We start from the raw sequence: 111483 nt of genomic DNA, 5'->3' as shown, positions 1-111483 counted from the left end.
TCTGGCCCACCTCGTACGGCCAGGTGGGCGGGTCGGCGTGGAGTCCCTCACGTATCCGCTGGTCAAGGAGATCGCCGGGCGGTTGGGGGTGACGCTCGTGCCGATCGCGACCGATGGGGAGGGGATGCGGACGGAGGCGGTTGCCGCGGCGCATCGGGCGGCGCCGTTGTCGGCGGTGTATGTGCAGCCGACGTTGCACAATCCGACGTCGGTGACGATGGGGGCGGGGCGGCGGGGCGAACTGGCAACCCTGGTACGGGAGTTGGGTCTGCCGGTGATCGAGGATCGGATCTGGTCCTTTCTGGGGGATGCCGGTGAGTTGCCGTTGGCCGCGTACGCGCCGGAGCGGGTGTACGTCGTGGACGGGCTGTCCAAGCGGGTGGCGCCGGGGCTGACGGTCGGGTTCCTGGTGGTGCCGGAGGGGCGGGCTGAGGGGGCGGCGGCCGCGTTGCGTTCCGGGGGGTGGACCGCGGGGAGGTTCGCCCTGGAGGCCGGGGTGCGGTGGATCGGGGACGGGACGGTCGGGCGGTTGGTCGTGGCGAAGCGGGACGATGCGGCGGCTCGGCAGCGGCTGGTCGCCGAGCATCTCGCCGGGTTCGTCGTACGGGGGGATGCGCGGGGCTACTACGCGTGGTGGGAGCTTCCGGAGCCTTGGCGGGCCGACACGTTCTGCGCGGCGGCGGCTGCGCGGGGGGTGGCGGTGACGTCGGGGGTGGAGTTCAGCGTGCCGGTGGTGGGGACCGGGCGGAGGCCGGGGCTGGGCAGTGGCCCGGCGGCCCCCATGAACGGGGGGACCCCCATCGCCCCAGCGGCACGGTTGCCCACAGAAACGCAAGGTGGGGCAACCCCCGCGGCCAGCTGCGTCAGGCTTGGGCTTGCGTCGGTTTCTCTGTCGGAGTTGGCGGGGGCGTTGCGGGTGCTTGGCGATGTCGCTCGGAGCGGCCCGTGAGCCAAGCCGTTGCCGCGACGGTCAGGCCGAGGGTCAGTAGGGCCCAGGTCACTGTGCGGAGGGTGGTGGTGAGGGTGTCGTAGACGGCGGTCGCCGCCGCGGGGGAGACGTCGGGGGGAAGGTCCGTGAGGGTGAGGTGGCGGCCCAGGGCTACGGACAGGCCGAGGAGGGCGCCGCCCAGGGCCGTGCCGAGGCCGGCCGCGCAGACGGCTCGGCGGCGGCGGGTGGCGATGAGGATGCCCCCGGCGGCCAGTACGAGCGCACCGACCGGGAGCCAGAACGCGGCGACTTCGAGCACGTGATACCCCTTCCGAAGTTGGCTGAGTTCCACGGCCGACAGCACTTCGACCTCGGTGTGCGCGACCGGGATGCGATGGGCGAACGGCACGTGGTCGCGGACGAGCTGACGCTTGACCCGCTCGCCGACCGGTGCGAGGTCGAGCGTCACCGGACGCGGCTCGCCGCCACCGCCACCGCCACCGGCTCCGGAGCCTCCGCCCCGCACCGCCCGCAGCACCGCGTCGTGCGCCGCCCGGTTCGCCGCGTGCCACGCCGTACGGAACGCCTTCGTCTGTGTGAAGGAGCGCGCCGCGTCGTGCGTGAAGTCCCGGAGGGGCTCCCGCAGCGGCGGCCCCACCCGCACCTCGCGCAGAATCCCGGCGGCGACCGCGTCCGCGAGCGCCTCCCGTACGTCCGGGTCGGCCGCCAGCGGCGCCACGACCCGCTCGTACCGGCCCCGGTCCGCGATCTCGTACGTCGCCCACGCGGCCAGCGCGCCCACCGGCGCCAGCAGGCAGGCGAGCAGGGTCAGCACGGCCGACAGAGTGCCGCGAGCGCGTGGGTACACCCCTTCAGGCAAGTCCCCCGGCCGCCCCCACGCGAGCGCTCACGCCCCGCATGCCTGCGAATGGCCCCACAGGACAAGCCGAACGGGGCGGCCCGCCGTCGACGCGACGCCCAGGGGCTTCCCCCACACCCCTGGGGCGTGTTGCGAAAGTCCCGCCTGCCGCCCGACGCCTGGCACGCTCCCCCACTCTCGGCTTCTCCCCCACTCTCGGCTTCTCCCCGACTCTCGGCTTCGCTCGAGCGGGAGGGGCCCCATGAGCGGGAGGGGCCCCCATGAGCGGGAGGGGCCCCCACCGCCGCACCGGGCGAAAGCCCACGTACATCCAGTCCATCTACAGGGCCTTCCGCCCGGCACGCCGAGAGCACGCTCCCCCACTCTCGGCTTCGCTCGAGCGGGGGGACCCCCATGACGCCGCTCGGCCCGCCCTCCGGGCGGACGACGGGACTTTCGCAACGAGCCCTACTAGGGCTCACCCCGCCCGGCGCCCCGCCGCGTCCTCGTGCGTGTAGTACCGGTAGAAGGCCACCGCGAAGACCGCCGCCGCGATACCGAGCGCCATGATCGTGGAGCGCACCACGGTGTGGCCCGCCTGCTGGTACAGGAACCCGAAGGCGCAGCCCGCGAAGGCGGCCCAGAGCAGGGCGTGCTGCTCGCGGCGCAGGCGGGGTGCGACAGCTTGTACGGCGAGGTAGAGCGCCGCGAAGACGATCGCCGTCGCGAAGCCGAAGAGGAGGTTCCAGCCGGTGATGGGGCCGCCGCTGCGGTTGTTGGCCGCCGCCCAGTAGCCGTAGACGAGGCCGAGGAGCATGGGCAGGACCCAGCGCGTGACGGTGTGGGTGCGCTCGGCGAAGATGTCCGGCGTGCTCGGGGTCCTCGACGCCGGTACGCCCGGTACGCCCGACGTCCTCGGTACGGGTGTGCCCGGCCGCCTGCCCGGTGTGGGTGCCGGTTGAGCCATGGGAGCACTCCTCTCTTCCCTCCGCCCCGATACCAGGGCACACCTGAGAGGCACCCCTGGCAAGTCGGGATGCGAGGCCCGTACCGCCGTGTTTCGCTGTGGCCCATGCGGATGCGGATGCGGACGCGGATGCGGACGCGGATGCGGTTGCCGATGCCGATGCCGCGTGTGCGCCGGGAGCCGGACCTCGTCGAGCTCGTCGAGCGGCAGCAGCTGCTGCGGGTCCGCGGGCGCAGCATCGCCTGGCTTCCGCCGCTGGTGGTGCTCTGCGCCGTACCGCTGCTCGACTGGGCGACCGGCGGCGACTTCCGGGTCATCTCGTGGCTGGTGCTCGTGCCGGGCATCGCCGCGGCCGTCTGCCAGGTGTGGACGACGGGGGTGTTCGCCGGGCTCGCGATGTTCCTGTACGTCCTCGGCGACGACTCCCGCACCGGACTGCCCGACTTCATCCTCGTCGCCCTGGGCGGGCTGCTGTCCGTGCTGGCCTGCACGGTACGGCTGCGGGGGCAGGAGCGGATGCTGCACATGCGGGCCGTCGTCGAGACCACCCGCCGTATCCTGCTGCGCCGGCTGCCCCCGGACGTCGGCGGCCTCGACCACGCCGAGGTGTACCTCGCCGCCGACAGCCAGGCCCGCGTCGGCGGCGACTTCTACGACATCCAGCCGAGCCCGCACGGCACGCGCGTCGTCATCGGCGATGTCCAGGGCAAGGGGATCACGGCGGTGGAGGCGGCGTCCGTACTGCTCGGCACATTCCGTGAGGCGGCGTACCACGAGCCCGGAGCGGAGGTCGTGGCCGAGCGGCTGGAGACCCGGATGGTGCGGCATCTGCGCTACTGCGCGCACATCGGCCGCGACGACGCCGAGCGCTTCGCGACCGCCGTCCTCCTCGACTTCCCCGAGCTGCGCAGCGAGCGCACCGACTGGGGGCCGGACCTCACCGGCCCCGACACGGTCACCGTGGGCGTCATCAACTTCGGCCACGAACCCCCGCTCCTGGTCTCCCCCGACGGCGTACGCCTGCTCCCCCTGCGCGACGGACTCCCGCTGGGGCTCAGCGAGTTGGACCCGCGGCCGCACCCCTCGTCCACCGTCCGGCTCGCTCCCGACGAGACCCTCCTCCTCGTCACCGACGGCGTGACCGAGGCCCGCGACGGCGGCGGCGCGTTCTTCCCGCTCCGCGAGTACGTCGCCGGAGCGCTCGCCGCCGACCCGCGCGCCACCGAACCCGACACCCTGGTCCGCCTCGTCCACGAGGGCGTTCTCGCCCACACCGGGGGCCACCTGGACGACGACACGACGATCTTCGCCGTACGCCGTGCGGGTCGGGCCCACTGAGCGGGGCCGAACAGGGGCTCCCACCCGCCCCTTTCCCCGTTTGCACGCGCAGCGGTTACGGTGCTGGATGGCGTACGTGATCGGTGTACGTGATCGATGGGGAGGGAACGATGCCCGGAACCGTGCTGCTGCTCGCGGCCTCGCCGGTGGGCAAAGGGTGCCTGGTGGACGCGGCCTCCGTGCTTCCCGTGCTCGCGGCCGTCGCGCCCGAGGTGCTGTCCGGCACGGGTACGGCGAACGTGGTCGAGCTGGCCGATCCGCTGGAGCCGCAGGCCGTCCTCACCCGGCTGCGCGCAGCGGCCACCGCGCCCGGGCCGCTCACCGTCTACCTCACCGGCCAGCTCCAACTCGACCGCAAGCAGCGGCTCGTCCACCTCGCGCTGGCGCGGACGACTCCCGCGACCGTCCGTTACACCGCGTTTCCGTGGCACTGGCTGGTGGAGGAGCTGCGGTTGCGTACGCCCGGGTCCACGACGCTGTTCCTCGATCTGCACGCGGACGGTGACGTGTGGCGGCAGATGGCGGGGCGGCCGCTCGGGGTGGGGCCGGGGGTGAGTGTCTACGGGCGGATCGCGCCGCCGCCGTCGTCGGCGGCGTCGGCCTTGCGGCGGGGGGTGGCCGTGCCGACGTATATGAAGGTGCTCGCGACGATACTGCGGAGTGGGCAGCGGCCTGCCCCTGGCGTGCTGCACGAGCAGGTGCTGGCGCGGACGGGGGGGTACGGGGATGTCGTGCTGGCCTGGGACGCCACGGCGCCCGGGGTGGGTGGTTCCCCAGGAGGATTCGCCCCCGCCGCCCCTACCCAATCCCGTCCCCTGGGGGCTGCTCCGCCCCCAGACCCCCAGATCGGCCTTCGGCCTCGTCCTCAAACGCCGGACGGGCTGAGTGTGCCCGCGACTACCGACCCCCACTTCGCCATCACCGCCGCCGTCGAAGCCGGGCGGCATTCCGAAGCCGACGCGTTGGCCGTGCTGCGGGAGCAGGAGGCCGTGCGGGAGTTCGGGGACGGGGCGGCCGAGGTGTGGCACTGGCGGGAGGTGCGGGCGGATCTGGCGATGCTCGCGGGGGACGCGGCGCGCAGTTGTGAGGTGTGGCTGGGGTTGGCCGTGGCGCGGTTGGCGGCGGGGCAGACGACGGGAGATCCGGCGGTGGAGGCGGCCGTCGACCGGGCGCATCATCAGTGGGCGCAGGTGACCGACGTGGGCCGGGCCCATGAACTGGGGCTGGTGCTGGCCGGGTTGCGGGAGCGGGTGCCGGGACGGCGGGACGGGGCGCTGGCCCATGTGCGGCAGCGGCTCGCGGAGTTGAGGTCGGCCCAGCACGTGCCCGGTTAGTCGAGCCGGGCCGATTGAGCCATCGTTCCGTTCGTCGTCGATCGATGAGCCGTCGATCTGGGCGAATGCCGGGCCGACCTCGGAGGGGGAGTTGTCCGAGGTCACGCCGTTGGCGCGCCTCGCACATCACTCACTTAATCGGGCGTGGCTCCGGAAACGATCGGATCTGGATCAGAGAATGATCAGAGATCTGTCAAGTGATGGTAATAACCGCCCCCCACAGCCAGCCTCACGTTACGCGGGAGTCAGGAGTGGTTCACGCCGGGGCCGGGAGCAGCACTCTGAACCACGCGCCCTGGTGGGACGGTTCGAGGGCGACGGTGCCGCCGTGGGCCGTCGCGATGGCCGCGACGATGCTGAGGCCGAGTCCGCTGCCGGCGGCCTTCGTCTCCTCCCCGCGCACGAAGGGCTCGAAGAGACGGGCGCTGAGTTCGCGGGGGATGCCTGGGCCGTTGTCCATGACCTCGATGACGCGGTAGCCGTCCTCCGTACCGAGGCCGAGCGTGGTCGTCGTACCGGGCGGGGTGTGGACGCGGGCGTTGTTCAGCAGGTTGGCGACGAGTTGGTGGAGCCGTAGCGGGTCGCCGGTGACGGTGTGGTCGCCGGGGGCGAGGAGCAGCCGTACGGGATGGTCGGGGTGGCAGTCGCGGGCGGCGGAGGCGGCGTCGCGGCACAGCTGGGCCAGGTCCACGCAGGTCAGTTGCAGGGGCTGGCCGAGGTCGAGGCGGGTCAGCAGGACGAGTTCGTCGATGAGGGTGCTCATCCGGCCGACCTCGGTGGCGATCCGGCCGAGTGCCTCCTGCCGCATGGGCTCGTACGCGGGGTCGCCGACGCGGGCGAGTTCGGCGTACCCGGAGATCGTGGTCAGCGGGTTGCGCAGCTCGTGTCCGGCGGAGGCCATGAACTCGCGCAGCCGCCGCTCGCTCTCCCGGCGCTCCCTGACCTCCCGGCGGCCGAGGCACCGGGCGCCGAACAGGACGCTGCCGAGCAGGGGCAGTGCGGCGACGCTCTCGACCTGGAGGAGCCGCTCGACGGCTCGTCGGTCGGCGGTGGTGGTCCGGGCGGTGACGACGTAGCGGCCACCGGTGTCTTTGGTTTGGCGGAGGTGGGCCACCTGGGCGCGGTAGCTGTCGCCGAACGCGGAGGGGCGGGCGCGGGTGGCGTACGCCTTCAGCCGTGCCGGGGTGAGGCTAGGGAAGGCGGGCAGGTCGGCGGAGCCCCGGTAGCGCTCGACGACCCGGCCCTCGGCGTCGAGGACGAGTACGAGGCAGTTCTTGTCCAGGGTCGACGCCGACGGGGGCGGGGTGGCGGGGTCGCGGGCGAGGCGGCTGAACCTCGCGATCTGTTCGTCGGTGCGGGCGGTGAGGTGGTGGGCGAGTGTGTGGGCGGACACGGCGGCCACCGCGCCGAGGGTGGCGAGGGTGGAGATCAGCCAGAAGCCGACGGTGCGCCCGCACGCTCGGTCGGGGCGGATGGGCTGTTCCACGGGTGGGCCGGGGAGGCGGGGGGCGTGGGCCTGCTCGTGTGGCGCGGCCGTCGCGAGAAATCCGGCGGCCCTGATGTTCCCGCCCAGCCCGGTGAACCCACTCATCCCGTGTCCAACCCTTTGCTTCCGCCCAGCAGTTTCTCGCCCTCGCCGCCCCTACCCGTCCCATCCCGGGGGCTGCCGCCCCTTCGACCCCGCCCCGCCTTCCAGCTCGGTCGGGATGGTTCGTCGGCGGGCGCGGGTGGGTGGGGGCTTGTCGCGCAGTTCCCCGTGCCCCTGAAAGCAGGGGCTGCGCCCCGCTTTACCGGGAGTGCGGGGAGCCGTCGTCGTTCAGTTCGTGCACAGCTGGTAACCCACTCCCCGCACGGTACGTATGAGGGACTGCCCGGGTTCGCCCAGTTTCCGGCGCAAGTAGTAGATGTACGTGTCCACGACGCCGGACCCCTCGTCACGGTGGTTCCACACCCGCTCCTGGATCTGGCCTCGCGAGAGCACCCGCCCGGGGTTCTCCATGAGGTACCGCAGCAGGGCGAACTCGGTGGTGGTGAGGTCGACGGGCCGTTCGCCGGCCCAGACCTGGTGGGCGTCGGCGTCGAGTTGGACGGCGCCGGCGCGGAGCCGGTTGCGGTCGGGGGCGGGGACGGTACCGCCGGCCCGGCGCAGCAGGGCGCGTACCCGGGCGGCCACCTCCTTCAACTCGAACGGCTTCGTGACGAAGTCGTCGCCGCCCATGTCCAGCCCCCGCACCCGGTCGTCGACCCCGCCGAGGCCGGTCAGGAACAGCACCGGTACGGCGTTCCCCCGGTCCCGCAACGTCCGGCACACCTCGAAGCCGCCGAGGTCGGGGAGGTTGACGTCGAGGAGGATGAGATCAGGATGGTGCCTGGTCACGGCCTGGAGCGCCTGACGACCGGTGGCCGCGGCGGTCACCTGGTAGCCGAGGAACTCCAACGCCATCGTGAGCATGGAACGGATCCCTTCCTCGTCGTCCACGACGAGAAGCCGCCCGGCCGAGGCGGCCGAGGCGGCTGACGGAGCTGCGGAAGGGACCGAGGGCACAGGGGTGGTCATGTCCTGTTCCTTTGCGACCGTGACCTCGATATTGAGGTCTCAAGTTTCGGCAGAGCCGTATCGTCACACGTACCCGCAGGTAAGGAGACCGCTTTCGAAATCATTCGGAATGAGTCATTCCTTACCGTTGCCTCGGATCGCCGGGGAATTCCACGCGGCGCCTGGCGGACAGCGCGGTGGCCCGCGACGTTCGACGGTTCGACGTCGCGGGCCACCGGTGTGAGGGTGCTGTTCCTCGGGGCTAGCTGGTGAAGATGAAGTACTTCCAGGCGCCGTGCGTCGTCGTGTTCACGTTGTCGCCCGACGTCGTGTCGATGTACGAGGAACGGATCCGGAAACGGATGCCGGTGCTCGGTTCGCCCTGGAGCTCGACCGCGCCCAGGCCGGAGGACTCCAGCGGGAAGTACTGCGTGCCCGTGGTGCGCCAGGCGCCGTCGTAGTACGCCTGGACCTGGACCCGGTAGTCGCGGCCCGGGTAGTAGGTCATCCGGGTCGTGAACAGCGGGTCCACGGACTTGCGGAAGTAGTAGTAGGTCCGGTTCCAGGCGGAGGCGGTCTTGTAGTGGCGGCTCGGGGTCGTCGAGACGCTCACCTTCGTGTAGACCTTGCTCGTCGCGGTCTTCGGCGCGTAACGCGCGTCGCCCGCGAACTTGGCCGTGAGCTTGGTGTCGCGGGTCAGGTCGAGGGTGACGGACAGATTGCCGTAGGAGTTCACCGTCCCGGACTTGACCAGCTTGTTCGGCTTGTCGGAGCCGTACGGGTCGGCCCAGATCTCGACCGTGCGGTTCTTGTACGTCGTACCGAGGTGGGCCGTGAAGGTCACGTCCGCGCCGTACGAGTAGACGTTGCCGTTCTTGTTGAGCGTCAGCGTGGTCGTGGCCCGCGAGACCTGGACCGTGTCGGACGCGGAGGCCGCCTGGTGGGTGGCGTCGCCCGCGTAGGAGACGGTGTACTTCACCGAACCGCCCGCCGGCGGGGTGTCCTTGAAGGAGTACGAGCCGTCCGCCGCGACCGTGACCGGGGCGAGCAGCTTGCCCGCCGGGGACTCCAGGTCGGTGCGGGTGACCGTGAGGGTGGTGCCGGAGGCGAAGGGCGCGTCCGAGGTGAGCTTGCCGGTGACGGTCAGGGCCTGGGCCCGGGTGGCCGTCGCGGGCGCGTTCACCGTGAGGGTCGTCGGGGACGGAGCCGGGGGCGGCGGCGGGGCCTCGGCACCCAGGTCGCGCAGCGCGTAGCCGCCGCCGTTGGTGGCGACGACCGCGAACAGGTGCGACTCGTCCGGCGTGAAGGCGAGGCCGCCCGGCGTGAGGACACCGGCGTCGCCGGCGCCTTCGGCCGTGTTGGTGAAGTCGTAGACGTGGGTGGCCGTGGTCGTGCCCGGCTCGTAGGTCCACACGTCCGGCGAGTACGTGCCGTCGATGCCCGCCGCGACCGTGCCGTCGGGGGCGATGTCGACGGCGTTCGGGTACGAGTCGCTCGGGTACTGGCCGGCCGGCGTCAGGTCGGCGGTCTTGTACACCTGGTGGAAGTACGGCGCGCCGCTGGCCACCACGAGCTGGGAGCCGTCGGGGGTGAGGGCGAGGTCGCGCAGGTTGCTCGGCACGTAGTCGCTGGTGTTGGGGCCGCTCGCGGTGCGCGTCGCCGTACCGGACGACACGTCGTAGACGGCGACGGAGGCCGGGCTCATGCCCTCGATGCCCGCCGCCAGGGTGTTGGGGGCGCCGGGAGTGGAGTCCAGTCTCGGGGCCGCGTACCAGCCGCGGTCCTGGCCCAGCGTGAGCACCGGCTCGGTGCCGGAGACGTCCAGGGAGCCGAGGTTGCCCTGGGCGGCGGCGCCGTAGCCGAACCACAGCTTGCCGCCGGCCCACGCCGGGTACTGCGGGTCGGTGCCCTCACCGATCGGGTACCGCTTGGCCTCGGTGACCGTCGCCGTGTCGATGGCCACGATCGAGTCGTCGCCCGGCACGGCCGCGTAGAGGGTGCCGGAATCGGGGGACAGCTCCAGGCCCTTGGCACCGGGCAGTGAGGCCACGGTGCCGACGACCTTGCCGGCGTAGTCGGTGGCGACGACCTGGCCGCCGGTCGGGTCGGAGACGAAGACGCGCTGGTGCACGCCGTCGACGACGATGTCGCCGGACGACTGCACCGGCAGGGGCGTACTGGTGTCGGCCACGGCGGGCGTGGCCACGCCGACCGCGAGCGCGGCCGAGCTGAAGAGGACGGCCAGCGCGGTGGCGGCCGGAAGGGTGCGTACGTGTCTGCGCACGGTGTTTCGAACCCCCGGAAGAAAACGAAGGAAGGGCGATTACGCGCGCCGCTCGCATACGGGCCGTGGGGGGTTCGGAGACATACCTGACCGAGCACATGCCTGATACATGGACCGTGTGGGGCGCGTGTGACGCGTGACCGAAGACTAGATCACGCCACTGACAGGAGTTTCACAGGGGCTGATGAGAGCTCGACGCCGGCGTGAACGGGTCACGTCATGGGACATCGCAGGTCGGGCACGGAACGGTTCGGGGAGCAGGTCACCAGGGCCAGGGAGAGGTACGTGGGGCGTTCGAGGTAGAAGCCGAGTGACAGGTCTGTTCCCGATGCCAGGCGTTCGGTTGCGGAGTCGACGAGGGTGGCCAGGTGGGTGGTGTCGCGGTCCCGGTCGGAGGCGAACCGCGATGCGAATACGGCGAGTTGTTCCCCGAGCCAGGTCGCCGCTTCCTTCGGTTCGGTCCATGTGTCACGGACGAGTGATCCGGGTTTGATCAGCCAGTAGGCCGTTTCCAGCGGTGGCAGGTCCACGAGACGGAACGCCGCCGCCACTTCCCGGTACCGCTGGATCAGCTCCGGTCTGCTTCCGGCCGGTGGTGGTTCGGGGTGTGGGGGCCGCCGTAGGGCTTCGTTGTCGAAGCGTTCTTTCGGGCCGGTCCACAGGTAGCCGTGGTGGTGCACCAGGTCGTTCCGATCGAGGGCATGGGAGGGGCGGCCGGTCCCGGCTCGGTGGGTCGGGAGCCAGGACCGGCCTATGGGGGGAGGGTCAGGCGGACAGGCCGAACCGGGCCGGGTCGATCCCGGCCGCGTCCAGCTCCTCCGTGGTGAAGCGGAGCGGCTCGGCGTCCGGCCGCTTGCTGTCCCCAAGGGCCCAGGCGTCCTCGCCGATCCGGGCGAGGGTCACGCAGGATTCCCCATCGGGGTGGGTGTTGCCGCCGCAGGCCTTCACGAACGACGCCCCGTCGATGTCGAGCCCGTACAGATCACTTCCGTCCAGCATCACTGCACCTTCCTGCTCACCTGATCGCGGCCATGGCTGAGTGCCTGACCGCCGCCGCCCGGGTTGGGCGGGAGTTCGTGGGAGAGGGGACGGGGACAGGCGCCTCAGCGATGAGCGGACTTGTGCGGCTTGACGCAGTGCCGGCACCGGCACGGAGGCCATTCGGCCGTGATCAGGGGCCGTAGGTCGTCCGTACTGAGTACGGCCCGCTCCGGTTTCCATGTCCGCCCGGAGTCATGGGACACCCGCATGGTCATGAGCGGGCGACCGGAGAAGAGCTCGCGCTCCTTTTTCTGGCTCATGCCCTGTGCGCTTCTGCATGGTGCCGACGCAGTTCCACATTCACGTCGGACACCGCGCTGTAGTCGCAGTCGGAGCGCGCGTTCTGCCTGGCGACCGCGAGGGACATGCAAGCGGAGCAGCCGGGCTTCGCGGAGGGCTCGGCCAGCGGCTCACTCGGGCTGTGGTACTTCGGTTTCTGTGTCGTCACGCATGGCCTCCCAGGTCCCAGGCCGGTCTCCTCAAGAGGTGAGTCCGTACGCAGCTGTGCCGTTGAAGGGCCACGTTCTTGCACGGGATCGCGCATGGCGGCTTCAGCGGCGTTGGCTTCGCCCGGGGCTGTCACCTCGCCGAGGTCTTGTTGTGCCTGCTGACGCTAGTAGCACGGCGAGTGCTCTTTCCAGCAATGTTCATGAATGTTCATAAACAATGGTTGTCACTGGTTGTAGGCGCAATGCCCTCTTGCTTCGATCGCCCCTTCCTCCGAAGATTGTGTACATCAGTGCACACCAAGCGTGCCGGAGGCAGCGATGACGCTACGGTTCATCGGTATCGACCCGAATACCGGAACGGGCGAGAGTCCCACGGTCTGGGTCGACGAAAGCAACAACGATCTGATCATTCAGGGATGGAAGCCGACACCCGAACTCGAAGCCGAGTGCGCTGCGTTCGAGGTACCGGGACACGCGGTCGGCATCCCCGATCACGAGGCTGTCGTCCGTATTCCTGCTCGTCTGGCGCCGATCCTGAGGAGGGCATGCGATGCCGCAGAACGTACCCAGCTTCGATGAACTGCTGAACAGCGCTCAGCGCTCCGCCGTCCACCTGGAGATGCGCGACGCCTACGGAGTCGCCAATGAAGCCGACGACTTCGCCCGCTGGAAGAGCACCGGCGAGCGGGACAACGACCCCGAATCTCCGTACTGGGCGCCATGGGTGACACTGATCCGGAACACGGTGGCGCGTGGCGTAGTGGTGCGCCGGGCCCGCATCGTGTCCGAGCCGGTCAGTGACTACATTCGGTTCGAACACGCGGGTACTGTCGTGAACATGGAGGCGGGCGAGCTGGTGCGGTGGCTGCCGCGTCGGCGCGCTTCCGCCATCGCGTTGCCCGGCAACGACTTCTGGCTGATCGACGACCGACTCATCCGGTGGAACCATTTCACCGGCGAAGGAGCCTCGGGCGGTGGGGAGGTCAGCGAGGATCCAGCTGCGGCGAAGCTGTGTGCGGACGCCTTCGCAGCGGTGTGGGCACGGGCGACGCCGCACGAGGACTACAAGATCAGTTAGTACGGAAGGCACACGGTCGGCTCATGTCCATCTCCCCGTCCTCCTCGGCCCAGGCCGCGCGTGAACGGGTCGCACAGCGTCTGCGCGAGCTACGTGCCGACGCGGGCATCACTGGGACCGAGCTGGCCGTGCGCTGCGGCTGGACGCATCCGAAGACATCCCGCATCGAGAATGCACGTACGGCCCCCACACCGGACGATATCCGCCTCTGGTGCCGGGCCTGCGGTGTCGAAGACCAAGCCGCAGACGTCATCGCTCAGTCGCGCAACGCGGAGTCGCTGTACGTCGAATGGCGGCGCAAGGTGCGCGCGGGCCTGAAGCGGCTCCAAGACAGCTACGTGGAGCTCTATCAGTCCACAGAGCTGTTTCGGATCTATTCACCCACGCTGGTGCCCGGCTTGCTTCAGACCGAGGGCTATGCGCGTGCCCTTCTGTCAGCCAACGCTCAAATGCTCGATGCCCCCGATGATGCCGAAGAGGCAGCCGCAGCCCGCCTCGAACGCTCGCAGGTCATTCATCAGCCGGGCCACCGGTTCGTCATGCTGATCGAAGAAAGCGTCCTCTCTTACCAGTTGGGCGACGACGACGCGATGGCCGCACAGCTCGGCTACCTGCTCACAGCCGGCGCCCTCCCTCAGGTGTCGTTGGGCATCATCCCCAGTTCGACCCGGGAACGGACGCTGTGGCCGCAGGAGTTGTTCCACGTCTACGACGACACTCTCGTGTCCGTTGAGCTGCTGTCAGCCCGGGTGAGAATCACCCAGCCCGACGAGATCGCCCTCTACCTGAAGGCATTCGAGCGACTGCGCAGCATGGCCGTGTACGGGGTGGAAGCACGCGCCCTGATCCTGAAAGCCATCGAGAATCTGCGCTGAGCGGCGATCTTCCGTGCGGCGGAAGGGCCGCCGATCGCGCTATCGGTCCGGCCGGTACCCCTCGTGCAGGGTGGCCAGCTCCCACACCGCGGCGAAAGCGGACGAGCACAGCTTCACCACGGCGGGGTCCGTGACCAGCTCTTCGCCGGTCATCGTTCCGTCCCCGGCGAAGTGGTTGAAGAGGACCGACGTATCGTCGAACAACCAGAAGTCATTTCCGGGCAGCGCCAGCCCGGAGGCCTGCCGACGGGGTAGCCAGCGCACGTCTTCGCCGGCCTTGACGTTGTGGCCGTGGGTCAGCTCGTACTCGTACCGCACGTAGTCGCTGATCGGTTCCGAGACGATGCGCGCACGATGCACGGCCACGCCACGGGCCACCGAAGCGGAGACCAGCTCAATCCACCAGGGCCAGCGCTCAGCGGGATCGAACGGGTTGCCCGAAGCCCATTCCCGGTAGTCGTCGTCGAGCCCGTAGGCGTCCCTCATCTCCAGGTGATACGCGCTGTGCCGGGCCGAACGGAACAGACTCTCAAACGTCGGCTCCGTCACCACCGTTCACCTCCGGGAAGAACCGCATCATGCGCCGCGGGAATTCGATCACCACTTCATGTTCCGGGATGTGCAGCCCTCAGCGCACGGAGGAGAGCGCCGAAGGCGGAGGGGCTGGCGTCGAGTACGGCTTGGGTGGGGTCGGCGCTTTCGGTTATGTGGATCGTCTCGGGGGCGGCGGATATGTGGACGCAGGATTCGCCCTGGCCACAGTAGGACGACTTCTGTGAGGTGGCGGCGACGTGGACGCAGGCTTCGCCTTCTTGGCAGTAGGACGACTTCTGCCATGGAGGGGTAGGCATACGGGCTCCTTCAGAGGTCATGGGCGATGGCATGGATCAGGTCGCGGGAGTTCGGGGGAGCGAGGGCGATGGATTCGACGAAGTCCAGGAGCAGTCGGTACTTCTCCAAGTGAGCCTCGGCGTCCAGCAGTACGGGACCGTGGAACTGGTCGAGTTGCACGGTGTCGAGCTGCGGCACGGGGCCGTACAGGTAGTTGATGGACTGGCCCGATCCGGGGAACGCCCCGACGTCGTAGGGGAGCACCCGGATGGTGATGTGGTCCCGTTCGCCTATGTCGAGCAGGTGCTGGAGCTGAGCCCGTGCCACCGATCGGCCGCCGACCTGCATGCGTAGCGCGGCTTCGTGGATGACGGTGCTGTACGGGTGGGGGTTCGCCCGGTAGATGACGTCCTGCCGTTGGACGCGGTGCGAGACGCGGCGCTCCACCTCGGGCGGGGTGGGGGACGGGATCACATGGCGGAAGATCTCCCGGGCGTGGTCCGGTGTCTGGAGCATGCCCGGGATGTGCGCGGTGAAGGCGGTGCGCAGGGCGGTCGCGTGGTGCTCCAGCTCGGCCAGAGTGAGGAACCCCGAGGGGAGCACGTCGCGGTAAGCGTCCCACCAGCAGCTGCGCGGCTTTTCGGCGGCCATCGCGACCAGCGCGTCGACGTAGGACTGGTCCGTGCAGGAGTACACACCCGCCATTGCGCGGATTCGATCAGGGCTCACTCCGAAACGGGCCGACTCGACATTGCTGAGTTGACCGGAACTGGTGCCGAGCAGTTTCGCGGCCTCGGTTGACGTCAAGCCCGCCCGTTCGCGCAGTTTTCGCAGCTCGGTGGCGAGCCGGAGGCGTCGGGCGCTTGGGGCGGGTCTTGGTGTCATGCCGTCCCTTCCGGAGCGCGGACTACGGGGATTGTCACCCACACGGGGGAGATAGTGCTGAGATTCTTCGAATTCCCGCAAAGCAGCTTTGTGGTAGGCCTATCGTCTTCTCCAGGCGCCCCGCCCAGAAGTGCCCCGCTCGACGGAGCGGCGACGGCCACTGGGCACCCGTACGCATCCCGACGACGACACCGCAACGCCACCACCCAACTCCCCTCAGTGACCGGAGACTTCCATGACCACCGTATCCCCGTCCTGGACCTGCACCCTGCGCCTTCCCCGAGATCCCCGTTCGCCCGGGGTCGCCCGCGCCGCCCTCCGTGCTGTCCTCGGCCCTCATGACCTCGCCGAGTTCGCCCCCACCGCCGAACTGCTGACCTCGGAGTTGCTCACCAACGCGGTCCGGGCGGAGGCGGCGTACGGCCGGGACGTCGGGGTTCGGTTCGAGCTGAGCGGGGTGGAGTTGCGGCTTGAGGTGGCCGACTCGGCTGATGGAAAGCCGGAGTTGAGGTGCGCCGGGGACGATGACGTGTGCGGGCGGGGGCTCGTCCTCGTCGACGCGTTGGCGGACGACTGGGGTGTGGCGCCGTGTGACGGGGTGGGCAAGGTCGTGTGGGCGTCGTTGTCGTTGTCGCTGTCGGACGGGGGCGTGCGGTGACGAGGGTGCAGTGGGCCGTTCGTTCCGTGGTGCTGCTGGTTCTCCGGCTGCTCGTGCCTGCCGGTGGTCGGCGGCGGAGACCGCCCGGGAGGGCGCGGGAGAAGAGCCCGCCCGGTACGAACGGCCGCAACGTGAACGACAACAGCGACCCGCCCACGCCATCGCTGACCCTCCGCTCCCCATACAGCACCGACCACGCGCCCTTCGACGGCAACGCGACCGCTCTGACCCGCCCGTATCTGTACGCCCTCGACATCTGGCTGCCGGAAGCGACTGCCGCCCTGCCGGTCGGCGTCGGGGTCGGGGTCCGATGACAGTCATGGACGACGGCGACCAGCGCGACCAGGTCGGCCAGGCCCTTCACGGCACCGACAGGTGTGACGTGGTCCGGGCCGCACTGCTGTACCGGGTGCCGATCTTCAGCGAGATGGGCTCGTGTGTGCTCGGCAGGGGGCATGAAGGGGACCATCAGGACTCGCGCGGCGGCAGCTGGAACGTGATCCCCCTGAACCCTTTCCGGAACGACTGACGGACATCCCGCTGTGCCAACAGCCCACCACCGCGTCCGTTCGGCATCGCGGGCCCGCCTCCCGGCTCGCACTGCGGTGCCTTCACGAGTGATCGTGGCGCAGCAGCGCTCGGGCGGCCTCGATCTCGTCGCGGGTGAGTTCGTCGTTGTCGGTCTCGAAGTCGGCGACGATCTCCCGGAGCTTGTCCACGGCGATGTCCTCGGGCAGGTTCATGGAGTACTTCTTGCTCCCGCTCATGGTGCGATCCTGCCAGCGGTAGGAACCCTTCGGGCCGTCGGCCCGAAGGGCGTCGCCCCCCGGCCCCCCGGCTAGCTGGCGAAGATGAAGTACTTCCACGCCCCGTGCGTCGTGGTGTTGACGTTGTCGCCGGACGTCGTGTCGACGTATGAGGAGCGGACGCGGAAGCGCATGTTCGTGACGGGGGTGCCGGTCAGGGTGATGTTGGACTTGCCGGCCGTGCCCAGGGGGAAGTACTGGGTGGCCGTGTCGCGCCAGGCGCCTTGGTAGTACGCCCGGATGTGGAGGCGCTGCTTGCGGTCCGGGTAGTAGGTCATCGTGGTGCTGATGACCGGGTCCTTGGACTTGTGGAGGTAGTGGTACCGCTGGCCCCACGCCGACTGGGTCTTGTAGTAGCCGCCGATCGTCCTGGAGATCCTGACCTTGGTGTAGACGGTGTTGGTGACCGTCCGCGGCTTGTAGCGCGCGTCGCCCGCGAACTTCACCGAGAGTTTGGTGTCGCGGGTCAGGTCGAGGGCGACGGACAGGTTGCCGTAGGAGTTCACCGTCCCCGACTTGACCAGCTTGTTCGGCTTGTCGGAGCCGTACGGGTCGGCCCAGATCTCGACGTCGCGGTTCTTGTACGTCGTACCGAGGTGAGCGGTGAACGTCACGTAAACGGTCTCGCGGCTCTGCTTGCCGGTCTTGGTGTCGGTGCGGTGGCGTACGACCCTGGCTACCTGGGCGGAGTGGGGGAAGTCGACGCCCAGGTCAGTGACGGTCAGGGCCTGCACCACGCGTGTCTCTTTCGGCCGTGGCCGGTGGTGCGGTCGTAGAACTTGGCCGTCGCCTCCTGCCAGGGCAGGGTTCGCAGCTGTTGGTAGAGGTTCTTCTGGTTCCGCTTCACCGTGAAGGCGTAGTGCGCCTTCTTCGCCTCGACGAGGAAAGTGGGCGTGGTCGCGCTGAGTGTGCAGGGCATCGCCAGTCACGGTGACTCCTTGCTCGGCACCGCGGATCTGCCAGCGTAGCCAGCCGATCGGCCAGCGGAGAAGAAGCCTCAGATCTAGCTCATATTTCTTCTTGAAGGTTTTACGTCAGTAGCTGCGTTCATAGGATGTGACCAATCACCGCTCGCTGGGAGCGGTGATTCAAAGGCTGGGGAACTCGTGCGTTTTGCGCCAAAGAGAGCCTTTGTGGTCTCTGTCGCAACCATGGCGCTGCTGGTTGGGTTGACCGCCCAGGCAGCAGCCGAAAATTCCGTCGGGCCAACTGGCCTGGCAGATTCAACCAGCACTCCAAGCGAGGACTCCACGCCGCAGCCGGGGCCGCCCACGGAACCGGAAGAAGACGTAACGGAAATTCCGTCTGGGGATGTCGACAGGGCGCCGGAACTTCCGCAGGGTACAGGGAAGCCGTCCGAACAGCCTGCTGGTGACTATTGCGGGCCGCCGGTGGGGGTTTATAAGCCCGTTGCAAAAAAGGGTAAGAAAATCAAGGGAATAGGGCCCGCGCAAGGTAATTTCAATTCAGGGACGCACCCCGCGAAGTCGAGGTTTATCGCCGAGGCGGGCGGCGAAGTCGGAATAGCTGTCTCCGGAGAGCTAAAGGTTTCCGCAAGTGCCATGGTTGGGGAAATCGAGAAGAAGTTCGGAGTCGAGCTCTCGTTCAAGATGAACGCGAAGATCGGTAACTGGATCGAAGTAAAGACTCCGCCAGGAAAGACAACTCACGCCCAGTATGGCGTGTGGCGCATGAAGAATACCGGAACCAGCTACATCATCTACAGCAACTGCAAGACTTCACCCAAGAAGACCATCACGAGTTACGCGCCGTGGCATGTAGGTTGGCATATATGGGAGAGTTGATCACTGTGGCCAAACCTGCCTGGCGTCGAGTTGGCCTGATAATGGGTGCGGTGGCTGCCTGCTGCGGTGTAATTTCTGGTTGCACTGAAGGGGGTCGAGACACAAAGTCGAATGCGTCACCTTCATTCTCGAAAGAAACGGTCATCGAAACGCCTGATCAAGAGGAAACTGCGCCTTCTGACTCGGTGTCCGTGGCGCCCAAACTTCCCGGTGGCCAGGTGCTTGCTTCCGCTGAGGGGCGCAGCGGGAACGCCGTCCTTGCTGTAAAGGACCCTTTGGAAAAGGGGGCGCTCGCCATTATGGTGAAGTGCGAAGGGGAAGGGCGACTGACCGTAACATTGAAACCGGCAGGCGTGCGTTTTCCACTCGAATGCGTCGATGGGGAAGTCAGCACTACGTACAACCAGGTAGAGCTCAAGCGAAGCAGGGAGTCCGCTTCTATCGAGGTGGCGGCTCGTTCGACGGTTAGTTGGGCTCTTACCGCTGGTCAGTGAGCCTTTTCCAGTAAGCGCTCGTCGCTCGCTGTGATCGCGAGGCGGGCGCTGCAACCGGCGTGGTCCCAAGTCCGGGCAAGCGTAAGGCCCCTGGTAGGAACGATCTTGCGAAGGAAAGATCCGGCCGAGGGGTCTCACGTGTCGAGCGGTGTCACATACACCGCCGTGCTCGATGTGAGGCGGTCCACCGCCGAGCACCTGGCCCGGCTGCTGCGCGATCACCGCATCGTGGCCGGGACCCGCAAGGGCAGGCGTGCGCTGGGCTGCTTCCGTCAGGCGGTGCTCGTCCTGCGCTGGTTCATCGACGGCACCCGTCTTTCCCAACTCGCTTGCGACAACGGCCTGTCGGTCTCCACCGCCTACCGCCACCTCCACGAGGGGCTGACTGTTCTGGCGGCCGGGGCACCTGACCTCGCGACCGCGCTGGAGCGCGCGAAGGCGGCCAGGCTGAGGCATCTGAACCTCGACGGCATCGTCATCCGCACCGACCGCGTCGCCGCCACGGGACCCAACGGCGCAGACCTCCGGTGGTCCGGAAAACACGGGCACCGTGGCGGGAACGTGCAGGTCATCACCACCCCGGACGGCTGGCCGATCTGGGTCTCACCGGTCCGCCCGGGCAGGGAGCACGACACCACTTGCGCCCGCCACCACAGCCTGATCGACGCCCTCAACCGGATCGCCGCCGAGCTGGACATGCCGACCCTGGTCGGCCTCGGCTACGAGAACGCCGGCGACGGCTTCCGTCCGGCCCGCGTCCACAGCTGCCCCGCCAGCCCCAGGTCACAGGGACGGTGATTCAGAACGGCCTGCCGGATCGCCTGCTGCTCGACCGCATCGAGAACCTGATGCTCGCCGACCCGGCGCCCACGCGGCCGAGCCACGAGCGCTTCGCGCCCGCCTGCCAGCCACTTCGCCCACCAGTTGTCCACTGCCTTGAGCGAGACCTGGAACACCACCGCGACATCCTCACGAGTCCGGCCCGCCACCAACGCAGCCGAAGAACCTCCTGCACCGACGGCAACAACTGGCGTACATCTCCCACCAGTTCACTCACGCAGGAATCAACGACCCAGAACACCTACCGTTTCGGATCAGTATCTGCGCTCGGACGTCAGTGCTCAGTACGACTGGCGAACGTCAGCGGAGCTGCCCTTCTCCCTCAGCGCACGGAGGAGGGCGCCGAAGGCGGAGGGGCTGGCGTCGAGCACGGCTTGGGTGGGGTCGGCGGTTTCGGTTATGTGGATCGTCTCAGGGACGGCGGATATGTGGACGCAGGCGTCGCCTTCCTGGCAATAGGAGGACTTCTCCCAGATATGCGTGTGCATGCGGACTCCCTTACAGGTCTTGGGTGATGGAGTGAATCAAGTCTCTGGACTTGTCAGGGCTGAGGGCAGTGGCCTCCACGACGTCGAGGAGGCGCCGGTACTTCTCCAGGAGGGCTTCGGCGTCGAGCATTACGGGGCCGTGGAATTGATCGAGTTGGGCCGTGTCCAGCTGGGGAACCGGGCCGTCCAGGTAGTTGATCGACTGGCCCGAGCCGGGGAACGCGCCCACGCCGAAGGGGAGTACACGGATAGTGATGTGCTTGTGCTCGCTCATGTCGAGCAAGTGGTGGAGCTGAGCGCGAGCCACGGTCCTGCCGCCGACGCGCATGCGCAGGGCTGCCTCGTGGACGACGGTCCGGTATGGGGTGGGGGTTGTCCCGTACAGCACGCCCTGCCGTTTCACGCGGAGCGAGACGCGATGCTCGACCGCGGCACCACGTCCCGGGGCAAGACGCACTGGATGGGCTGGAAGCTGGACGTCTCGCCGACGACCTGCGTGAACAAGTACGTCACGAGCAGGTTCAAGTACGTCGGCACGCGTAGCGACGGCGCCAAGCTCTACAAGTCGCCCGCGGGCAACATGTACGCCCGTGAGAGCAACCACTGGGACATCCTGTTCAACGCGGCCGCCGCCTGAGGCGTACGACAGCACACGGCCCGCCGGGTGTGAGGACGCGCAGGACGGCCCGGCGCCGTACCAGGGCCTCGCCCGCTTCGAACCGGACGACCACGCGCTGTTCTTCAGCGGGGCCTTCTCCGTCACCCCGGAGGCGTTCTCCGCCTTCGTCAGCTCGTTGGAGGGAGCCGACGAAAGGCGGAGAGTGACTCACGTCACCTGACCTCGTACTCCCCGCTCTCCCACTTGACGCCGTAGGGGCATTCGGCCTTGGCGTAGCCGTACCTCCAGGCGCTGCGACTGGTGGAGCCGTCGACGCAGACGACCTTTATCCGCACGTATTCGCCGGGGCATCGTGCGTGTGCGCGGCCGGCGCCGCCGGGGCCGGCGGTGTCGAACCACGAGCTGCAAGCGGCGGCGGCAGCGGGCGCCGCGGATGCGCTGCCCGGGGCGGCGGCTGTGGCCGTGGGGGCGATGAAGAGACTTCCTCCCAGGGCGACTGCCGCTGCGCCGAGAGCGACGAATCCAGGTCTGTTCATGATGTGTCCTCTCCGGGTTCTGGCTGCGCGAGGAGCTGCAGCCAGCGGTAGAGACTGCTGGTGGGGTCAGACCGGGACAACAGCGAACGGGTGTCCCGGACAGCGTTGTTGCTGTCCGGCCTGGTCGGCGCTCTGTCCGGATTTCCTGTCCGGGAGGGCGTTCCGCAACGCACGGGTGCCCGGTCGGGGATGTGGCCACATCCCCGACCGGGCACCCGGTGTTCAGCGGGTCAGTTGACGACCGACAGCGACTTCGGCCAGCCGTTCTTGTCCAGCACCTTGAACAGGCTCTTGATGTCGTTGGGGTGCAGCTTGATGCAACCGTTGGACTTGTAGTCGCCGACGCCGTCCCAGCGCCGCTGCTCGGTGGAGCCCTGGCCGCCGCTGCTGGTCATCTCGCTGTGGATGAACAGCTCGGTGCGCAGGGTCCCCGTGCCGTTGTTGCAGCGTTTGTCGGCGAGGCGGATCGCGTAGCCCTTGATCAGGCTGCCGTTGTAGTTCTTCCAGTGGCCGCCGATGCTGTAGGTGGCGGTGGGCAGCCAGCCCTTGGCCGTCGTGCACTCGTTCGTGGTGACGCCGGATCCCGCGCGGTAGCTGGCGATCACCTTGCCGCCCTTGAGGACGTAGAGCCGCGAGTTGGTGTTGGTGCCCTTGTCGAACTTCAGGGTCACCGGGCCGGAACCGCCGCCGCTGCCGCCGCCGCCCCTGACGAGGGCGGCCCAGGTGTTGGGCCCGGCGATGCCGTCGGCCTTGAGGCCCTTGGCCTTCTGGAAGGCGCGGACCTTCTCTGCGGTACGGGCACCGAAGGCGCCGTCGGCGTTGGTGGTGTAGCCGTTGTGGGTCAGCTGGAGCTGGAGTGCCTTGACGGCGTTGCCCTTGGAGCCGGTCCTGACCGTGACGATGAGCTTGGACCAGGTGTTGGGGCCGACGATGCCGTCCGCTGTGAGGCCCTTGGCCTTCTGGAAGGACTTGACCTTGGCGGCGGTGCCGGAGCCGAAGACGCCGTCGGCCTTGAGGCTGTACCCCCGGGCGTTCAGCAGCAGCTGCACGGTCGTCACGTCCGCGCCCCGGTGACCCGACTTCACCGTCGGCCAGGACGCGGCCGCGGCGGCGTTGGCGGCCGCGGCCGGCTGCGCCTCGGCGGTGTCGAGCGGAGCGGTCGCCGTGATGCCGACCGCGAGGGCGGCGGCGAGGGCAGCGGCGGCGGCGATGTGACGCCGGGGCTGGATTGAGGTGCTCATGTCGGTATCCCCCGATGTTCGCTGAGTGCCATCTGATGCGTGCTGATGCGTGGAAACGATCGACCACAGAGGTGCGATCGTCAGCAGGAGACGCGAGTGGCCGGGGTTCGGTTCCGCGAAATTCCTACGCTGGTAGGGCCGTTGGTGTTCCGGAGCAGCGCTGTTGTCCGGAGAGCGAGGAGCAGGTGCGCGCAACGCAGTCGTGACGCTCGATGGGCTGTTGCTGAAGCGCTGGATCAGTGACTCGCGCAGAAACGTGACAGCACACTCGTTCGAGTGAACGGCTCCGGATTCCTTGTGCGGGCTTCCGGTCTACCCTGAGAGCGTCGCGCTGAGCGAAGGAGGTCTGTCATGGCGACGGCGGAGCCGATCATCATGCCGGGGTACCAGGGCGAGGCCATTTACGGCCCCTATGACGATCCTGACGGCGACAGCGACGCGGACAGCGGCGCGCCCGACCACACGGGTGCGAGCGTCGAGCAGGTCTTCCAGCTCTTCAGTGCGACGGCTCCCAGGGGCTGGCGCGTGGAGCTGATCGAAGGGGAGATCTGCGTGACGCCTCCGGCCAACGGGGAGCACGAGGAGATCGTGTCGGAGCTGACGGAACAGGTCATCGACCGCCGACAGGACCGGTCCCTACGTAACTACACAGGCATCGGCCTGAACGTCCCCGGTGCCTCCATGACCGGTCACGTCGTCCCCGATCTCGTGATCGCACCGAAGGGAACCTTCGACGACAGTGACGAATGGCACGACCTCTCCGCCGTCCTCCTCGTCGCCGAGGTCACCTCGGACAGCACCGCCGATCGCGACCGGGAGAAGAAGATCCTCGGCTACGCCCGCGCCGGCATCCCGGTCTACCTCCTGATCGATCGTGAGGAGGGCGAGGTGACGGTTCACTCCGAGCCGTCCGGTGACGCCTTCGCCAAGGCCGCCAAGTACAAGCTCGGACTGACCGTGTCCCTGCCCGGCCCTCTCGGGTTCGAGCTGGACACCGCGGAGTTCTGAGCAGGCCTCAGGACATCCCCGCCCCGGACCCCGCCCCCGTACCCGTACCTCTACACGCCGACACGGCGCCCTCGTGCCGGTACCAGACGCTGTCCATCTCGCGGCCGTCCGGCAGGGTGTGGCGGGCCGGGCCGGGGGCCGGGACGAAGCCGGCGCGTTCCAGGGCGCGGCGGCACGCGAGGTTCTCCGTCGCCGTGCCCGCCCGTACCGTCGGCAGACCGGCGTGGCCGTGGGCGAGCTCCGCGCCCGCCAGGAACAGTTCGGCGCCGAGGCCCTGGCCTCGATGATCGGGGGCGAGATCTCCGCCGATCTCACCCCTGTCGTGGTCAAGTCCGAGGTACCCGGCGTAGCGCCCGGTGTCGCGGTGCACACAGACCATGAACTCGAACATCCCGGGGCCGGGTTCGAAGGGCTCGGCCAGCTCGGGGTTGGACCGGAGGAACCAACGGGGGGTGGCGCCGTTGGGGCCCATGCGCAGCAGGGCCTGTCTGGTGTCGGCGTCCGGTACGGCCTGGTCCATCTGGTTACCCTGCCAGCGCTGGGCATCGGGGTCCGCGCCCGCGGCGAAGGCCGCCAACGCGTCGAGCTTGGTCACCGGGGTGTAGAACAGCAGGTGCCGGGTGGCCAGGACGTGCCGGCCGGGCGTGCACGCGTCCGGCACCGGGAGGCCCGAGGCCGCCCGGCGACGTCGCAGGAGCGACCGAATCATGGAACCCCCGTTGTATTCGTCCTGGTGTGTCCGGCCGAATGTACCGGGTGTGTGCGGCCGTCGTCCGGGTAACGGAGAGCGCCGTACCCCCGGTCCTCGGCGGACGACGGGGGTACGGCGCTCCGGGGCTCAGCGGGGGATCGCGTTGGCCACGGTCATCAGTGCCGCCACCGCGAGGAGCGCGGCGGCGAGGGGGCGGGTGTGGCGGGTGAGCAGGTCTCGGATCACGGGGACCTCGCAGCGGCTACGGCGGCAGTGGGGGCGGCTGCCGGAAGTGGCTGATTGGCTCATTAAGCACGCTTTATACGCTGCTTAACGTAAGGCTTTGGCCTACCAACGGCAAGAGTGCGGTGGGGAGTTGGGGTGAAGAGGCCGCCGCAGGCGCGCTGACTGGCATGCTTACGCCATGGCAGGCATGGCCGAGCGTGACGACCCCGAGGTCATCGGGCGCAGGGTGCAGCAACTGCGGACGGAACGCGGCCTCACGCAAAGGCAGTTGGCGGAACCCGTGTACACCCCGGCGTACATCTCCACCGTGGAGGCCGGCCGGGTCCGCGCCTCCGAGCCGGCACTGCGGCACATCGCCGAGCGGCTCGGCGTCGGCTACGAGGAACTGGCCACGGGCCGCCCCGCCGGCTTCGCCACCGAACTGCGACTGCGGCTGACCGGCGCCCAGCGCACCTTCGCCACCGGCGCCACGGAGGCCGCCGCCGAGGGGTTCGAGTTCGTGCTCGCCGAGGCCGAGGAGCACGGCCTGATGAACGAGCAGGCCGACGCCCTGCTCGGCCTCGGCGAGTGCGCGCTGGAGACCGGGGACCTTCAGACCGCGCAGCTACGGTTCGAACAGGCCGAGCAGCGCCTCGGCGACGCCCCGCTCCCGGCCCGCGTCCCCGCGCTGCGCGGCCGCGCCGTCGCCCACTACCTCGCCGGTGAACTCCGCTACTCCTGCTATCTGTTCGAGTCCACCCTGGACGAGCTGAACCGCACCGGCATGCATGACCCCGACGCGCTGCTCGTCCTCTACGCCGGCGTCATCGGGCCGTACATGGACATGGGCGCCCACGCCCGCGCCGCCCAGGCCGCCGAGCTGGCGCTCGCCCTCGCCCCGCAGTCCGGCGACCCGGCCCTCGTGGCCCGGATGCACCGCGCCGTCGCCCGCACCATGATCGCCGAGGGGCGAACAGCCGAGGCCGACGCGTCGCTCGCCAAGGCCTCCGAGCTGTACCGGCAGCTCCAGACCCGCACCGAGCTCGCCAACTGCCACTGGATGCGCGGCTACCTCCACGCCCAGAACGGCGACTACGAGCGCGCCGAGGCCGAACTGCGCGAGGCCCGCTGCATGCTCTCCGCCAAGCGCGCCGCCCTCTACACCAGCCAGGTCGCCGTCGAACTCGCCGACGTACTGCACCGCCGCGGCAAGTCCGACGAGGCCTCCGAACTGCTCCGCGAGGTCATCAGCGACCTCACCTCCGAACGCGGCGCCCTCCACTCCGCCGCCGCGCACCGCCTCCTCGGCATCATCGCCGAGGACGCCCGCGCCATGGACGCCGCCGAGGAGCACTACGTACGGGCGCTGAGCCTGCTGGAGCGGGCGGGTGCCGCCGGTGACCTCGCCGACCTGTGTCGGTTGCTGGGCGACCTGTACCGCCGTACGGGCCGAGTCGAGGCCGCGTTGGACGCGTACCGCACCGGGCTGGGGCACCGCACCACCCCCGGTACCACCACCCTCGGGCCGGCGCCCGCACAGCCGCCACTCTGAGGATTCCGGGGTGGTCCACAGCCGCCGCCGACAGCTTGGGTGGGGTGTGGACACGCGTTTTCGTCTACGCCGTGCCCGGTGGGCTCGCGCTGGCTGCCACCGGGTCGGGGCCCTCGTGCCCGAGCGGGTCTTCAGCCGGTTGTTGCCGCGTAACCCCGCGCTCGACGTACCCGTCGCGGGCGCGGCCGGGGTCGTACTGCCGGGGTGTGAGCGCCTCTACCGACCTGGAACCGCCGACGGGCGCGCTCACCTGCCGAAGTCCATCTCCGCGATCACCTCGCCGGCGGCGTCGTAGACCGTGACCTTGTCCACGGGGCCATCGAAGTCGAGCGAGCGGGCCAGTTCCTCCGGGACCTTCACCTGGGCGGAGTAGACGCCCCAGCCGGTGTTGCCCTTCAGACGCAGGACCGTGCCGTCGATGATCTCGCCGTCGTAGGCCGTCACCTCGACCCGGGTCGCCGCGGACCGGACGCCGTAGAAGAGGCCATGGACGGTGTAGCCGCCGGTGGCGGAGCCCGAGCCCTGCATGGAGATGCCCGGCGCGCTGGTGTCGAGGTTGCCGTCGACGATGCTCCTGAACTCCTCCAGACCGGGGTCGCCCGGTTCCACGGGCGGGTCCTGCCAGTGCTTGCCCTCCGCCGTCAGCCACAGCTTCGTACCGCCCGCGACGGTCACCCGCTCGCCCGGCTCGACGACGTGCACCTTCCCGGCGGGCGGGGCGGAGGGCCGCGAGGGGGAAGGTGAGGACGAGGGCGAGGCCGAGTGCGTGGCCTGGCGACTCGTTGCCGGGGGCGACATCGGCTCGACCGAGTCCGAGGGGCCGTCCGGGCGGAGGGCCAGCATCACGAACGGGAGCAGCAGCAGTCCGCACCCGGTGCTCAGCACGGCGGCCCGGCGGCGCGACCGGCGCCTGCGGCCATCGCGTTCGATCGCCGCCAGCGGCACGGGCGGCGGTGTGACGTCGTACGCGACCTCGGCGAACGCCTCGCGCAGCCGCTGCCCGGTGTCGGCGGGGGCCTCGGAGGAGGGTCGGTGGTTCATGAGCGGGCTCCGGGGACGGGCGAGGAGCGGTCCTCGATCTGGGCGGTGGCGAACACCGGGTGGGCGCGCAGGGCCGACAGCCCGCGCCGGACATGGGTCTTGACCGTGCCGAGGGAGCAGCCGAGCAGCTCGGCGATCTCGTTCTCGGACAGGTCCTCCCAGAAGCGGAGCACCAGCACGGACCGCTGCCGCGCCGACAGGGCGGCCAACGCCTGGGTGACGGCGGCCCGTTGGGCGACCGTGTCCGCGTGCCCGGCCTGCCGCTCGTGCACCCGCTCGGGCAGGAACGGCGTCAGCAGATGGGCCACGCGTCTCTTCCGTACGCGGCTGATGTTGTTGTTGACGAGCGAGCGACGCACGTAGAAGTCGACGTCGTCACGCGGGATGCGCCGCCAGCGGGCGTACACCTTCGCCAGCGTGGTCTGCACGAGATCCTCGGCCTCGTGGAAGTCGCCGGTCAGCATGTGCGCGGTCCGCACCAGCCGGGGCCAGGCCGCGGTGGCGTACGCGGCGAAGTCGCCACCCTCGGGCGATCCGGGATTCTCCTGCGGCACGGACGGCGGTCCTCGGGGTCGGGCGTGCCGTGCGGGCGAGGGGGTGATCAAGTCCCTTGCCCACACGGTCACTTGGTGGCCTGGTGTCGTATCGGCGGCTGTGCTCAGAACCTCGGCAGCTGCGCGTACACGCGGCCTCTGGTGTTGTAGACGGTGACGCTGCCGAGGAAGTCCTCGTCGGCGTCGGCGGGGATCGCGGTCGTGGCGTACCAGACGCCCCAGCCCGGCTTCCCGGCCAGCTCGATCAGCTTGCCGCGCACCGGGCCCGCGTCGGTCTCGATGACGACGCGGGAGGCGGTGCCCCTGCCGCCGTAGTAGAGACCGGAGAGGTAGTAGCGCCCCTCGAAGCCGCCGGCCTGCATCGACACCCCCGGTTGGCTCAGGTCGATGTTGCCGTCGACCACGCTCCGGAACTGCGGGAAGTCGGGTATGTCCGGCTCCACCCAGTGCTTGCCCTCCGCGGTCAGCCACAACTCGAACCCGGGCGCGCCGACGACGCGCTCACCGGGCTCGACGATACGCGGAGTCGGAGCCTTCTTGACGGCGGTGGCGGTGGCGGTGGCCACCGCCACCGAGGTGCCGTGCGCCGTCTCCCCCCGTGAGACGGCGTACGACATCGTCGGCGCCCCCGCCAGCAACGTGGTCAGCGCTGCGACGGCGACGTATCTGTGCATCCGTGCCATGGTCATGAACGGACAACCCCCATAGGTGTGTAGGTCGGTCACCCCTGAAAACCCCGGTGACGCACGGGGTGGATGACACCGGCGCCGCACTTTTTTCCGGGCTCCGGGGGGCAGGGGACGGGGAGTCGGTCACCCGTACGCCCTCGTGCGCTGGTGGGCGGGTCCGGGCGGTGGTGCCGTGGAGGCATACGCCGTGTTCTCGGGAGGCTCCGCCATGCGTCGTTCGTACCGTGTTCTGGCCCAGGTCGTGGGCGCCGCGATGCTCGCCGGGGTGTCGGGATGCGTGATGCAGACGAAGGAACACCCGCGCGGCTTCCCCGAGGCCGCCTCCGTGGAGACCTCGGCACCCGCCTCGCCGACGACCGCCTCTCCCGGCCCCGGCGCCCTCACCGACGCCCGCGCCAGGAGCGCGCTGCTGCGCCAGGACGACCTCGGCGGCGCCTGGGCCGGCACCCAGGGCGCCGCCACCTGGCGCGACGGCCTCCTCAAGGGCAGGACCGACCCCCCCGAGTGCCAGGAACTCCTCGACGCCGTGTACGCCGAGGACCTGCTCGGGGAACCCAAGGGCGGCACGGCCGTCACCGGCTTCGACGACGACGAGTACGGCGCCCAACTCCGCTACCACGTGGGCGCGTACGACAGGGCCCAGGTGGACGCTCGACTCGACCACTTTCGCCAACTGGTCAACGGCTGCGGCGAGTTCACCATCACCGGCGCCCAGGGGCAGGAGTACGCCGCCCAGGTCACCCCCGTCGACCTCCCCGGCGGCATCGGCGACGCCCGGCAGGGCCTGCGGCTGATCGTCAGCGGCGACATCGACGGCGGCGACGGCGGCGACGGCGCCCTCACCCTCGACCTCGCGACCGTACGCGTGGGCGACACCGCCGTCCTTCTCACCCACGGCGGCCTCTACGGCATCGACGACACCGCCACCCGCGAGGCCGCCCGCGCCGGGGTCGAGCGCCTCCGTCAGGTGCTCGACGAGAAGGAGAGGAAGAAGAGAGCGAAGGGGATGGTCACTTCTCCTTCAGCAGGGGAGTGAGGATGTTCCGCAACTCCTTCTCGTCCAACGGGGCTTGCACGGCTCCGGCGATCCTGCCCTTCCGGTCGACGAACAGGGTGAAGGGGAGGAGCTGCGGGTTCACCAGACCGGCGGGCAGGTCGAAGAACTGTTTGCCGTCCGGGTCGTGCAGGCTCGGATAGGAAAGGCCGAACTCCCGCTGGAACGTGCGGGCGTTCTTCCGCGTAACGTCGGTGCTGATACCGAGCACCTGCACGCCTTGGCCCTTGAACTTCCGATACGTACGCTCCAGCTCGGGCGATTCAGCCCGGCAGGGGCCGCAATAGGTGGCCCAGGCGTTCACGACGACGATCTTGCCTCGGTAGTCGGAGAGACGGACCGGATCGCCGGCGACCGTGCTGCCGGAGAAGTCGGGGGCGTCGGTCCGCTCGGACACAGGGATGCTCTTGAACGCCTGGGCCTGGCCCGACTGATTCGTGCCCGTGTCGAGATCCAGAGTCTCGGTCCTCGCGCAGCCGGACAACACAAGGCCGACCGAGATCGCGCACACGACCGCCGACGAGATCGTTTTGGCCACCATCCTCATGATGACGTCCCGTTGCTCGGCGCCGGGCTGGACGGTGGCGGGACGTCCGAGCGGGACAGGCACTTCTTGCTCTGCTTGAGGGGCTTCACGACAGGGGAGAGACCGACCAGGACGGAGTCGGGTGCCGCCTTGCCGACCGTCACCTGGACTTCGACGGAAGGCTCCCGGCCGTAGGTGAACAGCACTTCCCGGCCGTTGTTGTCCGTGCTCGTGCGCCATGCCCAGTCCACGCCGTCGACCTGGGCGCATGCGTCGTCGGTGGCTTTGGACTCGGGGAAGCCGCAGCGGGCGACGACAGCTCCGTCGCCCCATACCGCCGCGCTCTTGGTGCTGGTGTCCGCCCGGTCCAGCCCGGCCAGATGGTCGGGGAAACGCCCGCTGATCCGGGTGCAGGCGGGATCGTCGGCCAGCGGGGCGGCGGCGAAGCTGAAGGACGGCTTGTTGAGCATGTCCACCGTCACCACGGCGGTGGCGGTGAGGGCGACGGCGCCGATGGTCAGACCGGTGATCTGGGTGCTGCGGGACATGAGGGGATCGTACGGGGTGGGCGTGAGGCGCTCGGGGTTTCCGTGATGTCCCAGTGACCCTAGAGGGGATGAACTGCTCGGCGACATTGTCCATTTGGGCAGGTCGCCGCCGTTCGGACACGTTCGGGCTCGCCCGTGGACGCTGCTGTCCGAACCCGCGATCGGCCGAAAGGCCATGGCCGAACAGACACTGTCGGACGGTGGTCGGCCGCATTTACGTTCTTCACCGCGTTGCGAAGTGATCTTTCACGGATACCCGGCCCCCGAGTCCGGCGCAACGGCTGAGACACTGCTGTCGTCGTCGGTCGATCATCGTGGCGACCGGCACCGGTTGACCACCGGTGACGATGGGGAGGCGAGGAGCGGGGATGCTGACACCGTGGAGTCGAGCGGCCGGCTATGCGGCACTGGTCACCCTGCCCTCGTGGCTCTGGGGAGCGATCATGGCGAGCGTGCTGCTGTCCTTCGGTGATCTGTCGAGCTTCACCTTCGATCCGGACACGATCCTCGGCGGCGGCCTGCTCTTTCCTCCCGTTGCGTTTGTCGCGCTGACGGTGGTGCGAAAGACGCTCCCGGCCTTGTCGCGCTGGCGCACCGCGACCATTGACACCTCCGTGTACGCGACCTTGGTACTGGTGACCACGGTGCTGAGCGGCTGGTGGGTCGGAGATGTCATGTCCGAAGCGGTGGACTGGGCCTTTGTGACGATGACTATCGCCCTGTTCGACCTGCAGTTCGTGGTGGCCCTGGGCCTGAGCGCATGGGGCTACGACCGTCTGGTGCCCACAGCGCCCTCCGGCAGGACCGGAGGCGGGCGGGCCCGCGCGATCTGACTCCTTTGAAGGGCGCCGAGCACAGGAAGGGGGCCCAACCTTGGCCGGACCCCCTTCACGCACGCCCTAGTGGTCGCTGTCCCAGACGAAGGTCGAGGTGGCGGCCACGAGTCCGGACGATGTCTCTCTACGGCCGAGAGCCGTCACCAGCGCGGCAACGTTGAGGCTCTTGGATACTCCACGCGCTTTCACATGCACCCCGTAAATTGCTTGAGTTGTCGATGGACTGGTCGTGCGCTGCCCTCGCGAGCAGTCGCGATTCTCGAACGTGAACGCCACATCCGTTGCCGCGCATCGTCCGGGGAGGTGTGCCAGAGGCGATTGTCCCGATGGGCCGATGCATGGCCGATGGTGGCCGCCGCGGCCGGCCCGCGTGCCGGAGGCCGGCCGCGGTCGACGGTCAGACGGCGGACGCCCCGACGAGGGACGCCCCGACGAGGGACTGCCTGGGCGCGGCGGAACCGCAGGCGCAGCGCGGATCCGTGCACAGCAGTTCGTGGGCGAGGACGGAGAGCACAGCGACCTGCAGCCGCGTCTGCTGATCCAACTTCTCCACTATGCGCGCGACATGCGCTTTCACCGTACGCTCGGCGATCCCGAGCTCTCGGGCGAGCTGCCGGTTGCCGAGCCCCGTGCCCAGCAGGAGCAGGACTTCCTTCTCACGGTCCGTCAGTGTCTTGAGCCTGCTGATGTCCCGGATCGGATCGGCTCCCGTACGCCGGTAGGCGCAAGCCGTGTCTCCTGCGTCAGACCTCTTGCTCATTGGTCGGCCCTTCCCGATGCCGCTTTTCCCGACAGAGCCCCGTGCCCCGGGTGCGGCGGCGATCTACCCCAACTTAGCGCCCGCTACTGACATAAGCACCCCCGAAATGACACGGCCACGTCACAGAGGAGGGATCCCCCAAGGTCACTGCCCGAAGAGACAATTTCGGCCAACTCCGCTGATCCGTAGATTTGTTGCCGCGCACCGACAGACCCCTCCGATCCAGGGAGAACACCGTGCCCAGCCGTCTCATCACGCGCCGTCTCGCCACGCGCCATCTCGCCACGCGTCGTCTCGCCACCGTCGTCGTGGCGGGCGCGGCCTCGCTCGCCGTGCTGGCCCCGGCCGCGTCCGCCGCCGACAGCGCCGCCGCCGCGAAGCTGCCGGCGAAGCTGACGGTCAAGAGCTACACGGGCTACCTCAAGGCCCAGAAGACGCCCGAGGCGAAGAAGGCCCTCAAGAGCTTCTCCGCGCTGCCGGCCGCCAAGAAGGCCAAGTTCCTCAAGTACCTCCAGGACCGCGAGGTCTACGAGGCCATGTCCACGCAGACCAAGGGCACGGTCAACCGCTCGGTCAAGGCGGTCCGCCACTACGACGCCAACGTCAAGTTCAACGTCCAGATCATCACCAAGAAGAACATCAAGGACCCCAAGGGCCCCGCCTCGCTGACCTTCAGCGTGACCGAGTCGATCTACAACATCCCGGTCACCACCGAGACGCTGAACCTGCGTTACAACGTGGTCAAGGGCAAGGTCGTCGCCGGCAGCGCCCGCGCCACCGCCGAGGTCAAGAACGTCAACGCCGCCATCGCCATCACGAACAACAACAAGGTCACCGTCAACAAGAAGGGCATCCCCAAGGCCTCCACCACCTGGAAGGCCACCCCGCGCGTCGCGTCCTTCGGCCCGGGCGTCAAGAAGCTCCAGGAAGGCTGGGCCCAGAGCAGCTACTGGGCGGTCAAGCTCGTCAACCGCTGATCTCGGTCGTCCATACATCCCGACGTCCCGCTCCTGGGTACGGCTCCTCTTCTTCCCCAGGAACCGTCCCCAGGTGAACGGCGCGGCACCCTCCGGCCCCTGGTCAGGGCCGGCCCCATCCGGGGGTGCCGCGCCGCTTCGCTGTCCCGGTCATGCCTCGGTGTCGACCGGTGGACGGCCCGTCCGCCGCAAAGTCACCGTCTCGGTTCAGGGCTCCCCCCGCACGTTGACGAGCTTCACGCGCAGCCCGTCGCCGTGTGCGGCGTTCTTCGGGGTGAGGACGTACGGGCCGGTGACCGGCCGGTTCGGCTGGAGGTAGCCGTCGGGGGCGTCCGTCTCCGCCAGGTAGTACGTGCCGGCCGGCAGTGAGCCGAGGGAACAGCGGCCGGTGGAGGAGGTGGCGCAGTCGTTGACGAACCTGTCCTGCTTTCTGCCGTACCGCTGGGGACCGGGTGCCCCGTTGGTGTCCTGCCACAGTTCGAAGACCGCGCCGGGCAGTGGCCTGTCGGTCTTCTTGTCGTGCTTGAGGAGTGTCAGGCGCAGCGACTTGAACAGACCGGCGTCGACGGTGTGGTCCACATGGCCGGGGTCACCGACATGGACCGTGGTCCTGCCGTACACGTCGACGTCGGAGTCGATCGCACGGTCGGAACCGGCGTCCTTCACCGTCCACTTGAGCGAGGAGAGGCTCGGCCGGCCGGGCAGCGACTTCGGGTCGAGGCTGCTGAAGTCGAACGTGGCCTCGTAGGTGGTGTTCGGCCTCAGACCGCCCACGGAGCTGAAGTAGTACTCGCCGTCGTGGTTCGTGTGCGTGACGAGGTCCGGGCCGTACGACGTCGGGTGGAGCGTCACCTTCACCCGCGGGATCGGCGGCTCGGACGGGTCCTGGACGCCGTTGCCGTTGGTGTCGAACCAGACGCGGTTGCCGATCTGTACGGGTGCCTGGTCGCAGACCATCTCGAGGTCGGCGAGGCCGTTGCCCTTGCCGAAGAGGTTGGCGGAGGGGTACGACGTCGACTGGAGTCGGATGTTGCCCCGGACGGTCCCGGACTCGGATTCCCAGCGGCGCACTCCCTGGTCGAAGGGCTTGCCGTTGAACGTGTCGTAGACCGTGCTCCACAGCCTCGCGCGGTGCGGCTGGAGGACCGTGCCGCCCTCGGTGACCTGGTCGTGCCGCGCGTAGCCGTCGTGGGTGAGGTCGTTGGAGAACTCGCCTCCGCCGGGACCTCGACGGTTGTCCGGCAGGGCGCCGTCCAGCGAACCGCAGCCGGCGTTGTCCTCCAGGACGTACTGGACGTGTTCGCCCGTGCGCCGCTCGCAGGCGCGCAGGATGTCACCGGCGGCCACGGCCGAGAGCAGCGAGTTCCCGGAGTTGTGCGCGTAGGTGCGGTTGCCCTGCATGTCACCGAAGCGGTCCCGGTACCCGAGGATCAGGTCGCCGTTGTCGGCGATCTCCAGGTCGGACAGGATCGGCTGCGGCGCCGAGGCGAACCGCAGCCGTGGGTCGGGTGTGGGGACGCGCTCGTTCCACGCCTCCCACATAGCGCTCAGAGTGCCGCCGACGGTCTCCGACCCGTATTCGCAGAGCGGTCCGTTGTCGGACTGGTAGGCGCAACCCCGCCGGTAGTCCAGCCGGTGCCGGAAGATCTCGTCGAACGTCCCCGAGTCGAACTCGTAGACGTGCGCGCTCAGTTGGCTGGGATCGCCGTGCGCCAGGTACTTCTCGTCGACGGTGTTCTCCGCGCCGCACACCCCGCCGACGAGCACCCGCTTGCCGCGCACCCCGATGCCGTACGGGTGCCACTCGCCCTCGCAGCGCGCGGGAACCGGCACGGTGTACGACGACAGGGTGCCGGCCCGAACCCCGTCGCCGGTGCCGAGGATCGGCACCCGGTACAGCTTCGAGTCGTTGAGGTTGACCGCGTAGAGGGTCCTGCCGTCGCCGGAGACGTCGACGTCGCCGAGGCCCTCCCGGCCGACCCTGCTGTAGATCCCGTCGTCGTGCCGCCAGCGGTCGGAGGCGTCGTGCTCCGTCAGCGTGCCCGGCAGCGTGACGAACTCGGTCACGCCGGAGGCGCTGTGGTGGCGGTAGACGGTGTTGGTCGGGCCCGCTGGACCGTACGCCGCGTGCCGCTTGACCAGCGTGCCCATGTACGTGTTGCCGGTGCGGTCGGTGCCGATGCCGAACACCGCCTGCTGCTCGCCGCTGTCGGTCAGCCGGGTGGGGGCGGGGCCGGGGTATCCGTTGCCGATGTCACCCGTGAACCGGGTCAGACCCTGCTCCGTGGTCACATCACCCTTGGCGAGGGAGCAGGTCACCAGGTCAGGGTTCTCCTGGCAGTACACCTCCGGCTCCCAGAACCCGGTCGTGTACGTGGTGTCCCGGTTGCCGGAGACGTCCACGAAACCCACGTGGCTACGGATGACGCGGGGGTCGTCGCCGAGTCCCGCGACCGCCGGCTGGAGATTGGCGGGGTCGGGGTTGGACACCTGGACGCGGTACTTGCCGCCCTTCAGCGAGGACGCCGCGGGGCGGAACAGGGCGATGCCGTCGGTGCCGGTCGTCTCGCGCACCGCGGTGCCGTGGTCGTCGGTCAGCGTGACCCGCACCCCGGCCCGACCCGTCTCCAGCGGGTGGTCGTACGCCCCGTCGGCGTCGACCTCGTTGACGACCCGTACGGTCACGGTGCCGTCGCCGGGTGCCCCGTCCCTGTCGGCCGGGTGCCCGGCGACCGGTACCGCCTCGCCCGTGAGCCCGAGCCCCATCGCCGTGCAGATGGCCAGAACGGCCAGTACGGCAAAGACGGCCGGGGTCAGGCTCACACCTCCCGGTGTTCCTCGTTTCACTGTGTCCCTCATTTCCTGAAGCCGACTCCGCATTCATATGAAGCGCAAAGTTCGACTAATCAGGCTGAATGGGGCACAAGGGGATGCGGTGTGCCGGAAAGTGTGGAGACTGCGGGGAGCCCGGCGAGCGGTGCGCGGCGGAATTCATCCGGTCGGGCCAGTGAGGGCCGACCGCTACGACAGCCGGAGCTGGACCACCTGATCCGCCAACGACTGTTCCGCCCAGATGACCTTGCCCTCCGGCAGGAAGCGGGTGCCCCAGCGCTGGGTGAACTGGGAGATGAGGAACAGGCCGCGGCCGCCCTCGTCGGTCGTGCGCGGGTGGCGCAAGTGGGGCGCGGTGGGGCCGCCGTCGAACACCTCGCAGATCAGGGTGCGTTCGAGGATCAGCCGGAGCCGGATGGGCCCGGTGGCGTGCCGGATGGCGTTGGTGACGAGTTCGCTGACGACGAGTTCGGTGGTGAACGCCAGCTCGTCGAGCCCCCACAGCCCGAGCTGCCGTGCGGTGGTCTTGCGGGCCTCGGCGACCCGCGCCGGGTCGGCCGGCAGCTCCCAGCAGGCGACCCGGTGGGCGGGCAGGCGCCGGGTGCGGGCCAGGAGGAGGGCCACGTCGTCGGTGGGGCGGGCCGGGGCGAGGGAGTCGAGGACGCGCTGGGCGTGATATTCGAGGGAGGGCTCGGGCCGGGCGAGCGCACGGCACAGCGCGTCGGGGGAGGCCTCGGCGAGCAGTCCGTCGGTGTGCAGGGCGATCATCGTGCCCTCGGGCAGTTCCAGGTGCAGTACCTCGAAGGGGTGCCCGTCGACGCCGAGGGCCGGTCCCTCGGGCAGTTCGGGGAAGGTGACCGTGCCGTCGGGGGCGACCAGGGCCGGGGCGAACCGGCCGGCGGCGGCCATGGCGCACGCGCCGGACACCGGGTCGTGGACGACGTACAGACAACGCGCCCCCACCGTCTGGACGCTGCCCGCGCCCGGCTCGGGGCCCTCCTGCCGCGCCGACTTGGCGACCATGTCGTCGAGGTGGGCGAGCACCTCGTCCGGCGGCAGATCGAGATCGGCGAGCGTCCGTACGGCCGTCCGCAGCCGCCCCATCGCGGCGGCGCCGTCGATGCCGTGGCCCGCGACCTCGCCCACGACGAGGGCGACCCGGGCGCCGGAGAGCGGGATGACGTCGTACCAGTCGCCGCCGAGTCCGGTCAGTTCGTCGGCGGGCCGGTAGCGGACGGCGACCTCGGCCGCGTCCTGCTCGGGCAGGCGGCGGGGCAGGAGGCTGCGCTGGAGGACGAGGGCGGCGTCGCGTTCCCGCGTGTACCGGCGGGCGTTGTCGACGCACACGGCGGCACGGCCGACCAGCTCCTCGGCCAGGCTCAGATCGTCCGCGTCGAACGGGTCCTCGCGGTCGCGCCGGAAGAACGTGCTGATGCCGAGCGTGATGCCCCGCGCCCGCACCGGCACGATCATCACGCTGTGCAGTCCGAGCGCCGCGATGGGCACGTCCCGCCCGTACGGCCCGCCGAGGCCACCGGGGATGGCCTTGGCCCACTCCGCCGACAGCGGGTCCAGCCTCGGCTCGCACCACGACCGGCCGCTGACCAGCACCCGTACCGGGGGCGACCCGGTCGCGTACGAGGCGATGCCGCCGATCTCCACGACGGCCTCGGGCACTCCGTCGTGGACGGACTGCTGCGCGCTGCGCCGCAGCGGAACGGACCCGTCGGACCCGTCGCCCAGGGGCCCCGGCTCGGCGCCGCGCAGCACCGAGTCCAGCAGGTCCACGGTCACGAAGTCGGCGAGCGCCGGCACCACCACGTCCGCCAGCTCCTGCGCCGTCCGCCGGACGTCGAGGGTCCGGCCGATCTGCTCCCCGGCCCGGTCCAGCACGGCGAGCCGGGTCCGGGCGCGGTGCCGCTCCGACACGTCCATCACCGTGTAGTACACGCCGATGGGCCGCCCCTGGTCGTCCTCCAGCCTCGTGAACGACATCGCGTGCGCGGTCTCGCGGTGCGGCGCCGACCGGACCCGCCCCACGTGCTCGTAGTCGAGCACGGGCTCACCGGTCTCCAGCACCTTCCGCATCTGCGCCTCGATGCGCTCCGCGTCGAGGCCCGGCTGCACCTCCGCGAGCCGCAGCCCCACCCGCTCGTGCGCCCGCCCGCCCCCGAACCGCTCCAACGCCGCGTTCGACCACACGAACCGCAGATCCGTGTCCACGATCGCGATCCCGATCGGCGCCCGCGCCGTCATCCGCTCCAGCACCGTACGACTCATGTCCCAGCCCGGCGCTTCGGTGGCGTCGGAGACGAGGGCCACCCAGTGGGCGGGGCTGAGGGGGTCGGGAGTGTGCGTCGTGAGCGTCGCCTCGCGGGTAGGCACCACCCGGACCATCACCCTGATCCGCCGGCCGTCGCGGTGGCGGGCGGCGAGGATGCCGGACCAGCCGCCGAGGGGGCGGTGGGACTCGGCCAGCCGGCCGATGCGGTCGCCGTCCTCGGGGGCCAGCAGCGTACGGACGCTACGGCCCAGGATCTCGGCCGCCGGATACCCGAAGAGCCGCTCGGCGTCCCGCGTCCAGCTCGTCACGATCCCGTCCGCGTCGATCAGCAGCGGCGCGGCGTCGGCCACGTCGAAGCGCTGACGGGTGACGGCCATGTCCCTGTTGGTCCCCACGGCGGCCCTCTCTGTCGCTGAGACGCCTCTGGCCCCATTATTCACCTTGTGTGATCGCAGATGGGTCAACTCGTGACGACCAGAGGTGAGGCGAGCGACGACCCGCCGTGGGGTGAGCCGGTGGGCCGGTGTGACCAGGGCCCCGAACCGTCAGCAGTCGCGGAACTCCGGCGACTGGTTGAGGATCTGGGACCGCAGCGAGGTGAAACGCGTGTACGTCTCGCCGCCGCGGGCCTCCGCCGGGAAGACCGCCACCCGGTGGCAGTTCTGGAAGGCGAGCGCCACCCCGAAGTGCCGCTCCAGGCTCCCCCGGATCGCGTCGCTGGACAGCGCCCGCAGCAACTGCCCCCGCTCCTTCTCCGACGGCGGCGGGGTCTGGTTGTCGGCGAACTCGGCGCTGCCCGCGCGCAGTTCACCGACGAGGGAGGCGACGAGTTCGTACGCGTACGGCAGCGACGTACGAACCGTCTCCACGAACTCCTCCTCCCGCACCTCGCCTGTTTCGGCCTGGGCGAGCAACTGCGGGGAGACGTCGAGCGACATGGGTGTTCCTGTTCTGTGCTGTTCTTGGCTGGCGTGGGGGTGGTTCAGAAGGAGGCGGCGGAGGCGAGCGCCTCCGGCCCGTGCCGGAACTCGGGGTCGACCTGGGCGGCGAGGTCGTGCCCGGTGGCGTCGTTGGCCCAGGCGGCGGCGTTGCGGAGATGGAACTCGACGGCGTGCCGCTGGAAGGTGGCCCAGTCCTTGGTACGCCCGTCGACGACGGCCTTGAGCTGCTCCAGTGTCCGCACGTTGTGCGACTCCAACTCGCCCTGTGCACGGCCCTGTTCCTGCGCGCGGACGTACGACGACTGCACGCAGTGCGCGACCAGGTCGTCCCCCACGTGCTCCTTGAGGAAGAGCAGGTCGTCCTCGCCGGTGACCTTGTTGCCGACGACGCCGATCGGAATCCCGAACTCGGCGGCGTGTTCCCGGTACTGCCGGTACACGGACACGCTCTTCCGCGTCGGCTCGACGACCAGGAAGGTCATGTCGAACCGGGTGAACAGTCCGGACGCGAAGGCGTCGGCCCCGGCGGTCATGTCGACGACGACGTACTCACCGGCCCCGTCGACGAGGTGGTTGAGGTACAGCTCCACGGCCCCGAGCTTGGAGTGGTAGCAGGCGACACCGAGGTCGCTCTCACTGAAGGCGCCGGTGACCATGAGGGGTACGTCGCCGACGCGCCGTACGTGGGTGCCGTGGACGTCGTCGTCCCCGAGCAGCCGCAGCAGCCGTGAGCCCCGCCCCGGCGGAGTCGTCTTGACCATGGCCTCACGGGACACGATCCGCGGATTGGTCCCCCGCAGACAGTCCTTGATCTCCCCGGTACGGGAGCTGAGCGGCGGAGCACCGAACTCGTCGTCCTCGTCGAGCCCGAGGGCGTGCGCGAGGTGCTGGTTGATGTCGCCGTCGACTGCGACGAGCGGCGCACCGGACCGGGCGAGATGCCGGGCGAAGAGCGCGGACAGCGTGGTCTTGCCGCTGCCGCCTTTGCCTACGAAAGCGACGCGCACGGACGAGCACCTCCCGGCAGACGGTCGACCAGACCGTCGTGCCGATTAATGAAAATGGATGTCATGAACGTAGAGGCTCGGGGGCGGACCGGAGGTTGTCAAATCCGGTCAGACCAAGTCCTACGGGAGATGGAGGAATTGGTAAGAGCGGAATGTGAAGCGAACGGACGTTTCCCGAGGTTGACAGCCCCTACCAGGTGGTAAACGATGTGCGCACGCTGTGGCTCGCGTGACCACTGAGTCCGGCGTTTTTCAGACCACTCACACCCCGGCGCGGCGGCCCGGCGCGGCTTTGTGCCGCCGTCTTCCGGCCGCGCCCCGGGTCTCGTACAGCCAAGTTCCAGAATGGGATCCGCATGTCCATAGCGAGACGTGTCACTGTGCGCCGCCTGCTGGGGACGGGCATCGCCGCTCTTGCGCTGAGCGCGTCGGTGTCCGGCCCGGCCTTCGCCACCGAGACCCCCGGCGGCGAAGGCTGGGGCGGCAAGAAGAGTTACGCCCCCGGCGAGGGCGCGGGCACGGCCACCGAGATCGACCGCTGCCAGTTCTCCCTGGACGGCGTGAACTTCGCCGACTGGGTCAAGCTCGACGACCAGAACCTCAAGCCCAGCCAGGACGGCAAGGTCCACATCAAGGTACGGGCCGCCTCCGACGCGACGACCTGCACGGTCTCCCTGGCGTCGTACCTGGCCCACGGGCCGACGTTCGCGACGTCGGGCGAGCAGGTCTTCGTGGACTTCGACTCGGTGACGGTGAAGCAGGGTGGCACGGACTCCCTGGACATCGCGGTTCCGGACGCGGGCTGCTACGCGCAGATCGACCTCTACCGGGGCAAGGTCAAGTTCGACGGCAAGCTGGACGCGAACGACGGCTTCGAGCACGGCGACGTCCCCAAGGGCCCCGATCGCCCGGTCATCAAGGACAAGCTGATCGCGGCCTGGAACGGCGGCACGAAGGACTGCACGACGCAGGAGGAGCCGCCGCCGTCGGAGGAGAAGCCCCCGGCCGAGGAAGAGCCCCCGACGGAGGAGCAGCCCCCCGCGGAGGAACAGCCTCCGGCCGAGGAGAACCCGCCGGCGGACGAGAACCCTCCGTCCGACGACTCCGAGTCCCCCGACCCCACCCCCTCCACCTCCACCCCGGCCGCCCCCACCCCCAACGGCGGCACCCCCGGCGACCTCGCCGAAACGGGCGGTGGCAACACGATCCCGATCGCGATCGGCGCGGCGGGCCTGCTGGCAGTAGGCGGCGCGATCTTCGTGGTGACGCGGCGCAGGGGCGCGGGGCGCACGGGCGCCTGACCCTGATGTACGCCTGGCGGGGCCCTGGAGGAGTGAAGCTCCAGGGCCCCGCCCTCTTGTCTCTGCTACCGGTCGGCGGGCGACCTTCTCCCCGGCCCAGACACAACCCGGCCTCCGGGAGGTTGGACGCCTCCGGCGCCGCCTCCACCCTCCTTCGGCGCGCGGAGGCTCGTACGTGTCCGCCACGCCCAACCGTTCCTTTGGACTGAGCAGAAGCGAGTCCACTCTGCCGCGCGCCCCGAACGGTCTTGGGCGTACTGGTCCCCGGCGTACTCGACCCCGGGACAATCACCACCGCGGACACACCGCTCTGAAAGGCCAACCACCCGCCAGCCGCGTCCCCAACCTCTCAGGGCAATACAGCTAGGGCGTGTTGCGAAAGTCCCGACTGCCGCCCGACGCCTGGCACGCACTCTCGCCTTCGCAACACGCCCTAGAGCTCCGCCGCCGTTCCGCGTGCCCTCTGGTACAAGCCCGTCACGACCAGCACACCACCGACGCACATCATCACCACTCCGACCTTCGTCAGGGTGACGACAGGGGTCTCGACCCCCTCGGTGAACAGCCGCAGCGCCAGGCCGATCGCGAAGGTGGCCGCGCCGTCCAGCAGGTTCTTCGTCGACTTGTTCATCCGCCACATCGTCCTGTTCGTCGCCGGAGGCATCTCGCTCATCGCCGGGCCTTCTCCTTCGAGGACGAGGCCCGGCCCTTGCCCGCCGCGATGGCCGGGTCCTTCTTGGGAAAGACCACATAGGCGAGGGCGACCAGCCCGTGGATGGCCGCGGCCCTGAGAGCCATCGTCTGGAAGTTGCGGAGCGATTCGATGTTGCCGTCCTGGCCGATGTACCGGGCGGCGGCCTCGAGCAGTACCCAGGCGACGGCCGCGGCGACGACCGTACGGAGCCAGAAGCGGATCTCATGAGCGGCCCGCTTCATCCCGTACTTCGGCGGCTTCGGCGGCCTCGGGGCCCCGGCCCACCGGTGCGCCGCGTGTCCGTCGAGCCAGCGGATCGTGTAGTGGCCGTACGCCACCGTGAACCCGATGTAGATCGCGGCGACCCCATGCTGCCAGCTCGGCTCGGCACCGTTCTTCAGGTCGATCGCGGTCACCACGAAGAGCACCAGCTCCAGCAGGGGCTCGCAGAGCAGCAGCACGGTGCTCGTGCGGCGCCACTTCAGCAGATAGCGGACGGCCAGACCAAGCGCCAGCAGCACCCAGAACCCAACCTCGCAGGCGATGATCAGCGTGACGATCACGACTCGCTCCTTTCGGTCACCCCCCAAGGCTCCCGTCACCCGGCGCCGGATTCGTCGTCGGCGGTGACGAACTCGCGGTACATCGAAGGATGCAGTCCAGGACCCTTCCCGAGCACAAGGCGACGGGCGCCGGACCCGTGTTGGATGGGGTCATGGCCGCACGACTCCCCCGCCCGCACCGTCACGACCTGTACAGCGCCCTCGCCGGACTGCTCGGTGGGCTGCTGCTGTGGGGCGTGGGGCTCGGCACCCGCCGGAGCCATGACCCGATCGTGCTGCTCGACGGCCGCTGGTGGATCCTGCTGGCGCTCGCCGTGATGGTCGCCTGCGAGGCCCTGCGCCGTACCCTGCCGCGTACGGCCCTGTTGGCGGGCATCCCGGCGGTGACCGTGGACACCCTCAGCCAGGGCTGCCTGGTGACTGTCGTGATGTTCACCGACCTGGTGTACGCGGCCGTGGTGTACGGACCGCCCAAAACTGCCCGCCGGGTGCCCTGGATCGCCGGGCTGCTGACCGTGGTCGGCGCGATCGTGCCGGTGACGATCGCGCGGAAGCCCGCGTTCCTGCTGGTCGGCGTGGTCATCGGCCTGGTCGCCTTCATGCCGGCGGCCACCGGCTGGATCGTGCGCAACCACCGCGACGCCGCCGAGGCGGCCCGGCTGCGCGCCGAACAGACCGCGCTGCTCGCGGAGATGGACCGCACCCAGGCGGTCGCGGCCGAACGGTCGCGGATGGCACGGGAGTTGCACGACATGGTCGCCAACCATCTCTCGGCGATCGCGATCCACTCCACGGCCGCGCTCTCCCTCGACGACCCGGACACCTCCAAGCAGGCACTCGGCGTCATCCGCCGGAACAGCGTCGACGGGCTCGCGGAGATGCGGCGGCTGATCGGCATCCTGCGGCATGCCGACGGCGACACCGAGCCGACCGCCGCACCCACGCTCGACGGGCTGGGCACGCTCGTCGAGGGCGCCCGCGCCAACGGCCTCGACGTCACGCTCGACGCCGACCATGCCGACGCCCTCCCCGCCCCCGTCGGACTCGCGGCGTACCGCATCGTCCAGGAGTCCCTGACCAACGCCCTCAAACACGCCGGCCCCGGCCGGGTGACCGTGTCCCTGCACCAGACGGACGGCGCCCTCGACATCGCCGTGACCAGCCCGTACGGCGACCGCGACGGCCCGAGCGCACCCGGTTCCGGCTCCGGCCTGGTCGGTATGCGGGAGCGGGTCGCGCTGCTGGGCGGCACCTTCGAGGCCGGTCCGAAGGCCTCGGCGGAGGGCAAGATCTGGACCGTACGCGCCGCGCTGCCCGTCACGGAAGGGGAACCCGCGTGATCCACGTGCCCGCCGCGACACCCCCCCGAAGTCACCGATCCCCGACACTCACCGAAACACTCACCGAAGCCGCCGAAGGAGAACCCGCATGATCCGCGTGCTCGTCGCCGAGGACCAGTCCGCCGTCCGCGCCGGGCTGGTCCTCATCCTGAGCAGCGCGCCCGACATCGAGGTGGTCGGCGAGGCGGCCGACGGGGAGCAGGCGGTGGCGCTGGCCCGCGAACTACGGCCGGACCTGGTGCTGATGGACGTGCAGATGCCACGCCTGGACGGGGTGTCGGCGACCCGCAAGGTCGTCTCCGAAGGGCTGGCCGATGTGCTCGTCCTGACCACGTTCGACCTCGACGAGTACGTCTTCGGGGCGCTGCGGGCCGGCGCCGCCGGGTTCCTGCTCAAGAACACGGAGGCGAAGGACCTCATCGCCGCCGTACGGACGGTCGGGCGCGGCGAGGGTCTGATCGCGCCGGCCGTCACCCGGCGGCTGATCGCCGAGTTCGCCGCCAAGCCCGAGCGCGAGCCCACGGCCGATCTGTCCGTGCTGGACGCACTCACCCGGCGCGAGCGTGAGGTGCTCTCCTGCATCGGTGAGGGACTGTCGAACGCGGAGATAGCCGGGCGGCTGGACATGGCCGAGGCCACCGTGAAGACCCATGTCAGCCGCCTGCTGGGCAAGCTGGATCTGCGCAGCCGCGTCCAAGCGGCCGTACTGGCCCAGGAGTTGGGGGTTTAGGGCGCACTCGCGGGCACGCCGTACGCCGCCGTACGCCTACCGGACAGCCAACTGGTCCAGACCCATTGACCTATGGTCCAGACCTTTCTATTCTCGCGGCACCGCGGCATGTCATGCCCGCGACCACTCACCCACACAAGGAGGCGCACATGCGCTTCAGGCACAGAGCGGCGGCCGGGTTCGCCACCCTGCTGCTCCCCTTCGCGAGCCTCGTCGGCCTCGCCTCCCCCGCCCACGCGGCCACCGAAGCCACGGCCACCTACACCAAGACCCAGGACTGGGGCACCGGCTTCGAAGGCAAGTGGACCGTCAAGAACACCGGTACGACCACGATCAGTTCCTGGACCGTGGAGTGGGACTTCCCCTCCGGCACCTCCGTCACCTCGGCCTGGGACGCGGACGTCACCTCCTCCGCCACTCACTGGACCGCCAAGAACAAAGCCTGGAACGGCACCCTCGCCCCCGGCGCCTCCGTCTCCTTCGGTTTCAACGGGAGCGGCTCAGGCTCCCCGGCCAACTGCAAGCTGAACGGCGGACGTTGTGACGGCGGCCCGACCGTCCCCGGTGACACCCTGCCCTCCGCCCCCGGTACCCCGGCCGCGTCCGACATCACCAACACCTCGGTCAAGCTGAGCTGGTCGGCCGCCACCGACGACAAGGGCGTCAAGAACTACGACGTCCTGCGCGGCGGCACCAAGGTCGCCACCGTCACGAACACCTCGTACACGGACACCGGCCTGACCGCCGGCACCGACTACTCGTACACCGTGCGGGCCCGCGACACCGCCGACCAGACCGGCCCGGTGAGCGGCGCCACCGCCGTACGCACGACGGGCGGCACCGGCCCGAACCCGAACCCCGCCTCGAAGGTCAACCTCGGCTACTTCACCGAGTGGGGCGTCTACGGCCGCAACTACCACGTCAAGAACCTGGTGACCTCGGGCTCCGCATCCAAGATCACCCACATCAACTACGCCTTCGGCAACGTCAAGAACGGCCAGTGCGTGCTCGACGACGCCTACGCGGCCACCGACAAGGCATACACCGCCGACCAGTCCGTCAGCGGCGTCGCCGACACCTGGGACCAGCCGCTGCGCGGCAACTTCAACCAGCTCCGCCAGCTGAAGGCGAAGTACCCGCACATCAAGGTGCTCTGGTCCTTCGGCGGCTGGACCTACTCGGGCGGCTTCGGCCAGGCCGCGCAGAACCCGGCCGCGTTCGCCAAGTCCTGCAAGGCCGTGGTCGAGGACCCGCGCTGGGCCGACGTCTTCGACGGCATCGACATCGACTGGGAGTACCCGAACGCCTGCGGGCTGACCTGCGACACGAGCGGACCCGCGGCCTTCAGGAACCTGATGTCCGCCCTGCGCACCGAGTTCGGCTCGAAATACCTGGTCACCGCCGCGATCACCGCCGACGGCTCCTCGGGCGGCAAGATCGACGCGGCCGACTACGGCGGGGCCGCGGCCTCGGTCGACTGGTACAACGTGATGACGTACGACTACTTCGGCGCCTGGGCCACCACCGGCCCGACCGCCCCGCACTCCCCGCTGACCTCGTACTCCGGCATCCCGACCGCCGGCTTCAACTCCGCCGACGCGATCGCCAAGCTGCGGTCGAAGGGCGTCCCGTCCGCGAAGCTGCTGCTCGGCATCGGCTTCTACGGCCGCGGCTGGACCGGCGTCACCCAGTCCGCCCCCGGCGGCACGGCGACCGGCGCGGCCACCGGCACGTACGAGGCGGGCATCGAGGACTACAAGGTCCTGAAGAACTCCTGCCCGGCCACCGGCACCATCGCAGGCACGGCGTACGCGCGCTGCGGCAGCAACTGGTGGTCGTACGACACCCCGTCGACCATCGCCGGCAAGATGACCTGGGCGAAGAACCAGGGCCTGGGCGGCGCGTTCTTCTGGGAGTTCAGCGGCGACACGGCGAATGGGGAACTGGTGACCGCCATCGGCAACGGTCTGAAGTAGGACTCGCTGTCGGAAAGATCATGCCGCGTTGACGCCCCCCAGACTTCGTCCGGGGGGACCCCCACCCAGCGAGTGAATGTGGCTACGCCACATTCACTCGCTGTCCGGGCGGGGCTGCCTCCAGCCACGCGAGGAAACCGGTCAGCGCGTCCTCGCTCATCGCCAGCTCAAGACGGGTCCCGCGGTGCAGACACGCGAGGATCACATGGTCGGAGAGCAGCGCCAGCTCCTCCTCGCCCTCCGGGGTACGGCGCCCGGCGACCTCGATCGCCGAGCGCTCCAGGACGCGGCGCGGGCGGGGGGAGTACGAGAAGACGCGGAACCATTCGACGCGGTCGCCGTTGTAGCGGGCGACGCCGTAACCCCAGCCCTTGCCGTTCTCGTCCTCGCCGGGTTTCTCGGGGGCGTTCCAGCGCAGGCTGCAGTCGAAGGTGCCGCCGGAGCGCTGGATGAGACGGCGGCGCAGTCCGAAGACGAAGAGCCCCACCACCACGAGCGCGATCACCGACCCGCACACAGTCAGAGCGAGGACCATCGACACCGACCTCCTCGTCTCCTAGGTAATGGAACGTAAAAAACACCCACATTTGCCTCAGCCGCGGCTGGGTCGGGATGAACTCATCCAGACCCAGCCGCGGCTGAGATACAGCATCACACGGTGTGCGGGCTCAGCGCGCCGACACCGTCCGCAGTCGGACATCCGCGCGGCGCTCGGCGGCGGCGTCGCCCTCCGCCTTCGCGCGCTCCAGCTCCCGCTCCGCACGCTGGACGTCGATCTCGTCGGCCAGCTCGGCGACCTCGGCCAGCAGGGACAGCTTGTTGTCCGCGAACGAGATGAAACCGCCGTGCACGGCGACGACGACCGTGCCGCCATCACTCGTACGGATGGTCACCGGGCCCGACTCCAGCACACCGAGCAGCGGCTGGTGACCGGGCATGACGCCGATGTCGCCGGACGTGGTGCGCGCGACGACCAGGGTGGCCCGGCCCGACCAGACCTCTCGGTCGGCCGCGACCAGCGCGACGTGCAGCTCAGCAGCCAAGGTGGCTCCTCGGGTCACCACCCGGCGCCTCCGCCGGGTGTTGGGTCAATTCTAGATGGAGTGCGAAGAGGGGCGGGACGCACCCCACGAGGTGCTGGTCTCGCCCCTCTCCGCCACGAGTGCCCGACGTCAGCTGACGCCCAGCTCCTTCGCGTTCTTCTTCAGGTCCTCGAGACCACCGCACATGAAGAACGCCTGCTCCGGGAAGTGGTCGTACTCACCGTCGATGATCGCGTTGAACGCTGCGATCGACTCGTCCAGCGGCACGTCCGACCCGTCGACGCCGGTGAACTGCTTGGCGACGTGGGTGTTCTGGGACAGGAAGCGCTCCACGCGACGGGCACGGTGGACGACGAGCTTGTCCTCCTCGCCGAGCTCGTCGATACCGAGGATCGCGATGATGTCCTGCAGGTCCTTGTACTTCTGCAGGATGCTCTTCACGCGCATCGCGGCCGAGTAGTGGTCCGCCGCGATGTACCGCGGGTCGAGGATGCGGGACGTCGAGTCCAGCGGGTCCACGGCCGGGTAGATGCCCTTCTCGGAGATCGGACGGGAGAGAACCGTCGTCGCGTCGAGGTGGGCGAAGGTGGTGGCCGGGGCCGGGTCGGTCAGGTCGTCCGCGGGGACGTAGATCGCCTGCATCGAGGTGATCGAGTGACCACGGGTCGAGGTGATGCGCTCCTGGAGGAGACCCATCTCGTCGGCCAGGTTCGGCTGGTAGCCCACCGCGGAGGGCATACGGCCGAGCAGGGTCGACACCTCGGAACCGGCCTGGGTGAAGCGGAAGATGTTGTCGATGAAGAACAGCACGTCCTGCTTCTGCACATCGCGGAAGTACTCCGCCATGGTCAGACCGGCGAGGGCCACACGCAGACGGGTGCCCGGGGGCTCGTCCATCTGCCCGAAGACCAGCGCGGTCTTGTCGATGACGCCCGAGTCGCTCATTTCCTCGATGAGGTCGTTGCCCTCACGGGTGCGCTCACCGACACCGGCGAACACCGACACACCGTCGTGGTTGTTGGCGACGCGGTAGATCATCTCCTGGATGAGCACCGTCTTGCCGACGCCGGCACCACCGAACAGACCGATCTTTCCACCCTTGACGTACGGGGTGAGAAGGTCGATGACCTTGACGCCGGTCTCGAACATCTCGGTCTTCGACTCGAGCTCGTCGAAGTTCGGGGCCTTGCGGTGGATGGACCAGCGCTCGCCCTCGTACGTCTCGTCGACGTTCAGCACCTCACCGAGGGTGTTGAACACCTTGCCCTTGGTGAAGTCGCCGACCGGGACGGTGATGCCCGTGCCGGTGTCGGTGACCGGGGCCTGGCGGACCAGACCGTCGGTGGGCTGCATGGAGATCGTGCGGACCAGGCCGTCACCCAGGTGCTGGGCGACCTCCAGGGTCAGCGTCTTCAGCTCGCCGGCGTTGGCCGGGTCGGCCACCTCGACGTGCAGGGCGTTGTAGATCTCGGGCATCGCGTCGACGGGGAACTCCACGTCGACGACCGGGCCGATGACCCGGGCGACGCGGCCCGTGGCAACGGCCGTCTCAGAAGTCGTCGTCATTACTTGTCACTCCCCGCGGTCGCGTCGGAAAGGGCTGCGGAGCCACCGACGATCTCGCTGATTTCCTGGGTGATTTCGGCCTGGCGGGCCGCGTTGGCAAGGCGGGAGAGCGTGTTGATCAGCTCGCCCGCGTTGTCGGTCGCCGACTTCATCGCGCGGCGGGTGGCGGCGTGCTTGGAGGCAGCCGACTGCAGCAGCGCGTTGTAGATACGGCTCTCGACGTAGCGCGGCAGCAGGGCGTCGAGGACGTCCTCCGCCGACGGCTCGAAGTCGTACAGCGGCAGGATCTCGCCCTTGGGCTTCTCCTCCGCGACCTCTTCGAGGCGGAGCGGGAGCAGCTGCGCGTCGAGCGCCTGCTGCGTCATCATCGAGACGAACTCGGTGTAGACGATGTGGAGCTCGTCCACGCCGCCGTCCGCCGTGTCCTTCTCGATGGCCTCGATCAGCGGGCCCGCGACCTTCTTGGCGTCCGCGTACGTGGGCTCGTCCGTGAAGCCGGTCCACTGGTCCGCGATCTTGCGCTCACGGAAGTTGTAGTGGGCGACACCACGACGGCCGACGATGTACGTGTCGACCTGCCGGCCCTCGGCCTCCAGCCGCGCCGTCAGCTGCTCCGCGGCCTTGATGGCGTTGGAGTTGAAGGCACCGGCCAGACCGCGGTCACTCGTCAGCAGCAGCACTGCGGAACGCGTGACCGTCTCGGCCTGCGTGGTCAGCGGGTGCTTGGTGTTCGAACCAGTGCCCACCGCCGTGACCGCGCGGGTGAGCTCGGTCGCGTACGGCGTGGAGGCCGCCACCTTGCGCTGCGCCTTGACGACGCGCGAGGCGGCGATCATCTCCATCGCCTTGGTGATCTTCTTGGTCGCGGTGACGGATCGGATGCGACGCTTGTAGACCCGGAGCTGAGCTCCCATGAGTCAGGTCCCTTCCTTACGTCACTTGGAGACGTTGACGGTCGCCGGAGCGTCCTCGCCGAGCAGCTTGCCGTCCGCGGTCTCGAACTGCTTCTTGAAGTCGGCGATCGCGTCGGCGACAGCGGTCAGCGTGTCGTCCGAGAGCTTGCCACCCTCCTTGATGGAGGTCATGAGGCCCTGCTCCTTGCGGTGCAGGTACTCCAGGAGCTCCTTCTCGAAGCGGCGGATGTCGGCGACCGGCACGTCGTCCATCTTGCCGGTGGTGCCGGCCCACACGGAGACGACCTGGTCCTCGGTGGACATCGGCTCGTACTGGGCCTGCTTCAGCAGCTCGACCATGCGCTGGCCGCGCTCCAGCTGGGCCTTGGACGCGGCGTCCAGGTCGGAACCGAAGGCGGCGAACGCCTCCAGCTCACGGAACTGGGCGAGGTCCACGCGCAGACGGCCGGAGACCTGCTTCATCGCCTTGTGCTGGGCGGAACCACCGACTCGGGAGACGGAGATACCGACGTTCAGCGCGGGACGCTGACCGGCGTTGAAGAGGTCCGACTCCAGGAAGCACTGGCCGTCGGTGATGGAGATGACGTTGGTCGGGATGAACGCCGAGACGTCGTTGGCCTTGGTCTCGACGATCGGCAGACCGGTCATCGAGCCCGCGCCCATGTCGTCGGAGAGCTTCGCGCAGCGCTCCAGCAGACGGGAGTGCAGGTAGAAGACGTCACCCGGGTAGGCCTCGCGGCCCGGCGGGCGGCGCAGCAGCAGGGACACGGCGCGGTAGGCGTCGGCCTGCTTCGAGAGGTCGTCGAAGATGATGAGGACGTGCTTGCCCTCGTACATCCACTGCTGGCCGATGGCCGAACCGGTGTACGGCGCCAGGTACTTGAAGCCGGCCGGGTCGGACGCCGGGGCGGCGACGATGGTCGTGTACTCGAGCGCGCCGTTCTCCTCCAGCGCGCGGCGGACCGACGCGATGGTCGAGCCCTTCTGGCCGATGGCGACGTAGACGCAGCGAACCTGCTTCTTCGGGTCGCCGGAGCGCCAGTTGTCGCGCTGGTTGATGATCGTGTCGACGGCCAGGGCGGTCTTGCCGGTCTGGCGGTCACCGATGATCAGCTGACGCTGACCACGGCCGATCGGCGTCATCGCGTCGACGGCCTTGTAGCCGGTCTCCATCGGCTCGTGCACCGACTTACGGGCCATGACGCCCGGGGCCTGCAGCTCGAGGGCGCGGCGGCCGGACGTCTCGATCTCGCCGAGGCCGTCGATCGGGTTGCCGAGAGGGTCGACGACGCGGCCGAGGTAGCCCTCGCCCACGGCGACCGACAGGACCTCGCCGGTACGGGTGACCGGCTGACCCTCCTCGATGCCGCTGAACTCACCGAGGACGATGGCGCCGATCTCGCGCTCTTCCAGGTTGAGCGCGAGGCCGAGGGTGCCGTCCTCGAACTTCAGCAGTTCGTTGGCCATGGCCGAGGGCAGACCCTCGACCTTCGCGATGCCGTCGCCGGCAAGGGTGACCGTACCGACCTCCTCGCGCGAGGCCGCGTCCGGCTTGTACGACTGGACGAAGTTCTCCAGCGCGTCCCGGATCTCCTCCGGCCGGATCGTGAGCTCCGCCATCTGGGTTCCCTGCTCTCCTTGTTGGGCCCGAAGTTTCACTTTGGGGGTCTGGGGGCGACCCCCAGGATTCTTCTGCACGGCCCAACCAGGGCCGTAAGTACGTACTGCTATGAAGTTGCCGCTAGCTCGCCAGTCGGCGGCTGGCGTCCTCGAGTCGGTCCGCGATCGAGCCGTTGATGATCTCGTCGCCCACCTGCACCCGGATCCCGCCCAGGACCTCGGGGTCCACGTCGAGGTTGAGGTGCATCGGCCGGCCGTAAAGCTTCGCCAGGGCGGCGCCGAGGCGCTGCTTCTGGGTGTCGCTCAGCGGGACGGCCGAGGTGACGACGGCGACCATGCGGTCCCGACGCTCGGCGGCGAGCTTGGACAGGGACTCGAGTCCCGCCTCCAGGCTACGTCCACGCGGCGCGGTCACAAGGCGCGTCACCAGACGCTCGGTGGTGGCCTTGGCACGGCCGCCGAGCAGGCTGCGCAGCAGCTCGCCCTTGGCGGAGGCGCCGGCGGCACGGTTGGTCAGCGCGGCCCGCAGCTCGGTGTTGGAGGAGACGATCCGGCCGAACCGGAACAGCTCGTCCTCGACGTCGTCGAGCGTGCCCGACTTCTGCGCGGCGGTGAGGTCGGCGAGGTCCGCCAGCTCCTCCAGCGCGTCCACCAGGTCGCGCGACTGCGACCAGCGGGAACGCACCATGCCGGACACCAGGTCGGCGGTGGTCCCGCTGACCTGGCCGCCGAGGATGCGCCCGGCCAGTTCGGCCTTGGCCTCGCCGGCCTGCGCCGGGTCGGTGAGGACCCGACGCAGCGACACCTCGCGGTCGAGCAGCGCGGTGACGGCGGCCAGCTCGTCGGCGAGCGAGGTCGCGTCCACGGACGTGGAGTCCGTCAGCGCGTCGAGACGCTCACGTGCGGCTGCCAGGGCCTCGCGGCTCGCTCCGTTCATCGCGTGGCCTCGGCCTTCTCCTCGAGGTCGTCGAGGAAGCGGTCGATCACGCGGCTCTGCCGGGCGTGGTCCTCGAGGGACTCGCCGACGAGCTTGCCGGCCAGGTCGGTGGCGAGCTTGCCCACGTCCTGACGCAGCGCGGAAGCGGCGGCCTTGCGGTCGGCGTCCAGCTGCGTGTGACCGGCGGCGATGATCTCCTCACGCTGCCGCTGGCCCTCGGCGCGCATCTCGGCGATGAGCGCGGCACCCTGCTCCTGCGCCTCCTGGCGCAGCCGCGCGGCCTCGTGCCGGGCCTCGGCGAGCTGGGCCTTGTACTGCTCCAGGACGCTCTGGGCTTCCTGCTGCAGGTCATCGGCCCGCTGGATGCCGCCCTCGATGGAGTCGCGGCGCTCTTCCAGAACCTTGTTGATGTTCGGAAGGAGCTTCTTGGCGAGGAAGCCGAGGACGATTACGAAGGCGAGCAGGCCGATGACGAGCTCTGGGATCGGCGGGATGAGAGGGTTTTCGGCCTCCCCAGCCGCGAGGTGAACCAGGTGGCTCATGTCAGTGCCTTTCGTCGAAAGGGGCGGTCCGACGAACCGGGTCAGGAGGTCGGGTAGACGAACGGCATGACCAGACCGATCAGGGCGAGCGCCTCACAGAAGGCGAAGCCGAGGATCTGGTTGGCGCGGATCAGACCGGCAGCCTCGGGCTGACGGGCGAGCGCCTGGGTGCCGTTACCGAAGATGATGCCGACGCCGACGCCAGGGCCGATGGCCGCCAGGCCGTAGCCGATGGAGCCAAGGTTGCCCATGATCTGAGTCTCGGCGAGGGTCTGGAGAGCGGACATGCCGGTTCTTCCTTCTCTTTCAAGGACCGGTGGGGGTTGGCCACCGGATGTCTGGTGGTGGGGCGGGGCTCTCAGTGGTGCTCGGCGAGAGCGCCCTGGATGAAGCTGCAGGTCAGCAGTACGAAGACGTACGCCTGAACAGCCTGGATGAAGAGCTCGAAGGCGGTCATCACGAGGACCATGCCGAACGAGACGGCGGAGTAGGCGATGCCGATGCCGTTGAGCATGTACCAGCTGGCGATCGTGAAGAGCAGCAGCAGCGTGTGGCCCGCGAACATGTTCGCGAAGAGACGTACGGCGTGGGTGAAGGGGCGGACGATGAGGTTCGAGAAGACCTCGATGGTCATCGACAGCGGCAGCACCGCACCCAGCGACTTGTCGTAACCGCTGAAGTTCTTCCAGGCGCCCACGAACCCGTGGCGCTTGAAGGTGAGGCTCACCCAGAGGACGTACACGATGCCCGCCAGGATCGCGGGGTACGAGATGATCGAGGTGACCGGGAACTGGGCGACGGGAATGATCGACCAGAGGTTCATCATCCAGATGAAGAAGAACAGCGAGACGATCAGCGGGACGTACTTCTCGCCCTCCCGCTTGCCGATGGTCTCGTAGACGACACCGCGCCGGATGAAGTCGTAACCCGCCTCGGCCACCATCTGGAGCTTGCCCGGGACGACCTTCGGCTTGGCGAAGGCGGCCCAGAAGAAGCCCACGATGATGATCGAGCCGAGCAGCGCCAGCAGCATGGTCTTGTTGAAATAGACGGCGTCGTCCTGATGGCCCAGGAGGGGCTCGAAGAGGAACGAGTGCAGGCCCGGAGCGACATCGGCGAAGCCACACCCGTCAAACAGGTGGCAGTCGGTCTCGAAGGCGAGCACCTGCGTCGGGTCAGCACTCACCGCGGGCTCCTTCAGCGTGGCGCATGGGTACGGCAACCTCGTTGTGTCGGCGCGGCGCACAGCCGCGGGTCGGCACTGGACTGGTGTTACGGATGTGAGGGCGGCTGTGGGGCATCGAGCCTCGCACTAGGGCAGGCGTCAGCTCGATTGCCCGCGCCCGCGATGCCGCAGTTGGCACCGGACGATAGCAGGATCTCCTGCGGACGCTTATCCCGGCCCTACCCCTCACGACGAGTGCCCCGATTTTTCGGGCTTGTTGCCCGTCGAGGAATCGGGTTCGACGTAGAGGATCTTGGCCTTCATGTGCGCGCGGGTCTGGGCGCCGATCCACACGAGGGTGGTGGCGACGAGCGTGAACGCGAAGGCCCTGGGGTGGAACAGCGTGGTGTTCTTGAACGCGGCCATGAAGATGAACAGCAGCAGAATTTGTGCTGCGTAGAGCATCAAGCCCATCATCTGGAACAGGTGAGGAAGCGATTTGGCGGTGCGCTGCAGAACGTAGAGCCCGATTCCCATGAAGAGGATCGTGATCACCGCCGCGACCACGGCGCCGACAGCCCCCTTGCCTCCGACGACCACACCGCTGACAACAGCGGCGATCGCGCCGGCGGCAGCCGTGGGTACGGCGGCCTGAAGGAGGATCCGGGCGTCATTGGACGGCATGGCGGCAACTCCGCTTACTAAGGGGGCAGGTGTCGTCATGGACGAGCGTAGTCCCCGGGGGCGAGCGGAAATCTCACGCCTGTGGACCGTCGCGCTGCGGCTCTTCGGCTCCATCCCGGGTTCTCGTGAACCGTATCACAAACTATTTGATGAGGTCTTTACCTGAACGGTGTGCTCGGTGTCACACATGAGAGTGAACCTGCCCATCCGTGCGGTTTCAGCGCCGACTTGTCTGGTATAAGACCCATTTGCCCTGCCAGCCTCTTGCATGCGATCGGCAAAGCGTTAGTCAGATTCTTACCTTGCCGTCAGCAACTTGACGTCAGCCTGGATCTCAGCGCCGTGCACCCGCCGGGCTGGGTTGCTCGTCCTTGGGCCGGGCGCCGAGTGCGGTGGCGCCGTTGAGGGACGGGGTCCAGTCGGGGGTGGGCTGGAGGGCGGTCTCCGGGGTGGCGGCCTTGCGGCGGCGGTAGCGGGGCGGGACGAACGCCTCTGCCCAGCGGGGGGCTCGGGGGGTGAAGCGGGGCAGCAGGAGCAGGAAGAGACCGACGCCGCTGAGCATGGCGATGGCGAGGACAATCCACATGGACGCCGAGTTCACGGTGTAGGCGAGGGCGCCGAAGGCGATGACCGCCGACCAGAAGTACATGATCAGCACGGCCCGGCTGTGCGAGTGCCCGACCTCCAGCAGCCGGTGGTGCAGATGCCCGCGGTCGGCGGCGAACGGGGACTGGCCGCGCCAGGTGCGTCGCACGATCGCGAGGATCAGGTCCGCCGCCGGGATCGCGATGATGGTGAGCGGCATCAGCAGCGGGATGTAGACCGGGACCATCGCGTAGACCGTGCTGCGCTCGGAGCCGTACAGGCCCATCACGTCCGGGTCGACCTGCCCCGTGACCGAGATCGCGCCGGCCGCCAGCACCAGGCCGATCAGCATCGAGCCGGAGTCGCCCATGAAGATCCGCGCGGGGTGCATGTTGTGCGGCAGGAAGCCCAGGCACATGCCCATCAGGACGGCCGCGAAAAGGGTGGCGGGGGCGGCGGCCTCGATGCCGTAGCTGTACCAGAGGCGGTAGGCGTACATGAAGAACGCGCCCGAGGCGATGCAGACCATGCCGGCCGCGAGACCGTCGAGGCCGTCGACGAAGTTGACCGCGTTGATGGTGATGACGACCAGGGCGACCGTCAGCAGCGTGCCCTGCCACTGAGTGAGCGCCACGATGCCGACACCCGGGATGGGCAGCCACAGGATCGTCAGACCCTGCATGACCATGACGCCCGCGGCGATCATCTGCCCGCCGAGCTTGATCAGCGCGTCGATCTCGAACTTGTCGTCCAGGACGCCGATGAGCCAGATCAGCGCGGCACCGGAGAGCAGCGCACGCGGTTCGTTGGAGTCGGCGAAGACCTTGCCGAGGTTGGTCAGGTGGTCGGCGACCAGCAGTCCGGAGCACAGACCGAAGAACATCGCGATGCCGCCGAGGCGGGGTGTGGGTTCGCGGTGGACGTCGCGCGCACGGATCTCCGGCATGGCTCCGGCCACGATCGCGAACTTCCGTACCGGTCCTGTCAGCAGGTACGTCACCGCGGCCGTGATGCAGAGCGTCAGGAGGTATTCACGCACGGGCTTCCCCACAGGTCTCGCTGGCCATCTCAGCCCCACACCCTAGCGATGCGCGCATATGGTTGGGGACTTCCGGGTAGCGACGATGGTTGCACGTGATGATGTGTCCGGTGGTGCGTCTACCCCACCTCAGCGCGGATACGGCGGAAATCTTCCGGCGAGATCCCGCACTTCTTCACGCGCCTTCCGCGTGTCCGGGCCGTCCCGCAGGACCCCTGCGAACACCGCTGCGAGCTGGGACATCTCCGCCTCGCCCATGCCCTGTGTGGTCAGCGCGGCCGTGCCGAGCCGCAGTCCGCGGGCGTCACCGTGCGGCAGCGCGCAGCAGTCCAGCACGATTCCCGCGGCGGCGAGCCGGCCGCGGGCGGTTCGGCCGTCGACGCCGAGTGGCGCGGGATCGACGGTGAGCAGATGGGTGTCGGTGCCACCGGTGATGACGACGAGGCCCTCCCTGGCCAGCCCCTCCCCCAGCACGCGCGCGTTGGCGACCACCTGATGGGCGTACGCGGTGAACGCCGGTGTTGCCGCCTCCCCGAACGCGACGGCCTTCGCGGCGATGGTGTGCATCTGCGCGCCGCCCTGCGTGAACGGGAACACCGCCCGGTCGACGCGCTCGGCCAGCTCGCTCCCGCACAGCAGCATCCCGCCGCGCGGACCGCGCAGCACCTTGTGGGTGGTGGCGCAGACCACATCGGCGTACGGCACCGGGCTGGGCGCCGCGCCCCCGGCGACGAGCCCGATGGGGTGGGCGGCGTCGGCGATGAGGTAGGCCCCGACCTCGTCCGCGACGTCCCTGAAGAACGCGTAGTCGATGTGGCGCGGATAGGCGATCGACCCGCACACGATGGCCTTGGGGCGGCGGGTACGGGCCAGGGTGCGGACCTGCTCGTGGTCGATGAGCCCCGACTCGGCCTCGACGCCGTAGCCGACGAAGTCGAACCAGCGGCCGGAGAAGTTCGCGGGCGACCCGTGCGTGAGATGGCCGCCGAAGTGCAGCCCCATCGCCAGCACCGTGTCACCGGGGCGCAGCAGGGCGGCGTACGCGGCGAGCACCGCCGAAGACCCCGAGTGCGACTGCACGTTGGCGTGATCGGCGCCGAACAGCGCCTTGGCCCGCTCCACGGCCAGCCGCTCGGCGACGTCGACGATCTCGCAGCCACCGTGGTGCCGAGCGCCCGGATAGCCCTCGGCGTACTTGTTCGCCAGCGGCGACCCGAGTGCGGCCAGCACGGCCGGCGAGGTGAAGTTCTCAGCGGCGATGAGCTGGAGCGTCGTCGACTGCCGATCCAACTCAGCGAGCAGGATGTCAGCCAGCTCGGGGTCCTGCCGCCGCAGGACATCGGCCTCTAGGACAGGGGTGACCGACATGGCGAACTCCGGGGCGTCGACGATGACGTACGACCAATGTAGGCGCGTGCGTCGCGACCCGCCCGGTGTTAGGGCCCTTCTGATGGATCTCCGCGGCGTCGCGGAGATCCATCAGAAGGCCCCTAGCTAGGCCCGAGCGGGCACTCCCGTAAGCGCCGTCACCACCGGATCCAGCGCCTGCTGTATCTCGTCCCCCACCGACCGGAAGAAAGGCAACGGCGCCCCGTACGGGACCCAATCCCCAACGCGCCCCTCGCGACGCTCGGCCCTGGCGGGCCTCCCGGCTTCGAGACGCAGCGCCGGACTCCGTCCACCGAGCCGCCCCACGCCCGGCATCAAGCCCGCGCAGGAACCCCCGTCAAAGCCGTCACCACCGGATCCAGCGCCTGCTGTATCTCGTCCCCCACCGACCGGAAGAAAGGCAATGGCGCCCCGTACGGGTCGTGGACCTCGTCCGCTTCCGCGGTCGGCGCGAGAAGCCACCCGCGTAGAGCGGCCGCGGCACGCACCAGCGCACGCGCGCGTACGACCATGCCCTCCTCCAGCGGCGGCAGGGTCGTCGGGTCGATGGCCCGGACGAGACGGGTGAACTCCTTCAGGGTGAAGGTACGCAGGCCGGCCGAGTGGCCCATGGAGATGACCTGGGCCCGGTGGTCACGGGTCGCGGTCAGCACCAGGTCGGCCATGATCACGTGCTCGTCCAGCAGTTCCCGCCCCGTGAAGCCGGAGGCGTCCGCGCCGAAGTCCGCGAGCACCGCCTCCGCGTTCGCCTCCATGGGCGCCCCCTCGTGCCCCCAGGTCCCCGCGCTCTCGACGACCAGGCCGCCCCACAGCGGATCCCCGAGCCGGTCCGCGAGGGCATGCCGGGTCAACCGCTCGGTGATCGGCGAGCGGCAGACGTTGCCGGTGCTGACGTGGAGGATGCGAAAGGTGTCACGCGGAAGCCCTGTGAAGGTCCGCGTCTCTTCCCCGTCCCATATGCCACGCCCCGCGTCAGGGGCCGTCAATTCGCCACCTCGAGGTCGGGTACGACCTTGCGCAGCTCCTCCGCCGAAAGGGCGCCGGCACGCAGCAGGACCGGCACCTTGCCCGTGACGTCGACGATGGAGGACGGCTCGTTGCCGGGGGTCGGACCACCGTCGAGGTAGACCGAGACGGAGTCGCCGAGCATCGCCTCGGCGGCGTCGCAGTTCTCCGGCGCCGGGTGACCGGTCAGGTTCGCCGAGGAGACGGCCATGGGGCCGACCTCGGTGAGTAGTTCGATGGCGACGGGGTGCAGCGGCATGCGTACGGCGACCGTGCCGCGGGTGTCGCCGAGGTCCCACTGGAGCGACGGCTGGTGCTTGGCGACCAGGGTCAGCGCGCCCGGCCAGAACGCGTCGACGAGCTCCCAGGCCATCTCGGAGAAGTCGGTGACCAGGCCGTGCAGGGTGTTCGGGGAACCGATGAGGACGGGCGTGGGCATGTTGCGGCCCCGGCCCTTGGCCTCGAGGAGGTCGGCCACGGCTTCCGACGTGAACGCGTCCGCGCCGACGCCGTACACGGTGTCCGTCGGCAGCACCACGAGTTCGCCCCGGCGGATGGCGGACGCGGCCTCGCGCAGACCGGTGGCGCGGTCGGTCGCGTCGTTGGTGTCGTATCGCCGTGCCATCTAGCGGGCCTCCTCGTACACGTACTGCTGCTGGGGGGATGTCGTAGGACGCGTGCTCATCAGGGCAGCGCCTTGCGGGCGGTCGCGAACCGCGGCCGGTTGTTGAGGTCGGGGTGGTCGGCCGCGTCGGCCCAGCCCCGCTCCTCGGTGAAGATCCACGGCACCTGGCCGCCCTGGGTGTCGGCGTGTTCGACGACGACGACACCGCCCGGCCGCAGGAGCCGGTGCGCTGTGCGTTCCAGTCCACGGATCAGGTCGAGCCCGTCCTCCCCTGAGAACAGGGCGAGTTCGGGATCGTAGTCGCGGGCCTCCGGCGCCACGTACTCCCACTCCGTGAGCGGGATGTACGGCGGGTTGGAGATGACCAGGTCCACCTGGCCGTCGAGGTCACGGAAGGCGTCCAGGGCGTTGCCCTGGCGCAGGTCGACCCGGGATCCCGCCATGTTCTTGCGGGTCCACCGCAGGGCGTCCTCGGACAGTTCCACGGCGTGCACGCGCGAACGCGGCACCTCCTGGGCGAGGGCGAGCGCGATGGCGCCGGAGCCGGTGCACAGATCGACGATGCAGGGCTCCACGACGTCCATCGCCCGTACGGCGTCTATGGCCCACCCGACGACGGACTCGGTCTCCGGGCGGGGCACGAACACCCCTGGCCCGACCTGCAGTTCGAGGTAGCGGAAGTACGCGCGCCCGGTGATGTGCTGGAGCGGCTCGCGCTGTTCACGACGCGCGATGACCTCCCAGTACCGGGCGTCGAAGTCGGAGTCCTTGACGGTGTGCAACTCGCCCCGCTTGACGCCATGCACGAACGCGGCGAGCTCCTCCGCGTCGTTGCGCGGCGAGGGCACGCCGGCGTCGGCCAGGCGCTGGGTGGCCTGGGCCACCTCCCCGAGCAGCAGGTTCACGCGAGTCCTCCGTGTAGTACTCGGTCGTGCGGACGTGCCTTTATCCCTTGATGCCTTGTTGCCTTGACGCCTTTATGCGGCTGCGAGCTTCGCGGCCGAGTCCGCGTCGACGCAGGCCTGGATCACCGCGTCGAGTTCGCCGTCCAGGACCTGGTCCAGGTTGTACGCCTTGAAACCGACGCGGTGGTCCGAGATGCGGTTCTCCGGGAAGTTGTACGTGCGGATCTTCTCGGAGCGGTCGACGGTACGGACCTGGCTGCGGCGGGCGTCGGCGGCCTCCTTCTCCGCTTCCTCCTGCGCCGCGGCGAGCAGCCTGGAGCGCAGGATACGCATCGCCTGCTCCTTGTTCTGCAGCTGGCTCTTCTCGTTCTGGCAGGAGGCCACGACTCCGGTGGGAATGTGCGTGATGCGCACGGCGGAGTCGGTGGTGTTGACGGACTGCCCGCCGGGCCCGGAGGACCGGTAGACGTCGATGCGGAGATCGTTGGGGTTGATCTCGACGTCGATCTCCTCGGCCTCGGGCGTGACGAGGACACCGGCGGCGGAGGTGTGGATACGGCCCTGGGACTCGGTGGCCGGGACGCGCTGCACGCGGTGCACGCCGCCCTCGTACTTCAACCTGGCCCAGACGCCCTGGCCGGGCTCGGTGGCGCCCTGGCCGCCCTTGGTCTTCACGGCGACCTGGACGTCCTTGTAGCCTCCCAGCTCGGACTCGGTGGCGTCGATGATCTCGGTCTTCCAGCCGACGCGCTCTGCGTACCGGAGATACATGCGCAGGAGATCCCCGGCGAAGAGGGCCGACTCGTCGCCGCCCGCGCCCGCCTTGATCTCCAGAATGACGTCCTTGTCGTCGCTGGGGTCACGCGGGACGAGCAGCAACCGCAGCTTCTCCGTGAGGTCCTCGCGCTGCTTCTCCAGCTCCTTGACCTCGGCGGCGAAGTCCGGGTCGTCGGCGGCCAGTTCGCGGGCCGTGTCGATGTCGTCGCCGGTCTGCTTCCAGGAGCGGTACGTGCCGACGATCGGGGTCAGCTCCGCGTAGCGCTTGTTGAGCTTGCGCGCGTTGGCCTGGTCCGCGTGGACCGACGGGTCGGCGAGCTTCTTCTCCAGGTCGGCGTGTTCCCCGACCAGTTCCTCGACCGCCTCGAACATCTCCGGCTCCCTGTACGACGTGATAAGTGGGCTGCACCGCAAAGCGCCGGTCCCGGAAGCCCCCGGGCGGGGGCACCGAGGACCGGCGCTGTGGGCTCGCTACTTCTTGGCAGCGGCAGCCTTGCCGAAGCGGGCCTCGAAGCGGGCCACGCGGCCACCGGTGTCGAGGATCTTCTGCTTGCCCGTGTAGAACGGGTGGCACTCGGAGCAGACCTCGGCACGGATGGTGCCGCTCTCGATCGTGCTACGGGTGGTGAACGACGCGCCGCAGGTGCAGCTGACCTGCGTCTCGACGTACTCGGGGTGAATGTCGCGCTTCAAGGTGTCTCCTAGTTTCGGGAGGGCGCCGGGTCGCTGCCGCGGGCTGCGAGAGCGTGAACCGGAGCCGACGTACCAGTCTGCCAGGACTGACCGCATCTCCCAAAACCAGGGGGTGCGGTCAGGTATTCCCTACCGCTGTCCTAGCTGCGGGCAGTCGTGCCGCTGGGGCGGCACGGGTGGGCGCAGCGGCACCCTGTCAGCGCCGGTAAGCGCCACCAAAGCCCTAGGACGACGCCACGACCCCCTCCGCCGTCCCCGTCGCCGTGCCCTTTGTCGCCGACTTCGGGATGGTCCTGTCTGCCTTCAGGGCGGCCCAGACCTGTGCTGACTTCTTCTCGTCGACCAACACCCGGTTCGGGTCCGCCGGGTCGTACTGGACCGGCATTGTGATCATGGTCATGTTCTTGGAGCTGATGTCCTTGAGGCCGTTCGCGAAGGAGGCCAGGTCCTTGACGGAGTCGAGGTCGGAGTCGGTGGTGACGGCGTGCGTGGCGGTGTCGGCGAGGTCGTAGAGCTTCTTCGGGCTGCTGAAGAGGCCCACCTCCTTGACCTGTTCGAGCAAGGCCTTGATGAAGGCCTGCTGGAGCTGGATACGGCCGAGGTCGGAGCCGTCCCCCACACCGTGCCGGGTGCGGACGAGACCGAGGGACTGCTTGCCGCCCAGCGTGTGGTCGCCGGCCTTGAGGTCGAGGTGGCTGTCGGGATCCTTGATGTCCTTCGTGGTGGTGATGTCGACCCCGCCGAGGACATTGATGAGCTTCTCGAAGCCCGCGAAGTCGACCTCGACGTAGTGGTCCATGCGGATCCCGGTCATGGACTCGACGGTCTTGACGGCGCACGCGGCGCCACCGGTGGTGTACGCGGAGTTGAACATCGCCGCCGTGGCCGCCGGATGCGTCTTGCCGTCTCCGTCGGTGCACTCGGGCCGCTCGACGAGGGTGTCCCGGGGTATGGAGACCACGCTCGCCCGCTTGTGGCCCTCGTAGACGTGCACGACCATCGCCGTGTCGGAGCGGGCGCTGCCGTCGTCCACGCCGCCGCCGAGCTTCTTGTTGCTGCCCGAGCGGGTGTCGGAGCCGAGGACGAGGATGTCCTGGGAGCCGTTGTCGACGTCGAGGGGCCGGTCGGTGCCGAGGGCCTGGTCGATGTCGACGCTCTTGATGTTGCCGTTGAGCTTGAAGTACAGGTAACCGGCGCCCGTGCCGCCCAGCACGAGGACGCCCGCGGCGGTCCAGACGGTGACGAGCACCGCCTTGCTGCGCTTGGGGCCCGCCGCACGGTGACGCGGGCCGGTGGTGACGGGTTTCCCCGGGGTGCCGGGTTCCGGCGTGCTCTCGGCGGACATGCTCTCCTCGGTCCTCTTGTTCCGGTCGGTTACCCCTTGCGCTCAGGCCCAGGCCTGCTGGGTTGGATGTGGCCGTACCGCCCATGGCCACTCCGAACGGTCAGACGGAGTAATTCGGAAGAAGGTTGCCCGACGAACGGTGCCCATCGCGTAAAGCGATGGGCACCGTGTGTGACTGGTGTGCCCGGCGGGGCCGGGCTCACCTGGTGTTTCAGCCGAGAAGGTCGTACTGGCCGTAACCGGTGCCGAGCGAGACGCGTGAGCTGAAGATCTCGCTGGTGGCCTTCGACGTGCCCTTGTAGAGGTACAGCGTGCCGCCGGTCGTACGGGCCAGGAGGTCCGCCCTGCCGTCGCCGCTCACATCACCGGGGGTGACGAGGGCGTTGAAGCCGCTCCAGTTCGAACGGACCTTGATCCGGGCGGCGAAGGCGCCCGTGCCGGACTTGCCGTTGCCCTTGTAGAGGTAGATGTTGGAGCCGGTCTTGGTGCGCGCGATCAGGTCGGCCTTGCCGTCGCCGGTGAAGTCGCCGTGACCGAGCACCGCGTTGTACTGGTTCCAGCCCGTGCCGACCTTGACGCGGGTGGCGAAGGAGCCGGTGCCCTTGCCCGGGTAGATCCACAGGGCGCCCGCCGAGTCGACCGAGAGCAGGTCGGGCAGGGCGTCCCCGGTGACGTCCCCGGGGGTGAGGATCCGGGTGCGGGTCGTCCAGTTGTCGAAGATCTGCGAGGTCGTCCACGTCTTCGTGGAGGGCACATAGCGCCGCCAGAAGACGTCACCGTCGGACGAGCGGCGCAGGACGTAGTCCTGGTAGCCGTCCCGGTTCAGGTCGGTCTGCTGGACGAGGTTGTAGCCCTTCCAGCTGCCGTACGAGTTCAGGGACTCGCGCGAGGCGAGCGAGGAGCCGCCCGAGTCGCGGACGTAGCCGGTGCCGGTCGACTTCTCGCGCAGGAAGACGTCGGCCTTGTCGTCCCGGCTGATGTTGGTGTCGTCGACGCGGGGCTGGGTCACCCCGACGTAGTTGCTGACCTTGGCGAATACCGGGTACGCGCCCTGGTACACGCAGTCCGTGACGCCCCACGAGACGACGCCGATGACCCTGTTGTTCCACACGAGCGGGCCGCCGGAGTCGCCGTTGCAGCTGGCGGTGGTGGTCGCGTCGGTGCCGCCGGAGGGCTTGCCCGCGCAGACCATGTGGCCCTTGATGAAGTAGTCCCCCCAGAAGTTCGCGCACGTGGTGTCGCTCACCACTGGCATCTCGGCGGTCTTCAGCGTCTGCGAGATGTCGTCACTGGTGGAGCTGGTACGGCCCCAGCCGTAGACCCTGGCCTTGGTGCCTGCGGCGTACGAGGCGGTGTCGGTCGACGTCGTCATCTTGATCGGCGTGGCCTTGACCGGCGCCCTCAGTGTGAGTACCGCGATGTCGTTGTCGATCTTGGCCTCGTTGTACGAGGTGTGGTTCCACTGGCGCGACAGCTGGGTGACCGTGCCGCCGTGGTAGTCCATGTGGTTCAGGCTGCCGTCGTCGTTGTAGACAGCGGTGGGCAGCTGATCGGTGCCCGTGACGACGGCGCCGTACCTGCCCCAGTCGTAGGAGTTCTTGTCGACGCAGTGCGCCGCGGTGAGGATCTTCGTCGGCGAGACGACCGAGCCGCCGCAGAAGAAGCCGATGCCCGTGGTGTCGTCGTAGTACCAGAGCTGTGCCATCCACGGCGCCGAGCCGATCGTGGTCTCCGAGCCGCCGATGATCTGGGCCTCCCGGCCCGGCGCCTCGGAGCTCTCGCTCGCGTCCGAACCGGCACTCGCCGACGGCTCCGGCTCCGGCGTCCTGCCGGCGGTGTCGTCCGCCGCCATGGCCTGCGCGATCCGTACATCCAGCGCGTCCGACGTCGACGAGTCCGCGCTGCTGGCGGCGCTCGTCGACGTCGGCGTCGACACCAGCAGCGCCCCGGTTATCGCCGCGGCAACGGCTCCGGACAAGGGTCTAGCCACTCAGGTCCCCCCTGATGAGTCAAGCGTTGATCAATCACACGAAGATCGAAATCGTACACCTGTCTCACACAAAAAGGGGTCACCCTCACGAAGAGGGTGACCCCAGCAAACCAGGGGCGCGGGGAACTGCGCGATCAGCCACGAACCAGCCGCGGCCGACAACGCGCAGAAGCCCCCGAGCTACCAGTCGCTCTTAATCCCCGTTACCCGGCGCAGGCGTCGTCTTCTGAATCTGCATCAGGAACTCGGCGTTCGACTTCGTCTGCTTCATCTTGTCGAGAAGCAGCTCGACCGCCTGCTGCTGGTCGAGCGCGTGCAGCACCCGCCGCAGCTTCCAGACGATGGCGAGCTCGTCACTGGCGAGCAGGATCTCTTCCTTACGCGTACCGGACGCGTCCACGTCCACCGCGGGGAAGATCCGCTTGTCCGCGAGCTTCCGGTCGAGCTTCAGCTCGGCGTTGCCCGTGCCCTTGAACTCCTCGAAGATCACCTCGTCCATGCGGGACCCGGTGTCCACCAGGGCGGTGGCGAGGATGGTGAGCGAGCCACCGTCCTCGATGTTCCGCGCCGCACCGAAGAAGCGCTTCGGCGGGTACAGGGCGGTCGAGTCGACACCACCGGACAGGATGCGCCCGGAGGCCGGGGCGGCGAGGTTGTACGCGCGCCCCAGACGGGTGATGGAGTCGAGCAGCACGACCACGTCGTGGCCCAGCTCGACGAGCCGCTTCGCACGCTCGATGGCGAGTTCGGCGACCGTCGTGTGGTCCTCGGCCGGGCGGTCGAAGGTCGAGGAGATGACCTCGCCCTTGACCGACCGCTGCATGTCGGTGACCTCTTCCGGACGCTCGTCGACGAGGACGACCATCAGGTGGCACTCGGGGTTGTTGTGCGTGATCGCGTTGGCGATCGCCTGCATGATCATGGTCTTACCGGTCTTCGGCGGGGCCACGATCAGACCGCGCTGGCCCTTACCGATCGGCGACACGAGGTCGATGATGCGGGTGGTCAGCACGCCCGGGTCGGTCTCCAGACGGAGCCGGTCCTGCGGGTACAGCGGCGTCAGCTTGTTGAACTCCGGGCGGCCACGGCCGTGTTCGGGCGCCATGCCGTTGACGGAGTCGAGGCGGACGAGCGCGTTGAACTTCTCGCGGCGCTCCCCCTCCTTCGGCTGACGGACCGCACCGGTGACGTGGTCACCCTTGCGCAGGCCGTTCTTGCGGACCTGGGCGAGGGAGACGTACACGTCGTTCGGGCCGGGCAGGTAGCCCGACGTACGGATGAAGGCGTAGTTGTCGAGGATGTCCAGGATGCCCGCGACGGGGATCAGGACGTCGTCCTCGGCGAGCTGCGGCTCGGCGCCGCCCATCTCGTCGCGGCCACGACGGCCCCGGCGGTCGCGGTAGCGGCCGCGACGGCCACGGCGGCCGCCCTCGAAATCGTCGTCGTCCTGCGGGCCGGCGTCGCGCTGGCGGTCCTGACGGCCGCCGCCCTGCTGCTGGCCCTGCTGCTGACCGCGGTCACGCTGCTGCTGGTCGTCGCCCTTGCCGCGGCGGTCGCCGCGGTCGCGGTCACGGCCGCGCTCACGACGGTCACGGCGGCCCTGACGGCCGTCGCCGTCGGCTGCGTCGCCCTTGGCCTCGGCCTGCGGCTGGGCCTGGGTCTGAGCCGATGTATCAGCCTTCGGCTCGTTCTTCGCCTCGGCGGTGACCGTCTCGGGGCTGCCCGCGTCGGCGGTGGCACGGCGACGGCGGCGCTCGGTGGGCGCCTCGTCCCCACCGGCCGGCTGGCCGGGGATCTCGATCTGCTGCTGGGCCACGGCCTTCTCGGCCTTCTCGGCGGGTGCCTCGGCCTTCTTGGCGGCGGCCTTCTCGGCGGCCGGGGCGGTGGCGTCCTCGCCCGTGCGCGCCTTCGAGGTGGCGCGGCGCTTCGGCTTGGTCTCGGTGGCGGCCTCGGCGGTCTTCGCCGGGGCTCCCCCGCCCGCCTGCGCCTCCTTGATGACCTCGATCAGCTGGCTCTTGCGCATACGCGCGGTGCCCCTGATGCCGAGGCCGGATGCGACCTGCTGCAGCTCGGCCAGCACCATGCCCTCGAGGCCGGTGCCGCGGCGCCGCCGGGAGCCGGCACCGCTGGCAGGCGCGGCGTCCGTGGCGGGCGCGGCAGCGGTCTCCTCGACACGTGCGCCCATCAGATCGGTGGTGTCGCTCACGAAGGGTCCTTCCCTGGAGCGGACGTCGGCCTTCTGGCTCGGCGACCGGTTGTGCTGTCCGGCTTCGGCCCTGTTGTGGTGGACCGTGCCGGGGCGGTGGTCCGCCAAAGCGGCGGAGGAAAATTGCTGGTGATTCGGCGCTTACGGGGCCGTGGCACTCAGTGTCAGTGTCACGCGGCTCGGTCACGCCGGTTCCGGAGCCTGCTCGGCAGACCGCTCAGTGCCTGCGTACGGCGTACAGCTTGACGTACGAAGCACAGTGCGGCTGGGGAGACTCCCGGAAGAGAGGTTGTCCCGGACGGGGACGATAAGCACCTCGCCATGGCTGGGGCAGGTGCAGACTTGAGATTAACACTACCGGATCCAACAAACATTCCCCCTCTCGAAATCCGGCAACCGTGCGCCCCTACTCGTCGCCGATGTCGGCGCCGGTTTCGGCGACGGTGGTGGTCAGCGGCAGGACGCACGCCCCTTGGGCGTCGAGGTCCAGCCGGTTGGCGGCCCAGCCCTCGCCGGCGAGGTGGGCGACCTTGTCGGCACTGGCCTCGTCGGCCAGGGCCAGGACCGTGGGTCCGGCGCCGGAGATGACCGCCGGGACGCCGTCGGCCCGCAGTCGCTCGACCAGGGCCGCGCTCTCCGGCATGGCGGGCGCCCGGTATTCCTGGTGCAGCCGGTCCTCGGTGGCGGGCAGCAGCAGCTCGGGGCGCCTGGTCAGGGCCTCCACAAGCAGGGCGGCCCGGCCGGCATTGGTGGCTGCGTCGACGTGCGGGACGTTGCGCGGGAGCAGTCCGCGCGCCGTCTCCGTCAGAACCGGTTTTCCGGGGACGAAAACCACCGGAACGATGGAATCGTCGGGCTCCATTCTGATCGCCCGTGCGGCGCCGCCCTCCATCCAGGAGAGCGTGAAGCCGCCGAGGAGGCAGGCCGCGACGTTGTCGGGGTGGCCCTCGATCTCGGTGGCGAGTTCGAGCAGCGCGGCGTCATCGAGGCGGTTCTCCCCGCCTATGGTCACGGCGCGGGCGGCGACGATGCCGGCGCAGATGGCGGCGGAGGAGGAGCCGAGGCCGCGGCCGTGCGGGATGCGGTTGGCGCACACGATCTCGAGACCCCGGGGCTGTCCGCCCAGCAGGTCGAAGGCGGTGCGCAGGGACCGTACGAGGAGGTGCTTCTCGTCACGCGGGAGGGTCTCGCTGCCCTCCCCGGCGATGTCGATGTGCAGGCCGGAGTCGGCCACCCGGACGACCACGTCGTCGTAGAGCCCCAGCGACAGGCCGAGGGCGTCGAAGCCCGGGCCGAGGTTGGCGCTGGTGGCGGGGACGCGCACCCGTACGGCGGCGGCGCGGAACGCTGGACCGGCCATCGCTCGATGACTCTCCTTGGACTGCGAGACTGGCTATGACTGACGATCACTGACGATTGTCGAATGACATTCGATACGTACGTGAGAACCCTGCGGCCGCTCAGGACGGCGCGGCGCCGCACCCTTGCGGGGCATATGCAGCGGGCGGGTTCAGTACAGCCTATCGAAGGAAGGTTCTGTGGCGACATAGGGCGCACGGGAGGCGCACGATGCGTGTCGTAAGCCCCCCGTGCACCCCCTGTCGGGTCCTGTCAGGGTTATCCCCCGGGAATCGGCGTCTACGCGCGACTCCCAGGATCTTTTCGAACAGACGCTCAGAACGGTGTACGACGGTTACGCGAGACCGAGGCGCTCGGCCGCCGTCGCCGCGTCGACCGGGACGGTCACCGGCTGCGGGGCACCCGCGACGGCCCAGTCGGGGTCCTTCAGGCCGTTTCCGGTGACCGTGCAGACGATGGTCTGGCCCGGGTCGACCTTGCCGTTCTCGGCGGCCTTGAGCAGACCGGCCACGGACGCGGCGGAGGCGGGCTCCACGAAGACACCCTCCTGGGCGGCCAACAGCCGGTAGGCGCGCAGGATCTCACGGTCCGTCACCTCGTCGATGGCACCGCCGGACTCGTCCCGCGCGGCCAGCGCGTACTGCCAGGAGGCCGGGTTGCCGATGCGGATCGCGGTGGCGATGGTCGACGGGTCCTTGACGACCTCGCCGCGCACGATCGGCGCGGAGCCGGAGGCCTGGAAGCCCCACATGCGGGGGGTCTTCGCGGCGATGCCGTCGGCGGCGTACTCCTTGTAGCCCTTCCAGTACGCCGTGATGTTGCCGGCGTTGCCGACCGGCAGGACGTGGATGTCGGGGGCGTCGCCGAGCATGTCCACGATCTCGAACGCGGCGGTCTTCTGACCCTCGATACGCACCGGGTTGACCGAATTCACCAGCGCCACAGGGTAGTTGTCGCTGAGTTCACGCGCGAGAGTGAGGCAGTCGTCGAAGTTGCCGTCGACCTGGAGGATCTTCGCGCCGTGCACGAGGGCCTGGCCCATCTTGCCCAGCGCGATCTTCCCCTGCGGGACGAGCACCGCCGAAACCATGCCCGCGCGTACGGCGTAGGCGGCCGCGGAGGCAGACGTGTTGCCCGTGGAGGCGCAGATGACGGCCTTCGCGCCCTCTTCCTTCGCCCGGGTGATGGCCATGGTCATACCGCGGTCCTTGAAGGACCCGGTCGGGTTGGCGCCCTCCACCTTGAGGTGGACCTCGCAGCCCGTGCGCTCGGAGAGCACCTGCGCGGGGACGAGAGGTGTGCCGCCCTCGCGGAGCGTCACGACCGGCGTGGTGTCGGAGACGGGCAGCCGGTCCCGGTACTCCTCGATGATTCCGCGCCACTGGTGGGTCATTGCTGGTTACTCTCCTTCAACCCGCATGATGCTGGCGACACCCCGCACGGTGTCGAGGTTGCGCAGCGCCTCGACGGTCCCGTTGAGGGAGGCGTCGGAGGCGCGGTGAGTGACGACGACGAGAGAGGCCTCGCCGTCCTTGCCCTGCTGCCGAACGGTATCGATCGACACCCCGTGCTCGGCGAACACGGTCGCCACCTGGGCGAGAACACCCGGTTTGTCCGCGACGTCGAGGCTGATGTGGTAGCGCGTGACGACCTCGCCCATGGGCGAGACGGGCAGGGCGGCATAGGCGGACTCACCGGGCCCGGTGGCACCCGCGAGCCGGTTGCGGCACACGGCCACGAGATCCCCGAGGACGGCGGAGGCGGTGGGGGAACCGCCCGCGCCGGGGCCGTAGAACATGAGCTGTCCGGCGGCGTCCGACTCGACGAACACGGCGTTGTACGCGCCGCGCACGGAGGCGAGGGGGTGGGTCAGCGGAATCATGGCGGGATGCACGCGCGCGGTGACGGAGCCCCCGTCGGCGGCCCGCTCACAGATGGCGAGCAGCTTGATGGTGCAGCCCATGTTCTTGGCGGAGGCGAAGTCGGCGGCGGTGACTTCCGTCATCCCCTCGCGGTAGACGTCGTCGAGCCGCACCCGCGAGTGGAAGGCGATACCGGCGAGGATCGCGGCCTTGGCGGCGGCGTCGAAGCCCTCGACGTCGGCGGTCGGGTCGGCCTCGGCGTACCCCAGGGCGGTGGCCTCGTCGAGGGCCTCCTGGTAACCGGCCCCCGTGGAGTCCATCTTGTCCAGGATGAAGTTGGTGGTCCCGTTGACGATGCCCATCACCCGGTTGATCTTGTCGCCGGCGAGGGACTCGCGCAGCGGGCGGATCAGCGGGATGGCGCCGGCGACGGCGGCCTCGTAGTAGAGGTCTTTGTCGGCTTCGTCCGCTGCCGCGTGCAGGGCTGCGCCGTCCTGGGCGAGGAGGGCCTTGTTGGCCGAGACGACGGAGGCGCCGTGCTCGAACGCGGTGGTGATGAGGGTGCGGGCGGGCTCGATACCGCCGATCACCTCGACCACGACGTCGATGTCGCCGCGCTTGACGAGGGCGGTCGCGTCAGTGGTGACGAGGGCCGGGTCGATGCCCTCACGGACCTTCGAGGGCCGCCGTACGGCCACTCCGGCAAGCTCGACGGGGGCGCCGATCCTGGCCGCGAGGTCGTCGGCGTGCGTCGTCATGATGCGCGCCACCTCTGAGCCGACAACCCCACAGCCCAGCAGCGCCACCTTCAGCGGACGCGTACGCATCATCCGACCTCGTTTCCTCACATACACCGAATACGGTTGGACCAGTCTCACTCACCGGACGGGAGTTTCTATCCCTCGTCCGGATTGTGAGACATCTATTTCATTTTCACAGGGCGGCGAGACCGGAGATCTTTCGGCCCCGAATACCTGGGTTTTTTGCGGGCTTTGCTGACTTGCTGACTTGCTGACTTGCTGGCTTGGGGGCTTTGCTGACTTGCTGGCTTGGGGGCTTGCTGGCTTGGGGGCTTGCTGGCTTGGGGGCTTGCGGGCCCTACTTGCCTTGCGGCCTTCTATGGTCGGTGGTCACCCGACGTCGAGGCGGAGAAGGTCCTCCTCCGTCTCGCGGCGGACGATCACCCGGGCCTCTCCATCTTCGACGGCGACGACCGGCGGGCGCAGCGCGTGGTTGTAATTGCTGGCCATCGAACGGCAGTACGCACCCGTGGCCGGTACGGCGATCAGGTCACCCGGTGCCAGGTCGGCGGGCAGGAACGCGTCCTTGACCACGATGTCGCCGCTCTCGCAGTGCTTGCCGACGACGCGGGCGAGCATGGGCTCGGCATCGCTCGTCCGGGACACAAGGGCGACGCTGTACTCGGCGTCGTAGAGCGCGGTCCGGATGTTGTCGGACATGCCGCCGTCGACGGAGACGTACGTCCGCAGGCCGTCCAGCGGCTTGATGGTGCCGACCTCGTAGAGGGTGAAGGCGGTCGGGCCGACGATGGCGCGGCCGGGTTCTACGGAGATACGGGGCGTGCGCAGCTTGGCGCTCTCGCACTCGCGCGTGACGATCTCGGTGAGCGCCTTCGCGATCTCGTGCGGCTCACGCGGGTCGTCGTCGCTGGTGTACGCGATACCGAGCCCGCCGCCGAGGTCGATCTCGGGCAGTTCGACGCCGTGCTCGTCGCGGACTTCCCTGAGCAGCCCGACGACGCGGTGGGCGGCGACCTCGAAGCCGGAGGTGTCGAAGATCTGCGACCCGATGTGGGAGTGGATGCCGATGAGCTCGATCCCGTCGAGCTTGAGGGCCCGCCGTACGGCCTCGGCGGCCTGCCCGCCGGCGAGCGGGATGCCGAACTTCTGGTCCTCGTGCGCGGTGGCGATGAACTCGTGCGTGTGCGCCTCGACGCCGACGGTGACGCGGATCTGCACGCGCTGCCGCTTGCCGAGGGACTGGGCGATGTGCGCGACGCGCACGATCTCCTGGAAGGAGTCGAGGACGATACGACCGACACCGGCCTCGATGGCCCGGTGGATCTCTTCCTCGGACTTGTTGTTGCCGTGGAAGGCGATGCGATCGGCGGGCATGCCGGCGGAGAGGGCGGTGGCGAGTTCGCCGCCGGAGCAGACGTCGAGGTTGAGCCCTTCGTCGTGCAGCCAGCGGACGATCGCACGGGAGAGGAAGGCCTTGCCGGCGTAGAAGACGTCGGCGTCCGGCCCGAACGCGGTACGCCAGGCGCGCGCTCGGGCGCGGAAGTCGGCCTCGTCGAGGAAGTAGGCGGGGGTGCCGAACTCCTCGGCCAGCGTCTTGACGTCGATCCCGCCGACGCGGACGACTCCGTCGGCCGCGCGCGTGACCGTCTGGGACCACACCTTCGGGTCGAGCGTGTTCAGGTCGGCGGGCGGGGCGGCGTAGTGGCCCTCGGGGAGGACATCGGCGTGACGGGGACCGGCGGGGTGTGCGGATCGGCTCATGACGGGTGGGCTCTTTCTGACTCTGCGGGGGCTGGGGGCCGGAGGGTGGGAGCCGGTGGAGTGGGCTGGGGGCCGGCGGGCTTGGGCTCGTCTGGCTCGTGAGTTCGTGCGGCTCGTATGGCTCGTCTGGCTCGTATGGCTCGTATGGCTGGCTCGTCTGGCTCGTCTGGCTTGCTCAGAGGTATTCGGGTGCGTCGATGCCGAGCAGGGACAGGCCGCCGGCCAGCACCGTCCCGGCGGCTTCGGCGAGCGCCAGCCGGGCGCGGTGGGCGGCCGAGGGTTTCTCGTCGCCGCGCGGCAGCACCGTGTGCTGGAAGGCGAGCAGGGCGTCGGCGATGGCGACCAGCTGCCGGGCGAGACGGTCGGGGGCGTGGTGGGCTGCGGCCCGGGCGAGGGTGTGGGGGTATTCGGTGAGGGCGGTGAGGAGAGGGGTGGTGGCGTCGGGGGCGTCCAGGGCGCCGGGGTCGCCGGTGAAGCCGAGGGCGGCGGCGTTGCGGGTGAGTGCGCGGGCTCGGGCGTGGGCGTAACGGACCCGGAAGAGGGGGTTGCTCGCGCGCTGCACCAGGAGCTCGGCGGTGATACAGGGCCGGTCGTGGGCGGCGGGATGCAGCAGGGCCCAGCGGAGGGCGTCGGGGCCGAGGGGCGTGGGGTCCTCGGCGGCAGGGACGGGCCGGAGGTAGATGGGCTGGTCGGAGGCGTCGGGTTCGCCGGGTTCACCGGGTTCACCGGGTTCACCGGGTTCACCGGGTTCACCAAGCTTGCCAGGTCCCTCGGCCGCTTCGAACCGCCGGGGCCTTACGTGGCCGACCTCGACCCGGCCGCCCTGGCTGGCGACGATCCGTACGAGCGCGTCGGCAACGACTTCAGCGCGGATGTCGTACGGGATGCGGAGCCGGACGACCTGCCCGGCGAGGGTGTCGCTGTGGCCGTAGGGGGTGTGGGAGCAGGGCTGATCTGGGAGCGAGCCCAGGGCGGGATCCTGAGTCCCCTGGGCTCCTTGGGCTCCTTGGGCTCCTTGGATCCGGCGTACCAGGGTGGTGACGGCGGCCCGGTCGAGGTGGATGTTGAGGAACCCGGGCCCCGTGATCTCGACGGCGGCGACGCCCTCGGTCCGGCTGAGGTGGGGCCGCAGGATCTCGGCGACCTGCCGGGGCGGCCGCCCCGCGGGCCGGGCCAGTTGCAGCGCGATGTTCGTCGCGTAGTCCCCACTGCCACCGGGCCCCGGCGGAGTGACCACGGCCCGTGCGGGCACCACCACGCTCAGCTCCCCCTGGTCCACAGCACAACGCACCGCGCGCAGCACGGTGCGGGAGAGCTCGACGGGAGTCACGGGACAAGCGTATGGGAGGAAGGGGGTGGGTATGCGAGCCGGTTTACCTCGGGGTCCGGGATGTGGACGGGGGCGGGGCGATTGCGGGGGCCGGGGGTGAAGGCCGGGGAGCGCGGTCGGGGGGTCGTCGGCGGCGAGGGGCTCATCGACGCCGTGGCCGAACCCACTTCCGGGGCTCTGCTTCCCGGGTTCAGCTGCCCCGGTTCAGCTTCCGGTGCGCCCGGCACGCTCGGCGTGCTCGACTCCGCTGCCGGTCCCACCCGCCGGGGTACCGGCACCGATGCCGAACTGCGACGAACCGGCATCAGCGTCCCCACGCTCCGCCAACTGCCGTACGAGGGCAACGAGTTCGGAGGGCTCGAAGGGCTTGGCAAGAAAGGCGTCTACGCCGACGTCGAGCCCGGCCTCGACTTCGTACTGCGTACAGGCACTGATGATGGCGAGCGGCAATCGACGCGTCCTGGGATCACCGCGCAGCCTGGCGGCGGTACGGAGCCCGTCGAGCCGGGGCATCACCACATCAAGAGTGATCACGTCGGGCCGAACCTGATCGACGACGTCCAGACACTCGGCACCATCAGCCGCGGTCACCACCTCGAAGCCCTCCAGCTCGAGGTTGACCCTGATCAGCTGCCGGATGACCTTGTTGTCGTCCACAACAAGCACCCGACCGGACGCGCCTGGCACAACTCGAGAGTAGGTCCGCACCCACCGCCGCGTCCGGGTTTTCCCCACTTCCGCCCCCTGCGGGCGACCTCCCCCAGCTCAGCCCACCCCCGCCCCCCTAAAACCCGTTCATGACCTCCCCCACAGAGCTGGTAGGGTTCTACCCGTCGCCGCCAAACAAGGCGCCCGACACGCCCCCGTAGCTCAGGGGATAGAGCAACGGCCTCCGGAGCCGTGTGCGCAGGTTCGAATCCTGCCGGGGGCACCTTGTATGAGGTGCCCAAAGACCCCGTCACCAGCGGAAACGCTGAGGCCGGGGTCTTCTTGTTTGTGCAGCCGTATGCCGCTCGGAGCGGGCGCATGTCGGGGTCTGTGGACGAGGCGTGGACGGGATCTTGGAGCATCGCCGCAGGTGAGCGTGGCGCCTCGCCTTCGAGGGACGATTCGCCGGGCTTCTGGTCCTGGTCTACGCCCAACCCTCATCACGGTCTCCCGACTGCCGGTCAGCGGCGGTGATCATCGAGGGTTCGCAGACATCGCGGACGCTGGGCGACACTCCCCTGCTGTTGCCTGATCCATCGGACAAGCTCGCCCGACGGCTCCTCGCCCGGGGACGAGGGCGCGTCTCAATCGGCGCTTCTTCCGACTCGCCTTGGCTCCTTCCCGGCGCCTTCGCGGGCCACCACCTCAACAACGAACACCTGGGCACCCAGCTCAAGCGCCTGGGAATCAGCCCCGAGACCGCCACCACTTGTACCCAGTCCGGCGGCCACTGGAGCCGCTATGCGGCGGAACTCAAGCTTCGCTTCCACAACCGACGCGGCGTCTGGAAGGGCACTGAACGCGGAGCGGCCCTGCACCCAGTAGGGGGTGCAGGGCCGCCGTGATCACAGTGAGTTGCTGCTAGATGATGTGCACTTTCTCGATCGTGCCGTCCTTGCTGCGAAGCAGCAGTTCCTTGTCGTCACCTTGGTGGGTGAGGACAAAATCGTAAATCTGGACAGCCCGGTTGATGATGTCCGTCTTGGACATCCCCGTGACGCTCATGATGTGCATGAGCGCACGCAGGGTCTGAACGATCAAGGTCACCGTGAACCGCTCGTTCTCGACCAGACGCTCGGTGCTGGCTACAGAGTCTCGCGGCACGAAAGCCCCTTTCCTTGCTGGCGATTGCTCCCAAACCCTTCACTCGGCCGAGCTTCGATCCTGGTCAGAGCACGAAGTTCAGCCGAGGGAAGGCACGCCCATCATTCCACGCCTGCGCCCTAAAAGACACCAGAACTGTCACTACCCCTCACCTCAGATGTGAAGCATCCGCGACTAGGCGCTACAGTGTGTTCCCAGCACAGGGCGCACCGTGACCAATGGGGCGTCAAAACGCCTGTTCAGGACGGAAGTTACCCACCCCGAACACCCTCTGACAGGCATGGCGGCCGCAGGCTGCTGAAGCGCACCGGAACGAGAGGATCAGGTACGGGTGGACCACACCTCAGACACTCAGCCGTGGTCTTCGGAAGGGTTCCCGCGCGAGGCACCCACGCACGCCGCGTTCGTCCTCCTCGACGCGTATCCCGAGATCGTGGACGAGCCGACACCCAAGTCCCAAGTGATCATCCGGCTGGAGCTCGACACCGACCCAAATCCCTTCTCGGTGCCGCCCCCGCCTGAAGAGTGATTGCGAACACAGCACTCGCGAGAGAGAACATGCCGACCTGGTTCTGGTTCCTGGCTCTCGGCCTTCTGGTCCTGGCCTTCTTCATCTCGTTGTCGGCCAGCCTGATGGCCTTCATCACCACCCACATGGACACCACCAAGTCCATCCACGACGCCATCTCCACGGCTGGCAGCGCCATCATCAAGACGTTCACCTTGATGCTGGCCATCTTCGGCTTCATCTTGACGCTCATCGCGGCGGGGCACCTCTTCATCTTCGGAGACGCGGCCGCCACTCCGCAGCCAAACGGGTCCAGCACCCCGTCGGCAACCGCGAGCCCGTTCCCGAGCGCCTCCAGCACCCCACCGACGCCCGGGAAGTAAGCCGGTACAGGGCGAAGGAGGTCCTGTCGTGAGGCCAGCCTCAGGACGGAGGCTGGCCCCTAATTTCACAGGCCCCAAACGGGATGCTGAGTGTCTTACTCGTATTCGCGAAGGAGGTCCTCAATACGGCGGTTGGCAACGTCCTGCCGTCCGTCGAGGCACTTCGCGTAGCGGGTCAGCAGGACCTCCACGCTGTTGCCGGCGCGTTCGGCCACCTCGGTCGGGTCGACCCCCGCGTTCAGCCACGTCGACAGCGCCGAGTGGCGGAGGTCGTACGGCCGACTCGCGAGCGGCGACGACGCGACGGCCGGCGGAAGCGCGAGGAGCCTGGCTTCCTGCCAGACGCGGTAGTAGGTCGAGGACGGGACGACCGAGCCTTTCTCGCTGTAGAAGAGTCGGCCGTCGTCGGCGGTACCGAAGGTGGCCAAGTGTTCGCGGAGCACGGCGACGAGGTGAGGCGGGATCGGCACTCGCCTCACGTCCTCGGTCGGCCGGTTCTTCAGCCCTCGGTCGTCGTGGGTCTCCCCCGAGTCGGTCCACTGCTTGCCGACCGAGGGGCGGGTCCGGTGGAGGAGAGCCGAGCCCCAGCCCCGCTCGGGCAGGGTCAGGTCCGTCTCGACGAGGCCGACGGCTTCCGCCGGCCGAAGGCCACCGAAGTACATGGCGGCGAACAGACCCACGAGGCGACGGCCGCGGGCACGCCGGTATCCGCCCACATAGGAGACGGCCGCCAGGAGGTTGCGAGCCTGCTCCGGGTTGGCGACGGCGCGCGGGTCCACCTGATTGGACACCTTCGGTTTCTGCCAGCGGACAGCAGTGACGGGGTTCTCGCGCAGCTCCCCCAGGTCGACCGCATAGTTGGCGGCGTTGACCAGTGTCCGACGCTTACGCCGTACGGTTTCCGCCGCGGCTGCCGTGCCATCGAGCTTCAGCTTCAGCGAGTCGAGGACCGCGCGGGCCGTGACGGGCTCAGCAAGATCAGCGAGCGGTCGAGAAGCCTTGGACACCCAGTGGAGAACGTTCCGCGCGTCATCGGGGAGCTCCCGATCAGCAGGGCCCGGCAATACGAATGCCCAGTTCCGCAGTGCCCTGCGGAGCGCCTCGTCAGAGGGCCGGCCCGCACGCTCGTCGAGGAGTTCCATGGTCACGCTCGTCAGTGACTCGTTGATGCCATCGCGCGTGTTCGGAGCGGCGTGCGGCCACTTCATCGCCAGGTACCTGAGAGCGAAGTCGTACCAAGACACGGTGGCTTTCTGCTGCTCCATAGACGCCGGGAGCCCGGATTCCGTGTCGAACTCCTCGCCGTCCCGCATGGCCCGCATCAGCTTCGAGCGGTAGTGATCAGCAAGCGCCTTTGTCCGGAAGCTGTCGGAGAAGACGTTGCCCGCCACGGACCAGCGGACACCGTACGAGGGCGTCTTGGTGTCACGCTTCCGAACGCCCCAGACCTTCACGTCGAGAGACTTCACGCCGCCGCCTCCAACTGTCGCAGCCACGTCGTGAAATCACTCCGCCACACCCTCAGCTCACCGTTGGGGAGCTTGAAAGCAGCAGGTCCCAATCCCAGTTCGCGCCAACGATAGAACGTCCGACGGGACACGCCGCCAAGTTCGTCGAGGACCTGCGGGACAGTCATGAGTTCGTCGCGGCGGTGGTCCATGTCGGCTCTCCTTCCGTACCGGGAGCAGGTTCGAGGGATGCGGCAAGCCAGGTCTCGCCCGCGCTGAGGCCCGTACCGGCGAACACCCAGTGGGCAAGGACGAGCGTGGTTTCGCCGTCCTGGGGTGTAGGTGGGGCGGCTTGTGCGCGGCGCCATTCGGCGCGGGCGTCGCGGAGGGCGCCGAGGGTGGTGGAGTAGCGGCGGGACTTGGTGGAGAAGTGGCCGCGGAAGCCGAGCATGTGGGCCCATGCGCGTAGACGGAGGTCTGCCAGTTCGGGGCGTGCGCCGAGGATCCAGGCGGTGCGGATCATGCGGCGGGCGTGGTCGGTGATCCTGGCCCCGGCCAGCTCGGCGAGGAAGCGGATCGGCCGGTCAAGGGTGCCCGTCGCGGTCTCGGCGCCCTTGGTTGCGTACTTGGCGATGTACGCCGCTACGGCTCGCTCGGTCAGGTCCTGGCCGCCGTCGAAGTCGGCGGAGCGGATCGGACGGACGTCGAGCTGACGGCCGAAGGTGAAGGTGTGGGCCCGTCCGTCGACGGTCGGCCCGCCGACGCGAGCGGCGGTGGCAGCGGCGTGAATGGCGTCGCTCAGCAGCTCGGCTGTGGCCCAGGCCGGGGGCGAGGTGTCGCCGCCTTCGGGGCCGTCGAGGCGGATGACCGCGTGGAAGTGGACGGCGCCGCGCTTCTGGTACTCGGCGACCTTGGCGAAGGAGATGCGGGCGTGGTCGCGGAAGGCCCGTTGGGTGAGGCCGGCGCGCTTGGCGACCTCACGGCGGAGGTAGATGGAGAACCGGCGCCACAGGGCCCCGGCGTGTGCGTTCCAGAGCACGGCGGCTTCGTAGTCGTACATGTCCGGGTCGAGGGGTGTGCCGAGGGCCGGGTCTGTTTCGTCGTGCCGGGCCCCGCAGCGGCAGGGCCGTCCGCTGGAGGGGCGGTTGTGGACCGGGCCGAAGCTCGGCGCGGTGAAGGTGGCGAAGACGCGCGGGTGCGTGCCGACCTGTTCGGGGGTGCCCTTGCCGCCGCGGAGTCCGGCGGTGATCAGGTGGTAGGTGTCGCGGCGGTAGACCTCCGCGCAGGCCGCGCAGCGGGTGGCGCGGCGGTTGTTGCAGCGGACGAGGAGGTTTCCGGCGGGGAGGGTGGTCGAGTCGAGGTGGTGCAGGACGCGCCCGACCTCACCGGTCGTGGTGTCGACGGCGTACTCGGTGCGGTGGCCGTCGAGGCGTACGGGGTGGGTGCAGCCGCCCAGGCCGGAGAGTTGGCGGGCCAGCTCGGGCAGGGTGCCGAGTGAGGCGAGCATGGAGAGTTCCGCCAGCGGTGGCGGAGTCTGCCGGGTGATGATGGGTATTCCTTTCGGCTGTTTCGGCGGTTGGGAGGGACGGCCCCGGGGCGGCGAGATGCTTGGCGGCTTGTTGCCGCCCCGGCGGCCGGTCAGCGCTTGGGCGCGCTGTTGACGAGGGAGCGCAGGACGACGGCGGTGATGGCCACGGAGATGGCCGAGACGGCGACCGCCGCCAGGAGCGCAGTGAGGACGACGCCCACGACGACCACGGCGGCGACCGCTCCGACCCCGACGCCCACGAACGGGGCGATCGGGCGGCCGGCGGAGTGAGCCGGAACCGGGGTGTGGTTCTGCGGGATGTGCGTGGTGATGCTCGGGACGTGCGGAGTGTCGGGCAGCTTGGGACGGAACACGGCGGGTCTCCTTTGCGGTTGCTTGCGGTCGTTGGCTCAGTCGCGGGTGCCGTTGACGACGTCGACCCCGGAGCGGGTGCCGGACTCGATGGCCGGGGCGAGGACGGTGTGCGAGAGCCAGAAGCCGAACAGGGCGATCACGACGGCGACCCACAGGCGGATGCCGAGGAACTTGATCGCGGCCCAGGCGATGACGCCCAGGACGAAGACGAGTGGCAGCGAGACGGTCACGGGATCTCCTCGGGTGTCGTCTCGGATCAGCGGACGGCGCAGCGGTGGGTGCGAGCGGCCAGCTCGGCGGCGGCCCGGCTGTCGTAGTCGGTCGAGAAGCCGCAGCGCGGAGCCGTGCAGGCGGCGGTGTGCTTCTCTCTGCCCCGGCCGTCGTAGTAGGTGGCAACCTGGACGGGACCGATGCGGACGACGTTGCGGAAGCGGCGGTTGGTGGGCATCAGGGGCTCTCCTTCTGTTCGTTGCCGGTCTCGCCGGTGAAGTCGGTGACGTGGTCGGCGAGCCAGCGCAAGATCTCGTCGCCCTCGTAGCTGTCGGCGGCGAGGATCACCGGTTCGGCGATGAGCACGGCTTCGGTGAGGCGGTTCTGTCGGGTCAGCTCGGCGGCACGCTTGAGTGCGCGGAGCGTGGACGGTCGCAAGGCGGAAAGTCCTCCGAGGTCAGGTGAGTTGCGCGGCGATGGCTTCGGCCAACGGCATCGGGACGCCGAGCCGAGCGCGAAGGGTCGAGGTGTCGATGGGAGTGCCGGTCCGGGCGCGGTGCTCGTCGGCGACCTTGCGGGCGAGGGCGACGAGGGCAGGCGGTACGGCAGCGGACGGCACGGGTGCGGACGAGGGCTGAGCCGACCCGACTTCGACGGACGGAAGCTCGGCCACCGGCACGGGCGGTTCCACCTCTGTGGCTGGCGGTTGGGGCGTCGTGTCCGTGACGGTCGAGGGCGGTTCGGTGTCGGCCATGGCGCGGGGTGTCTTCGGCGCACCGTGGGCGAGGAGCGTGCCGCCGAGGAAGGCGACCGCGGGCCAGCCGGCGACGAGGATGCGCAGCCAGGCGGGAACGTCGTCCAGGTCGAGCAGTCCGGCGGTGGCGACGTTGGCGCCGAGAGAGGCCGCCAGCGCGACGAGGAACCAGCACCACCCGGCCGCTTTCGACTCCCCCGAGCGGAGTCGCCGCCAGGCAGCCACCATCAGCAGGTCGACGGAGACCGGGTAGGCCCACGCCTTCCAGCCGTCCTGTCCCGCCGCGGAGGCAAGGTCGTGCAGGTGGGCGAAGGACAGCGCGGCGGCGATGAGCGCCTGGACGAGTACGGCGTCCACACGGACGGGCAGGGCACGCACGGCGCGACTCCTTCCGGTTTCAGGCATGGGTGGGGTAGGGGCATGGCGCGGGACGGTCGCGCCGACCGTGGGAACGGGTGCGGCTACTCGGCGACGGGGCGAGGAGTGGCTACCGGCCCGGACGCCTCCACGGGCGCGGGCGGGACGTAGGGGCGGAAGGGCGCGAGCGCGGGCACGTCGGGTGCGAGGTAGGCCGTCTCGCGGCAGGTGGCCGCCGCTTCGGCGAGGGTCAGGTGAGGCGTGCGGATGCGGGACCAGCCGCCGGACGTGTCGCCGACGACGGCGAGGCCGGGCAGCTCGGGCGCGATGGCACAGGCCGCGTAGACCGCTTCGGGGGCGATGTCACCGAGCGCCATCTTGGCGGAGGCTTCATCGTTGACGCGGTGGCAGACACGGCCCGTCAGCTGCGCCCGGAACATGGTGGCGCCCTTGCCCAGCTCGGCGCCGAAGCGCTGCCCGCACACCTCCAGATAGATGCCGGCCGCGCGGCCGAGCTGGGCGAGCCGGATGAGCTGAGTGACCATCTCGTCCCGCCGTTCCTCCTCCTTCCTTGTGGCGACGAGAAAGAGTTCCGCCACCTCGTCGATGAACAGCACGATGGGCGCCGGGCGTTCGTCGTCCGGCAGGCCCCAGATGTCCGAGGTGATCAACTCATCCGGAGTACCGGGGGCGATACCCTGCCGGGCCTTGATCAGGTCGTAGCGCTCCTCCATTTCCTTCACCAGCACGGGCAGCAGCTCGGCCGCCTGTACCGGATCGGTGGCCAGGGCGGAGAGCCGGGCCGCGAACGGCGCCAGCTCCACACCGCGCTTGCAGTCGATCCCGACGAGGACGACCGGCTGGGCAGCCAGCCCGGTGAGCAGGTTCCGCAGGAACATGGACTTGCCCGACAGCGTGGCGCCGAGGACGAGTTCATGCGGAACGGCCCGGTAGTCCCGTACGAACGCCGTCGCATCCTCGCGCAGCGCCACCGGCACCCGAAGCGGCCCGGCGACGGTCCGACGAGGCATCCGCACGTTCCGCAGGACGTCGAAGCCGACGAGCCGCAGTTCCACGACTCCGGGCTTGACGTCCCGCACGTACACGGCGTGAACGCCCCAGGCGTGCCGCAGCCGTTCGGCCGAGGCCGCCACATCCGCAGGTTCCTGTCCCGGAGCGAGCCGCAGACGGAGCCGCAGACCGGTCGAGGTGGGCCGGATCATGCCCCGCCGAGGCGGTACGGGCCGGACCTCCCGCCGAGTGGTCGCCTTGACGGCCAGCGCCCGCAACCGGGACGGCGGGACCGTCAGGCCGCACGCGTCCATCGTTGAGGAGTACGAGGCCAGCAGCCGGGCCACCGAGACCGGCAGCCCGACCGTGGACCAGTGCGCCGCAGGGTGGGCGTGCCGGGCGTAGAGCGCACCGCCGCCTATCGCAGCGAGCGGCGCGCCCCACTCGGCCAGCGTCACCAGGTCGGTCACGGCGATCAGCCCGCCTGTGCCATCGGGAAGGCACCCGGAGCCACGGCGGTGGCCCGGTAGGCGATGCCGTGCCGCTGCTGGCCGTTGAACACGCTCTCCCACGGCCGGGCGACGAGCCCCGGCAGCGAGACAGGAGCGCCGACCGTCAGCCCGTCGGTCACCCCGCTCTCGGGGATGGTGACCTGGATCAGGGACGACTCGCCCTCGTCGATGAAGACGACGCCGACCGTCATCAGTGCCTCCCCGCTCACGGCGTCCTTGGCGATCTCACCGGTCTGCCGGTCGCGCACCTTCGGCGTCGGCGCTTCGGTGAGCAGGATCGTGGCGGTCGTGGCGTCAACGCGGATCACACGCACAGAAATTTCTCCTTCTGAGTCGATCAACTCGCCACCTGACAAGTTGACTTAGCAAGTTTGAAGCTAGAGACGACAGGTTGACTTGTCAAGTGGAGTTACTGGCGAACTCGTTTGAATGAGGCGTCAGTTCAAGCGATAGGTGTCTTCGAGTTCCTGACGATCGGCAGGGAGCAGCACGTCAGAGACTTGCAGCGCCTGCCCGGACGCATCGCACGCGATGACCAGGACGCTGAGCACGGGCACACCGTCCGGCAAGCCCAGAAGCTCGGCTTCACCACTGTCAGGCAGTCGAGCCGAGACCCGTTCCGTCACGTGGTCATAGCGGACCTTCTTCCGAGCCTCCACATGCTCGCGCACACTGCCCCTCAGGGCATCAGTGCTCGCCAACTCGGTCCCCTCGACCAGGCCGGCGGGGAAGTACGTCGAGACCAACTCGACCGCTTCACCATCCTCCTCCGCAAGGAAACGGCGCATGAGGACCTTGGCTCGCTTGGGGAGCCCGAGCGCGGAGGCGACCCGCGCGGGCACAGGAACTTCAGCGACCTCGACCAGGCGCCCCGAGGCCCGCGACTCATCGCGATTCAGGGCCACTCGCCCCCGCCGGTCCTGTTGCTCAACGACTTCAGGGCGGCCCCGGACGATCGTGCCGTACCCCTGCCGAGACTCCAGCCAGCCGTCCCGCTTGAGCAGTTCCAAGGCCCGCACGACGGTCGGGCGGGACATTCCGAAGGACTGCACGAGCTGGTTCTCGCTGGGCACCCGAGTGCCGGGCGGATAGGTGCCGTCCTCGATGCGGCGCTGAATCGTCTGCGCGAGGCGTACGTACTTCGGTGCCTCCACTTCATACGCCATGAACGCCGCCGTCTGTCGAGATTGGCCAAGTCAACTGGTCAACCAGACTAGCGACTACTGGGCCGTCAGAACAGAACGGGCCCGAAGACCTCATCGGGCGACCAGGCGTCGGCCATGGTGAACGAGACAACCGTCCCGCCGAAGCGGCTGGGACCGGAGTGCCACGAGTCGGCGATGGAGTCGACGAGGAGCAGCCCGCGCCCGTGGGCATCGCCGGCGTCCGGTTGCCGCAGGCGCACACTTGCCGGGAACCCCGGATTGTGCACCTCCACCCGAAGTGACGTCTCCACGCGGTACCACGCAACGCGCACCATCCAGGTCTCGTCAGCCCGCCCGTAGAGAATGGCGTTGGTCACCAGCTCCGAGATCATCAACACGCAGTCGTCGATCGAGCAGGCCGGGTTATACGGGGCGATGAACTTCCGGAACCAGCGCCGCGCCCGAGGCACGGACTCCGCGACGGGGTGCAGGGTCATGGCACCGAGTCGCGGCGAGTCCGCAGAGGGATAGCGGTCGATCGAGTAGGCCATCCGCACTCACTCCTTGCCGCTGCCGTCGCAGTCGAGGCAGCGTCGTTTCGACGTGGCACGGACGCGGTCATTGGCCGTCGAGAGCGCCAGAGCCGTACGGGAGCCGACGCGCTTCCAACCGCGCCCCCGACATCCCCGGCAAGTTGCACGCGCGCCCTGATCCGGCCGCTGACTCGTCACTCCGTGCCCCCTTCCGAATCCAAGTGGCCTTAGCCACTTCCTGGATAGTGGCATTAGCCACTGGGGCTGTGCAAGCGATTCGACACAACTGCCAGGCCATCAGGTGAGCGGGTAACCCTGCTCGAACGCCCAGCGATGCGGCGGGTACGTGGCTTCGGCGAACTCCAACGGCCGGTCCTGGAGGTCGAAGACGACGTGATGAACGATCAGGACGGCGGACCCGGATTGAAGTTGGAGATCCGCGGCCTCCTCCTCTGTCGCATCGCGAGCACACATGCGATCTTCGGCATAGCTGCCCTGACGGCCGGTCATGTTCTCGACGTACATGAGCGTTCCTTCCTGAATCCGCTCAGGTTCCAGGAGCTTCGGCGCACGCTGGCCGACGTCCGGAGCGAACCACGAAGTGGACAGCGTGATCGGCCCGTCCTGGTTGTTCGTCACCCGCCGCCGATGCACGGCCCGGCGGTCCTTGACCAGACCCAAAGCCTCAACGACGTGATCCGGGGCCTCCATCCAACCGGCCGAGGTGATCACCGCGTACTCACCGGGCGTGTAGATCTTCCCGGTCTGCCGAGCCCGCCCATACAACTCACGCGCCCGCCGGTTGACCTCCAGGCTCCGCACGTACGTGCCCGACCCCTGACGCTTCTCAACGAGCCCTTGATGACTCAGCGCCTCCAACGACCGCGCAGCCGTCGGACGGGACACCTTCCAGCTCGCAGCCAACTGCCTCTCCGAGGGAACCTCGTCCCCCGGCCGCAGGTCACCCCGAAGAATCTGATCACGGATGTAGTGCGCGATCTGGAGATACTTCGGCTGAGCCTCCTCGATCTGCGGCATGCCGCCTCCTCACCTTTCCCATAGCCAAGTGGCTATGGCCAGTAGCCACTATAGGATGTGTGGTCAACCCCCGACCCCGTAGGCTGAACCGCATGAAGCGGTTGATCGTCGCAGCAGGAGGAGGGGGCGACGCAGTCGCCGCCGCAATGCTTCACGCCGCTCTCTACGGCGACGAGGACCCGGCGGTGATCCTCACGTATGCGTGGGACCGCCTCTTGATCGACCCGGTACCGGGCCCCCGAGGACCGAACAACTTCACCGGTCTCCAGCACCTCACCCCAGCAGTCCGGGCAGTGCCGGCCGAAGCCCGCCCGATCGCTCCAGCTGGCTCCACCCTCCCCCGCCTCGCGGCAGAACTGCCGCACACCTTCGCCCTGATCGACCCACACCACGGAGTCGAGGGCGTCACCCGCCAACTCGAAGAGTTGGTACGCCACTTCTCACCGGAGTCGATCGACCTCCTGGACGTCGGCGGAGACATCCTCGCCCGAGGCCATGAGCCGACGCTCAAGAGCCCGCTCGCCGACGCCGTCACGCTCGCCGCGTGTTGCCAAGTGAACGCACCGATCCGCCTCCTCGTGGCAGGTGCCGGCCTGGACGGCGAACTTCCTCCTGATGACCTGCGCAGTGTGCTCGGCCCACTCGTCCACGCCTTCACCGCGAAGGATGTGAAGCCGATCAGCTCGGTCCTGGAGTGGCACCCCTCCGAGGCAACCGGGATGCTCGCAGCGACGGCCCGCGGCGTACGCGGCACGTGCGAGATGCGGGACGCCGGCCTTCCCATCCCCCTCACCGACGAAGGGCCGACCGTCCATGAGGTCGACCTGGACGAGGCGCTGAGCCGCAACGAATTGGCCCGCGCCATCACGACGACCGCCACCCTGGACGAGGTAGAGGCACACAGCCGCGAGGTCTGCGGGTACTCAGAGATCGACTACGAGCGCAACAAGGCCACGTGGCTCAAGGACCAGCCGCCAGTACAACTCGACCCCGAGGCTGTACTGACCCAACTCGATCAGTTCGAGGCCGAGGCCCGAAGCCGCGGAGTCACCCACACGACGTTCCGCCGCATCACCGAGGCACTGAACTTCAACGGCTCCCTACGCGAGGACCTGCGCCAACTGCTGATCAACAGCCGTCCGGAGCAGTACGACGCTCCCTTGTGGCGGATCACAGCCCCTGCTGAGTAACAACCTTCTTCACGGGTTCAAGGCTCGCTGCGCTCGCTCGCCCGGTGGCCGACGGCGCTGTCGATCACCGCCAACCCGACCGCCGCAGGCTCCGCTCAGACGCATCAACGGCCGCTCACGGCCCGCATGCCACCGCCACCACGATCCAGCCTCGGGAGGGGAAAGGGGCAACAGCCGTCGGACGTCAACGCCCCGCTTCCGGTGCCACCGAGCACCCCTTTCCACCCGGTTGCCTACACGAGTAGGTCGGATCAAAGAGGGCCGCGCCAAGCGCGGCGGCGCCGGCCGGTCGCCGCCGCGCCGCCTCCATGTCTCCGCCACCGGCGCACGTCGCCGCCCGCCCGTCGCCGCACGCAGCGGCCACATTCCAACACGGGCACGGGGACGAACAGTGATCCCCCCAACGGTGCAGGTAAAGACGCTTTGTGTCACCGAAAGAGGCCGGATCGTGGTGACGGTGGCATGCGGTCCAACGCTGCCGGATGCGCGGGCGTGCATACGGCCCGTTGATACCTCACCAGGCCACCGGCTGGCAGGCGCGGCCATGATTGGGGATAGAACCTCGTTGTGGCTGGGGCGGTCGGCTCCACGGCTTTAGGCAGCCACTTTGGGGCGAGCCTCTAAGATCATGGCCCCAACGTCGTGCTTTAACGGGCAGGTCAACAGACTGCCCGACACGCCGGAAGCTTACGGGGCCATGATCACTCGCCCCAAAGCAGCTCCAGCCCAAAGCCGCTCCGCCAACCGCGCTGTCCGGCGCACACCGCCAGCGGATCGGTCACGCCGATCCCAGACAGCACAGGTCAGAACCGCCCGTACCCCTGCCAGCATCTAGTTCCTACAGTCACAGCACGTCCACGGCAGAGCCACTGTCAGTGGTGGGCACTAGTCTTAGCTCTATCAAGTCCGCAGACCAGCGCAGCTGCCTGTACGAGCACAAGGCATCTGCCACACTAGGTAGTCGATGTGGGCGGCTGCGGCTGAAGGCACGGCGGAAGGGGTGATGATGGCAGCAAACAGCACGCGCGAAGAGCGTTTCAAGCACACCCTAAATACGCTAGTCAGGCGTGAAGGCGTAGCACCAGAAACCCTGCTTGACCTGCTGGGCTCCAAGGAAGCATACACAGCGTTGACGTCTGGGTCCCGCCTGCCCTCCGCATACGAAGCAACTTTGTTGAGCGCTTACTTCAGTGTGGCTCCCGGCATGCTACTCCTGGGCGACGAACCGTCAATGGGAGTAAGTCTACGGCTTGGGACCGTTGAGGGAATTCACGATGTCAGTGATGTTGTTTCCCACGCTACTAAATTGCTAGCCACAGATCGCCTGACGCGCGAGTGGGGTTGCACTCAGCCGATCATAGACGTGGCAAGCTTCGCTCCATCGAAAGTTTGGCATGACCGTAACGCCGGCGAGAGAACTGCCGCGCGCCTGCGTGCCTACCTAGACTTTAGCGAGACTGAACCAGTAGAGGACCTAACAGGTCTAGTTGAGAGCCTCGGTGTCCCTGTCGAGTACAGGAAACTACCGAGCCAGGTTCACGGGATCTCAATCCCTGAAAAATGGGGAGATCACGTTTCCTGGGTCGTAATAATTAACTCAAGTGACGTTTGGTCGAGACAGCGTTTCACTTTGGCCCACGAACTCTGTCACGTTTTGCAGAACGATCCCGGTCAAGTGATCGTCGACCGCGCAACAATGCAAGACTTGCGCCCCGAAAGGATCGCAAACTCCTTTGCGCGGCATTTTCTGCTGCCAGAAGAAGCGATTTTGGGCAAACTAGAGCAGTTCGGGCCAATTTCCACAAGGGCTCAAGCAGCTGCGCTAGTTGCGGACCTTGTTTTGACTTACGGGGTGAGTCGCGACGCCACGATGATCGCGCTTAGCGAAATCGCCGAAGACGACTTCGAATCATCGCTCATAGAGTTTTGCCAGGAAGTCCAAGTCGGCGAACTGATGCGAATCTCAGGAAATTCCACCGCGTGGGATGAATTGAATTCAACCCGAGGCCACAACTTCCCCTCGGAACGGCTATCGCAACAGGTCCTTGATGCTTACGCCGAGCAACTAGTAAGTCTGCAAGCTGTCGCAGACGTCATCGCTGATGGTTCTGTCCAGGACGCTCGCTTGCAGCTTAGCGAGGCCGGATGGGATATAAACCAGCCGGCGATCGGATAACGTGGTCAATCACAGAGTCGGCAAATATCGCCGTGCTTCAAGCAGCGGAAAGCGCTCGCGTCAGCCGGCTGACGATGCGCAGGGACAGTGGCGAAGGTCCGTGTCACCTCGTTGAAGCTGTTGAACAGCTCCGCAGCGTCCACCGGATCAGCTTCGCACCCGAGCTCGGCAAGGAGCTGTCCGAGGTCCTTACAGGGGACACCGTGACTCTCCGCGACTGTGATCGCGCCGCCGTCATTCGTAAGGAGCACGGTCTGACGTCCGAGATCTACAGTGCGCGCGGCACAGACAATGCTGTGCATCTCCCCGGCATGCTTGTGTGCAGATGTCACGGCATCCACGGTCCTGCCAGCACGTTCAGCTGCGGCAGCATCAATTCCTCTCAACTGCCTGCGCACCCGGTCGAGTTTGTCGAACGTGTCGAATGTGTCCGACCCAGCCGGAAGGGGGCATTCCACGATCTGCCCATCATCGAGGTACCGGACGACGGTATCGGCACCGCTGCATAGCAATCGCGTCTGGGGCGTACGTTGCGCTTCAGATATCCCCGAGAGCCGCCTGATCTCCGCCGCAACTCCCTCGGCTACCACGAGAGATGCCCCGTAGAGATCCAAGATCTTGTCGAGCAGGACCGGCCTGCGAGCGAGCGCGCAGAGCAGCCCCGTGTCTGCCCACGCCCGGTCCACATCCACGTGGCGCCGCGGCAGAGCAGGGGAAGTTGAGGTGCGGACACGCGCCTGTGTCCTCGGCTGGAGGCTTGGCCGCCGAAGGGCCATCCCCTTCGGAGAGGGGCGCTCCAGATCGTCCAACTCCCCCTCCGGCGACTTCCGATGTGCGCCGACGAGGCGTCAGAGCATCGTTCCTAGGGTAGCCGCCGCACCGAGTGGATGCACACGCCTCCGGCTTACCAGAAGCTCTGGGCGGCTGGAGGAGTCACGGGATGCGCAAGTGGTCATCATCAGCCTCGTCCGTGGTCGCGTCGGAACACCAACTACGGACGGGGCACCACCGGCAGTGCTCGCCGGGAGCGCTATTCCAGGTCGTATCCCGGTGCCACTTCTTGGCGCGCAGGCGCACTTCGGCCTTTGCCATGCGTAGTAGTCGAGTATCGCCAAGGTCCCAGGAGAACACACGACTGTCCTCTGAAGCCAGAACTTCCAGCTCAAGCCGCGCCTTGTCACTCTTGTAGGGACCCCGGTATCCACTACCGATCAGGTTAAGAAGCCAAGGCACCGCGAAGAACCGGTCGAATGCTTCCTGTTCATCCCCTGGAATGCTCAAGGTAGTCGTCTTTGTTTCTCTGATCACGAAGGTGTCATCAGAATCCACGTACAGCAAGTCGGGCTTGCTGACGACTACAACATCCGCTTGCGCGTCATATCCGTATACCGAGACTTCACTCCCGATTACTCGCACCCCTTCCCCAATAGGGCATATAGCCGCGTGCTGCGTAACATAGTCACGCGAGTCCAGGTAGTCACTTTCGTCCAGGCCTGGAGGGAAGTTGCCGTCAATGACGTCAAGATCACTTGGATCGCATTTGTGACTGCCCATATGGGCCCGAGCTAGCCACTCATGAATAACCCTGCCTCGCTCAGAAGAAGGGAGATCGCTCGATTCTGAGGGCAAGTTATTCGAACTTAGGTACCATTGGGCGGGGCATTTTTCGTAGACCTCTAGGTCACGCGCGCTGACTGACCGGGTAGCCGGTCCCTTATGGGGCTGCCCGAGAAATCCGTCAACCTTCTCCAAAGAGGAGCAGCACCCTGCAATTTTACATCGCCCGCAGCCATTTCCCGGTGTCGGCTTATTTGACGTGACGATCTTGCTTACTATCGGAAACACGTTGGCTTCATATAGTGACTCCGCCCTTGAAGGGCTTTCGTCAAACAGGATCTCCATGGATCCGTCACCAAGACCGACTTCTATAACTCGAATCCGCTCCAGATTCCCTCGTGGCCGGAACAGTCCCGCGACGTGAGCTGCCGTGATAGCCCAGTTCTCAACATCTTTTGCTACTCGGCGAGCCTGGCCAAAACGGAGCTTTCGAACTTCTCGGACACCAGATTCACTGTCGTACACGGGCGCCCAGACCCATAGCTGATTTGACGGGACACTAGGGTCTGGGACAACCGTTGGGTCACACACTCGGAGCCTGAGAGGACCGAGTTCAGACTCTGATATCTGGTGACAGTTGAGGTAATTCTCAATAGCTCGGGCTATATAATTTCTGTCTCCTGCATGCAGCTGATACTGAGCTAGCTCGATCTGCACTAGCCTATGTAGCGCTTCCCAGTCAGGGGATCGCAGGGCATCGTGCAGCCTCAGGCTCACGTCGCGGACAATGCCGAGAACGAATGTCTGCGAGTCGTCCCGTCGGCGAACCCAGTCTGTTGGCTTGAGCTTGGGACGCACCTTCAGCGCCCCATGCAAGCCACATCCCTGAGGCAGCCCTTGCACATCTGACGCGCTTACGCGAAGTAGGTCCGGCTGCCCGCTGAACCTCGGCCCCCCACCAGGCGCTGCCATCCCGCCCCCTAGCTGCGCAACGTAACGGTGAATATCACAGAGTAAGCAAAGTACCTCATATCACGTAGCGCGCCACACCATCCAAGGGAACCCGACAGCTCAGTCCCAGGGGAGACGGTGAGGTGAAGCATCTCTCCGACCGGGACTGGCTGCTCATGCTTGTCTCAGTCCAGCTGACCAGCCCAGAAGCCCTCAAACGACCGGCACGCGCACCGTTCGCATCGAGAGGCCACGAAGCTAGATCGCCTGGGATCTGTCACTGCCGCACCGTAGCCTTCAGTCATGCAACGAGGGGTGATCTCACGGGAGTCGGTACTCAAGGCCGTCGCGGAGCATGATGAGTTGGGGCGCGAAGCCTTCCTATCCCGCTACGGGTTCGGCAAGGCGGTGTCCTACGTGCTCGTACACGAGGGCCGGGAGTACGACTCCAAGGCAATCGCCGGCGTAGCTCACAAGTGGGACCAGGGGGCGGTGCTTGCTGCGGACAAGTTCAGTGGGGGCAAGGATCACGCCGCTGCGTGGTTGAAGCGGCTGGGATTCGACGTCAAGTCAATCAAGAACCCCGACTGGGCCCGCGACGAGGTGATCCTGGCCTGCGACCTCGTGATGGCCAACGGCTGGCGCGGGCTGGACGTTAGCGACCGGCGGGTCGTGGAACTGTCTGGCTTGCTTCAGTTGCTTCCCCTGCACGCCGAGGCAGACCGCAACGAGAAGTTCCGCAACCCCAACGGGGTGGCACGCAAGACCTTCGACATCGCTACCCGGCACCCTGACTACCAGGGGAAGGCAACGAACGGCGGCGCGACGGACGTTCAGGTCCTGCACGAGTTCCTTGCTCGTCCGGAGGAGATGACCGAGACCGCACGGCTGATCCGGCTCGGCATCGCTTCAGGAGAACTGCAAGCGCTGCCGCCCGCAGGTGACGAGGAGGCAGACGACGAGTACGAAGCTCCCGAAGGCCGACTGCTCATGCGGCGCCACAGGGCGAGAGAACGCAACAAGGGCCTTCGCAAGAAGAAGATCGAGTCCGTGTTGCGGCGAGGCGGCAGCCTAGCCTGCGAGGCTTGTGGTTTTGACTTCGAGGCGGTGTACGGGGAGCGCGGGGCCGGATACATCGAGTGCCACCACGTTGTGCCTCTGCATGAAGCAGGAGAGGGAACGACCAAGCTCACTGACCTTGCCCTCATCTGCGCGAACTGCCACCGCATGATCCACCGTCATGCGCCGTGGCCCACACCTGCCCAACTTCGAGCAGCCGTTGAGCAGCGGCGCATGCAGGCTCGCGGAGACCGGGGGTGGTCATGCAGCAACGTGCTGAGGAGCAGCACTCATTGAATCGTGAGAACCGCGGAGCTACTCGATAATGGATGACGGATTTCTCTTCTCTCTGGAATCAACCAATCAGCGACAGGCGTGTGCGCGTAAGATAGCGTCCGAAACCACAATCGGGCGGTCTATTCTATGCGCACATGAAGACGACCCAGAACTCGCTGTCGTTTTCGGGTTCTTCGTGTCAAACGTGTGCCCCCGAATGGGCGCCATCATCCGGAAGGCCACGGACGAGATCATCGCTACTTCTCGGACCCGCCGCTGGACGCTGGACCAATGCAATGATCAGGAGAAGAGTTATCTCGGGGTAAACATCGAGAACATCGTGCGCGAAGAGTACCAGCTGAATGAAGGTTCCGCTGGCATGGACTTCGATGTCCGCGGTGTCGATGTCGATTGCAAGTGGTCCCGCAATTTCGGAGGTTGGCAGATACCCCCAGAGGCTGTGGGCCACATTTGCCTTCTAGTGCACGGTGACGACGTCACCGGTGAGATGGCAGTCGGTCTACTCCGGGTGAGGGAAGAGATCCTTGTAGGCGGTAATCGCGATCTAAAGCGCACCATTCAGAGTCCCGGTGGAATGAGTGAGGTCGCCTGGCTGGTAAGGCGTGGTGATGCGTCCCTTCCTGAGAACTTTCTCATGAGTCTCCGCAAGCAGGACCGGGACGCCATTCTCGCACCACGAAGTGGTGACGCGCGAGCCTTGGAACTCTTCAAGCGCTGCGAAGGTATGATCATCCACCGGCACACCATCGAGTCCATCGGGCAACAGGTAGACGACGCACGCCGGTTCCGTGGAGAGACTCGAAGAAGATTGCGAGCAGAAGGCTTCGAGGTCCTCAATGGCCACTGGATATCCAACCGAGAACGCGCGTGGGAACTGGGGGAAATAGAGCTCACCGATAAAAGCCAGTGGGTCTGCCTTCGGACCGATGGTTCCTCTCCAGCGCGGCGGGCGGCTCTGGAGCCGGCCAGAAGAGCGGAATCGCTCGCCTACCGGAAGGTATTCAGCGAACAGATCGCCGCTGAGCGCAGGGCAAAGAAGCGGGCGCGGAAGGCTGCCAAAGCCGCCGCTTCGCAGGAGCCTACCGGCCTGGTTGCCCCTGACAATGATGCCGAGTACGCCAAGAGGGCCGTGGCACAGGCCGAGAGCGCGGCTGTCGATCGCGGGCAACAGCTGTTCAACTAGCCATGGACCAGCCGGGCAGTGGTAGTCCTGGATGTTGGAGCCCAGGTTCCGGACTATTCGTGGACTGAAGCGCGGATACCTGACTCTGTGGAGTTCCTGGCCAGCGCGTTGCCCGTGAGGCGAAGGGGCTGCCAAGGATCCGCCGCAGGTCGACAGCCGCAAGAGCCTCTCACCGTCGTTCAAGGGAGGCCCGCATGGCATCCATGAGCGCGTACCGTGCCTCCCGGTAAGCCCGCCTTGCCGAGGTGCATTGAGGTGTATCGCGGGTGGCCCCGAGCCAGCTTGTGCGCGGCCGCAAGCGCGAGCTGTGTTACGGCGAGGGGAGCCATGAGTTCAAGTTGGTGCTGCTTCGCGTAGACGCCGTGTTGGCCTATGACCATGCGCATCACTTCCGCGCGTTCGTCGATGGGGCGGTCCACTTCCGTGCTGACATGTGTGATGGCGTCGTATGCCTCCTTCAGTGCCTCAACGTAGGGCGAGAACGATGTCCGGAGGGCTTCGCGGTCCCGCTCGGAGGTATCTCGCCGCCACCTGGCGCGGTCTGCGATGGAGGTACTGACGATTCCGATGGCCGCGCCAAGAGCGGTTGCCAGGAGCGCTGTCCACTGCATGGACAGCAGACTAGAAGTGGCGGTCAAGGGGACAGCCCGCCCGACGTTCGGGTGTGCAGTACAGCACGGAAGTACCGCAACCAACGCGACTGATGGCATCCGTCATCGACTTGAGGCAGCCGCCTGACCAGCCCAGCAGACCTCAGCGACCGTACCGCCCGTAGTTCGCATCGAGGGGCAGCTTGACGCAAGGCCCGCCAGGGGGCGCCGTCTTAGCTCACAGACGGCGCCCCGCCGGCTTGACTTGGTCATTGAGACTCCGCCAACCTCATGCCCACCTCCGCCCACCAATAACTCGGCCCATTGTGTTAGCCGCTGTCAATGTTGGGCGTCGGAGGGCGGCGACCTAACCGTGCAGTTGTTTGAGCCGCTCATGGAGCAGCGGATAGTCAGACACAGGACGGACAGGCGCAGGGTCGGGATCGTCCAGGTCGACGGGGGCAGGCTTCACGGCGGCCAGAACGTCCGCTACAAGCCTTTTCAGATCCTCATCATCGAGGGCAATGACATAACCACGCCCATCCCTCGCAGTGTCGCGGCAGCGGCGGAGAAAAAGTTCCTTGTCTTTGAATGCACGGCAAGCTAGGATTCCGAACTCGCCGCGAAGCGTCGAAAATCGAGAGGAGAGTTGATCAAGTTCTGGATTAGTGACGTCTTTGCCGTAGTTTTTACACTCGACAAACACATAGCGGCTTTGAATTCTGTGTCGAATGAGGTACTTGAAGAAGCCGTCTCTCGCGGTATTCGTATATGAGATGTCGATCCGCTTGCGCCCATCATGGATCTCAGTCTCCTTATCCGACATGGAGAGCGAGGGATAGAAGATGGCAGTTAGAAGGGACTCGACGGCGTCATGATAGCGCGTCGCATCCGGCTTGCCGGGCGGAACATCTAGAACCGCTTGCAGCAGTTGCTCGTAATCAGGCATCGGTGAGTCTGCCGTGTCAGACAGTTCTCTGTGAGAAAGTGGCTGAGGAGGAATCTCCCTCTTGATGGCCCGGTAGTGCTCGTACACGGATGGCCGTTTAAGTGATTCGCGTGTGACGTCAGGCTTTGTGCTGCCGTATTTCTCCTTGATCTGCTTTTTGGTGACCGCGACTTTCCCGCGTGAGCGAACGGTATCCGTAAGCCCCCTAAGAGCAATCTTGGCTTCCTCCTCCTGGAGTACTGGCACCAGGTGGTGACGGTAGTACTCACTGCGATTCATGTGCATGGAGCGGCGCACGATCATCTTGGGAACCAGAAGCAGCTTGTTTCCATCGGGAGTCGGCAGTTCCGTAAAACCGTTCTCCCACTCCAAGGTGTTGGGGTTCCAAACTGGTCCGCTCACGACATCCTGCTCCAAGGGGATGCCGAAAAGTTCTGCCATCTGCTGGGTGTAGATAATGAGAGGTCCGCGGATAATATTAGTCGTGATATCGGAGACGATGTCCATGTCGACACCATCAATGAAAAACGCGGTATCTTCAAGATCTTGAATCAGCCCTGTTCTTGCAGCTTCGCTTTCCGCGAGCTTCTCCGCGAATGCAGCTCCCATTTTAGTTCCGAAACCCCTGCCTGCACTTGCCCCACGCGAGATCCCCAGGTGTGTCTCATTAGGTTCGCGAAGTTGACTGAGGAGGGAAACCGTTCGCCGCTTATCGTTCGAGCGAACGGAATCAAGGACGCTATCAAAGAAGGTTTCGAGCATTTTAAGGCATTGCTTGCCCCAGTCGTCCTCAAGATACCGAATCAACCCGGGGTCCACGTACACCCGAATATCATTTACGGTGTCCACGTCTACAAAATCAAGCGTTCCTTGGGTTCGTCCGAGATTGTAATATTCGGAGACGCGTGCCATAACTTCCCCCTGATTTTTTGGACTGCCCACCGCTGCACATTTTCTCTTGGTCGACCCCGGCTGTAAAGCATGCGTCTGCTGTGTGCATGTGCGGCAGGAGCGTCATCAACTGATGCTACGGCCCGCCACTGACAACGGCCTGAGATGGCTCCCCAAATAGATCATCTGTTTGATTTAGCGTGAGTGCTACCTCGGCGTGCAGCACGTCTCGATACGGATGAACGGTGCAGACCGGAGCACAGGGGCATGGCAGCCCGGGTTCCCCTGTGGTTATTGACCCTGGCTGGTATCGCTCCAGAGTGGTGATCCGGCATGCGAACACCATCGGCGGCGGGATCAGGTTCGGCTGGAAGCGGCCCAGCAACGGGCGGACGCCTGCGGACCATTCATGGACCGATGAGCCCATCGATGCTGCCCGCGAAGCTCTGATCTGCTGGAATGCGTAGGTCGCACAGGCCCTCCGGAGCCGTGTGCGCAGGTTCGAATCCTGCCGGGGGCACCCGAAATTTAGGCCCTGACCAGCGGAAACGCCGGTCAGGGCCTTTCCTGTGCATGCCAAAACAGCAACGGCCTACCTCGCCGTGATCGCTACACCACCTGGATGCTCCGACCTGGATCCTTGCAGTCCAAGACCAATGAAATCCCATTTGTCCGATCCCGTGGAATTGCTCTGCCTGGGACATACGCGGGACGCAGTCACGTAATGGGGTTTTCCGCAAAAGGCAGCCCTCGCTCACCTGCATGTTTGCATCCAGGACAACGAGAAAGGCACCCGTCCCAGCAGGCCGTTTCACTTTTCTGGGCCGGAGCTGGCCTCGTCTGTGAGGTGGGCGCCACCAGGCAGGAGGCAACCGGCCGAGTGAGCTGCACGAGTTTCGTAGAGTCCGGTGATCTTGTTTCAGGCGGACTGCGGGGTTTGCTCCTGGCTCCGCCAGAAGGCTTCCTCGTACTCGGCGGGCGGTACGTAGTCGAGTGCGGAGTGGAGGCGTTCTTCGTTGTACCAGGTGATCCACTGGAAGATCGCCCGTTCGACCTGGTCGACGTCTTTCCAGGGGCCCTGCATCTCGATCAGCTCGGCTTTGAAGGTGCCGTTCAGCGCCTCGGCCGTCGCGTTGTCATACGAGTCCGCGACGGAACCGACCGACGCCGAGGCGCCGATGTCGGTGAGCCGGTCGGTATACCGAATTGACACGTACTGCGAACCGCGGTCGCTGTGGTGAATGAGGCCGGAGCCCTTCTTGATCCTCCGTCTCCACAGGGCCATCTCCAGGGCGTCCAGCGGAAGTTCGGTCCGCATGTGGTTCGCCACCTGCCAGCCGACGATCATCCTCGAGTACACGTCCAGGCGCCCAACACCGTTCGGGGCGTTCGGCTGAGCATGGGTTCTGGGGACAGGACTCGCTCCCGCTCAGTCTTTAGGAACGGTTCGACATGGCGGGGCGGTTTCGGGCTTATGCGGAGCGAGTGTTGCGGGGGATGAGACGGGATGTCCCGTAAGGCTGTCGGTTGCCTGCGAATCGGGTGGTGGGTGGTAGGGGTCACAGACTGGGATGGGCAGGGGCGTTGAGAGTGGGGTGAAACGGAAGGGGCGCTTCATCGTGGACGCCGTGGAGACCGCGGAGGGGGCTGGTGGGGCTGACGCGACGCCGTCGGTCACCGGGCCTGTCCTCGACGGGATCCCTCGGCCGCCCGGTGCGGCGCCCGTCCGCCCCACCCCGTCCCCACGCCGGCGCACGCTCCCGCGCCCCTGGCGACTGGTCCCCGCTCCCCGGGGCACGCCCTTCACCTTCTCGTACGCGACCGTCCTGGTGATCACCTCGATCGTGGCCGAGTACGCCGACCCCGCCCTGGTGCACGCCCTGCACCAGGGGTCCAGCACGGACGTGGCGCACTTGGTGCAGAGCCCTGTGCTGGTGCTGTTCGCGAGTGCGCTGTGGGTCGCGGGCGGGATCGGTTCGCCGTACTTCCTCGCTTGTCTGCTGGTCCTGACCGCGCTGGAACGCCGGATCGGAGGGTGGCGTACGGCCGGGGTCTTCCTGCTGGGGCACGTACTGGCCACGCTCGCGACCGAGGTTCCGGTGGGCCTGGCGGTGGCGGTCGGTCACCTGCACGGGACCTCCCTCCACCGTCTCGACTACGGGATCAGCTTCGGGGTGGCGGCGAGCGTCGGGGCGTTGGCGGGGGTGCTGTCGCCGTGGTCGCGGTGGCCGATTGTGGTGTCGGTCGGCGGGATGCTGGTGGACGACCTGATCGCCTTCACGGATCCGATGACGAACTGGGGGCATCTGCTGGCGCTGGCGATCGGGGTCGCCATGTGGCCGGTGATGCGGCGCTGGAGGGCTTAGGCGGCTCGGGCCGCCACGACGGCCGCGTAGCCGCCGGCCGTGTCGAGCGCCTCCAGCGGGCCGAGGAAGGCGGCGCGGCCGGAGGAGGGGACGGCCACGTCGCCGCAGGCGCCTCAGGTTCTCGGACTGGGGGAGCGCGACGTTGCCACCGCGAGCAACTGCACACCTAGGGATCGCGCCGGCTTCGGGCTACGGCGCCTTGATGCTGCCGGTGTGCGTGCCACGCCCCGCGGCCCAGGCGTGATCCAAACGACAGGCCCTGGCGCTAGTACCCGACCGGTTCCTGATCAGGGGCAGCCGTAGGCCTCCGGAGGGGGTTGTGCGAGTCGCTTCCACGAGCGGGTCGGCCTTTCCTCCGTAGCTCGCCGCCCCGCGGAGCAGCGGTGTACGCCTCGCCTCGGGTCAGCCTGTGAACCTCGCGCTCGTCAGTGGTGCCGTCACCGTCCAGCCCAGTGACTCGTACAGGGCTCGGCCCTCCGGTGTGCCGCCCAACACCCCTGTCTCCGCTCCTTGTTCGAGGGCGGCCCGGGTGAGGGTGTGCATCACCAGTGTGCCGAGGCCGCGGCGGCGGTGGTTCGGGGACGTTTCTATCTGGTCGACGACCGCGGTCGCCCCGGTGGGGGCGATCTGGCCCCGCGCGGCCCAGGAGCCGTCCGGCGCGGCGATGAGCGCGCGGGTCACGCCGCCGCGGGACCAGGAGCGCAGCCGGTAGCCGTCGGGCAGGGGCGGGGCGGCCTCCCGCGCCGTCAGGTGTACGGACATCAGACAGCCCGGCTCGGGATCGATCCACCAGCCCTCACCCAACCAGGGGGCGACCCGTTCCGGTTCCTCGAAGATCTTCAGCCACACCCCAGGCCCGGTCACGGCCTGTGCCACCTTCCGGACCGTCGCCTCCTCGACCCCGCCGCGCGTCGCGCCGAAGACGTGGCGGGTCACGTGGGTGGGGGTTCCCACGTCGATCGTGCAGCCCCAGGGCTCCACCATCGGCGGTGCCGCCCCGCGCGAGACGACCCATCCGTCGACCCAGGCCCGCACGATTTGGTCCACCTTGCCACCCCGTGGTTGTAGATTGTAAGAGATGAATGTGCCTAGAGGGTATTACGTGCGTGGCCCCATGGGGGTCGCCGCGGTGATCGCCCACAGCGAACGCCGTCAGCCCCGGGGAACATCTCGACGCTCATGTGCATTGAGTCGACATAGCTCAACTTGACTGCCGAGGGAGAGATCATGGCTTCGACGTCCGCACCGCTCACCCTGCCCGTACTGCCGCTCGACGAAGAGGTCGTGCTGCCCGGCATGGTGGTGCCGCTGGACCTCAATGACACGGATGTACGGGCCGCGGTGGAGGCAGCTCAGGCGGCGGCGCGGACGGAGCCCGGGAAGCCGAAGGTGCTGTTGGTGCCGCGGGTCGACGGGGCGTACGCGAGTATCGGCGTGCTCGGAACCGTCGAGCAGGTCGGGAGGCTTGCCGACGGGGATCCGGGGGCGCTCGTCCGGGCCCGCAGCCGCGTGCGGATCGGGGCCGGGACCACCGGGCCGGGGGCCGCGCTGTGGGTCGAGGGGACCCGGGTCGAGGTGAGCGTGCCCGAGCCGTTGCCCGGGCATGTCGCCGAACTCGTCAAGGAGTACAAGGCACTTGCCACCAGCTGGCTGCGCAAGCGTGGTGCCTGGCAGGTCGTGGACCGGGTGCAGGCCATCGACGATGTGTCCGCGCTCGCCGACAACTCCGGGTACTCGCCCTTCCTCACCACCGAGCAGAAGATCCAGCTGTTGGAGACCGGCGACCCGATCGCCCGGCTGAAGCTCGCCACGCAGCAGCTGCGCGACCACCTCGCCGAGCAGGACGTCGCGGAGACCATCGCCAAGGACGTCCAGGAGGGCGTCGACAAGCAGCAGCGGGAGTTCCTGCTGCGGCGTCAGCTCGAAGCCGTGCGCAAGGAACTGCGCGAGCTGAACGGGGAGAAGGAGGGCGAGGAGTCCGACGACTACCGGGCCCGCGTCGAGGCCGCCGACCTGCCCGAGAAGGTCCGCGAGGCCGCCCTCAAGGAGGTCGACAAGCTGGAGCGGTCCAGTGACCAGTCACCCGAGGGCGGATGGATCCGGACCTGGCTCGACACCATCCTCGAACTCCCTTGGAACGAGCGGACCCAGGACGCGTACGACATCCAGGGCGCGAAGGGTGTTCTCGACGCCGAGCACGCCGGTCTTGAGGACGTGAAGGAGCGCATCACCGAGTACCTCGCCGTGCGCAAGCGGCGTGCCGACCGGGGGCTGGACGTCGTCGGTGGGCGGCTCAACCAGGGGGCCGCGCGAAGCGCCTCGGTTGAGGGTGGTGGTGGGCGACGGGCGGGCGGTGCCGTGCTCGCCCTCGTCGGGCCGCCCGGTGTCGGCAAGACCAGCCTCGGGGAGTCCGTGGCGCACGCCATGGGGCGGAAGTTCGTACGGGTCGCGCTCGGTGGCGTGCGCGACGAGGCGGAGATCCGCGGGCATCGGCGTACGTACGTCGGGGCCCTGCCCGGCCGTATCGTGCGGGCGATCAAGGAGGCCGGGTCCATGAACCCCGTCGTCCTGCTCGACGAGATCGACAAGGTCGGGTCCGACTTCCGGGGCGACCCGGCGGCCGCGCTGCTCGAAGTGCTCGACCCCGCCCAGAACCACACCTTCCGGGACCACTACCTGGAGGTGGAGCTGGACCTGAGCGATGTCGTCTTCCTCGCCACGGCCAATGTGCTGGAGGCGATTCCGGAGGCGTTGCTCGACCGGATGGAGCTGGTGCGGCTGGACGGGTACACGGAGGACGAGAAGGTCGTCATCGCCCGGGATCACCTGCTGCCGCGGCAGTTGGATCGGGCCGGGCTCGGCGCCGACGAGGTCGCCCTCGACGAGAGCGCGCTGCGCAAGCTCGCCGGTGAGTACACGCGCGAGGCTGGTGTGCGGAACCTGGAGCGGGCCGTCGCGCGGCTGCTGCGCAAGGTGGCCGCCCAGCACGAACTGGGCGAGCGGGAGCTGCCGTTCACCATCACGGACGGCGATCTGCGCGGCCTCATCGGGCGCCCGCACCATGTGCCCGAATCGGCCCAGGATCCGGCGGAGCGGCGTACGGCCGTGCCGGGTGTCGCGACCGGGCTCGCGGTCACCGGGGCGGGTGGCGACGTGCTGTACGTCGAGGCGTCGCTGGCCGATCCGGAGACGGGCGCGGCGGGGCTGACGCTCACCGGACAGCTGGGCGACGTGATGAAGGAGTCCGCGCAGATCGCGCTCTCCTTCCTGCGCTCGCACGGCGCCGAGCTGGAGCTGCCCGTCGCCGACCTCAAGGACCGGGGCGTGCACATCCACTTCCCGGCGGGGGCCGTGCCCAAGGACGGGCCGAGTGCCGGTATCACCATGACGACGGCTCTCGCCTCGCTCCTCTCCGGCCGGCTCGTGCGTACGGACGTGGCGATGACCGGTGAGGTCTCGCTGACCGGGCGGGTCCTGCCCATCGGCGGCGTCAAGCAGAAGCTGCTCGCCGCGCACCGGGCCGGCGTCACCACCGTCGTCATCCCCAAGCGCAACGAGCCCGACCTGGACGACGTCCCCGCCGAGGTCCTCGACAAGCTCGACGTCCACACCGTCACCGACGTCCGCCAGGTCCTGGACCTGGCCCTCGCCCCGGCGGAGGTGGAGGTTCCGGTCGCGGCGTGAGCGGCTTCGCCCCGAAGGCTCCGGTGGCGGAGTGACGGACGCCCACCGGATGGCGGAAGGCCCGGGTCCCTGCGGGACACCGGGCCTTTTCGCCTGTCAGCGGGGGCCGGGGTGCGGCTGAGGTCGGTCCGCGCCTGCGAAATACTGACGTCGGCAAATCCAGACAAAGCGAGAACCCAGACAGAGCGACAACGGAATCAGGAGCTGATGTGCACGACGAGGGCGGAAACGGCGACGGGAGCGGTGCCGGGGCCGGCCTGCCGACGGGCGGCATGGACCAGGCCTTCCTGGCGCTGGAGCGGGAGCTGACGGTCCTGCTGCGGCGCGCCCGCGCCAAGTCCGGCGAGATGGCCCGGGCGGTCCACCCGGACCTGGAGTCCGCCGCGTACGGTCTGCTGGCCCGCCTCGACGAGGCCGGTCGCCTCCGCGCCACCGAACTCGCCGCGTACATCGGCGTCGGCAAGGCCACCATGTCCCGCCAGCTCCGCGCCCTCGAACACCTTGGCCTCATCGCCCGCGAACCCGACCCCGCCGACGGCCGCGCCTGGCTCGTCCACCTCACGGACGAGGGACGCGCGCGATTCCGGGCGGTACGGGACGCGCGGCGCGTGGCGTACGTACGGCAGCTGGCGGGCTGGGACCGCGACGAAGTGGCTGAACTGGCGCGGCTGCTGCACCAGCTGAACCGGGGAGCGGACGGCTGACGACCGGGGGCGCCCCTCACAGCTCCGCGAACACCACGCTCGAGTCGTCATGCGTCTTGCTCGGCCCCAGGAACCGCCGCTCGACATCGGCCCGTTCAAGCTCCCGTACGCGGTCCACCAGCGCTCCCGCGCCCTCCTTTCGTATGAACGTGAAGCAGTCCCCCCAGTCGCCCTCCCGGAAGCGCTCGACCCATCGGGTCGCCCCGTCCGTCAATGCGGCCAGGGCCCGGACCTTCTCGCGAGGGACCGTCCCTGTCACCGCCCGGACGGCCACGGACGGATCGGCCGCCGCCGTCCAGAAGCCGCCCTCCTTGTTCCGGACGGTGGAGTCGGCGATGGCGGCCGTGGCGAGTGAAGCCCGCGGGAGTCGTGACAGGCGGTCGTCCAGGACCGCCGTCACCGATCCGTCCGGTGCCTCGAACAGCAGGGCCGAGTCCGACAGCACCAGGTACTCCACGGCCGTGGCCGACCAGCGGGCGAGGACCACTGTTGCCTGTGGAGTTCTTGGGTGAGAAAGGTCACAGGTTTGCGTATGCGCCTCAGCGGTACGAGAAATGGCCTGTGAGAGGACGTCAGGCAACGGCGAATCCCGCTGCGAAACGGACAGTTCGGTCAGGGTACCGCCGAGACGGGAGCTGAACCATGCGACCGAATGTCGACAGCCGTAGTCGGTGGGCGGTGGTGTCACGCCGTCCAGGAGGACCAGGGTGCCGCCCTGCCCTCCCGCGGGAAGCGCGACCGCCGCGAAGTCCTCGTTGGGGCCGGTCGGGTCGCCGGGCTCCGAGACGAGTTCAGTACGCATTCGGCCAGTCTGCACACACCCTCCATAAGATCCACGAAAGGCCGACAATGGTTGCCGTGCGGCCCGGACCTTCCAGGCCGGGCGCCGGGTTTGGCATGGAATGATCGTGAGCGGTGAAGCGCGGCGGCGAATACTGTCAAAGCGCGTCGCCGACGTCCAACCGGCCCCCGGCCCGGGGCGTTGGCGCGAGCCGGAGGAACTTGCCCGCCAACTCCCCGGGGATGTTCACTCCTTCGGGTGGCGGGACTGACGATGCGGGACCACTGCCCACCGGCACTGGGAGGGTCGGGAGCCGTACCGGGGGGACGGCCGTAAGTGACCAGTTGACGGAACGTCACCCGGGCCATGGGTACATCGAGTCAGGAATGCGAGCACCGGTGCAGAAGACGCGGCCTCGGCGCGCGGAGAAGAAGGCAGCCAAGAAGGCGGCATCGACGGCCTCCGCGGCCTCCCCGAACCGGCAGGGGCCGGTACAGCGGCAGGCTCCCACCGTCGGCACCGGGCGCAAGGCGCATGTACGCAACCGGCTCATCGTGGCCGTGGCCGTCGTCGCCGCCGCCATAGCGGGTGCCGGGGCGCCCTCGATCCTCGCCGCCTCGGAGCAACTGCACGACACCCAGAACCTGGTGACGCTCGCCGAGCGGACCCAGCAGACCCTCACCCTCGCCCACGCGCTGGGAGACGAGCGCGACGAGGTCACCGCCTACATCGCCGCCGGGCGGCCGGACTCGGCCGCGCCGAGCAAGCAGCACAGCGACCGCGTCGACCTCCAGATCGAGGAACTGAGCGCGGACACCGACACCTCCGCCGCCCTGCGCGAGGACATCCAGTCCATCGCCGGCGTACGGAAAGCGGCGCTCTCCGATGAGAGCACCGCTTTCGAAGCGCACCGGGCGTACACCGCCGTCGTCACCGAACTCCACGCCCTCGCCGAGGAACTGGCCGAGCAGCTCCCGTCCCGCGCGGGCGGCGGCGCATACGCCCTCGCCGAGCTCGACAGCGCCGTCCAGCAGGCCGCCGCCGCCCGCGGACTGCTCCTCGCCGCGCTCAACGTCCCGACGACCACCCAGACCGTCATCGACCCGGTCACCGGCCTGCCCACCACCACGACCGGCGCCTCGGCCGCCGACAAGAAGCAGCGCGACGCCCTCAGCGCCGCCGCCCAGCAGGCCCGCGTCCGCTCCGACGCCGCCCTCGCCCACTTCCGCGAGATCGCGCCCGCCGCCGCCCGCTCCTCGTACGACTCCACGGTCACCGGCCCCGAGGCGGACACCGCCGACACCTACCTGGCGAAGCTCACCGACGAGCCCACCCTCTCCGACAGCGAGGCCGGCACCAGCGCCAAGAAGGTGAACGCGGCGCTCTCCGCCCGCGTCGACCTGATGCGCGGCGCCGAGTCCTCCCTCTACGACCAGCGCACCAAGGACCTGGCCCAGCTGCGCGACGACGACGTCACCGCGCTGGAGATCCGCATCGCCGTCCTCGGCGCCCTGATGCTCGTCGCCGTCGGCATCGCCACCGGCATGGCCCGCTCGCTCACCCGCCCGCTCGCCGTGGTGCGCATCGGCTCGGCCCGTCTCGCGGGCGACCCGAGCACCGAGGAACCCATCAAGTTCACCGGCCGCAACGACGAGTTCGCCCAGGTCGTACGCTCCGTCAACGCGCTCCACGCGCACGCCCTCGCCCTGCACGAGCGGCTCGCGCCCCTGGAGGGCGACCGCAAGCACCTCATCGGCCAGCGCAAGACCATGGCCGACGACCGCGACCGGCTGCGCGCCGAACTCGCCGAGGCCACCGCCCATCTGACGCAGATCCGGCACAGCGTCCACGCCACCTTCGTCAACCTCGCCCTGCGCACCCTCGGCCTCGTCGAGCGCCAGCTCGCCGTCATCGAGTCGCTGGAGGAGCGCGAGCAGGACCCCGACCGGCTCGCCACCCTCTTCAAGCTGGACCACTTCGCGACCGTCATGCGCCGCCACAGCGAGAACCTCCTCGTCCTGGCCGGCCACGAGCATGTCCAGCACCACGCGGGACCCGTCCCGCTCGTGGATGTGGTCCGCGCCGCGGTCAGCGAGATCGAGCGCTACGAGCGCGTGCGCATCGCCGCCCTGCCGCCGGCCGCGCACGTCGCCGGGTTCGCCGCGGACGACCTCAGCCATCTGCTGGCCGAACTGATGGAGAACGGCACGTCGTTCTCGCCGCCGGAGATGTCCGTCGAGGTCTCCGGCTGGCTGATGGAGAACGGCGAGATCGCCCTCTCCGTCCAGGACGGCGGCATCGGCATCGCCGCCGAGCGGATCGCGAGGCTCAACTCCCGCCTCACCGACTTCGACCCCGAGGCCCCCTACGACCAGGAGGACGGCGAGGGGCTCGGCCTCGGCCTGTACGTCGTGGCCCGCCTCGCCCACCGGCTCGGCACCGGCGTACGGCTCCAGAAGCAGGACGGGGGCGGCACCGCGGCGATCGTCGTGCTCCCCAAGTCGCTGCTGGCCCCCACCCCCGGCGTACCCGTCGGCACCCCGGCCGGGCTCACCCACACCCTGTCCCTGCCGGGCGCCGTGGCCGAGGCCAACTCGGGTGCCTTGACCGGCCGTTCGGTCACCGTACGCGAGCCGGAGGGCGACGGGGACCCGCTCATCGAGGCGGCGGAGCGGGCGCTGCGGGCACGGGAGGCGGCCGAGACAGCGGGAACGGCCCCCGAGACCGCCGTACCGCAGGACGATCCCGAGCCCGAGGCCCGGCACGAGTCCGTCTCCGAGACCACCATGGAGCTCTTCGCTCCCGTGGTCCCGGAGGAGACCGCCGCCGACGAACCCGACACACACGAGCGTGCCGCGGACGAGGGGGACGCCGACGAGGGGGACGCGGCCCGCACGTCGGGCGAGGAGGCGCCGCGCCTCACCGACAAGGGCCTGCCCAAGCGCACGCCCAGGATCACCGCAGCCCCGTCCACGGTCCCCAGGCCGCGCGTCGGGGGCGTGAACGCCGAGGAGCTCAGGCGCCGGCTCGGCGGGTTCCACAAGGGGGCGAGGCAGGGGCGCCGGGACGTCGAGGCCGAGATCGCCGAGCAGTCGGGCGAGACACGGATGCCCGAGACGCATGAGTACCGGACAGAGGCAGTTGACACCACGGGGGGCACTTCCGAGGAGGCAAGCAGTTGACCGCGCCCAGTACCTTCGGCCTGAGCAGTGAAGCCCGCAACCTGCACTGGCTGCTGACCAACCTCGTCGAGGAGGTGCCGGGGCTGCTGTCGGTCGCGGTGGTCTCCTCCGACGGTCTGCTCCTCCTCTCCTCCGACCCCGGCAGAAACGCCGAGGCCCGCCGCGAGACCCGCGACGCACGGCCCCAGGGCCCCCGGGGTTCCGCCGCCGACCTGGCCACCATCGTCTCCGGCATCGGCAGCCTCACCATCGGCGCCGCCAAGCTGATGGAGTTCGGCGGGGTCAAACAGACGATGGTCGCGATGGACGAGGGCAACCTCTTCGTGATGTCGATCAGCGACGGCTCGCTGCTCGGTGTGCACGGCGCCCCCGACTGCGACATGAGTGTGGTGGCGTACCACATGGCGCTCTTCGTCGGCCGCGCCGGCCATGTGCTGACCCCCGAACTCCGCAGCGAGCTGCGCAAGTCGTTGGAGAGCGAGGCCCACAAGGAGACCGAGGCGGCCGGGAGCCGACGATGAGCGGCTCGAAGGGCACGCAGAAGAGTGTCCACAAGGGCGGTGCCTCGAAGCGGCTTCCGGTGCGCGGCGGGGACCGTAAACCCGCCCGCGTACGCCCCTACTCGCTCACCGGTGGCCGTACGCGCTTCGGTCATGTGCTGCTCGTCGAGACGTTCGTCGCCGTACTCGAAGCCCCGGCGGAGCGGCCGCAATTGGAGAATGGTTCACTCAACACCAAGGTGATGCCCGAGATGCGGGCCATCGTCGAACTCTGCCGCCGTATGCGGACGGTGGCGGAGATCGCCGCGCTGCTGAGAATGCCGCTCGGTGTGGTCCGTGTCCTCCTCAGTGATCTCGCGGACCAGGGAAAGATCCGTGTGTACGGAACAGGTCACGGACCGGGACAGCCGGACCGCGCTCTGCTGGAAAGGGTGCTGAGTGGACTCCGCCGTCTCTGACGCCGCCTCGCCTGGCGTCGCCCCCGACGCCAGGCCCGGCGTCACCCCGGGCGTCGACGACGCCCCCCGCGTCGATGTCGACGTGAACGCCCCTCGCGTCGACGTGCCTCGGCCCGGGCCGGAGCCCGCGGCCCAGGAGGAGCCCGAGGAGGAGCTGAAGCCCTGGCAGGCCGACCTCTCCAAGGCCCCGATCGCCACGAAGATCGTGGTGGCGGGCGGCTTCGGCGTCGGCAAGACCACCTTCGTCGGCGCGGTCTCCGAGATCACCCCCCTCAGGACCGAGGCGCTGATGACCGAGGCCAGCGCCGCCACGGACGACCTCTCCGTGACCCCGGGCAAGCTCACCACCACCGTGGCCATGGACTACGGCCGCATCACGCTCGCCGACGACCTGGTCCTCTATCTGTTCGGCACGCCCGGCCAGGAGCGGTTCTGGTTCATGTGGGACGACATGACGCGCGGCGCGATCGGCGCGGTCGTCCTCGCCGACACCCGCCGCCTCGGCGACTGCTTCCCCGCGCTCGACTACTTCGAGAGCTGCGGACTGCCGTACGTCGTCGCGGTGAACGCGTTCGACGGCAGCGAGCGGTTCGACCCCGAGGACGTCCGGGAGGCGCTGACCGTGGCCGCGCATGTACCTGTCATGATCATGGACGCGCGCAAGCGGGCCTCGGCGATGGAGACCCTGCTGGCGCTGTGCGCGCACGCGATATCCGTCACCCCCGAGTAGTCCCGGCCAGGGGTCGGCGGACCGAGCCGACCAGGGGGACGAAGAGGACGAACTGAGGAGCCCAGCCCGGATGCGGAAGATACTCGTCGTCGGAGCCGGCCAGTCCGGGCTGCAACTGGCCCTCGGACTGCAGTCGCACGGGTACGAGGTCACGCTGATGTCCAACCGGACCCCCGACGAGATACGCACCGGCCGGATCATGTCCACGCAGTGCATGTTCGACTCGGCGCTGCGCCACGAGCGCGACCTCGGGCTGAACTTCTGGGAGTCCCAGGCCCCCAGGATCGAGGGCATCGGGGTCTCCGTCGCCGGCCCGGACAGGCAGCGCGCCGTGGACTGGGTGGGCCGGCTGGACGGGTACGCGCAGGCCGTCGACCAGCGGGTGAAGATGGCCGGCTGGCTGGAGACCTTCGCCCACCGTGGCGGCCAACTGGTCATCCACGGCGCCGCGGTCTCCGACCTCGACTACTTCTCCCGCATGTACGACCTCGTGGTCGTCTCGGCGGGCAAGGGTGAACTTGTGCGGATGTTCGATCGCGATGCCTCCCGCTCGCCCTACACCGAGCCGCAGCGCGCCCTCGCCGCCGTCTACGTCCACGGCCTCGGCCCCCGCCCCGAGCACCCCGACTTCGACGCGGCCCGCTGCAACCTCGTGCCCGGCGTCGGCGAACTCATCGTCCAGCCCGTCCTCACCACCTCCGGGCGCGCAGACGCCCTGTTCTGGCTGGGGCTGCCCGGCGGTCCGCTCGATGTGTTCGGCGGCGTCCGGGACGCCGGGCGGCATCTCGAACTGACCCTGGAACTCATGGAGCGGTACACCCCGTGGGAGTACGCGCGGGCCGGCGAGGTCGAGGTGACCGACGTGGGTGCGGCGTTGGCGGGCCGCTACACGCCGACCGTGCGGCACCCCTCCGCGCGGCTCCCCGGTGGCGGGCTGGTGCTGGGTGCCGGGGACGTGGTCGTGGCCAACGATCCGCTCACCGGGCAGGGGGCGAACTCGGCGACCAAGTGTGCGGCCGTGTACCTCGACGCGATCCTCGAACACGGGGAGAAGGAGTTCGACGAGGCGTGGATGGGGCGGACGTTCGAGCGGTTCTGGCAGATTGTGGGGCCGGTGACGAAGTGGACCAACACGATGTTGGCTCCGCCGGGTTCGCATGTGGTGGAGTTGATCGGGGTCGCGGAGAGGCTGCCGGTGGTGGCGAATCGGTTTGTCAACGGTTTCGACGACCCGGCGGATTTCGAGGGGTACTTCTATGAGGCGGAGAAGACTCGGGCGTACCTTTCGGAAGTTGCCGGGAGCTAGGGCGTGTTGCGAAAGTCCCGTCGTCCGCCCGGAGGGCGTGCCGGGCGGCGTCATGGGGGTCCCCCCGCTCGAGCGAAGCCGAGAGTGGGGGAGCGTGCTCTCGGCGTGCCGGGCGGAAGGCCCTGTGGATGGACTGGATGTACGTGGGCTTTCGCCCGGTGCGGCGGTGGGGGCCCCTCCCGCTCATGGGC

General features: G+C 68.5%; 112 protein-coding genes, 1 tRNA gene and 4 pseudogenes (1 of these 117 running past the window's edge). 38 read left to right on the top strand and 79 right to left on the bottom strand.

Annotation, left to right across the window (positions count from 1 at the left end):
* Window positions 1–949 carry the 3' portion of an aminotransferase-like domain-containing protein gene (locus tag CES90_RS38680; protein WP_189780778.1) on the top strand. The gene continues 497 nt to the left of window position 1, outside the view, so the window shows 949 of its 1446 coding nt (coding positions 498–1446); the start codon falls outside the window, past its left edge; the stop codon is at window positions 947–949.
* Here the strand turns inward: CES90_RS38680 and CES90_RS38675 are convergent.
* On the bottom strand, window positions 864–1772 hold the full coding sequence (locus CES90_RS38675) for a hypothetical protein (RefSeq protein ID WP_229913602.1): 909 nt from the start codon (window positions 1770–1772) through the stop codon (window positions 864–866). The genes CES90_RS38680 and CES90_RS38675 overlap by 86 nt on opposite strands.
* 493 nt (window positions 1773–2265) lie before the next feature.
* Window positions 2266–2754 carry a hypothetical protein gene (locus CES90_RS38670; protein ID WP_189780776.1) on the bottom strand — a complete coding sequence of 163 codons (489 nt, stop codon included), beginning with the start codon at window positions 2752–2754 and terminating at the stop codon, window positions 2266–2268.
* A gap of 111 nt (window positions 2755–2865) precedes the next feature.
* Between CES90_RS38670 and CES90_RS38665 the strand changes: the two genes are divergently transcribed.
* Window positions 2866–4092 carry a PP2C family protein-serine/threonine phosphatase gene (locus tag CES90_RS38665; RefSeq protein ID WP_373313269.1) on the top strand — a complete coding sequence of 409 codons (1227 nt, stop codon included), beginning with the start codon at window positions 2866–2868 and terminating at the stop codon, window positions 4090–4092.
* Between the two features lie 110 nt (window positions 4093–4202).
* The gene (locus CES90_RS38660; protein WP_189780775.1) at window positions 4203–5426 is read left to right on the top strand and encodes a hypothetical protein; all 1224 of its coding nucleotides are present in this window, start codon (window positions 4203–4205) and stop codon (window positions 5424–5426) included.
* Between the two features lie 256 nt (window positions 5427–5682).
* Here CES90_RS38660 and CES90_RS38655 read toward each other — a convergent pair whose 3' ends face one another.
* From CES90_RS38655 to CES90_RS38635, 5 genes are all read right to left on the bottom strand, one after another.
* Window positions 5683–7017 (bottom strand): sensor histidine kinase, encoded by a 1335-nt coding sequence (locus CES90_RS38655; protein ID WP_189780774.1) that lies wholly within the window; start codon window positions 7015–7017, stop codon window positions 5683–5685.
* A gap of 225 nt (window positions 7018–7242) precedes the next feature.
* Entirely contained in the window at window positions 7243–7983 is a 741-nt protein-coding gene (locus CES90_RS38650) for a response regulator transcription factor (protein WP_373313256.1), read from the bottom strand.
* Window positions 7984–8224: 241 nt separating this feature from the next.
* Complete coding sequence (locus CES90_RS38645; protein ID WP_189780773.1) at window positions 8225–10246, bottom strand: YncE family protein; 2022 nt, start codon at window positions 10244–10246, stop codon at window positions 8225–8227.
* A 212-nt stretch (window positions 10247–10458) separates the two neighbouring features.
* Entirely contained in the window at window positions 10459–10926 is a 468-nt protein-coding gene (locus tag CES90_RS38640; protein WP_189780772.1) for a hypothetical protein, read from the bottom strand.
* Between the two features lie 85 nt (window positions 10927–11011).
* Window positions 11012–11245 (bottom strand): DUF397 domain-containing protein, encoded by a 234-nt coding sequence (locus CES90_RS38635; RefSeq protein ID WP_189780771.1) that lies wholly within the window; start codon window positions 11243–11245, stop codon window positions 11012–11014.
* 809 nt (window positions 11246–12054) lie between these two features.
* Between CES90_RS38635 and CES90_RS38630 the strand changes: the two genes are divergently transcribed.
* Genes CES90_RS38630 through CES90_RS38620 form a run of 3 tightly spaced genes read left to right on the top strand, consistent with a single transcriptional unit; the run spans window position 12055 to window position 13689 of the window.
* On the top strand, window positions 12055–12315 hold the full coding sequence (locus tag CES90_RS38630) for a hypothetical protein (RefSeq protein ID WP_189781083.1): 261 nt from the start codon (window positions 12055–12057) through the stop codon (window positions 12313–12315).
* The gene (locus CES90_RS38625; RefSeq protein WP_189780769.1) at window positions 12287–12814 is read left to right on the top strand and encodes a DUF6879 family protein; all 528 of its coding nucleotides are present in this window, start codon (window positions 12287–12289) and stop codon (window positions 12812–12814) included. The genes CES90_RS38630 and CES90_RS38625 overlap by 29 nt, the downstream gene beginning before the upstream one ends.
* A gap of 23 nt (window positions 12815–12837) precedes the next feature.
* Window positions 12838–13689 (top strand): helix-turn-helix domain-containing protein, encoded by an 852-nt coding sequence (locus CES90_RS38620; protein ID WP_189780768.1) that lies wholly within the window; start codon window positions 12838–12840, stop codon window positions 13687–13689.
* A gap of 39 nt (window positions 13690–13728) precedes the next feature.
* On the opposite strand, the gene CES90_RS38615 is transcribed toward CES90_RS38620, so the two are convergent.
* The 3 genes from CES90_RS38615 to CES90_RS38605 are packed head-to-tail and all read right to left on the bottom strand — an operon-like array spanning window position 13729 to window position 15405.
* Window positions 13729–14238 (bottom strand): DUF6879 family protein, encoded by a 510-nt coding sequence (locus CES90_RS38615; protein ID WP_373313255.1) that lies wholly within the window; start codon window positions 14236–14238, stop codon window positions 13729–13731.
* Between the two features lie 56 nt (window positions 14239–14294).
* Window positions 14295–14540, bottom strand: coding sequence for a DUF397 domain-containing protein (locus CES90_RS38610; protein WP_189780765.1), 246 nt, complete (start codon window positions 14538–14540; stop codon window positions 14295–14297).
* A gap of 10 nt (window positions 14541–14550) precedes the next feature.
* Entirely contained in the window at window positions 14551–15405 is an 855-nt protein-coding gene (locus CES90_RS38605; RefSeq protein WP_189780764.1) for a helix-turn-helix domain-containing protein, read from the bottom strand.
* A 235-nt stretch (window positions 15406–15640) separates the two neighbouring features.
* On the opposite strand from CES90_RS38605, the gene CES90_RS38600 reads away from it, so the two are divergent.
* The 3 genes from CES90_RS38600 (at window position 15641) to CES90_RS38590 (ending at window position 16592) form a co-directional block, all read left to right on the top strand.
* A complete protein-coding gene (locus tag CES90_RS38600) occupies window positions 15641–16063 on the top strand; it encodes an ATP-binding protein (protein ID WP_189780763.1) in 423 nt (140 codons plus the stop codon).
* A gap of 131 nt (window positions 16064–16194) precedes the next feature.
* A complete protein-coding gene (locus CES90_RS50470; protein ID WP_232791358.1) occupies window positions 16195–16377 on the top strand; it encodes a hypothetical protein in 183 nt (60 codons plus the stop codon).
* Between the two features lie 5 nt (window positions 16378–16382).
* A complete protein-coding gene (locus CES90_RS38590) occupies window positions 16383–16592 on the top strand; it encodes a hypothetical protein (protein ID WP_189780760.1) in 210 nt (69 codons plus the stop codon).
* Between the two features lie 82 nt (window positions 16593–16674).
* On the opposite strand, the gene CES90_RS38585 is transcribed toward CES90_RS38590, so the two are convergent.
* The 3 genes from CES90_RS38585 to CES90_RS38575 all read right to left on the bottom strand — a co-directional run bounded on the left by CES90_RS38585 (window position 16675) and on the right by CES90_RS38575 (window position 17788).
* A complete protein-coding gene (locus tag CES90_RS38585) occupies window positions 16675–16830 on the bottom strand; it encodes a hypothetical protein (RefSeq protein WP_189780759.1) in 156 nt (51 codons plus the stop codon).
* 71 nt (window positions 16831–16901) lie between these two features.
* Window positions 16902–17606 carry a hypothetical protein gene (locus tag CES90_RS38580; RefSeq protein WP_373313254.1) on the bottom strand — a complete coding sequence of 235 codons (705 nt, stop codon included), beginning with the start codon at window positions 17604–17606 and terminating at the stop codon, window positions 16902–16904.
* Window positions 17591–17788, bottom strand: a complete 198-nt coding sequence (locus CES90_RS38575; RefSeq protein WP_189780758.1) for a hypothetical protein — start codon at window positions 17786–17788, stop codon at window positions 17591–17593. The genes CES90_RS38580 and CES90_RS38575 overlap by 16 nt, the downstream gene beginning before the upstream one ends.
* A 232-nt stretch (window positions 17789–18020) precedes the next feature.
* Between CES90_RS38575 and CES90_RS38570 the strand changes: the two genes are divergently transcribed.
* Both CES90_RS38570 and CES90_RS38565 read left to right on the top strand, forming a co-directional pair.
* Window positions 18021–18674, top strand: a complete 654-nt coding sequence (locus tag CES90_RS38570; protein WP_189780756.1) for a hypothetical protein — start codon at window positions 18021–18023, stop codon at window positions 18672–18674.
* 632 nt (window positions 18675–19306) lie between these two features.
* A pseudogene (locus CES90_RS38565) lies at window positions 19307–19915 on the top strand (transposase family protein); the annotation flags it as partial.
* On the opposite strand, the gene CES90_RS38560 reads toward CES90_RS38565, so the two are convergent.
* The 3 genes and pseudogenes from CES90_RS38560 to CES90_RS38550 form a co-directional block, all read right to left on the bottom strand.
* Window positions 19888–20100 carry a hypothetical protein gene (locus CES90_RS38560; protein WP_332836437.1) on the bottom strand — a complete coding sequence of 71 codons (213 nt, stop codon included), beginning with the start codon at window positions 20098–20100 and terminating at the stop codon, window positions 19888–19890. The pseudogene CES90_RS38565 and the gene CES90_RS38560 sit on opposite strands and share 28 nt — an antisense overlap.
* 189 nt (window positions 20101–20289) lie before the next feature.
* Window positions 20290–20496: a DUF397 domain-containing protein gene (locus CES90_RS38555; RefSeq protein ID WP_189780755.1), complete on the bottom strand. Its 207-nt coding sequence runs from the start codon at window positions 20494–20496 to the stop codon at window positions 20290–20292.
* Between the two features lie 10 nt (window positions 20497–20506).
* Window positions 20507–20923: pseudogene (locus CES90_RS38550) on the bottom strand (DUF5753 domain-containing protein); the annotation flags it as partial.
* Here CES90_RS38550 and CES90_RS38545 point away from each other — a divergent pair.
* Entirely contained in the window at window positions 20915–21133 is a 219-nt protein-coding gene (locus CES90_RS38545; protein ID WP_189781127.1) for a hypothetical protein, read from the top strand. The pseudogene CES90_RS38550 and the gene CES90_RS38545 sit on opposite strands and share 9 nt — an antisense overlap.
* A gap of 194 nt (window positions 21134–21327) precedes the next feature.
* Here the strand turns inward: CES90_RS38545 and CES90_RS38540 are convergent, their stop codons facing one another.
* Window positions 21328–21651: a hypothetical protein gene (locus tag CES90_RS38540; RefSeq protein WP_189780753.1), complete on the bottom strand. Its 324-nt coding sequence runs from the start codon at window positions 21649–21651 to the stop codon at window positions 21328–21330.
* A gap of 230 nt (window positions 21652–21881) precedes the next feature.
* On the bottom strand, window positions 21882–22892 hold the full coding sequence (locus CES90_RS38535; RefSeq protein WP_189780752.1) for a peptidoglycan-binding protein: 1011 nt from the start codon (window positions 22890–22892) through the stop codon (window positions 21882–21884).
* Between the two features lie 351 nt (window positions 22893–23243).
* Between CES90_RS38535 and CES90_RS38530 the strand changes: the two genes are divergently transcribed.
* Window positions 23244–23900, top strand: a complete 657-nt coding sequence (locus CES90_RS38530; RefSeq protein WP_189780751.1) for a Uma2 family endonuclease — start codon at window positions 23244–23246, stop codon at window positions 23898–23900.
* Between the two features lie 7 nt (window positions 23901–23907).
* Here CES90_RS38530 and CES90_RS38525 read toward each other — a convergent pair whose 3' ends face one another.
* Together CES90_RS38525 and CES90_RS50465 are read right to left on the bottom strand one after the other, a co-directional pair.
* Window positions 23908–24609: a GNAT family N-acetyltransferase gene (locus CES90_RS38525; protein WP_189780750.1), complete on the bottom strand. Its 702-nt coding sequence runs from the start codon at window positions 24607–24609 to the stop codon at window positions 23908–23910.
* A gap of 129 nt (window positions 24610–24738) precedes the next feature.
* A complete protein-coding gene (locus CES90_RS50465) occupies window positions 24739–24900 on the bottom strand; it encodes a hypothetical protein (RefSeq protein WP_189780749.1) in 162 nt (53 codons plus the stop codon).
* Between the two features lie 124 nt (window positions 24901–25024).
* Here CES90_RS50465 and CES90_RS38520 point away from each other — a divergent pair, with 124 nt between their 5' ends.
* Together CES90_RS38520 and CES90_RS52505 are read left to right on the top strand one after the other, a co-directional pair.
* Complete coding sequence (locus tag CES90_RS38520; protein ID WP_189781082.1) at window positions 25025–26368, top strand: helix-turn-helix domain-containing protein; 1344 nt, start codon at window positions 25025–25027, stop codon at window positions 26366–26368.
* 103 nt (window positions 26369–26471) lie between these two features.
* Window positions 26472–26579: pseudogene (locus tag CES90_RS52505) on the top strand (permease); the annotation flags it as partial.
* 35 nt (window positions 26580–26614) lie between these two features.
* Here CES90_RS52505 and CES90_RS38515 read toward each other — a convergent pair.
* The 3 genes from CES90_RS38515 to CES90_RS38505 all read right to left on the bottom strand — a co-directional run bounded on the left by CES90_RS38515 (window position 26615) and on the right by CES90_RS38505 (window position 28637).
* A complete protein-coding gene (locus CES90_RS38515; protein ID WP_189780748.1) occupies window positions 26615–27409 on the bottom strand; it encodes a hypothetical protein in 795 nt (264 codons plus the stop codon).
* Entirely contained in the window at window positions 27406–27963 is a 558-nt protein-coding gene (locus CES90_RS38510) for a SigE family RNA polymerase sigma factor (RefSeq protein ID WP_189780747.1), read from the bottom strand. Before CES90_RS38510 ends, CES90_RS38515 begins: the two co-directional genes overlap by 4 nt.
* Before the next feature lie 104 nt (window positions 27964–28067).
* Window positions 28068–28637, bottom strand: a complete 570-nt coding sequence (locus tag CES90_RS38505) for a hypothetical protein (protein WP_189780746.1) — start codon at window positions 28635–28637, stop codon at window positions 28068–28070.
* A gap of 223 nt (window positions 28638–28860) precedes the next feature.
* Between CES90_RS38505 and CES90_RS38500 the strand changes: the two genes are divergently transcribed.
* A complete protein-coding gene (locus CES90_RS38500; RefSeq protein WP_229913574.1) occupies window positions 28861–29688 on the top strand; it encodes a hypothetical protein in 828 nt (275 codons plus the stop codon).
* Here the strand turns inward: CES90_RS38500 and CES90_RS38495 are convergent.
* Together CES90_RS38495 and CES90_RS38490 are read right to left on the bottom strand one after the other, a co-directional pair.
* Window positions 29663–30247: a peroxiredoxin family protein gene (locus CES90_RS38495; RefSeq protein WP_229913573.1), complete on the bottom strand. Its 585-nt coding sequence runs from the start codon at window positions 30245–30247 to the stop codon at window positions 29663–29665. The genes CES90_RS38500 and CES90_RS38495 overlap by 26 nt on opposite strands.
* 2 nt (window positions 30248–30249) lie before the next feature.
* Window positions 30250–30780, bottom strand: coding sequence for a DUF3515 family protein (locus tag CES90_RS38490; RefSeq protein WP_189780744.1), 531 nt, complete (start codon window positions 30778–30780; stop codon window positions 30250–30252).
* Between the two features lie 368 nt (window positions 30781–31148).
* On the opposite strand from CES90_RS38490, the gene CES90_RS38485 reads away from it, so the two are divergent.
* Window positions 31149–31613 carry a hypothetical protein gene (locus CES90_RS38485; protein WP_189780743.1) on the top strand — a complete coding sequence of 155 codons (465 nt, stop codon included), beginning with the start codon at window positions 31149–31151 and terminating at the stop codon, window positions 31611–31613.
* Window positions 31614–32013: 400 nt separating this feature from the next.
* Here CES90_RS38485 and CES90_RS38480 read toward each other — a convergent pair whose 3' ends face one another.
* Window positions 32014–32376 (bottom strand): helix-turn-helix domain-containing protein, encoded by a 363-nt coding sequence (locus tag CES90_RS38480; RefSeq protein WP_189780742.1) that lies wholly within the window; start codon window positions 32374–32376, stop codon window positions 32014–32016.
* 236 nt (window positions 32377–32612) lie between these two features.
* Here CES90_RS38480 and CES90_RS38475 point away from each other — a divergent pair, with 236 nt between their 5' ends.
* A complete protein-coding gene (locus tag CES90_RS38475; protein ID WP_189780741.1) occupies window positions 32613–33353 on the top strand; it encodes a hypothetical protein in 741 nt (246 codons plus the stop codon).
* A 207-nt stretch (window positions 33354–33560) separates the two neighbouring features.
* Here CES90_RS38475 and CES90_RS38470 read toward each other — a convergent pair whose 3' ends face one another.
* The 4 genes from CES90_RS38470 to CES90_RS38455 form a co-directional block, all read right to left on the bottom strand.
* The gene (locus CES90_RS38470) at window positions 33561–36176 is read right to left on the bottom strand and encodes an SdrD B-like domain-containing protein (protein ID WP_229913572.1); all 2616 of its coding nucleotides are present in this window, start codon (window positions 36174–36176) and stop codon (window positions 33561–33563) included.
* A 198-nt stretch (window positions 36177–36374) separates the two neighbouring features.
* Window positions 36375–38864, bottom strand: coding sequence for a SpoIIE family protein phosphatase (locus CES90_RS38465; protein WP_189780739.1), 2490 nt, complete (start codon window positions 38862–38864; stop codon window positions 36375–36377).
* A 150-nt stretch (window positions 38865–39014) separates the two neighbouring features.
* On the bottom strand, window positions 39015–39407 hold the full coding sequence (locus CES90_RS38460; RefSeq protein WP_189780738.1) for an SCO5389 family protein: 393 nt from the start codon (window positions 39405–39407) through the stop codon (window positions 39015–39017).
* Window positions 39408–39451: 44 nt separating this feature from the next.
* Window positions 39452–40417 (bottom strand): ATP-binding protein, encoded by a 966-nt coding sequence (locus CES90_RS38455; RefSeq protein ID WP_189780737.1) that lies wholly within the window; start codon window positions 40415–40417, stop codon window positions 39452–39454.
* 356 nt (window positions 40418–40773) lie between these two features.
* Between CES90_RS38455 and CES90_RS38450 the strand changes: the two genes are divergently transcribed.
* Window positions 40774–41718 (top strand): LAETG motif-containing sortase-dependent surface protein, encoded by a 945-nt coding sequence (locus CES90_RS38450; protein ID WP_189780736.1) that lies wholly within the window; start codon window positions 40774–40776, stop codon window positions 41716–41718.
* A 433-nt stretch (window positions 41719–42151) separates the two neighbouring features.
* On the opposite strand, the gene CES90_RS38445 is transcribed toward CES90_RS38450, so the two are convergent.
* Together CES90_RS38445 and CES90_RS38440 are read right to left on the bottom strand one after the other, a co-directional pair.
* Window positions 42152–42349 carry a DUF5708 family protein gene (locus tag CES90_RS38445; RefSeq protein WP_189787774.1) on the bottom strand — a complete coding sequence of 66 codons (198 nt, stop codon included), beginning with the start codon at window positions 42347–42349 and terminating at the stop codon, window positions 42152–42154.
* A 38-nt stretch (window positions 42350–42387) separates the two neighbouring features.
* On the bottom strand, window positions 42388–42975 hold the full coding sequence (locus CES90_RS38440) for a hypothetical protein (protein ID WP_189787772.1): 588 nt from the start codon (window positions 42973–42975) through the stop codon (window positions 42388–42390).
* A 152-nt stretch (window positions 42976–43127) separates the two neighbouring features.
* Between CES90_RS38440 and CES90_RS38435 the strand changes: the two genes are divergently transcribed.
* The 3 genes from CES90_RS38435 (at window position 43128) to CES90_RS38425 (ending at window position 47021) form a co-directional block, all read left to right on the top strand.
* Window positions 43128–44315 carry a sensor histidine kinase gene (locus CES90_RS38435; RefSeq protein WP_229914401.1) on the top strand — a complete coding sequence of 396 codons (1188 nt, stop codon included), beginning with the start codon at window positions 43128–43130 and terminating at the stop codon, window positions 44313–44315.
* A gap of 88 nt (window positions 44316–44403) precedes the next feature.
* The gene (locus CES90_RS38430) at window positions 44404–45045 is read left to right on the top strand and encodes a response regulator (protein WP_189787770.1); all 642 of its coding nucleotides are present in this window, start codon (window positions 44404–44406) and stop codon (window positions 45043–45045) included.
* A 149-nt stretch (window positions 45046–45194) separates the two neighbouring features.
* Window positions 45195–47021 (top strand): glycoside hydrolase family 18 chitinase, encoded by a 1827-nt coding sequence (locus tag CES90_RS38425; protein WP_189787769.1) that lies wholly within the window; start codon window positions 45195–45197, stop codon window positions 47019–47021.
* Window positions 47022–47103: 82 nt separating this feature from the next.
* On the opposite strand, the gene CES90_RS38420 is transcribed toward CES90_RS38425, so the two are convergent.
* The 27 genes and pseudogenes from CES90_RS38420 to CES90_RS38295 all read right to left on the bottom strand — a co-directional run bounded on the left by CES90_RS38420 (window position 47104) and on the right by CES90_RS38295 (window position 75832).
* On the bottom strand, window positions 47104–47556 hold the full coding sequence (locus CES90_RS38420) for a DUF2550 domain-containing protein (protein ID WP_189787768.1): 453 nt from the start codon (window positions 47554–47556) through the stop codon (window positions 47104–47106).
* Between the two features lie 133 nt (window positions 47557–47689).
* Window positions 47690–48064 (bottom strand): F0F1 ATP synthase subunit epsilon, encoded by a 375-nt coding sequence (locus CES90_RS38415; protein ID WP_189787767.1) that lies wholly within the window; start codon window positions 48062–48064, stop codon window positions 47690–47692.
* Window positions 48065–48193: 129 nt separating this feature from the next.
* Entirely contained in the window at window positions 48194–49630 is a 1437-nt protein-coding gene (gene atpD, locus CES90_RS38410) for a F0F1 ATP synthase subunit beta (protein WP_189787766.1), read from the bottom strand.
* Window positions 49630–50544 carry a F0F1 ATP synthase subunit gamma gene (locus CES90_RS38405; protein WP_189787765.1) on the bottom strand — a complete coding sequence of 305 codons (915 nt, stop codon included), beginning with the start codon at window positions 50542–50544 and terminating at the stop codon, window positions 49630–49632. The genes atpD and CES90_RS38405 overlap by 1 nt, the downstream gene beginning before the upstream one ends.
* Window positions 50545–50565: 21 nt before the next feature.
* A complete protein-coding gene (atpA, locus tag CES90_RS38400; protein WP_189787764.1) occupies window positions 50566–52164 on the bottom strand; it encodes a F0F1 ATP synthase subunit alpha in 1599 nt (532 codons plus the stop codon).
* A gap of 121 nt (window positions 52165–52285) precedes the next feature.
* On the bottom strand, window positions 52286–53101 hold the full coding sequence (locus CES90_RS38395) for a F0F1 ATP synthase subunit delta (protein ID WP_189787763.1): 816 nt from the start codon (window positions 53099–53101) through the stop codon (window positions 52286–52288).
* Entirely contained in the window at window positions 53098–53643 is a 546-nt protein-coding gene (locus tag CES90_RS38390; protein WP_189787762.1) for a F0F1 ATP synthase subunit B, read from the bottom strand. Before CES90_RS38390 ends, CES90_RS38395 begins: the two co-directional genes overlap by 4 nt.
* A gap of 41 nt (window positions 53644–53684) precedes the next feature.
* Entirely contained in the window at window positions 53685–53930 is a 246-nt protein-coding gene (locus CES90_RS38385; protein WP_055514831.1) for an ATP synthase subunit c family protein, read from the bottom strand.
* 71 nt (window positions 53931–54001) lie between these two features.
* Window positions 54002–54829: a F0F1 ATP synthase subunit A gene (gene atpB, locus CES90_RS38380; RefSeq protein ID WP_189787761.1), complete on the bottom strand. Its 828-nt coding sequence runs from the start codon at window positions 54827–54829 to the stop codon at window positions 54002–54004.
* 225 nt (window positions 54830–55054) lie between these two features.
* Window positions 55055–55492 (bottom strand): hypothetical protein, encoded by a 438-nt coding sequence (locus CES90_RS38375; RefSeq protein ID WP_189787760.1) that lies wholly within the window; start codon window positions 55490–55492, stop codon window positions 55055–55057.
* 334 nt (window positions 55493–55826) lie between these two features.
* Window positions 55827–57116, bottom strand: a complete 1290-nt coding sequence (locus CES90_RS38370) for an MraY family glycosyltransferase (RefSeq protein WP_189787759.1) — start codon at window positions 57114–57116, stop codon at window positions 55827–55829.
* 129 nt (window positions 57117–57245) lie between these two features.
* On the bottom strand, window positions 57246–58484 hold the full coding sequence (locus CES90_RS38365; protein ID WP_189787758.1) for a serine hydroxymethyltransferase: 1239 nt from the start codon (window positions 58482–58484) through the stop codon (window positions 57246–57248).
* A gap of 126 nt (window positions 58485–58610) precedes the next feature.
* Window positions 58611–58715 (bottom strand): annotated as a pseudogene (locus tag CES90_RS50460) (protein-tyrosine-phosphatase); the annotation flags it as partial.
* A gap of 104 nt (window positions 58716–58819) precedes the next feature.
* Entirely contained in the window at window positions 58820–59491 is a 672-nt protein-coding gene (locus CES90_RS38360; RefSeq protein ID WP_189787757.1) for an arsenate reductase/protein-tyrosine-phosphatase family protein, read from the bottom strand.
* Window positions 59488–60135, bottom strand: a complete 648-nt coding sequence (locus CES90_RS38355; RefSeq protein ID WP_149828636.1) for an L-threonylcarbamoyladenylate synthase — start codon at window positions 60133–60135, stop codon at window positions 59488–59490. The genes CES90_RS38360 and CES90_RS38355 overlap by 4 nt, the downstream gene beginning before the upstream one ends.
* A gap of 59 nt (window positions 60136–60194) precedes the next feature.
* The gene (prmC, locus tag CES90_RS38350) at window positions 60195–61040 is read right to left on the bottom strand and encodes a peptide chain release factor N(5)-glutamine methyltransferase (protein WP_189787756.1); all 846 of its coding nucleotides are present in this window, start codon (window positions 61038–61040) and stop codon (window positions 60195–60197) included.
* A gap of 72 nt (window positions 61041–61112) precedes the next feature.
* The gene (gene prfA / locus CES90_RS38345; RefSeq protein ID WP_189787755.1) at window positions 61113–62189 is read right to left on the bottom strand and encodes a peptide chain release factor 1; all 1077 of its coding nucleotides are present in this window, start codon (window positions 62187–62189) and stop codon (window positions 61113–61115) included.
* A gap of 99 nt (window positions 62190–62288) precedes the next feature.
* A complete protein-coding gene (gene rpmE / locus CES90_RS38340; RefSeq protein WP_028804216.1) occupies window positions 62289–62510 on the bottom strand; it encodes a 50S ribosomal protein L31 in 222 nt (73 codons plus the stop codon).
* A 223-nt stretch (window positions 62511–62733) separates the two neighbouring features.
* Entirely contained in the window at window positions 62734–63855 is a 1122-nt protein-coding gene (locus tag CES90_RS38335; RefSeq protein WP_189787754.1) for an LCP family protein, read from the bottom strand.
* Between the two features lie 211 nt (window positions 63856–64066).
* A complete protein-coding gene (locus tag CES90_RS38330) occupies window positions 64067–65845 on the bottom strand; it encodes a trypsin-like serine protease (protein ID WP_408646626.1) in 1779 nt (592 codons plus the stop codon).
* Window positions 65846–66038: 193 nt separating this feature from the next.
* The gene (gene rho, locus CES90_RS38325; protein WP_189787752.1) at window positions 66039–68051 is read right to left on the bottom strand and encodes a transcription termination factor Rho; all 2013 of its coding nucleotides are present in this window, start codon (window positions 68049–68051) and stop codon (window positions 66039–66041) included.
* 406 nt (window positions 68052–68457) lie between these two features.
* Window positions 68458–69411 (bottom strand): homoserine kinase, encoded by a 954-nt coding sequence (gene thrB, locus CES90_RS38320; protein ID WP_189787751.1) that lies wholly within the window; start codon window positions 69409–69411, stop codon window positions 68458–68460.
* Between the two features lie 333 nt (window positions 69412–69744).
* The gene (gene thrC, locus CES90_RS38315) at window positions 69745–70803 is read right to left on the bottom strand and encodes a threonine synthase (protein WP_189787750.1); all 1059 of its coding nucleotides are present in this window, start codon (window positions 70801–70803) and stop codon (window positions 69745–69747) included.
* A gap of 6 nt (window positions 70804–70809) precedes the next feature.
* Window positions 70810–72102 (bottom strand): homoserine dehydrogenase, encoded by a 1293-nt coding sequence (locus CES90_RS38310; RefSeq protein WP_189787749.1) that lies wholly within the window; start codon window positions 72100–72102, stop codon window positions 70810–70812.
* Between the two features lie 300 nt (window positions 72103–72402).
* A complete protein-coding gene (gene lysA, locus CES90_RS38305; protein ID WP_189787748.1) occupies window positions 72403–73794 on the bottom strand; it encodes a diaminopimelate decarboxylase in 1392 nt (463 codons plus the stop codon).
* Between the two features lie 175 nt (window positions 73795–73969).
* Window positions 73970–75124, bottom strand: coding sequence for an ArgS-related anticodon-binding protein NrtL (nrtL, locus tag CES90_RS38300; RefSeq protein WP_189787747.1), 1155 nt, complete (start codon window positions 75122–75124; stop codon window positions 73970–73972).
* 204 nt (window positions 75125–75328) lie between these two features.
* Window positions 75329–75832 (bottom strand): response regulator, encoded by a 504-nt coding sequence (locus CES90_RS38295; RefSeq protein ID WP_229914400.1) that lies wholly within the window; start codon window positions 75830–75832, stop codon window positions 75329–75331.
* Window positions 75833–75983: 151 nt separating this feature from the next.
* On the opposite strand from CES90_RS38295, the gene CES90_RS38290 reads away from it, so the two are divergent.
* Window positions 75984–76055, top strand: a tRNA-Arg gene (locus tag CES90_RS38290).
* Between the two features lie 638 nt (window positions 76056–76693).
* Here the strand turns inward: CES90_RS38290 and CES90_RS38285 are convergent.
* Window positions 76694–76936 carry a hypothetical protein gene (locus CES90_RS38285; protein ID WP_189787745.1) on the bottom strand — a complete coding sequence of 81 codons (243 nt, stop codon included), beginning with the start codon at window positions 76934–76936 and terminating at the stop codon, window positions 76694–76696.
* A gap of 331 nt (window positions 76937–77267) precedes the next feature.
* On the opposite strand from CES90_RS38285, the gene CES90_RS38280 reads away from it, so the two are divergent.
* Both CES90_RS38280 and CES90_RS38275 read left to right on the top strand, forming a co-directional pair.
* Window positions 77268–77465: a hypothetical protein gene (locus CES90_RS38280; protein ID WP_189787744.1), complete on the top strand. Its 198-nt coding sequence runs from the start codon at window positions 77268–77270 to the stop codon at window positions 77463–77465.
* 29 nt (window positions 77466–77494) lie between these two features.
* Entirely contained in the window at window positions 77495–77827 is a 333-nt protein-coding gene (locus CES90_RS38275) for a hypothetical protein (RefSeq protein ID WP_189787743.1), read from the top strand.
* Between the two features lie 95 nt (window positions 77828–77922).
* Here the strand turns inward: CES90_RS38275 and CES90_RS38270 are convergent, their stop codons facing one another.
* The 13 genes from CES90_RS38270 to CES90_RS38210 all read right to left on the bottom strand — a co-directional run bounded on the left by CES90_RS38270 (window position 77923) and on the right by CES90_RS38210 (window position 86738).
* Window positions 77923–79296 carry a tyrosine-type recombinase/integrase gene (locus CES90_RS38270; RefSeq protein WP_189787742.1) on the bottom strand — a complete coding sequence of 458 codons (1374 nt, stop codon included), beginning with the start codon at window positions 79294–79296 and terminating at the stop codon, window positions 77923–77925.
* Window positions 79293–79487, bottom strand: a complete 195-nt coding sequence (locus CES90_RS38265) for a helix-turn-helix transcriptional regulator (protein WP_046913264.1) — start codon at window positions 79485–79487, stop codon at window positions 79293–79295. The genes CES90_RS38270 and CES90_RS38265 overlap by 4 nt, the downstream gene beginning before the upstream one ends.
* On the bottom strand, window positions 79460–80782 hold the full coding sequence (locus CES90_RS38260) for a replication initiator (protein WP_189787741.1): 1323 nt from the start codon (window positions 80780–80782) through the stop codon (window positions 79460–79462). Before CES90_RS38260 ends, CES90_RS38265 begins: the two co-directional genes overlap by 28 nt.
* Window positions 80783–80913: 131 nt before the next feature.
* Entirely contained in the window at window positions 80914–81177 is a 264-nt protein-coding gene (locus CES90_RS38255) for a SpdD protein (RefSeq protein WP_189787740.1), read from the bottom strand.
* Between the two features lie 36 nt (window positions 81178–81213).
* Window positions 81214–81408 carry a hypothetical protein gene (locus CES90_RS38250; protein ID WP_189787739.1) on the bottom strand — a complete coding sequence of 65 codons (195 nt, stop codon included), beginning with the start codon at window positions 81406–81408 and terminating at the stop codon, window positions 81214–81216.
* 26 nt (window positions 81409–81434) lie between these two features.
* Window positions 81435–81626, bottom strand: a complete 192-nt coding sequence (locus CES90_RS38245; protein WP_189787738.1) for a mobile element transfer protein — start codon at window positions 81624–81626, stop codon at window positions 81435–81437.
* Window positions 81626–81826 (bottom strand): RING finger protein, encoded by a 201-nt coding sequence (locus tag CES90_RS38240; protein ID WP_189787737.1) that lies wholly within the window; start codon window positions 81824–81826, stop codon window positions 81626–81628. The genes CES90_RS38245 and CES90_RS38240 overlap by 1 nt, the downstream gene beginning before the upstream one ends.
* Before the next feature lie 19 nt (window positions 81827–81845).
* Complete coding sequence (locus tag CES90_RS38235) at window positions 81846–82520, bottom strand: DUF2637 domain-containing protein (protein ID WP_189787736.1); 675 nt, start codon at window positions 82518–82520, stop codon at window positions 81846–81848.
* 83 nt (window positions 82521–82603) lie between these two features.
* A complete protein-coding gene (locus tag CES90_RS38230; RefSeq protein WP_189787735.1) occupies window positions 82604–83980 on the bottom strand; it encodes an FtsK/SpoIIIE domain-containing protein in 1377 nt (458 codons plus the stop codon).
* 5 nt (window positions 83981–83985) lie between these two features.
* Window positions 83986–84336, bottom strand: a complete 351-nt coding sequence (locus tag CES90_RS38225; RefSeq protein ID WP_189787734.1) for an SCO3933 family regulatory protein — start codon at window positions 84334–84336, stop codon at window positions 83986–83988.
* A 123-nt stretch (window positions 84337–84459) separates the two neighbouring features.
* Window positions 84460–85188, bottom strand: coding sequence for a GntR family transcriptional regulator (locus CES90_RS38220; RefSeq protein WP_189787733.1), 729 nt, complete (start codon window positions 85186–85188; stop codon window positions 84460–84462).
* Between the two features lie 65 nt (window positions 85189–85253).
* A complete protein-coding gene (locus CES90_RS38215; protein WP_189787732.1) occupies window positions 85254–85718 on the bottom strand; it encodes an ATP-binding protein in 465 nt (154 codons plus the stop codon).
* A gap of 279 nt (window positions 85719–85997) precedes the next feature.
* On the bottom strand, window positions 85998–86738 hold the full coding sequence (locus tag CES90_RS38210; protein WP_141568146.1) for a GntR family transcriptional regulator: 741 nt from the start codon (window positions 86736–86738) through the stop codon (window positions 85998–86000).
* Window positions 86739–86830: 92 nt separating this feature from the next.
* Between CES90_RS38210 and CES90_RS38205 the strand changes: the two genes are divergently transcribed.
* The 3 genes from CES90_RS38205 to CES90_RS50455 all read left to right on the top strand — a co-directional run bounded on the left by CES90_RS38205 (window position 86831) and on the right by CES90_RS50455 (window position 90613).
* Complete coding sequence (locus CES90_RS38205; protein ID WP_189787731.1) at window positions 86831–87928, top strand: DUF1152 domain-containing protein; 1098 nt, start codon at window positions 86831–86833, stop codon at window positions 87926–87928.
* 964 nt (window positions 87929–88892) lie between these two features.
* On the top strand, window positions 88893–90104 hold the full coding sequence (locus CES90_RS38200; protein WP_189787730.1) for an ImmA/IrrE family metallo-endopeptidase: 1212 nt from the start codon (window positions 88893–88895) through the stop codon (window positions 90102–90104).
* A 32-nt stretch (window positions 90105–90136) separates the two neighbouring features.
* The gene (locus CES90_RS50455) at window positions 90137–90613 is read left to right on the top strand and encodes a hypothetical protein (protein ID WP_232791357.1); all 477 of its coding nucleotides are present in this window, start codon (window positions 90137–90139) and stop codon (window positions 90611–90613) included.
* A gap of 424 nt (window positions 90614–91037) precedes the next feature.
* On the opposite strand, the gene CES90_RS38195 is transcribed toward CES90_RS50455, so the two are convergent.
* A complete protein-coding gene (locus CES90_RS38195; protein ID WP_189787728.1) occupies window positions 91038–92006 on the bottom strand; it encodes a PD-(D/E)XK nuclease family protein in 969 nt (322 codons plus the stop codon).
* A 909-nt stretch (window positions 92007–92915) separates the two neighbouring features.
* On the opposite strand from CES90_RS38195, the gene CES90_RS38190 reads away from it, so the two are divergent.
* On the top strand, window positions 92916–93968 hold the full coding sequence (locus CES90_RS38190) for an HNH endonuclease (protein ID WP_189787727.1): 1053 nt from the start codon (window positions 92916–92918) through the stop codon (window positions 93966–93968).
* A 196-nt stretch (window positions 93969–94164) separates the two neighbouring features.
* Window positions 94165–95151 carry a NaeI family type II restriction endonuclease gene (locus tag CES90_RS38185; protein WP_189787726.1) on the top strand — a complete coding sequence of 329 codons (987 nt, stop codon included), beginning with the start codon at window positions 94165–94167 and terminating at the stop codon, window positions 95149–95151.
* Between the two features lie 179 nt (window positions 95152–95330).
* Here the strand turns inward: CES90_RS38185 and CES90_RS38180 are convergent, their stop codons facing one another.
* The 3 genes from CES90_RS38180 to CES90_RS38170 all read right to left on the bottom strand — a co-directional run bounded on the left by CES90_RS38180 (window position 95331) and on the right by CES90_RS38170 (window position 98899).
* Complete coding sequence (locus CES90_RS38180) at window positions 95331–95762, bottom strand: hypothetical protein (protein ID WP_229914399.1); 432 nt, start codon at window positions 95760–95762, stop codon at window positions 95331–95333.
* A gap of 346 nt (window positions 95763–96108) precedes the next feature.
* Entirely contained in the window at window positions 96109–97602 is a 1494-nt protein-coding gene (locus CES90_RS38175; protein WP_229914398.1) for a hypothetical protein, read from the bottom strand.
* A gap of 898 nt (window positions 97603–98500) precedes the next feature.
* The gene (locus CES90_RS38170; protein ID WP_232791356.1) at window positions 98501–98899 is read right to left on the bottom strand and encodes an integrase core domain-containing protein; all 399 of its coding nucleotides are present in this window, start codon (window positions 98897–98899) and stop codon (window positions 98501–98503) included.
* 253 nt (window positions 98900–99152) lie between these two features.
* On the opposite strand from CES90_RS38170, the gene CES90_RS38165 reads away from it, so the two are divergent.
* Window positions 99153–99947 (top strand): rhomboid-like protein, encoded by a 795-nt coding sequence (locus tag CES90_RS38165; RefSeq protein ID WP_373313382.1) that lies wholly within the window; start codon window positions 99153–99155, stop codon window positions 99945–99947.
* 402 nt (window positions 99948–100349) lie between these two features.
* Here CES90_RS38165 and CES90_RS38160 read toward each other — a convergent pair whose 3' ends face one another.
* Window positions 100350–100994, bottom strand: a complete 645-nt coding sequence (locus CES90_RS38160) for a GNAT family N-acetyltransferase (protein ID WP_189783941.1) — start codon at window positions 100992–100994, stop codon at window positions 100350–100352.
* Between the two features lie 180 nt (window positions 100995–101174).
* Between CES90_RS38160 and lon the strand changes: the two genes are divergently transcribed.
* Both lon and CES90_RS38150 read left to right on the top strand, forming a co-directional pair.
* A complete protein-coding gene (lon, locus tag CES90_RS38155) occupies window positions 101175–103631 on the top strand; it encodes an endopeptidase La (RefSeq protein ID WP_189783942.1) in 2457 nt (818 codons plus the stop codon).
* A 209-nt stretch (window positions 103632–103840) separates the two neighbouring features.
* Window positions 103841–104335: a MarR family winged helix-turn-helix transcriptional regulator gene (locus CES90_RS38150; protein ID WP_189783943.1), complete on the top strand. Its 495-nt coding sequence runs from the start codon at window positions 103841–103843 to the stop codon at window positions 104333–104335.
* A gap of 16 nt (window positions 104336–104351) precedes the next feature.
* Here CES90_RS38150 and CES90_RS38145 read toward each other — a convergent pair whose 3' ends face one another.
* Window positions 104352–105137: a protein phosphatase 2C domain-containing protein gene (locus CES90_RS38145; RefSeq protein WP_189783944.1), complete on the bottom strand. Its 786-nt coding sequence runs from the start codon at window positions 105135–105137 to the stop codon at window positions 104352–104354.
* Window positions 105138–105514: 377 nt separating this feature from the next.
* On the opposite strand from CES90_RS38145, the gene CES90_RS38140 reads away from it, so the two are divergent.
* The 5 genes from CES90_RS38140 (at window position 105515) to CES90_RS38120 (ending at window position 111292) form a co-directional block, all read left to right on the top strand.
* On the top strand, window positions 105515–108298 hold the full coding sequence (locus CES90_RS38140) for a sensor histidine kinase (protein WP_229913921.1): 2784 nt from the start codon (window positions 105515–105517) through the stop codon (window positions 108296–108298).
* Window positions 108295–108819: a roadblock/LC7 domain-containing protein gene (locus tag CES90_RS38135; RefSeq protein WP_189783946.1), complete on the top strand. Its 525-nt coding sequence runs from the start codon at window positions 108295–108297 to the stop codon at window positions 108817–108819. Before CES90_RS38140 ends, CES90_RS38135 begins: the two co-directional genes overlap by 4 nt.
* Window positions 108816–109256: a DUF742 domain-containing protein gene (locus CES90_RS38130; protein ID WP_189783947.1), complete on the top strand. Its 441-nt coding sequence runs from the start codon at window positions 108816–108818 to the stop codon at window positions 109254–109256. The genes CES90_RS38135 and CES90_RS38130 overlap by 4 nt, the downstream gene beginning before the upstream one ends.
* On the top strand, window positions 109237–109986 hold the full coding sequence (locus CES90_RS38125; RefSeq protein ID WP_189783948.1) for a GTP-binding protein: 750 nt from the start codon (window positions 109237–109239) through the stop codon (window positions 109984–109986). Before CES90_RS38130 ends, CES90_RS38125 begins: the two co-directional genes overlap by 20 nt.
* 70 nt (window positions 109987–110056) lie before the next feature.
* Window positions 110057–111292, top strand: a complete 1236-nt coding sequence (locus tag CES90_RS38120; RefSeq protein ID WP_189783949.1) for a styrene monooxygenase/indole monooxygenase family protein — start codon at window positions 110057–110059, stop codon at window positions 111290–111292.
* The last annotated feature ends 191 nt before the right edge of the window (window positions 111293–111483 follow it).

This window comes from Streptomyces capitiformicae, from assembly GCF_002214185.1.
GTDB classification, from domain to species: domain Bacteria; phylum Actinomycetota; class Actinomycetes; order Streptomycetales; family Streptomycetaceae; genus Streptomyces; species Streptomyces capitiformicae.
This window is presented reverse-complemented; position numbering and strand designations above follow the sequence as displayed.

Excerpts from the sequence above, each read along its gene's own strand:
- CES90_RS38245 (WP_189787738.1), bottom strand. The coding sequence starts at position 81,626 with ATGCCCACCAACCGCCGCTTCCGCAACGTCGTCCGCATCGGTCCCGTC.
- atpD (WP_189787766.1), bottom strand. The coding sequence starts at position 49,630 with ATGACGACGACTTCTGAGACGGCCGTTGCCACGGGCCGCGTCGCCCGG.
- CES90_RS38265 (WP_046913264.1), bottom strand. The coding sequence starts at position 79,487 with ATGGACCACCGCCGCGACGAACTCATGACTGTCCCGCAGGTCCTCGAC.
- CES90_RS38205 (WP_189787731.1), top strand. The coding sequence starts at position 86,831 with ATGAAGCGGTTGATCGTCGCAGCAGGAGGAGGGGGCGACGCAGTCGCC.
- CES90_RS38505 (WP_189780746.1), bottom strand. The coding sequence starts at position 28,637 with ATGCACAGATACGTCGCCGTCGCAGCGCTGACCACGTTGCTGGCGGGG.
- CES90_RS38605 (WP_189780764.1), bottom strand. The coding sequence starts at position 15,405 with ATGACACCAAGACCCGCCCCAAGCGCCCGACGCCTCCGGCTCGCCACC.
- CES90_RS50465 (WP_189780749.1), bottom strand. The coding sequence starts at position 24,900 with ATGAGCCAATCAGCCACTTCCGGCAGCCGCCCCCACTGCCGCCGTAGC.
- CES90_RS38630 (WP_189781083.1), top strand. The coding sequence starts at position 12,055 with ATGACGCTACGGTTCATCGGTATCGACCCGAATACCGGAACGGGCGAG.
- atpA (WP_189787764.1), bottom strand. The coding sequence starts at position 52,164 with ATGGCGGAGCTCACGATCCGGCCGGAGGAGATCCGGGACGCGCTGGAG.
- CES90_RS38425 (WP_189787769.1), top strand. The coding sequence starts at position 45,195 with ATGCGCTTCAGGCACAGAGCGGCGGCCGGGTTCGCCACCCTGCTGCTC.
- CES90_RS38650 (WP_373313256.1), bottom strand. The coding sequence starts at position 7,983 with ATGACCACCCCTGTGCCCTCGGTCCCTTCCGCAGCTCCGTCAGCCGCC.
- CES90_RS38635 (WP_189780771.1), bottom strand. The coding sequence starts at position 11,245 with ATGCTGGACGGAAGTGATCTGTACGGGCTCGACATCGACGGGGCGTCG.
- CES90_RS38530 (WP_189780751.1), top strand. The coding sequence starts at position 23,244 with ATGGCGACGGCGGAGCCGATCATCATGCCGGGGTACCAGGGCGAGGCC.
- CES90_RS38335 (WP_189787754.1), bottom strand. The coding sequence starts at position 63,855 with ATGTCCGCCGAGAGCACGCCGGAACCCGGCACCCCGGGGAAACCCGTC.
- CES90_RS38260 (WP_189787741.1), bottom strand. The coding sequence starts at position 80,782 with ATGCTCGCCTCACTCGGCACCCTGCCCGAGCTGGCCCGCCAACTCTCC.
- CES90_RS38500 (WP_229913574.1), top strand. The coding sequence starts at position 28,861 with ATGCGTCGTTCGTACCGTGTTCTGGCCCAGGTCGTGGGCGCCGCGATG.
- CES90_RS38210 (WP_141568146.1), bottom strand. The coding sequence starts at position 86,738 with ATGCCGCAGATCGAGGAGGCTCAGCCGAAGTATCTCCAGATCGCGCAC.
- CES90_RS38540 (WP_189780753.1), bottom strand. The coding sequence starts at position 21,651 with ATGAACAGACCTGGATTCGTCGCTCTCGGCGCAGCGGCAGTCGCCCTG.
- CES90_RS38180 (WP_229914399.1), bottom strand. The coding sequence starts at position 95,762 with ATGCAGTGGACAGCGCTCCTGGCAACCGCTCTTGGCGCGGCCATCGGA.
- CES90_RS38275 (WP_189787743.1), top strand. The coding sequence starts at position 77,495 with ATGCCGACCTGGTTCTGGTTCCTGGCTCTCGGCCTTCTGGTCCTGGCC.
- lon (WP_189783942.1), top strand. The coding sequence starts at position 101,175 with ATGGCTTCGACGTCCGCACCGCTCACCCTGCCCGTACTGCCGCTCGAC.
- CES90_RS38515 (WP_189780748.1), bottom strand. The coding sequence starts at position 27,409 with ATGAACCACCGACCCTCCTCCGAGGCCCCCGCCGACACCGGGCAGCGG.
- CES90_RS38520 (WP_189781082.1), top strand. The coding sequence starts at position 25,025 with ATGGCCGAGCGTGACGACCCCGAGGTCATCGGGCGCAGGGTGCAGCAA.
- CES90_RS38165 (WP_373313382.1), top strand. The coding sequence starts at position 99,153 with ATGGGCAGGGGCGTTGAGAGTGGGGTGAAACGGAAGGGGCGCTTCATC.
- CES90_RS38655 (WP_189780774.1), bottom strand. The coding sequence starts at position 7,017 with ATGAGTGGGTTCACCGGGCTGGGCGGGAACATCAGGGCCGCCGGATTT.
- CES90_RS38670 (WP_189780776.1), bottom strand. The coding sequence starts at position 2,754 with ATGGCTCAACCGGCACCCACACCGGGCAGGCGGCCGGGCACACCCGTA.
- CES90_RS38535 (WP_189780752.1), bottom strand. The coding sequence starts at position 22,892 with ATGAGCACCTCAATCCAGCCCCGGCGTCACATCGCCGCCGCCGCTGCC.
- CES90_RS38175 (WP_229914398.1), bottom strand. The coding sequence starts at position 97,602 with ATGGCACGCGTCTCCGAATATTACAATCTCGGACGAACCCAAGGAACG.
- CES90_RS38435 (WP_229914401.1), top strand. The coding sequence starts at position 43,128 with ATGGCCGCACGACTCCCCCGCCCGCACCGTCACGACCTGTACAGCGCC.
- CES90_RS38390 (WP_189787762.1), bottom strand. The coding sequence starts at position 53,643 with ATGAGCCACCTGGTTCACCTCGCGGCTGGGGAGGCCGAAAACCCTCTC.
- CES90_RS38215 (WP_189787732.1), bottom strand. The coding sequence starts at position 85,718 with ATGGCCTACTCGATCGACCGCTATCCCTCTGCGGACTCGCCGCGACTC.
- CES90_RS38190 (WP_189787727.1), top strand. The coding sequence starts at position 92,916 with ATGCAACGAGGGGTGATCTCACGGGAGTCGGTACTCAAGGCCGTCGCG.
- CES90_RS38480 (WP_189780742.1), bottom strand. The coding sequence starts at position 32,376 with ATGAGCAAGAGGTCTGACGCAGGAGACACGGCTTGCGCCTACCGGCGT.
- CES90_RS38120 (WP_189783949.1), top strand. The coding sequence starts at position 110,057 with ATGCGGAAGATACTCGTCGTCGGAGCCGGCCAGTCCGGGCTGCAACTG.
- CES90_RS38585 (WP_189780759.1), bottom strand. The coding sequence starts at position 16,830 with ATGAGCGGGAGCAAGAAGTACTCCATGAACCTGCCCGAGGACATCGCC.
- CES90_RS38195 (WP_189787728.1), bottom strand. The coding sequence starts at position 92,006 with ATGGAGATCCTGTTTGACGAAAGCCCTTCAAGGGCGGAGTCACTATAT.
- CES90_RS38430 (WP_189787770.1), top strand. The coding sequence starts at position 44,404 with ATGATCCGCGTGCTCGTCGCCGAGGACCAGTCCGCCGTCCGCGCCGGG.
- CES90_RS38130 (WP_189783947.1), top strand. The coding sequence starts at position 108,816 with ATGAGCGGCTCGAAGGGCACGCAGAAGAGTGTCCACAAGGGCGGTGCC.
- CES90_RS38445 (WP_189787774.1), bottom strand. The coding sequence starts at position 42,349 with ATGAACAAGTCGACGAAGAACCTGCTGGACGGCGCGGCCACCTTCGCG.
- CES90_RS38600 (WP_189780763.1), top strand. The coding sequence starts at position 15,641 with ATGACCACCGTATCCCCGTCCTGGACCTGCACCCTGCGCCTTCCCCGA.
- CES90_RS38575 (WP_189780758.1), bottom strand. The coding sequence starts at position 17,788 with ATGCCCTGCACACTCAGCGCGACCACGCCCACTTTCCTCGTCGAGGCG.
- CES90_RS38590 (WP_189780760.1), top strand. The coding sequence starts at position 16,383 with ATGGACGACGGCGACCAGCGCGACCAGGTCGGCCAGGCCCTTCACGGC.
- CES90_RS38555 (WP_189780755.1), bottom strand. The coding sequence starts at position 20,496 with ATGCACACGCATATCTGGGAGAAGTCCTCCTATTGCCAGGAAGGCGAC.
- CES90_RS38665 (WP_373313269.1), top strand. The coding sequence starts at position 2,866 with ATGCGGATGCGGACGCGGATGCGGACGCGGATGCGGTTGCCGATGCCG.
- CES90_RS38420 (WP_189787768.1), bottom strand. The coding sequence starts at position 47,556 with ATGGTCCTCGCTCTGACTGTGTGCGGGTCGGTGATCGCGCTCGTGGTG.
- CES90_RS38625 (WP_189780769.1), top strand. The coding sequence starts at position 12,287 with ATGCCGCAGAACGTACCCAGCTTCGATGAACTGCTGAACAGCGCTCAG.
- CES90_RS38545 (WP_189781127.1), top strand. The coding sequence starts at position 20,915 with ATGCTCGACCGCGGCACCACGTCCCGGGGCAAGACGCACTGGATGGGC.
- CES90_RS38570 (WP_189780756.1), top strand. The coding sequence starts at position 18,021 with ATGGCGCTGCTGGTTGGGTTGACCGCCCAGGCAGCAGCCGAAAATTCC.
- CES90_RS38145 (WP_189783944.1), bottom strand. The coding sequence starts at position 105,137 with ATGCGTACTGAACTCGTCTCGGAGCCCGGCGACCCGACCGGCCCCAAC.
- thrB (WP_189787751.1), bottom strand. The coding sequence starts at position 69,411 with ATGGCCGGTCCAGCGTTCCGCGCCGCCGCCGTACGGGTGCGCGTCCCC.
- CES90_RS38200 (WP_189787730.1), top strand. The coding sequence starts at position 88,893 with ATGTGGGCGGCTGCGGCTGAAGGCACGGCGGAAGGGGTGATGATGGCA.
- CES90_RS38490 (WP_189780744.1), bottom strand. The coding sequence starts at position 30,780 with ATGTCCCGCAGCACCCAGATCACCGGTCTGACCATCGGCGCCGTCGCC.
- CES90_RS38310 (WP_189787749.1), bottom strand. The coding sequence starts at position 72,102 with ATGATGCGTACGCGTCCGCTGAAGGTGGCGCTGCTGGGCTGTGGGGTT.
- lysA (WP_189787748.1), bottom strand. The coding sequence starts at position 73,794 with ATGAGCCGATCCGCACACCCCGCCGGTCCCCGTCACGCCGATGTCCTC.
- CES90_RS38395 (WP_189787763.1), bottom strand. The coding sequence starts at position 53,101 with ATGAACGGAGCGAGCCGCGAGGCCCTGGCAGCCGCACGTGAGCGTCTC.
- CES90_RS38620 (WP_189780768.1), top strand. The coding sequence starts at position 12,838 with ATGTCCATCTCCCCGTCCTCCTCGGCCCAGGCCGCGCGTGAACGGGTC.
- CES90_RS38365 (WP_189787758.1), bottom strand. The coding sequence starts at position 58,484 with ATGTCGGTCACCCCTGTCCTAGAGGCCGATGTCCTGCGGCGGCAGGAC.
- thrC (WP_189787750.1), bottom strand. The coding sequence starts at position 70,803 with ATGACCCACCAGTGGCGCGGAATCATCGAGGAGTACCGGGACCGGCTG.
- prfA (WP_189787755.1), bottom strand. The coding sequence starts at position 62,189 with ATGTTCGAGGCGGTCGAGGAACTGGTCGGGGAACACGCCGACCTGGAG.
- CES90_RS38170 (WP_232791356.1), bottom strand. The coding sequence starts at position 98,899 with ATGCGGACCGAACTTCCGCTGGACGCCCTGGAGATGGCCCTGTGGAGA.
- CES90_RS38185 (WP_189787726.1), top strand. The coding sequence starts at position 94,165 with ATGGGCGCCATCATCCGGAAGGCCACGGACGAGATCATCGCTACTTCT.
- CES90_RS38405 (WP_189787765.1), bottom strand. The coding sequence starts at position 50,544 with ATGGGAGCTCAGCTCCGGGTCTACAAGCGTCGCATCCGATCCGTCACC.
- CES90_RS38660 (WP_189780775.1), top strand. The coding sequence starts at position 4,203 with ATGCCCGGAACCGTGCTGCTGCTCGCGGCCTCGCCGGTGGGCAAAGGG.
- CES90_RS38450 (WP_189780736.1), top strand. The coding sequence starts at position 40,774 with ATGTCCATAGCGAGACGTGTCACTGTGCGCCGCCTGCTGGGGACGGGC.
- CES90_RS38375 (WP_189787760.1), bottom strand. The coding sequence starts at position 55,492 with ATGCCGTCCAATGACGCCCGGATCCTCCTTCAGGCCGCCGTACCCACG.
- CES90_RS38495 (WP_229913573.1), bottom strand. The coding sequence starts at position 30,247 with ATGGTGGCCAAAACGATCTCGTCGGCGGTCGTGTGCGCGATCTCGGTC.
- CES90_RS38220 (WP_189787733.1), bottom strand. The coding sequence starts at position 85,188 with ATGGCGTATGAAGTGGAGGCACCGAAGTACGTACGCCTCGCGCAGACG.
- CES90_RS38385 (WP_055514831.1), bottom strand. The coding sequence starts at position 53,930 with ATGTCCGCTCTCCAGACCCTCGCCGAGACTCAGATCATGGGCAACCTT.
- CES90_RS38460 (WP_189780738.1), bottom strand. The coding sequence starts at position 39,407 with ATGTCGCTCGACGTCTCCCCGCAGTTGCTCGCCCAGGCCGAAACAGGC.
- CES90_RS38610 (WP_189780765.1), bottom strand. The coding sequence starts at position 14,540 with ATGCCTACCCCTCCATGGCAGAAGTCGTCCTACTGCCAAGAAGGCGAA.
- CES90_RS38355 (WP_149828636.1), bottom strand. The coding sequence starts at position 60,135 with ATGGCACGGCGATACGACACCAACGACGCGACCGACCGCGCCACCGGT.
- CES90_RS38525 (WP_189780750.1), bottom strand. The coding sequence starts at position 24,609 with ATGATTCGGTCGCTCCTGCGACGTCGCCGGGCGGCCTCGGGCCTCCCG.
- CES90_RS38485 (WP_189780743.1), top strand. The coding sequence starts at position 31,149 with ATGCTGACACCGTGGAGTCGAGCGGCCGGCTATGCGGCACTGGTCACC.